Here is a 114,390-nt window from a genome sequence, read left to right on the forward strand (position 1 = left end):
CGCCGGCCCGTCTGCTCGAAGGCGCGGACCTCGATCTGGCGGTCGCGCGCGGCGCGGCCTACTACGGCTACGTGCGGCGCGGCCGCGGCGTGCGGATTCGCGGCGGCACCGCGCGCGCGTACTACATCGCGATCGAATCGGCGATGCCGGCCGTGCCCGGGCTCGAGCCGCCGGTGCAGGCGCTGTGCGTCGCGCCGTTCGGCATGGAAGAAGGCACCGACGCCGAGCTGCCCGCGCAGGAGTTCGGGCTGGTCGTCGGCGAGCCCGTGCATTTCCGCTTCTTCGGCTCGTCGGTGCGTCGTCAGGATCAGGTCGGCACGCTGCTCGATTACTGGGGCCCCGAGGAGTTGCAGGAACTCGAGGAAATCGAGGCGACGCTGCCGGCGGCCGGCCGCACCGCCGGCGAAGTCGTGCCGGTGAAGCTGCACGCGCGTGTGACCGAAGCGGGCACGCTCGAACTCGAAGCGATCCCGCGCGGCTCCGACGAGCGCTGGAAAGTCGAATTCGACGTGCGCGGCAACGCGAATGCGTGATTGACATGAAGCGGTACAGCGTCGGCATCGATCTGGGCACCAGCAACACGGTGCTCGCGTACGCGCAAGCCGGATCGCAGCAGATTCGTGTGTTCGAGATCGAGCAACTCGTGAGCCCCGGCGAAGTCGCCGCTCGGCCGCTGTTGCCGTCGGTGCGCTATCAGGCGGCCGATGGCGAACTGAGCGCGGCCGATCTGCAGTTGCCGTGGTCCGCCGCGAGCGCGGCGGCGAGTCGAGGCGGGGACGCCGCGCAGCCGGTCGTGGTCGGCCGGCTCGCGCGGCTGCTCGGCGCGCAGGTGCCGGGGCGGCTCGTCGCCAGCGCGAAAAGCTGGCTGTCGCACGCGTCGGTCGATCGCGTCGCGCCGATCCTGCCGTGGGGCGCGCCCGACGACGTCCGCAAGATTTCGCCGCTCGAGGCGAGCGCGAGCTACCTCGCGCACGTGCGAGCCGCATGGAACCAGCACTTTCCGAAGGCGCCGCTCGAACAGCAGGACGTCGTGCTGACGGTGCCCGCTTCGTTCGACGAAGGCGCGCGCGCGTTGACCGTCGAAGCGGCGCGGCTCGCGGGGCTGCCGTCGCTGCGGCTGCTCGAAGAGCCGCAGGCCGCGTTCTACGACTGGCTGTTCCGGCATCGCGACACGCTTGCCGACGAGTTGGCGGACACCCGGCTCGTGCTGATCTGCGACATCGGCGGCGGCACCACCGATCTGACGCTGATCGAAGTCGGCCTGTCCGACGACGGCGAGCCGCGCCTGACGCGCGTCGGTGTCGGCAATCATCTGATGCTCGGCGGCGACAACATGGACCTCGCGCTCGCGCATCTGGTCGAGGCGCGGCTGTTGGGTGATGCCGGCGGCGGTGCGCAGGCGCCGCAACGGCTATCGGCGGCGAGCCTGTCGCAGCTGGTCGAGCGATGCCGCGTCGCGAAGGAGCAATTGCTCGGCGCGCAGGCGCCCGAGTCGGCGCCGGTCACCTTGCTCGGCGCGGGCTCGAAGCTGATCGGCGGCGCGCGCACGACGCAGGTCACGCGCGACGAGGTCGAGAAGATCATCGTCGATGGTTTCTTGCCGCGGGTGGCCGCCGATGAGCGTCCGGGCCGGCCGCGCGGCGCGATCGTCGAATTCGGCCTGCCGTACGCGACCGATGCGGCGGTCACGCGGCATATCGCGGCATTTCTCGAACGTTTCGCCGCGCAGTCGCGCAAGGCCCTGGGGGCGGATTCCAGCACGCCGGACGCATCCGGCACAGCCGCCCTGCCCGTTCCCGACACGCTGCTGCTCAACGGCGGCGTGTTCCGCGCCGACGCGCTGTCGCGGCGTCTGGCCGACACGCTCGGCGGGTGGCGCGGCGCGCCGCTCAACGTGCTGCGCAACGACGACCCCGACGTCGCGGTCGCGCGCGGCGCGGTCGCCTATACGCTCGCGCGCGCGGGCTTCGCGCCGAAAATCGGCGGCGGTTCGCCGCGCAGCTATTTTCTGGTGCTCGACGAAACGCCGGCCGGCAAAGACAACGCCGAGCCGGACGCGGCGCCGGCGCAACGCGGCATCTGCCTGCTGCCGCGCGGCACCGAGGAAGGTCACGAGATTCTGATCGCGGAGCGCACGTTCGCGCTGCGGCTCGGGCATCCGGTGCGCTTTCACCTGGTGTCGTCGAGCGCGGACACCGCGTATCAGCCCGGCGAACTGGTCGACCTCGCGGGCGGCGACTTCGTGCGTCTGCCGCCGATCGCGACGATCGTCCAGCCACGCGACGGCCATCGCGCTCGCGAAACCGCCGTGCGCATCGCGACGTCGCTGACCGAGGTCGGCACGCTCGACGTCCATTGCATCGAGCTCGACGAGCCGTCGCAACGCTGGCTGCTCGAATTCCAGCTGCGCCACGCCGACGCGCAAGTGGATCTATCCGCCGAGGGCGCACCGCAACGCCACCCGGCGCTCGATCGCGCGATCGAACTGATCGACCGTTGCTTCGGCGCCCGCGCGCAAAACGTCGACCCGAAGGAGATCAAACGACTGCGCGCGCAGCTCGAACATCTGCTCGGCCCGCGCGACAGCTGGAACAGCGCGTTGCTGCGCGAGCTGTTCGGCGCGCTGTGGGAGCGCGCGCGCCGCCGCCGCCGCTCGGCCGATCACGAACGGCTGTGGCTGAATCTGGCCGGCTATTGCGTACGGCCCGGCTTCGGTTATCCGCTCGACGAATGGCGCGTCGAGCAACTGTGGACGCTGTTCGACGATGGCATCCAGTACGTGAGCGACAGCCAGGTATGGTCGGAATGGTGGACGCTGTGGCGCCGCGCGGCCGGTGGCCTCGGCGAAGATGCTCAGTTGCGCGTGCTCGACGCGATGGACTATCTGCAGAAGGCCGCGCAATCGCGTCACAAGCTGCCGTTCGATGTCGCGAAGACCGGCTTCGCCGATATGGTGCGCCTGTCCGCATCGCTCGAACGGATTCCGGCCGAACGCAAGATCGAACTCGGCGAGGCGGTGCTCGCGCGCCTGAAAAAACCCGCGGAAAACCATCAAAGCTGGTGGGCGGTCGGACGGATCGGCGCGCGCCAGCCGTTTTACGGCAGCGCGCATAGCGTCGTGCCGCCCGAGGTCGCCGCGCAATGGCTCGATGCGATCCTCGCGCTCGACTGGAAGAAGGTCGACCCCGCCGCGTTCGCGGCCGTCCAGATCGCCCGCATGACCGGCGACCGCTCACGCGATCTGCCCGACGCGCTGCGCGCGAGCGTCGTGCGACGCCTCGAAGCGGCGAGCGCGCCGCGCGCCTGGGTCACGATGGTCAGCGAAGTCGTCGCGCTCGATAACGCCGACGAAGGTCGCGTGTTCGGCGAATCGCTGCCGGTCGGGTTGAAGCTGATCGGCGGCTAAAGCGTGTTGCGCGGCGCGAAGCTCAGCACCGCTCGTGCGGCGTCCAGATGCACCGCAACGCGCACCCAGGCGGATACCTGTGTGCGCGCATTGCTTCAGCACGCGCCGCTCAATTCGGCACGTTCACGGCGCCATTCGTTGCGGAAATCGCATTGACACCCGGGCTCGCCGCGATCGCCGGCAGGTTGGCCGTGGTCAGCGCCGGTGCGGCTCCGGGCACGCCGCCGCGCGGTATCGTGTGGATCACCTGCGACGGCGGCAACGGCGTGCCGTTCTTCAGATGAGCCCACATCAGGTTGAGCGCCTGAAGATTGTAGTAATGCAACGGCACGAAACGCGTATCGAAACCGGCGACGCCGAGGAACGCATCAAAGTGCTGACCGTTCGTGACTTCGTACAGCGCCAGCTTGCTCGCGCTGCCCTCGACCACCTGGTTCAATCCGAGATACGGCCGCGACGCGTGATTGATCGGCACCAGCGCATCCGCGCGTCCTTGCACGATGATGGTCGGCTTGCCATGCAGATTCGCGTTCACGCGAATTTCATCGACGCTTGCATTCAACGAACCGCTTGTCCACCGCGCGCGCAGGCATGCGGCGCCCGCGTAGCTCGCATCGGCGGTCGCGAGCCGATGATCGAGCGCGCCGGAGGCGCCCGCGTTGTAGACGAGGTTGATGCCATTGGTCGGCGGCACGCCGTTGCCGTTGCCGAACACCGTCAGCATCGGCGACACCGCCGGCGTCACGCCGGCTGCGCCAGTCGCGCTGGTGGTGCCGAAGCTGAAGTCGCACAGGTTGTCGGCGACACTTGCGCGCGCATACGCATTCGCATAGGTCACGGCGACGGCCGGCACCGCCTGCGAGTCCCACATCGGCGCTTGCAGCAGGTCCGAGTCGGTCTGATAGCCGTTCTGATGCAGCAGCGCGAGCGCGTTGGTGGCCTGCGTCACCGTATCCGTTCCCGCGATCACGCCGGCCGCCGCGAGCGACGCGCAACGCGCGGTGCGCAGCGCGGTGGTGGTCGCGCTCGGCAGCGCGCTCAGATACGGCGCGCCGGTCGCGGCGGGCGCGAGCGCGGCGCACGGCTGCAGCAGGTTCGCGAGCGTCATGTAATCGGCGAGCGGTTTGCCGAACGCGCCGACCGGCACGCCGCCCTGCGCGACCGATACCTGCGGCGCAAGCCGCAGATTGATCTGCGGCTCGCCGACCACCACTGCCGTGATGAGGCCCGACGTGTCCTGCTCGGCCGCCGCGAGCGACGCGCCGCCGCCGTTGCTGACCGACGCGGCGATCGTCGTGATGCTGCCGCTCGCATAGCGCACCGTGCGCGTCGAGCCATTCAACGCGCCGTACGAATCGTTGAGCGCCCAATACGCAAACTGGATCGCCTCCAACGTGTTCTTGCCCCAGTCCTGCTCGGGGTTCTGTTGCGAGTGCGCATGCTTGAACGCGTAGCGGTTCGGGAACTGCGCGTTGAACGCCGCCAGCGTGCTGCTGCCGAGCTTCGCTGTGAAGAGGCTCGCCGTGCCCGCGGCGGTCGCATCCTGCAACGTGCCGTCGATCAGCGTCACGCGATTCGTCGACAGCTCGTGCGCGCCGTTGCCGCCGCCCTTGTCGGTGTAGGCCACCGCGCAGCCGCGCTTCAGGCCCCACTCGCCGGCCGCCGAAATCGCGCCGTACACGCCGCGCGAACCGGACGACGTCGCGGTGACGATGCACGGTTGGTCCGGATTGAAGCTCGTGGGAATCTGCACGAGCAGGCTAACGTTCTGCGCGCCGCTGCCGTCATCGGCATAGGCGAGGTATTCCTTGCCCGCGATCTTGCCTTCGCCGAGCGTGTCGTTGCCGTTCAGGTCGACGTTGGGGCCCCAGAAGCGTCCATAGCCGCCGTTCGCCGTCATGTCGACGAGCGCCCGATAGTTCGACCAGATCGCGAGACGCCGCAATTCGGCGGCCGTAGGTTGCGCCGCATTCGCGATGGCCGGCGCCGTCGCCGATGCGAGGCCGGTCTTGCCGAGGCCCGCGGTCAGCAGATCGTCGCTGTTGCCGTCATAAGATTTCGTCGTCACCGCGCTTTTGATGAAGCCAGGCAGCACGTTGCTCGGCGGCGGTTGCAGCCCGTCGTTGCCGCTGCCACAGCCCGCCAGCACGATTGCGGACGCCATCACGGTCAACGCGGTACCGAGCCTCCATGGATTGCGCATGGCCGCCGGGATTTTTTTCGGTGTTGTCATCTGTTCTGTCTCCGTCATTTATACGACGTTGTATTGGCAGCGGTACCCAACTTGTTGCCGACCCCGCTCCATCTGGTTCGCCAGAACGAGATGCTTCGGATACCGATGCATCGCTAGCGTGCATTGACCTCTCTGTGGAGTCAATACACGGTCATACCCTTACATAACGAGCATCAGGATTCGGGCGAAACAGCCGGCCGGCTAGTCGGAATCGGCCATGCGGGTGAAGCCGTCGTCGCTCCAGTCTTCGGAGCCGACACCGTGGCGAACGAAGAAAACTCCGTGCGGGTCGTAACGCTGCTTGATCGACAGCAAACGTGCATAGTTGCCCCCCAATACGCCGCTTGCCAGTCCTCCTGGAAATAGCTGCTCTCGGCGACGTATGCGCCGCCGGCCGTCGCGAACGCTCGAGCGCTTGCATCGAGCGAGGCGTGAGCGAGCCTCGATCTCCACGGGAATGTTGAAGGGAAGCTTGGCCAGTCCCACCGCGCTGCGACAGCGCTTTCAGATGCCCGCTTCCCTCACGCTCCGCCCTGCTTGCGCATCTGCCCGATAGCGCGAGCGCGTGCAGCCTCGGCCTCCCGGACGAGCCGGTACGCAACGTAATATTTAAAGACATTGCGCACGTACGTCGTTGGTTCGATGCCGATTTTCTCGGCGACTACGATTTCGACATTGTTGAACCACTTGTTAGGATCGAGACCGCGCGCCGCCGCTTCCTTGCGCATTCTGGCGATCTTTGCGGGTCCTGCGTTGTAGCTTGCGAATGCGAACAGCGAGCGGTCCCGTTCCGAGAAGTGAGCATCGGGAAAGTAACGGGCCATCAGCACATCGAGATATTTCGCTCCCGCATGTATGTTGGACTCCGCCACCCTGATGTCGCCAACCGCAAGTTCCTTCCCCGTGGCTGGCATCAACTGCATGATCCCGATTGCGCCAACGTGACTGCGGGCGCTCTGGTTCAGCTGGGATTCCTGATAGCCTTGAGCCGCCAGCAAAAGCGGATCGAAGCGGTACTGCGCACCGTATTTTTCGAAAAGACCGACCGTCTCCCCGAACCGCTTCAGCTCCGCTGACTCCGTATTGTTGGAGATCTGCTTGATGCGCTTCATTTCCTGCTGCAGGCGGACTTCCGCGACACTCTGCTTCTTCACGTAATTCAGGTAGAAGTCGTTGATCGCGTCCTGCAGTTTGGGGCTCTTGAAGCGCACCGCCCAGCCGATGTAGCCTGCGTCGCGCACCGAAATGTCGTTATGCACGACGATTCCAGCCAGTACCGGCGCCCATACCTTTGCCTTCCAGTCGTCCACGACGAGGATCTGGAGCAGCCCGACATTGAGCATCTCCATTGCATCCTCGTCCTCGAGCGCGTCGGGCAGCGGCACGAGTTTCACCGGAGCTTTGCCTTCCTTGCCAAAACGCGCGTTCAACGCGTTCAGGCTCTCGTAATAGCTGCTGCTGGGCCGCACATGGACCGTCTTACCGCTGAGATCGTCGAGCTTCGCGAGGGCCGGCGACTTCGGCCCGGTCACGACCACTTCGCGTACTGCTGTCCGGTCACGCGGCGCCACGAAGTCGACCTGCTTCAGGCGGACCTCCGTGACCGTCAGATTGCCCGCGGCGATGTCGCCCCGGCCCGCTATCAGCCCCGGGAGCAACTGGTCGCGAGTCGTCGGAATGATGACCAGGGTGAGCGGACGATTGCCGAGCGTCGCCCGGTACTTCTTGTTCACATAACGCTCGAAGTCCCGCATGAGACCGGCGGTCAGCCCACGTTCGTGACCTTGCTCATTCAGATAGAGCGTTCGACTGTAGGGAACCAGCACGCGGATCAGACGCCGGTCGAGCATGGCGTCGAAATCGCCCGTGAACGGTTGATTGCCGAGATCGATCCGGCGCGCCGCGGGAGCCGACGCCGCGGCGGTTGGGGATGCCGGGAGGGCCGACGAGGCGGCCGGCTGCGCGGCGGCACTTTGGGCGGCGACGCACGCCGCGGGGCCGACGATCATGCCTGAGCAGAACGCCGCGATGTACAGCAACGTTTGAATGATGCGCATCGTAAAACACCCTGCTGCCGCACCCGGCGACTGCGTCGACGTTCACTACGCGCATCCATATTGCCACGCTGGCAACGGGTGAAAATGGGACGATGGTCCTATAAGCAATGCGCCATGACTGACGGTAGAGCCGTACCGACGCAATCGCCAACGCCCGCTACGCCATCGTCACGCGATTTCGTCCTTGATGCTTCGAGCGATACAACGCACGGTCAGCGCTCGCGAAACCGTCGCGATGCGCGGGGCGCGACAGGTCGCTGATACGCGTGAGCGACGCGCCAATGCTGACCGTCACCACCCCAAGCGGCGACGCGCGATGCTCGATCGCGAGGTCCGCCACGCGCTGGCGCAGCGTTTCGAGCGTGTCTTCGAGCATCGATGGTTGCGCTTCGAGCACCAGCATTCCGAACTCCTCGCCGCCCATGCGCCCGACCACGATGCGCTCGCTGTCGGCGGCGGCCTGCATCACGGAGGCGACCAGACTCAGACAGTGATCGCCGGCCTGATGACCGTAGGTGTCGTTGTACTGCTTGAACCAGTCGACGTCGACGACCACCGAGCCCATCACGTCGCCGTCGCGCGCCTCCTTCCAGCGGCGCGCGATGGTTTCGAGCAGGAAGCGCCGGTTGTACAACTGGGTGAGCGGATCGATCGCGGTGGCCGTGCGCATCTTCAGATCGTTTTCGATCATCGCGCGCAGGTGGTAAAACACGCCGCGCCGGCCCGCGTCGAGCCGGCCCGGCGCCGGGTCCATCGCGCACAGCGCGCCGACGATCTCGCCGTTCGGCGCGCGCAATGCGATCGCCGCGTAAAAGCGCACGAACGGATGACGCTTGACGAGCATGCATTCGCCGAAGCGGCTGTCGTTGTGCGCATCCTCGATCACGAACAGGTCGGCATCGCGCACCGCGTAGTCGGCGAGCGAGCGCGCACGCGTGACGAGCGGCATCGCCATGCCGACCTCGGCGCGATAGTGCTGATGCTCCTCGTCGAGCAGCACGATCGCGGTAATTGCCGCGCCGGTCACGCTCTTCAGAATCTCCGCCGCATGCGTGAAGCACTCGCGCATCACCTGGTCGTCGTGCAACAGCCACTCGATGACCGAAGACTCGACCTCGGGTTCGCTGGCGGCGGTCGAGTCGACTGGCATCCGGCTGGCGAGACGGTCGTTACTGTAAGCGAGTTGCACGGAAGGGTTCCAGAATGGGCTTAGCTTATGTCAACGGCATAGGCAAGCGAAACTTGAGCACAGAATGTGGGATCGCGCCCAGGCGCCGGAGCGCATCCGGGAGCCCCAAAGAAAATGGGCCGGCTCTCGCGAGCCGGCCCATCGATCGATGCGACGTTCAGGTAATCAGACGCGCCGCTTTACTCCTTGTCGCCCTTCACCTGCGGCAGCGCCGACGTCTCGTTCGACGACAGCAGGCCCACCTGCGAGTAGATGCGCAGCTTGTCGCGCGTGTCGGTGATGTCGAGGTTGCGCATCGTCAGCTGGCCGATGCGGTCGCGCGGCGAGAACGTCGATGCGACCTTTTCCATCGACAGACGCTCGGGCTGATACGTGAGGTTCGGCGACTTCGTGCTGAGGATCGAGTAGTCGTTGCCGCGGCGCAGCTCGACGCTCACTTCGCCGGTGATCGCGCGCGCGACCCAGCGCTGCGCGGTTTCGCGCAGCATGATCGCCTGCGGATCGAACCAGCGGCCCTGGTACAGCAGACGGCCGAGGCGGCGGCCGTTCTCGCGGAACTGCTCGATCGTGTCTTCGTTGTGGATGCCGGTGACCAGACGCTCGTATGCGATGTTGAGCAGCGCGAGGCCCGGGGCTTCATAGATGCCGCGGCTCTTCGCCTCGATGATGCGGTTCTCGATCTGATCGCTCATGCCGAGACCGTGACGGCCGCCGATCCGGTTCGCTTCGAGCAGCAGCTCGACCGCGTTCGGGAACGTCTGGCCGTTCAGCGCGACCGGCTGGCCTTCCTCGAAGCGGACCGTCACTTCTTCTTTCGCGATCTGCACGTCGTCGCGCCAGAACGCGACGCCCATGATCGGGTTCACGATCTTGATGCCGGACTCGAGGCTTTCGAGGTCCTTCGCTTCGTGCGTCGCGCCGAGCAGGTTCGAGTCGGTCGAATACGCCTTTTCGGCCGACATCTTGTAGTCGAAGCCCGACTGGCGCATGAATTCCGACATTTCAGAACGACCGCCCAGTTCGTCGATGAACAGCTGGTCGAGCCACGGCTTGTAGATCTTCAGGTCCGGGTTCACGAGCAGACCGTAGCGGTAGAAACGCTCGATGTCGTTACCCTTGTACGTGCTGCCGTCGCCCCAGATGTTGACGCCGTCGTCCTTCATCGCGGCGACCAGCATCGTGCCGGTCACGGCGCGGCCGATCGGCGTCGTGTTGAAGTAGGTGACGCCCGCCGTCGAGATATGAAACGCGCCGCACTGCAGCGCCGCGATACCTTCCGCGACCAGCTGCGCGCGGCAGTCGATCAGGCGCGCGCCTTCGGCGCCATATTGCGTGGCGCGACGCGGGATCGAATCGTAATCGTCTTCGTCGGGCTGACCGAGGTTGGCCGTGTAGGCGTACGGCACGGCGCCCTTCTTGCGCATCCAGTGCAGCGCGGCGCTAGTGTCGAGGCCGCCGGAAAACGCGATACCGACCTTCTGGCCGATCGGAAGACTTTCAAGGATTGTACTCATAAGCAGTAGCGTTAAACTCGACGTACGGGGAGATTTTGGGGGTAACAGCTGAGTATCGGGCAAGCATGGCGATCAGGCAAGTTACGCGGGAGTATACCGTGAACCGCCGTCCGGCCTTGGATTTTGCCGGTCGGCGCGGCCTCGCGCCGCAATCTCGCCGCGCCGAATTTCCGGATTAATTCACGCTGTATTTGCCGTAACGGGGGCGGATTTATTATCGTCTAAGCGTAGCATCGCGGGTTGCATCAACGCACCGGCCGTTCATCCCGTTCATTCCCCTTGCCCGCCGCCCATGACCACGACCGCCCCGCGCCCCACGACGAACGCCTCGCTGGTCACCCACGTGCGGCTCGCCGACGGCAAGCGCGCCGAGGTGTCGATCGTCGCGTTTCCGCAATCGGGGCTGCTCGATCGCGTCGCCGCGCACGGCATGCAGGGACAAGTGGTGGTCAGTCACGCGTTCTGTCTCGGCGCGCTGCCCGAGCGCGAACGCGATGCGCTACGGCCTGCGCCGCGACGACGATCTCGCGCTCGCGTTCGATTGCGTCAGCGGCACCGCCGCGCGCATGCGCCACGCCGTCCGCTACAACAAAGACGTTTTTTGGACTCGAATGATCAATCTTTTTCAGGCCATGCAGGCCTTTGTCAAGGTGGCCGATGTCGGCAGCTTCGCGCAGGCCGCCGGGCAACTGAACGTGTCGACGTCGGTCGTCACGCGTCATGTGTCGAGCCTCGAACAGCATCTCGGCATTCGCCTGTTTCAGCGCACCACGCGCAAGGTCGTGCTGACCGAGGCCGGCGCGCAATACGCGGACGGTTGCCGCGTGCTGCTCGCCGAACTGGAGGAAGTGGAGTCGCGCGCGACCACGGCCTCGCGCGACGTGGCGGGCGACCTGCGCATCGTCGCGCTCGGCAGTTTTTCGCTGTTTCGGCTAACGCCGCTGTTCGCCGAATATCAGGCGCGCTTTCCGCAAGTCAACCTGCGCGTCACGCTGACGGAAAAACGGGTCGATCTGCTCGAAGGCGGCTTCGATGTCGGCATCGTGACCGAGCATATGATCCGCTCGGAGTCGCTGGTGGCGCGGCGTCTGATCAACTCGCACGCGGTGCCGGTGGCAGCGGGCGCGTATCTCGCGCAGGCCGGTCATCCGCAAACGCCGGCCGAACTGGACGGGCATCGGCTGATTGCCGCGCCGTTCGACACGACCGGCCCGATGTGGATCTTCCGCAAGGGTGACGGCGATGCCGAAAGCGCGAGCGAGGACGGCGACGACAGCGGCGAGAGCATCGCCATCGATGCATCGTTCACGGTCAACAGCATGATCATGCAGAAGCAGGCCGCGCTGGGCGCGATGGGCATCGCGCTGCTGCCGCTCGAAATGGTCGAGGACGAGTTGCGCGCCGGCACGCTGGTGCGCGTGCTCGACGGCTATGCGGTGCTCAATGGCGACGTGGCCGTGTCGCTGGTGTATCCGAGCCGCGAGTTCGTGCCGCGCAAGGTGCGCGAGTTCATCGATCTCGCGGTCGGTTTCTTCAAGTGACGCTTCAAGGCCGCTCGCCGCGCGCGAGCCGCGCGTCGATGTCGTACACGACCGGCATCAGATCCGCGACGCTATCGATCACGTAATGCGCGCCCGCCGCCTTCAGCCTGGCCATCGCGGCGTTGCGGCGCGCGGCGAATTCGTCGGCCGGCAACGCCTTCACCTCCGCCTCGCTCATGCCGAACGCGTTGCCGCTCACCGCGACACCGACCGCCCACGTGCCGGCGTTGATGCCTTCTTCGATGCCGACCTCGGTGTCGTCGACCTTGATCGCCTCTTTCGTGCGCCACACGCCGAGCAGCGGCAGCGTCCGGTAGATCATGTACGGTGACGGCCGCCCTTCCGGCGTATCGCCGGTGCACACGATGCTGTCCGGCGCAAAGCCCTGCGCGGCCGCGCCCGGTACGATTTCGTCGATGATCTCGCGGGTATAGCCGGTCGTCGTGCCGATGCGGATATCGTTCTGACGCAAGGCGCTCGCGACTTCGGCGACGCCCGGGATCACCGCGCTGTAGCTCGCCGCGACCGCGATGTTCTTCGGCACGAACACCTCGTACACGGCGTCGATATCGGCGTCGGTCGGCGTATGGCCGTGGCGCTCGGCCCAAGCCTGCGCCACGCGCGGCAGCGCCATCAGCGCCGCGATATGCGGCCGCTTGGCCATGCCCATCGGGCCGCGCGCTTCGTCGATCGTGATCGGCACGCCGAACTGCTCGAAGGTCTCGACGAAGGCCCCCATCGGCGCGCGTGAACCGTAGTCGACCACCGTGCCGGCCCAATCGAAAATCACTGCCTTCACGTGTTTCATCTGCTTGACTCCCCAGGAATCCGAATGTATTGGGTTTGCCGTCGCGGGTTTGCTGTCGCGGCTCAGGCCGCCTGCGCGAGCGCCTTGCGTTCGTCGAGCGCGGCGGGCGGCGGCCCCGCGTGCGTGACGCCCATCGTGCGCAGCGCTTGCGCGCAGGCATCGACCACGCGTCGCATCACCTGCTCGTCGACCTGACCGATGCAGCCGATGCGGAAACTGTCGACCACCGTCAGCTTGCCCGGATAGATGATGAAGCCCTGCTCCTTCATCAGTTCATAGAAGCGCGCGAACTCGAACGACGGATGCGCCGGCGAAAAAAACGTCACGATGATCGGCGAGCGCCAGCGCCCGTTGAGCAGCGGCTCGAAGCCAAGCTCGTGCATACCGGCCACCAGCACGTCGCGATTGTTGGCGTAGCGCGCGAGCCGCGCGGGCTGCCCGCCTTCGAGCTGGTAGAGACGCAGCGCCTCGAGGAACGCGGCCACCGTATGCGTGGGCGGCGTGAAGCGCCACTGGCCCGTGCGATTCATCACCTCCCATTGATCGTAGAGATCGAGCGCGAGCGAATGGCTGCGGCCTTTCGCCTCGCGCAGGGCGCTCTTGCGCGCGATCACGAAGCCGAAACCCGGCACGCCCTCGATGCACTTGTTCGCCGACGACACGAACGCCTCGCACGCGATCTGCCGCACGTCGAGCGGCACCGCGCCGAAGGCGCTCATCGAATCGATCAGCAGTTTGCGGCCGTGCCTCGCGACCGCAGCTGCAATCTCATCGAGCGGATTGAGGATGCCCGAGCTCGTTTCGCAATGGATCGCGACCACGTGCGTGATCGATGGATCGGCGGCAAGCATGCGCTCGACTTCGAGGCCGCGCGGCGGCAGGTAGTCGCCCTTGTCGAGCAGTGTGCAGGCGCGGCCGAGATAGCCAAGCGTGATCGCCGCGCGCTTGCCGTACGCGCCGTTCGCGAGCACGAGCGCGTGGCCGTCGCGCGGAATCAGGCTGCCGAGCATCGCTTCGACGCAGTAGCTGCCGCTGCCCTGCAGCGGCACGCAGTCGTAGTCGCCCGCGGTGTCGCCGGCGATCGCCAGCAGGCTCGCGCGCAACTCGGCGGTCATCGCGCGGAAGTCGCCGTCCCACGAGCCCCAGTCGCGCAGCATCGCCTGTTTCGTCGATAGTGCCGTGGTCAGCGGGCCCGGCGTCAGCAGATAAGGCTCGCCGCCAGCCGGCGCGGCGCAGGGTGTGGTGCAACGGGTCGATGTTGCCGCGGCTGCCACGGCCAATGTCGCCGCCGAACCGCCGATCGCGCTTTCCATGTCCGCCACTCCGATATCGCTATGTCGATAGCTCACACGATACAGAAGCGTTGTCCATCGGTAAAATCGATATAATCGATGACGGTATCGCAAAAACTTATTTGCTGGCGAGGCACACGTGCAATACGCGCAATTGCGGGCGTTCCATGCGGTCGCGGAACATGGCGGCTTTTCGAAAGCGGCGCAGGCGTTGTCGCTGACGCAGCCGGCGGTGTCGGATCACGTGCGGCGGCTCGAACAGGATTACGGCGTCAAGCTGTTCGAGCGCGGGCCGCGCGGCGTGGAGACGACCGAACTCGGGCTGCGCCTGTTCAGCGTGACACGGCATATGCTCAGTTGCGAGCGGGACGCGCGCCAACTGCTCGAATCAGCGGGCGGGCTGGAGTCGGGTTCGCTATCGCTCGCGGCCGATGCGCCCGATCTCGCCGTCGCGCTGATCGGCGCGTTTCGCCAGCGGCACCCGGGCATCGTCGTCACGCTGTCGATCGCCAATGCGGCAGAGTGCATGCAGCGCGTGCTGTCGAGCGCGGTCGACGCGGCGATCACGGCCGCGCCGCAGGTGCATAGCCGCTTGCAGTCGCGCGTGTTGCGGCGCGATCCGCTGGTCGCGATGGTGCCGGCGAGCTACCCGGCCGCGAAGAAGCGCCGGCTGAGTTACGCGGAGCTCGTCGATCAGCCGATGATCTTCCGCGAGCCGCAATCGGTCACCCAACAACTGCTCGAAATCGAGCTCGTGCGCGAGTCGTTGCAAGTCGAGCCGGTCATGTACGTGGATGGCCGCGAGGCGCTGGAGGAAGCGGTCGCGCAGGGAATCGGCGTCGGCGTCATTGCGCGCGCAGAGTTCAACGAGTCGCGGCGGATCCGGATGGTGCCGCTGCTCGATTGCCGCGTGCAGATGATCGAATCGCTGACGCGGCTCGCCGAGCGGCCGGGTTCGAATCTGCTCGACGCGTTTTTTGCGGTGGAGTTGCCGGGAGCCGAAACAGAGGTCTCGGGGGGCGATGTTCAACGCGCGTAGCTCGCGCGCCGTCGCTGCAAGGAGCGGCGTGGCCTTCATGCTGCCGGCCCCGCCGCCCGCGATCGCCCCCGAATCGTTCCGCGGGTTGCCACCAGCGTTGGCAACCCCTTCAGACTTAACGCGACCCGCCGCTCGCGATCAGGCTCTCGCCCGTCAACCAGCGCGCGTCATCCGACGCGAGGAACGCGACGACATCCGCGATATCGTCGGGTTGGCCGATACGGCCGAGCGGCGTCGTGCTGATCGCCCACGTTTCGAAGTCCGAGCCGATCACGCCGGCGCTGTGGGTGCCCTCGGTCTCGACCATGCCCGGATTCACCGAATTCACGCGGATCTTGCGCGGTCCGAGTTCCTTCGCGAGCACGCCGGTGATCGCATCGACCGCGCCCTTGGTCGCCGTGTAGACCGCGGTGGTCGCCGGCGTGATGCGGGTCACGACCGAGCTCACGTTGACGATGCTGCCGCCTTCGCCCAGATGCCTGGCCGCCGCCTGCGACACGAGCAGCAGCCCAAGCACGTTGACATCGAAGTGCTTATGGAAGTGCGCTTCGGTGATCTCTTCGAGCGCCGCGAATTCATAGACACCCGAGTTGTTGACGAGAACGTCGAGCCGCCCGTACGTTTCGATCGCCGTATCGATAATGCCGTTCGCGTCCGCGGCCTTCGACACGTCACCGCCAACCGCGACCGCCTTGCCGCCCGCCGCCGTGATATCGGCGACCACCTTGTCGGCGCCCGCGCGGCTCGACGCATAGTTCACCACGACCGACGCGCCTTGCGCCGCCAATGCCTTCGCAATCGCCGCTCCGATGCCTTTCGATGCACCCGTTACAACCGCTACCTTGCCAGTGAGCTTGCTCATCATCGTGTCCTTTCAATGGTTCGCGCCGGCATGCCTCGCGAGGAGCCGCGGGGTCCACGCCAATAAAAGCCGGAAATGCAGTGGCGCTGTCACTGGTCGTTAATTTAGGCATGCCGCGAGGCCGGATAAAGCGGCTCGAGACGAATTGATACGCCGCTTCCGACGAACAATCGATTCGCATCAGACCTCGATGGCCACGTTTACGCGTGGCTTACGACGATTGATGCTGTTTGGCTTGCGCCGCGGCGCGATCAGGCGCTACACACTCAAAGCGCTTTTATTCATCGCACTTTTGTTCGCTGCCGAGCAGCAGCGCGATGTGCGCGGCCACGCTCGCGAGCACCGCGAGCGCGCCGAGCGTATCGAGAATAATTTGCCACACGATCTCCCTCCTCCGCGATCCGCTGCTCCCAACGTCTTTTAAACAGATGCGCGCGCCATCGATTGAACGCCGGGGCCGAGCAGACAGATAAAGAACCGCGCACGCGCTGACCGAACTACCGCAACCAGCGTGCCGAGTACGATGCCCGCCAGCATCGGCCATAAGCGTCCGACGAACGCGCGCACGCCCGATCCCGCAAACAGCTGCCACCCGTTGGTGACGAACGACGGCAACAGCATGCGCGAGCTGAATGCGCTGCCGCGCGCGGAAAACGCGCTCGTGCGTCATCTGGCCGGTATTGAGCGGCGCTGTTGCTATCATTCGTTGCCCTCGCGCAGCGCCGCGGCGGCAGCACCGTACCGCAACCGGCAGCGCCCAAGGCGCAGCAGACCAACGCAACACCAATCGCCGACGCATCACATCTCAGAGGCATGCATGGAATTTCGCCAACTTCGCTACTTCATCGCGGTCGCCGAGGAGATGAACATCACGCGGGCGGCCAATCGTCTGCATATGACACAGCCGCCGCTGTCGCGGCAGATCCAGCAGATCGAGGAAAGTGTCGGCCTGCCGCTGTTCGAGCGCGGCTCGCGGCCGTTGCGGCTCACCGAAGCCGGCCGCATTTTCTACACGCAGGCGAAACGTCTGGTCGATGAAGCCGACGAGCTCGCGCCGCTCACGCGCCGGCTCGCGCAACTCGCGGAACGCATCGTGATCGGTTTCGTGCCGTCGACGCTGTATGGCGCGCTGCCCGCGGTGATCCGCTCGTTTCGCGAGGCCGCGCCGCACATCGAGCTGTCGCTGATCGAGATGTTCACGATCGAGCAGTTGGCCGCGCTCAAAGGTGGCCGCATCGACGTCGGCTTCGGCCGGCTGCGCTTCGACGATGCGCAACTCGCGCGCGAAGTGCTGGTCGAGGAACGGATGATCGCCGCGTTGCCGCAGGATCATCCACTCGCGCGGCAAAAGAAGCCGCTGACGCTTGCCGCGCTCGCCGAGGAAACCCTGATCGTCTATCCGAGCACGCCGCGGCCGAGCTATGCTGACCAGCAGATCTCGGCAATGCACGATCAGGCGCTGGAGCCGAAAGCGATCCATGAAGTGCGGGAGTTGCAGACCGCGCTAGGGCTGGTCGCCGCGCAGGTCGGCGTGTGTCTCGTGCCGGAGAGCGTCGAGGGCTTGCGCGCGCATGGCGTCGCGTACCGGCCGATTCCGTCGGCAAGCGCCGCGTCGCCGATCATCATGAGCCGGCGCCTGCAGGACGAATCGCCGGCGACGCTGCTGATGTGCTCGCTCGCGCGGCAGTTGTTCAAGCGCGTTTGAGCGCCGCGTGCGTGAGCACGGCGACGCGGCGCCGCGGCGCCGCGCGCCCGGTCAATAGAGCGAACCGTCGACGGCAAAGCCGCCCCGCACAGGCGACAATGCCTTCACCTGGCTTCCCGCACGGAGTCTTCATGAAAGCGCAGCGTCCGCGGCCTCCGCACTTTCCCGCCGAACCTACGCGCGCCGAATGGCGCGAGCACCTGCTGCCCTACTTCGTCACGGCGCTGCTGATCGCGTTCGCGATCGTGCTGATCGTCTGGATCGCCAATCCGGCGCCGCCGCGCACGATCACGATCAGCGCCGGCCCGCGCGACAGCTCGTTCGTCGTCACCGCGAACCAGTACCGCAAGATCCTCGCGCGCAACGGCATCCGCCTGAACGTGCTCGAATCCGAAGGTTCCGTGCAGAACCTGCAGCGGCTGCTGGATCCGAAGCAGCACGTCGATATCGCTCTCGTGCAGGGTGGGGTGGCCGAAGGGCTCGATACTTCGTCGCTGGTGTCGCTCGGCAGCGTGTGCTATGTGCCGATCGTCGTGTTCTATCGCGGCGCGGCGCTCACGCAACTGGCGCAGCTCGAAGGCAAGCGGATCGCGGTCGGCCGCGAAGGCAGCGGCACGCGGCTGCTCGCGCTCCAACTGCTCGCGGCGAACGGCATCGAGCCCGGCGGCGCCACGACACTAGTGCCGAGCGACGGCCTGCAGGCCGCCACGCAGCTGGTTGCCGGCGAGGTCGACGCGGCGATTCTGAGCGGAGATTCGGCCACGCGCGACCTGATGCTGCGGCTATTGCGCGTACCCGGCATCTCGGTGATGAATTTCGACGAAGCGAGCGCCTATACACGCGTCTTTCCGTTTCTCGACCAGATCGACTTGCCGCCCGGCGTGCTCGATCTGAAGCGGCGCATTCCGCCCGAGACCGTTCACCTGATTAGTCCGACGGTCGAACTCGTCGCGCGCAGCACGCTGCATCCGGCGATTTCGGATCTATTGATCGAGGCGGCGCAGGAAGTGCACGGCGCCGCGGGCCTGTTGCAGCACGCCGGCCAGTTCCCGAACCCGGTCGAGCACGAATATCCGATCAGCGAAGACGCGCAGCGCTATTACCGGACCGGCAAGGGCTTTTTGTATCGGACGCTGCCTTTCTGGCTCGCAAGCATCGGCGATCGTACGCTCTTCCTGCTATTGCCGGTCGCCGTGCTGCTGTTGCCCGCCATGCGCGTGATCCCGGCGCTGTACCGGTGGCGGGTGCGCTCGCGCATCTATCGTTATTACGGTTCCCTGATCGCGATCGAACGGCACGCGCTCGCCGGCGCAACCGACGAGGAGCGCACGCAGCTACTGGGGCAACTGGACGAGATCGAGGCGGCGCTGAGCCACCTGCGCATGCCGCTCGCGTATGCGGATGCGTTTTACGTGCTGCGCGAGCATGTGGGATTCGTGCGCAGCCGGTTGACGGCTGCGCCGCCCGTCATGGCCTCGTGATCGAGGCCATGACGGGCTGTGCCAAGGTTAGGCTTGGGAGGGGGGCGAGGCGGGAGCCGTGGCTTGCGGTTCGTATTGCGCGCTGGTCTGCGCCTGGGTGTCCGCGCTCCCGGCGGCATCCGCCGCTACGGCTTCCGGCGACGCAGCAGCGACATCCGCTTGGCGGGCCGCTTGTTCCGCAACTGCCGCTACCGCTGCTTCGGCATGTGACGCTTCAGCGGCCGCGCCCTCGGCCGGCGTACCTGCATCGGTCGGCGCATGCGCGCTTGCCGTCGCGGTGGCGGCCTTCTGCGCGCCCTTCGCCGCGCGATGCGCGAGCAGGCGCTGAGCACCCGCCGCTTCCTGCGCCGTGACCTTGCCGGCTTCGACGCCCGCCAGGTCGACGCGCGCCGCGCCTTCGACGAGGCTCTTCCAGTAGCGCCCGCCGCGGCACCACGTCTTGATCGCGTCGCGCAGCTCGGCTTCGCTCATCGACAGTTCCTTCGCATGCACGACGAGGTCTTCGAAAATGCCGATCTTCAGCGGCAGCTTCGGGGCCGGATTCTTCGGGAAAGCGACCGGGAAACGTTTTTGCAGACGACCGATCGAGCGCACCACCGGGTCCACCGGCTTGGCGTCCACCGCCGGCTTGGCGGGCGCGGTGTGGCGCGCCGGCTGCGGGCCGCCGGCTCGCGTACCTGGCTTGCCGTCCGGGCGAGCGCCGGCCTTTGCGGCCGGCTTCGCGCCGGGCCGGCCACCGGGCTTCGTGCCCGGATTGGCACCACGGTCGGCATGTGAACCAGGATGTGCCGCTGAATTTGAAGCGGGCTTGCCGGCGGACTTCGAAGCGGGGCGCGTGGCCGATTTGCGATCGGGCTTGCCGGCGGACTCTGCGGCGGCACGCGCCGCGGCCAGTTGCTTCTTCAGTTCAGCGAGTTGTTCGAAACCCATAGTGCACAACCAATCTGTCGATCCGTAAAAATGAGATTGTAGCAGCGTGCGCCTACGTGCTTGTGACAACCCGAGCCGCAATGACGATCGTCAATTCGCGGCCGTGACGGGCGCGTGGGCGGCGGGCGCGCGCAGCCCCGTGACGGACACCCGCAAACCGGGCGCCCCGACATTGTTGCTCAGCGACAGGCCGAGCTGATGCCGCTCGGCGATCCGCGCGACGATCGCGAGACCGAGCCCGCTGCCCTCGCCCTTCGACTCGTCGCCGCGATAGAAAGGGTCGAACACGCGTTCGAGTTCCGCCTCGGGCATTCCCGAGCCGCTGTCGACGACCTCGAAGCCCACGCGCTCGCCCGTGCGTCGCAGCACCACGTCGACACGGCCGCCCGCCGGCGTATGACGGATTGCGTTATTGATCAGGTTCCCTAACAACACGCTGATACTGTGCGGCTCCGCGAGCACGGTATAGGCGTCGTTCGGCGCGCGCGCGTGTTCGCATTCGAGGCCGAGATCGATCTCGCGCAACTCCGCGAGCACGGAACAATCGCTGACTGCCTGCTCGCCGATGCGGCGCAGGCTGACCGGCACCGTCGACGTGACCGGCTGCGCGTCTTCGCGTGCGAGCGTCAGCAGTTGCTGCACGAGGTGGATGATCCGGTTCACCCGATGTTCGACGCGCTCGAGCGTCTGCCCCTCGCCCCTCAGCGATCCATCGCGCGACGCCGCCTGCAGTTGCAGCTTCAGCGCCGCGAGCGGCGAGCGCAGCTCGTGCGCGGCATCGGCGATGAACGTGCGCTGCGCCTGCGACGCCGTATGCAACCGTTGCAGCAGATCGTTCAGCGCTTCGACGAGCGGCCGGATTTCGACCGGCAGGTTGCCGTCGAGCCGCAGCGGTTCGAGCGAATCGATCGAACGCGTCGCGAGCGCGCGCGACAGCCCGCCGATCGGCGCGAGCCCGCGCGCGACCACCAGCAGCACCAGCGCGATCGTCACCGGCAGCAGCACGCCGAGCGGCCACAGCGTGTGCAGCGCGAGCTGCAACGCGAGTTCTTCGCGCACCGAGACCGGTTGCGCGACCTGCACGTAGCGGTCTGTCTGCGCGACGCCGAAGATGCGCCAGTGGTATTCGCCGCGCGGCACTGTGTGAAAGCCCGGCGGCAGACGCTCGAACACCGGCGCCTGCGCGGAGCGATAGACGAGCGTACCGCTGCGGTCCCAGATCTCGATGACGATGCGGTCGTCGGCGAGATCGCCGAGGTCGGGTTCCCGCCGCTCGCGGCTGCCCGCGCCGCTCAGCGCCGACGGCAGCGACAGCGCGACGGTGCGCAGTTCGTAGTCGAACAGCTCGCTCGCCTCGCGCCGCGCGGTATGGAAGATCGCGAAAGCCGCGATCATCGACGCCGCCGCCATGCCGAAGATCAGCCAGCCGAGCAGCCAGCGGCGAATCGACGTCATCCGCACCTCTTCAGGCGGTAGCCGACCCCGCGCACGGTCACGATCTGGTCCGCGCCGATCTTGCGCCGCAGACTGTGCACATGCACTTCGATCGTATTGCTGCCGACTTCCTCGCCCCAGCCGTACAGCTTTTCTTCGAGCTCGGCCTTCGTGAACACGCGGGTCGGCTCCTCGATCAGCGCCTGCAGCAACGCGAATTCGCGCGGCACCAGCGGCAGCGGCACGCCGTCCTTGGTGACTTCATGCGCGGCGGGGTCGAGCGTCAGGTCGCCGTGACTGTAGACCGGCTGCTTCTGGCCGGTGCGCCGGCGCAGCAGCGCGCGAATGCGCGCGGCCAGTTCGTCGAGATCGAACGGCTTGATCAGGTAGTCGTCGGCGCCGGCGTCGAGACCGCGGATGCGCTCGTCGACCGCGTCGCGCGCGGTCAGGATGATCACGGGCGCCGCGCCGCCGTTGCGGCGATACGCGTTCAGCACGTCGATGCCGTCTATTTTCGGCAGGCCGAGGTCGAGCAGCACGAGGTCGTACACGCCGTTATCGAGCGACAGTTCCGCCGCGCGGCCGTCCTCGGCCCAGTCGATCGCGTAGCCGGCGCGGCGCATCGCGCCCAACACCGATTCCGCGATCATGTCGTCGTCTTCGACCAGTAGCAGGCGCATGGCCTCTCCTCTCCTTGGTGCGGTTTTGGCCGCCGCATTATCGGCCGTCGCAGCTTAACCAACCCTTACGGGGTACGGACGACGCGTCGCTTTCGCACGGCCCGGCTCGCGCGATTCGACGTTAAGCCTGTCTTATCGTGCAGTTGCCGCTCGTGCTGTTGCTGCTGCCGGCGTTGCTGAAGCTGTTGATGAAAAAGCAGCCGGTGTGAGCGTGGCCAAAGTTTTCCGCATTTCGCGAAGCATGGCGCTACGCAAGCACATCCGCGAACCCGCCGAGCCGCCCCCCAAGCGCGCGGATCGCGGCGGCCACCCGTGGCGACAGCAGCGCCTGCAACTCGTCGGCATGCCGGTAGTCGTGCATGCCGTCGCTCAGCGCGTCGCCGGCCAGCGCCGGATGACAGTAGATTTCGCCGACACCATGCGGCAGATTCGCGAGCGCGGCGAGCCAGGCCGCCTCATCCATGCGCCCGCTCGCCGCGATGCCGACCACGTAGTCGTTGTGCGCGATCCCCGCGCGCTCGAGCCGCGTCTTCACGTGCGCGATCCACGGCCGCAGCCACAGCGGCGCGTTCGCTTCGAACGGCAAACGCATCGCCCTCATGCCGTAGTCGCGGCCGATGTCGAGGATCAGGCCGAGCACGGTCGGATGCAGATGAAAATGCTTGTGTGTGTTCACGTGGTCGAGCGTAAGGCCGGTCGCGGCGAAGGCTTCGAATTGCGCGCGAATTTCGTGCGCGAGCTGCCGGCGCACGTGCGGCAGAAAAAAGAAGCGCACGCCGTCACGCACCATGTTGCTGCCGAAGCGGCCGTTCTCGTCGAGCAGCGCGGCGACCTCCTCGCGCGGCGCCAGCGCGGCGCCGTCGGCCAGCACCAGATGCAGGCCCACGCGCAGTTCCGGCAGCATACGCGCGCGCGCGACCGCGTCTTTGGCGGCCGGCGCGCCGACCATCAGACTCGCGGCGCGCAGCACACCGTTGCGATGCGCACGCTCGACCGCGATATTGACGCGCTGATGCAGACCGAAATCGTCGGCGGTGGTGATCAGTCCGCGCGGCTGGGTGGGTTTTGCGCTGTCCATCACGTGAGGCTGTCCAGCCGGCCGCTGCGCTCGGCGGACGGCGTGCCGAGCTGCATGCGCTCGCCGCGCCACACCACGTGCGAACCGAACGCGCTGACGAGCCACTGGAGCGCGAGCAGCGTATCGCGCAACGGCACCAGCGGCAGATCGCGCCAGAACGTGCGCGCGCGGCGTGCCGCGCGCAGGTGCAGCAGCAGGCGCGCGCCAACGCAGACCGCAGTGGCCGACGCGCTCGCGACCACCGCCGCGAAAGGCGCGTGAGCACACGTCGCGAGCGACACGGTCTGCCCCGCGCTCGTCAACAGCCACGGCGTGGGGAACGTGATCAGCAGCGACACGAAGCCCAGCGGATTGACCGAGCGGATCGTGCGCAGCCAGCGCGTTTCGCGCTGCCACAGCGCCGCGAAGGTCGGCTCGATCACGTCGGTCGCGACCATCACGCGCGACAGCACCGTTTGCAGACCGAGCGCGCGCACGTGCTCGGCGAGCCAGTAGTCGTCGGCGAGGCAGTTTTTCAGCGCTTCGAAGCCGCCGATGCGCTCCAGCGTCGCGCGCCGCAACGCGAGCGTCGCGCCGAAGCCGAAGCGGCGCGAGCCCATCGCATGGGCGACCCGCACCGAGGGCGCGAACCACTCGTTGATGAACAGCGCACCGACACGCGGCCAGAAGCCGCCGACGCCGCGCGCGACGTACAGGCACGTGACCACGCCGACGTTCGGGTCCGCGAGCGGCGCGGCGACGCTGTCGAGATAGTCCGGGTCGACCGCGATGTCGCTGTCGGCGATCACGATCACGTCATGGCGCGCGCCTGCCGCCATGTTGATCAGGTTGCTGACTTTCAGATTGCTGCCGTGTACGCGTGTGTCGATTGCAAGCTCGATGTCGCACTGCGGATAGGCGGCCTGCAATCGGCGCACCACCGCGATGGCGGGATCGTGCGGCGACGACACGCCCAACACCAGCTGAAAATGCTGATGTCGCTGCTCGCAGAAGGTTCGCAGATTTTCGTAGAGACGCGGCTCGGCGCCGCACAGCGGCTTCAGCACGCTGACACCGACCTGCGCGAACGGCCCGGTTGGACAATCGAGCGAATCCATCAGCGAACGGCTGAGCGCGCGATTGACGGCCCTGCCCCCATGATGGTTCGATTTATGTCGGGCGGTGAAAAACGGCATGGCGAGCGCGGCGGCTGCCGTGTAGATCGAAGCGCTAACGCAGGCGGCTAACAGAAGCCATTGACATGCAATCAACGCGTGCGCCGCCATTGTGTGCCGTCCGTGTCCGTCAGTGCTCGGCCAGCACGAAAGGTTGCCCCGTAAGTCGCAGATGAAGCACGACGAGCCACCGGCGCGGACAATTCGCTGCGATCACGGCGGGCCATGCGCCGCGAGCAGCGCGAGTCGCGCAGTCGCGCCGCACCGCGACTTCGAAGGCGACCTCGGCAAATTCGCGCGCGATCACCACGCCGCCGATGATCAGCGCGAGCGCGAACAGCCTGAACGATGCCGAAGCGAAAAAAGCGTCAGAGACCGGCAGTACCGGCAACGCCATGCACAGCAGCGCTTCGGTGCCCGCGGCCGTCAGAGACGCCACTAGCAGATGGGCTCGTAGCATGTCGATAGTGACTCGCTTCATAACGTGCCTCGTGCGCGGCCTTGCGGCCTGACCGGATGCTGGCAATGGGCGGGACTCGTCGAGATCGTCCGTTGACGCCCTCGACCAGCATACAGAATGCCTCGCGCGTCGCTCCATCGAAGTCCTTACGATCAGGTTGCGATGGCCTGACGACAACGTCGTCTCGCACATGCATTACGATCTGCGACGACCATTTTATAGCGCGTCGATGGTATCGATTCAAGCTGAAGGAAACCTTAACCACGCGCATGGCATGAAGCGGCTAACGAACGGCGTGGTTACACTTCGGAACGCGGCAGATTGTTCGTCTATGTGCATCAATGCCGCTTGCATCTAAATGCTCGACGTTATGCAATAACGCCCCACAATGGAATATTGGCCTCATGCGCTTACTCCTCGTAGAAGACGACGAACTCATCGGCTGCGGTGTCGAGGCGGGCCTTCGTCAGGCCGGCTTCACAGTCGACTGGGCACGCGACGGCCACAAGGCCGGCCTCGCGCTCGACACGACTCAATATGCCTTGGTGGTACTCGACCTCGGCCTGCCGCGCGTGAGCGGCACGGAACTGCTCAAACGCGTGCGCGACGCCGGCAATGACGTGCCGGTGCTGGTGTTGACCGCAAAAGGCACGGTCGTCGATCGCGTCGGCGGACTCGAAGCGGGCGCCGACGACTATCTCGGCAAGCCGTTCGATCTCACCGAACTGGTGGCGCGGTGCCGCGCGCTGTTGCGCCGCGCACAAGGTCGCAGTATCGATCTGATTCGTTACCAGAATCTGACAGTGAATCCGGCCGCGCAAACGGTGCAGATCGACGAGGCGCGCGTGCCGCTCACGTCGCGCGAATGGGCGATCCTGCTGCAACTGCTGACCAATCTCGGCATTCCTCAGTCGCGCTCGCGGCTCGAAGAAAGCCTGTACGGCTGGCAGGAAGAAATCGAAAGCAATGCGATCGAGGTGCACGTGTCGAACCTGCGCAAGAAGCTCGGCGCAAGCCTGATCAAGACCGTGCGCAACATCGGCTATGTGATGGAGAAAGAATGATCGGTCCGTCGATTCGGCGGCGCCTCGTGCTGCTCGTGCTCGCAAGCATCGCGATCGTATGGGGCTGCGCGCTCGTGTCGAGCTACCGGCAAGCCATCCACGAAGTCGCCGCGTGGGAACGAGCGCGTCTCGCCGAACTCGCGCAGATGCTCGCGCTGCTCGATTCGACCAATCTGATGACTCTCGCCAATGCGCGCATCGACGTGCGTGAAGAAGAGAGAGGCGGTGAGCCCGGCGCGAGCGATCTCGACGACGACGACACGCTGCCGCGCGACGCCCTCTTCCAGGTGCGCGCGGCCAACGGCGCCGTTCTGGCGGGCAGCCCGCAACTGCATGCGCTCGCCGCGTGGGATTTGCCGTTGCCGCCCGCGAGCGGCGCGCAGGACGTCACGCTGGGCGGTCAGCTCTATCACTCGTTCACGTTGCGCGAAACGGCGCTCGGTCACTGCGTGCGTGTGTTCGAACTGGCCAACACCCGCAGCGACCTGGTGAGCGGTGTCGCGAGCCGCATCGCGCGGCCCACGCTGATCGCGCTGCCAGTGCTCGCGGTGCTCGTGTGGCTCAGCATCGGCTGGAGTCTCGCGCCGCTGAAGGTGTTGTCGGCCGCGATCCGTTCGCGCGACATCAACCGCATGGAACCGGTCGGCATCGGCCGCACGCCGCTCGAGGTGCGCCCGCTCGTCGACGCGATCAACCAGATGCTGGCGCGTCTGCACCATGCGCGCGAGCTAGAGCGCGCCTTCACCGCCGATGCCGCGCACGAACTGAAGACGCCGCTCGCAGCGATCAAGGTACAGGCGCAGGTCGCGCTCGCCGAGCCCGACATCGCGCTGCAGCGGCTCGCGATGGAGCGCGTCGTGCAAGGCGTCGATCGCAGCGCGCGGCTCGCCGAGCAACTGCTGCTGCTCGCGCGGCTCGACGTGCAGGAGAAGCTGCCCACCGAGCCGCTGAGGCCGGCGGCGATCGCGAAAGATACGCTGCTCGCGAACAGGCGCAATGCACAACAGAAGCACATCAATGTGATGCTGGTCGGCGACATGCTCGCCGAGATCGACGCGGAGCCCGTGCTGATCGGCATCCTGCTCGACAATCTGCTCGATAACGCGATCAAGTACGGACGCTCGGGCGGCACTGTGGAAGTGGCGGTGCGCCATGCCGACGAGCAGGTGCAACTGATCGTGCGCGACGACGGCCCCGGCGTCGCGCCGGACGATCTCGCGCGGCTCACGAACCGCTTTTTCCGCGCGACCGGCAATCAGGCGACCGGCAGCGGGCTCGGTTTGTCGATCGTTGCGCGGATCGCCGAACATTTCGGTGCGAGTCTGCAGCTAGGCGCCGGGATCGGGGACCAGGGGCTTGCGGTGCGGGTGTCGTTTCCGGCCTATCGCGCGACGCGCTGAAGGCGCGCCAATCGCTCAGCGCCGCTCACCGCCCCGGTTCGCGTCAGCGACGCCCGAACGCTGCTTGGCCAGTTCGGCGCGCACGCCGTGCGGTGCGGCATGCGGCCGCGCGCTGCCGGACGCCTCGAACAGCTGCCACGCGATCAGGCCCGGCACGAATATCAGCAGATCGCGAATTCGCCGCGCGGCCGCGAGCGCGAGACAGGTGGCGGGGTCGAGCCCCAGTGCGCCGCCAATCAGTATGAAAGCGCCCTCCTGCACGCCGAGACCGCCCGGCACGAAGAACGCGGCGCTGCTGACCGCCTGGATCAGCGATTCGATCACGATCGCCTCGACGAGCGTCACGCGCGCGCCGAGGAAATACAGCGCGAGCCAGATTTCGAGCGAGGTGAGCACGCATTGCAGCGGCTGCCAGAAGAACAGATAGCGCAGCACGACCGCGCGGCGGCGCCAGATCACCTTGATCGACTGATCGATCTGGGCGGACTGGCCGACCAGCGCGGTTAGCTTGCCGCTCGTCACGCGGTTCGCCACGCGCGTGATGCGCTCGAACGGATTGGCATGCTGGACGAGCCCGAACAGCAACAGCACCGGCGTCAACGCGACCACGCCCCACGCGAGCTGCCCGGCGAGCCGCAGCGCGCCCGATTGCGCATTGGCGAACAGAAAACCAATCCCGACCATCGTGAACATCAGCTGGCTGATTACGGTCAGCTGCATGTCGACGATGGTGCTGGCCACCGCTGTCGAGGGCCTGACGCCCCAGCGCTTGAACATACGGAATGACACGAGTTCGCCGCCGATCCGCGCGACCGGCAGCATGCAGTTGACCGATTCGCGCACCCACACCAGATGCAGCATCCTGCCGAAGCTGGGGCGGTTCGCGCCGCGAATCAGCGAGCGCCAGTCGCACGCGTTGGCGATCATTGGCAGCACATGCGCGAGCGCGGCCACCACGAGGCCCGCGCCGGCCGCGCGCAACGCGCTGAACACCGCGCGCGGATCTTCGCGCCAGACGAGCCACAAAGAGATCAGCAAACCCGCGAGCGCAGCCGCGCGGCCCAGATGCTTCATCATGCGGGCACCTCGCACACGACCTCGGTATACGTGATGCGCCGCACGCCGCGTGTCGCCGGGGCGCTGCCATGCGTCTCCAGGGCGCTCCCGTTTCGCCCGCTCGAAACTTCTTCGTTCATTGCCAGCCCAATCTGCCGTTCGTTCGTCATTCGTCCTGCGCCGCCGACAGCAGCCCGTCGCCGTCGACCTTGAAGCTGAAGCCCCGCCAGATCACCCGCGACGAGCGGAAGCTCGCGACGAAAATCGCAAACGATACGATATCCCATAACGGCAGAAGCCACAGATCGCGGCAGCGTTGACGCAACGCCCGATCCGCGCGCCACTTCAACGCGAGACGCGCGACCACCGTCACTGCCGCGAGCAGCCACGCCCACGGCGCGCCGCCCGAGCACGCGAGCGCGAGCAGCGCGAACGGCAACGGATGCACGAGCGCCGTGCCGAAGTGTCCGAGCGGATCGATGCGGCGGATCGTGCGGCTCCAGCGCAGTTCGTGCGTCACGAGTTGTGCGGCGCTCGCTTCGACACACGCATGCGCGATCGCGAACGGCGGAATCGTGACCTGCTCGCCCGCCGCGCGCACCGCCGCGCCGATCTCGTAGTCCTCGGCCAGATGCTGCACGAACGGCTTGAAACCGCCGATCCGCTCGTAGGTGTCGCGCCGCATCGCGATGGTCTGGCCGAAGCACGGCCGCGCGAGCCCGAGCGCGAGTCCAGTGACGACGCCCGGCAGGAACTGGTAGTTGGTTGCGATCGCCGACAGCCGCGGCCAGAAACCCGGATCGGGCTGGCCGCGATATGCGCAGGTGACGAGCCCGACGCCCGGCTGCTGCAATTCGCCGATCACGTTGCGCAGATAGTCCGGGCCGACGCACACGTCGCTGTCGGCGAACACGAGCACGTCGTGGCGCGCCTGCGGCACCATGTTGAGGATATTGCTGATCTTGCGGTTCGGGCCGTACAGACGCGCATCGGCGACGACGGTGATGTCCGCCTGAGGATGGAGACGCCGCAGTTCGTTGACGGTTTGCAGCGCGGGGTCGGCGCAGTCATGCGCGCCGAACAGGAATTGCACGGGCCCGGGATAATTTTGCGCGCAGAAGCTCGACAGATTGTCGAGCAACGCCCACTCGTTGCCATGCAACGGTTTGATCACCGTAATGGGTGGAAAGCTGGAGGGTTCGGCTACATCCCTCGCGAAGAAGCGCCCGATCAGCGCGCTCGCGAGCACGGTGTAGCCGATGCCGACAACGGTCGCCGCCGCGCACGCGTACGCGAGCGTGACGGCGGCGAGGTGTGCGGCGCTCACGCCTCGTGCGCGCGCAGGAAGCGGAAAAATTCGACGCCTTCGCGCAGGCGCCGTTTCATCATGTCCCAGCTCGTCAGCATTTCGCGCAGGATCTCCCAGATCTTCGACGGCCGGAAATAAAAGCGTTTATAGAAGTTTTCGAGCTGGTGGTACATCTCGTCTCGCGACAGATGCGGGTAGCCGATCGCCGCCAGCTGCACGCCTTCCTTGCTGACGAGATTGATCACCTTGTTCTCCGCGAGCCAGCCGTTCTCGACCGCCTGGTTATAGAGCGTAGTGCCCGGGTACGGCGCGGCGAGCGACACCTGGATCGTCAGCGGATTGATCTCTTTCGCGTACTCGATGGTCTTCTGGATCGTTTCCGGCGTCTCGCCCGGCAAGCCGAGAATGAAGGTGCCGTGCACCTTGATGCCCAGCGTGCGGCAGTCCTGGGCGAAGCGCCGCGCGATGTCGGTACGCAAGCCCTTCTTGACGTTCAGCAGGATCTGGTCGTCGCCGGATTCGTAGCCGACCAGCAGCAGGCGCAAGCCGTTTTCCCTCATGATCTTCAGCGTCGAGTAAGGCACGTTCGCCTTCGCGTTGCACGACCATGTGACGCCCAGCTTGCCCATGCCTCGCGCGATTTCTTCGGCGCGCGGTTTGAAGTCGGTGAACGTGTCGTCGTCGAACATGATCTCCTTGACTTCGGGCATGTTGTCGCGAATCCACTTGACTTCCTCGAGCACGTTCTCGACCGAACGCACCCGATAGCGATGGCCGCCGACCGTTTGCGGCCACAGGCAGAACGTGCACTTCGAGCGGCAGCCGCGGCCAGTGTAGAGCGACACGTACGGATGCTTCAGGTAGCCGTTGAAGTAATTCTTGATGGTCAGATCGCGCTTGTAGATCGGCGCGACGAACGGCAGCTCGTCCATGTTCTCGAGGATCGGGCGCGCTTCGTTGTGCTCGATCGAGCCGTCGGGGGTGCGATAGCTCAAGCCCAGGATCTGCGCGAACGGCTTGCCTTCGGCGATTTCCTTGCAGGTGAAATCGAATTCCTCGCGACACACGAAGTCGATGGCCTCGGTCGCGGTCAGCGAATTGTGCGGATCGACCGCGACCTTCGCGCCGACCATGCCGATCAGCAGCGACGGCTTGCGCTTCCTGAGGTCCTGGGCGAACAACGCGTCGGTCGGGAAGGATGGCGTGCTGGTGTGGATCACCACCAGCTCGTATTGCGAGGCGATGTCGAGGGCGGCGTCGACGGACAGGCCGTCTGCCGTGGCGTCGAGCACGCGGCTGTCGGGAACCAGTGCCGCGGGTTGGGCGAGCCACGTCGGATACCAGAACGAGCGAACTTCACGCTTGGCCTGATAGCGCGAACCCGCACCACCATCGAAGCCGTCGTACGACGGCGCCTGCAAGAACAGAGTTTTCATGGATGCTCCAGCAAGCCTTTATAGGCGCTTTCGGTTTTCAGTCGGGAATCTATACTGTTCCATTGCCCGAATGCAGGTCGCGAAAGCCTGTGCTCGACCTGCACGTAGCGGCGGCCGCGGTCCGGAAAGGCCACGGGCAGTGGCGCAAATAGTACGGAGCAAAGCTGAAGGAAACCTGAAGAATAATACTGCGTTCAGACCGCGCGCGGCATGCTCCGATGGGGCGATTTGTGTAATCGACGCGCTCGTGCAATCGTGTCGCATCGATGTCGTATCGGCGTGGTAAATGGATAGGTTCTCGCGTGGCGTGCGGGCGAGCCCCGCCGGCGCCGCCGATTCACGCCACCTTCACGGGCGCGAACGCTCGGCCCGACGCGTCGCTCATCGCGCGAGATGCCTCGCCCATTCGAGCCAGCCGAGATTGAGGGCCGCGTTTACCACTACGCCGAGCGCCGACGCGAGCGCGGCGATCATGGTCCAGAAGGCCGAGCGCCGCGCCGCGCGCGCCGACGTGTGGGCGGCGGCCGCAGCGTCGCGCGACGCGCTCGCCGCCGCCTGCGCGATATGCGACGACGCCTCCATGCGCGCGAGCGACCTCAGCGCGAAACCGCGCTCGTCGTCGCGCGTGGCGGCGGCCGCCTCATGCGCCGCGTCGTCGCGCTCCGCCTGCTCGAACAGATAGCGATGACAGAACGGCGTCAGCGGTTCGTCGGGATAGCGCGCGGCGAAGTTTTTCGCATAGGCGGCGCCGCCATTGCGCTCGATCTCCGCGTAGGCGGCGTCCTTATCCATGGTTGCCTCGCATGCGGACGAGCCGCCCGGCCGGCGTCACACGGGCTTGATGTCGGCAGCCTGTTTGCCTTTCGGCCCCTGCTTGATTTCGAAACTGACTTTCTGGTTTTCCTGCAACGACTTGAAACCTTCGGATCGAATCTCCGAAAAATGGGCGAACAGATCTTCGCCGCCGTCATCGGGAGTGATGAAGCCGAAGCCCTTTGCGTCGTTGAACCATTTCACTGTTCCGGTTGGCATGGCGATGTCCTCGTGATGCGCTGTAGTAGCGGTTGAATGGATGAAGCGCTGCGTCCTGCAAGCGTTTCGTGCAGCGCCGACGCGGCGCCCCGGCACGACCCGCAAAATCGCTCCGGTGCCAAACCTCAGCAAGCCGCATGCCGCGACCGGGCGCCTGCGGGCCGCGCCGGTGCGATTGCCCGCAATCAGATAAGATAAATGGTATCCGCAATTCATTCATGGCCGCGCAGGAATGTCGCCTCGTGCCGCACGTCCGCGCGGCCAGTTGTTTTCCCACTCACAGGAACCCAGCATGGCCATCTCGAGCTATACCGATACCCGTCTTTTGATCAACGGCGAATGGTGCGACGCCGCCAGCGGCAAGACCCTCGACGTGATCAACCCCGCGACCGGCCAGGCCATCGGCAAGGTCGCGCATGCCGGCATCGCCGATCTGGACCGCGCGCTCGAAGCCGCGCAGCGCGGCTTCGAAGCCTGGCGCAAGGTGCCGGCCAACGAGCGCGCAACCGTCATGCGCCGTGCCGCCGCCCTCGTGCGTGAGCGCGCCGCGGACATCGGCCGCCTGATGACGCAGGAACAGGGCAAGCCGTTCGCCGAGGCGCGCGGCGAAGTGCTGGCGGCCGCGGACATCATCGAATGGTTCGCGGACGAAGGCCGCCGCGTGTATGGCCGCATCGTGCCGTCGCGCAACCTTGCCGCGCAGTCGCAGGTGCTGAAGGAGCCGATCGGCCCGGTCGCGGCGTTCACGCCGTGGAACTTCCCGGTCAACCAGGTCGTGCGCAAGCTGTCGGCGGCGCTCGCCTGCGGCTGCTCGTTCCTCGTCAAGGCGCCGGAAGAAACCCCGGCGTCGCCGGCGGCGCTGCTGCAAGCCTTCGTCGAGGCCGGCGTGCCGGCCGGCACGGTCGGCCTCGTGTTCGGCGATCCGGCTGAAATCTCGAGCTACCTGATCCCGCATCCGGTGATCCGCAAGGTTACGTTCACGGGCTCGACGCCGGTCGGCAAGCAGCTTGCGGCGCTGGCCGGCTCGCACATGAAGCGCGCGACGATGGAGCTCGGCGGCCACGCGCCGGTGATCGTCGCAGAAGACGCCGACGTCGCGCTCGCCGTCAAGGCGGCCGGCGCCGCGAAGTTCCGCAACGCGGGCCAGGTCTGCATCTCGCCGACGCGTTTTCTCGTGCACAACAGCATCCGCGAAGAGTTCGCCGCGGCGCTCGTCAAGCACGCTGAAAGCCTGAAGCTCGGCGACGGTCTCGCCGAAGGCACGACGCTAGGGCCGCTCGCCAACTCGCGCCGTCTGACGGCGATGGCCAAGGTCGTCGACGACGCCCGCAAGACCGGCGCGAAGGTCGCGACGGGCGGCGAGCGCGTCGGTACCGAAGGCAACTTCTTCGCGGCCACCGTGCTGACCGACGTGCCGCTCGACGCCGACGTGTTCAACAACGAGCCGTTCGGCCCGGTCGCCGCGATCCGCGGCTTCGACAAGCTCGAAGAAGCGATCGCCGAAGCGAACCGCCTGCCGTTCGGCCTCGCCGGCTACGCATATACGAAGTCGTTCGCCAACGTGCATCTGCTGTCGCAGCGCATGGAAGTCGGCATGCTGTGGATCAACCAGCCTGCCACGCCGACGCCGGAAATGCCGTTCGGCGGCGTCAAGGATTCCGGCTACGGCTCGGAAGGCGGCCCGGAGGCGATGGAAGCCTACCTCGTGACCAAGGCGGTCACGGTGATGTCGGTTTAATCACGGGTTTAATCACGGGTTTAATCACGCCAATCACGCGCTTCGGGAACGGCGCCGCGGTTTTGCCGCTCGCATCGTTCCCGAGCGCGGCTCAACCGATCTGCCAGGTCCACGAGTCTTCCGCTCGCGGACCTTTTTTATTGCCATGAACGATATTTCCGCCGAATCGATGCAGCCCACGCTGAGCGGCTCGTTCGTCGAGCTGCGGCCGCTGCGCGAGGAGCACGCGCAGGCCCTCGTCGACGCCGCCGCCGACGGGCAACTGTGGGACATGAAGCTGACCGTCGTGCCGGGCCCGGCGACGATCGACGCCTATATCGCCACCGCGCTCGCCGGCCGTGCGGCCGGCAAGGTGATGCCGTTCGTGATCGTGCGGCGCGACGAGGATGACGAGAATGACCGTGCTGGCCGGATCGTCGGCAGCACGCGGTTCTGGAAGATCGATCGCGCGAACCGCAAGCTCGAAATCGGCCATACGTGGCTCGCCGCCTCGGCGCAGCGCTCGGTCGTGAACACCGAGGCGAAATATCTGCTGCTGTGCCACGCGTTCGACGTGATGCGCTGCGTGCGCGTGCAGTTCACGACCGACGAGCTCAACGACAAATCGCGCGCGGCGATCCTGCGCATCGGCGCGCAACAGGAAGGCATCGTGCGGCACGAGCGGATCATGCCCGATGGGCGCAAGCGCAACTCGGTGCGCTTTAGCATCATCGACGACGAATGGCCGGCGGTGAAAGCGATGCTCGAAGCGAAGCTGGCGCGCTGAGCGGCGCGCCGGCTTCCTGCTACCGACTCATTCAAACCGGCGCATCGCGCTGCTCGTTGAGCGGCGCCGCCTGCGTCGCGGTGGCGAACTCCTCGCGCAGCGCGTCGCGCGCACGATGCCGGCGCACCCACAGCGCCGTGAGGATCGGCACCAGAATCGCGGTCACGAGGCAAGCGGTGGCGACCATCGCGGTCGCGGCCGGCACTAGCGGTTTGAAGCTCGGAATCATGTCGGCGATGATCGCCGGATTCGCGACCGCGGCCCCTGCCGTCGACGACGCCGCCAGCCCCGCCGCGCCATTGCCGCCGGCAATCCAGCGATCGGCGAGAATCAGCGGCACGCCGGTCACGACGATCACGCCAAGCCCCAGCACGATGCCCGGCAGGCCGCTCGTGACGATCACGTTCAGATCGATGCCGTTGCCGAGCGCAAAGCCGAAAAACGGAATCAGCGGATGCACGCAACGGCCGAACAGCTCGCGCAGCTCGCTATCGAAGTTGCCGAGCGCAAACCCGATCAGAAACGGCAGCACCGCGCCGACGAACAGACGCGGCTCGAAGAACGCGACCCCCGTCGCACCCAGAATGATCATGCTGATCAGCGGCCCCGATTCGACCGACATCAGCACGAACGCGCCCGCCTCTTCCTTCGTGCCGTACTGTTGCATCACGGCCGCGTACAGCCCGCCGTTGGTCATGTCCATCGAGGTGGTGATCGCGAGCATCGACAGTCCCGCGAACAGCCCGGTCTTGATGCCATCGATCGGAATGAAGCGCGCCGCGATCAGCGTGACGATCCACGCGACCAGCATCTTGGTGACGAGCAGCGTGCCCGACTTGCGCAGCACGGTGCCGGTCGCGCGCAGGTCGATCGTCGCGCCCATGCAGAAGAACCATACCGCGAGGATCGGCACGGTGCCGGTAATCAGGCCGTTGGTGAACGAGCCGAAGTATTTGCCCGCGCCCGGCGCGAACGTATGCACACAGGCGCCGAGCAGCAGCGGCACCAGCATCAGACCGCCAGGAATGCGGTCGATGGCCTTCTTGATCTTCATGCCTCCTCCATGGACGGTGACGTCCCGTTGACGGGCTAATGACCCGCGTTGGTGTCCCGTTCTACGCCGGGCTCTCCCTGTCCGGCGCAATATAGCATCATGAAAGGAACGCCGTTCCGTTTTATTTCTTAAACCTGACTATCGTTTACCCGGTCGTTCACGCTATGCGTTGCCAGCCGCGATCATCCGTCACAATATTTTCGGACCAGCGTTCCGAAATCAAGATTCTGCGTTACAGTCTCGGGCACGAGGAAGGCGGCGCCGCGCCCCGTATACCGACAGGAGAACGATCAATGGACGTGCGACAGGCCATCAACAGCGAATACGCGAAGACGCTCGACACCACCGGGCTGCGTCGCGAGTTTCTGGTGGAGCAGATCTTCGAGCGCGATGCGTTGAAGCTCACGTACAGCCATATCGACCGGATCATCGTCGGTGGCGTGTGGCCGGTCGAGCGCGCGGTCGAAGTGCCGGGCTCGCTCGGCAAGGCGATCGGCGTCGACTATCTGCTCGAGCGGCGTGAACTCGGCGCGATCAACATCGGCGGCGACGGCTGGGTCGACGTCGACGGCACGCGCTACACGGTGCGCCGCGAAGAGGCGATCTATATCGGCAAGGGCGCGCAAGCGGTCGGGTTCGGCAGCGCCGACGCCACCCGGCCGGCGAAGTTCTATCTGAACTGCGCGCCCGCGCACACCAGCTATCCGACCCGCACGATCTCGCTCGACCAGGCCTCGCCCGAAACCCACGGCAATCCGGCCACGAGCAACCGCCGCACCATCTACAAGTTCATCGTGCCCGACGTGCTGCGGACCTGCCAGCTGTCGATGGGCATGACGAAGCTCGAACCGGGCAGCCTGTGGAACACGATGCCCTGCCACACACACGAGCGCCGCATGGAAGTGTATTTCTACTTCAACGTCGCCGACGACGCCGCCGTTTTCCACATGATGGGTGAGCCGCACGAAACCCGGCACATCGTCGTGCGCAACGAGCAGGCGGTGATCTCGCCGAGCTGGTCGATCCATTCGGGCGTCGGCACGCGCGCGTACACATTCATCTGGGGCATGGTCGGCGAGAACCAGGTGTTCGGCGACATGGACCATCTCGCGGTCCGCGAGCTGCGCTGAGCGAACATGAGTCCGAACACAGTGAACACTTTCGATCTGACCGGCAAGGTCGCCATCGTGACCGGCAGCAACACCGGCCTCGGCGCCGGCATGGCCGTCGCGCTCGCCGCGGCCGGTTGCGACATCGTCGGTGTCAGTCGCGCGGACGCGGGCGCGACCGCCGCGCGCGTCGAGACGCTCGGGCGCCGCTTCGCCGACGTGCGCGCCGATCTCGCGTCGAGCGTTTCGGTCGACGACATCGTGCGCGCCGCGGTCGAAGCGTTCGGCCGCATCGACGTGCTCGTCAATAACGCAGGCATCATCCGTCGCGAAGACGCGCTCGAGTTTGGCGAAGACGACTGGGACGCGGTCATGGACGTGAATCTCAAGAGCCTGTTCTTCCTGTCGCAGGCCGCGGCGCGTCAGTTCGTGCGCCAGCAAAGCGGCGGCAAGATCATCAACGTCGCGTCGATGCTGTCGTTCCAGGGCGGCATCCGCGTCGCGTCGTACACCGCGTCGAAAAGCGGCGTGCTCGGTCTGACGCGACTGCTCGCGAACGAATGGGCCGCGCGACGCATCAACGTGAACGCGATCGCGCCCGGCTATATGGCGACCGCGAACACCGCGGCGTTGCGCGACGACGCGCAGCGCAACGAGGAGATACTCGGCCGCATTCCGGCCGGCCGCTGGGGCGTGCCCGACGATCTCGCGGGGCCAGTGGTTTTTCTCGCCTCGTCGGCGTCGGACTACGTGCATGGGCATACACTGGCGGTGGATGGCGGCTGGCTCGCGCGTTAGGGACGGCACAAGCTCGCCACAAGTGCGCGCCACGCGCTATGCTCTCGCGCCGGTGAGCATCGGCTCGATGCGGCAGCGGCGAGTTGGCACAGACAGGGAATGACGGACATGGCGGCAACGGGAACACACAGGAATACTGCGAGGAACACTGCGCGCGACAAGACGCTCGACAAGGCGCTCGATAAGACCCGCGGCAAAGCCCGCAAGGAACCCGCCGGCGCAGCGTCGCTCGATGCGCACAGCGGTGAGCGCGGCGAATCGGCGTCGTCGATCGGGCGCGTGTTCGCGATTCTCGGCGCGATCGGCGACACCGGACAGATCGGCATCAGCGAGCTGTCGCAACGGCTCGGCATGTCGAAGACGACCGTGCATCGTGTGATTCAAACACTGAAGGCGCTCGGCTATGTGACCCAGGAAGTCGAAACCGAACGCTATCGGCTGACGATCCGTCTGTTCGAGCTCGGCGCGAAAGCGCTCGAAAGCGTCGATCTGGTGCGCGAGGCCGACATCGAGATGCGCCGCATCGGCCAGATGACGCGCGAAGCGGTACACCTGGGCGCGTTCGACGACGACGCGATCATCTACATCCACAAGATCGACGCCGACTACGGGCTGCGCATGCAGTCCCGGATCGGCCGGCGCAATCCGCTGCATAGCACGGCGATCGGCAAGGTGCTGCTCGCATGGATGGACCCGGCCGACGCGCGTGACGTGCTCTCGCACATCGAATTTCGCAAGTCGACGCAAAAGACCCTGACCTGCGCCGAAGCGGTGTTGAGCATCCTGCCGCGCGTACGCGAGCAGGGCTACGGCGAGGACAACGAGGAGCAGGAAGAAGGCCTGCAATGCATCGCGGTGCCCGTGTTCGACCGCTTCGGCCGTGTGATCGCCGGTCTGTCGATTTCGTTTCCGACGATGCGCTGCGGTGCCGACACGAAGCAGCATTACGTCGCGTTGCTCAAAGAGGCCGGTCTCGCGATTTCGACGCGGCTCGGCTATCGCGAAGCGACCGCCCCGGAGCCCGCGGCCGCGCAGTAGGTTGCGCGCGCGATGCGTTTTTACCTATCCCACCGAAGCTTAAGACAAGCTGATGACGCTACAGGTGTAGCGTCTTTCCATCACGCTCGCCCGAGCGCACTATCGAACTTCTTAGCCAGTCTGCAACCGAATGTATCTGCGCTGCATACATATGCCGAAAATCGATGCGCTTCTTTTTTCAGCAATCGAGGCGCCGAAGCTTCGCTTCGAATCCATGCTTCGTCTGCCTTTGAAGGCGTTTTTTTTCATAGACCCTTCAAGGGTTTGCCCGCGCGCTTGACAGTCGCCCGGCATTTCGACCCGTAACCCGCGGCGCCTTCCCTCCTCGTTCATCGCACTCGCATCGACGTTTCGGCGCGAGCTCGGATCGACACGTCCTGTTACACACAAACACACCGGTAATCGCGCCGCTCAGTAGAGTTCGGTTCAAACGAAAGCGGATCAGATCAAACGCTTCGCACGACAGGCACTCGCATCACAGATTTCAGGGAGCAACATCATGAAAAAAATCCTCGCATTGGTCATTCTTGCCGCCACGCTCGGTGGCGCGTTGAGTGGCTGCATCGTCGTCCCTGACGATCATCCGCATCATGACCACTACTACGAACGTTATTGATCGGGCCATCACGCGCAGTAGGTGCGCGTCCGGCTCGCCACTTCATCACAGACATCCACACAACAGAGAACAATCATGAGTCTTTCACGCAACCGCTGGGTTCCGTTGACCGTCGTCGCGGGTCTCGCGATCGGCGCATCGACGGCCGCTTTCGCGCACGTCGATGTCGGTGTGAATATCGGCGTGCCGGGCATCGCGGTCGTGCCCGCCGTGGTCGAGGCTCCGCCGCCCGTCTATGTGCAGCCCGCGCCCGTCTATGCGCCTGCGCCGCCTCCCGCGGTCATAGTCGCTCCGGGCTGGTACGGCGAACGCTACTACGATGGTCATCGCTATTGGGGGCGTCGCCAGTGGGAGCGGCGCGAGTGGCAACGTCATCACGACGAATGGCGCGATGCACGCGGCCCGCACGGCGACTGGCGCGACAACGGCTCGCACGGTCGGGGTCATGACGATCGCGGGCATGACCATTGATAGACGGCAGGTGGCGTCCATCGCGCCACCGTGTCGCGCTTGCATTCGCGCCACCCCTTTGACAGGAGCGACGACGTGCTACGCAAGGATCCGAGACGAGTAACCGCGCAGGTCGACGGCGCGCACATTTGCGCCGAATACAGCGAGCTGACCGGCCAGCTGTGCCTGCGCCAGGACGGCACGCTGGTGCGCGAATGGTTTCCACCGCATTCGTGGATGGCAATCGCGTCGGTGGCCGGCGCGCGCCACTGGGGCACGCGGCCAACCGACGACGAATTGCTCGCGCTGCTGCACAACGAAATGGCGTTGCTGCGCGCGTCCTGAGCGATCGCGCGTTGTTCGAGCGTAGCGGCACGCCCGACGCCGCGCTCATTCGATCGCTATGGCGCCGACGTTTTCATCGACCGATGCGTGATCGAGCGGCTCGCGCCGCATCATCAATACCACCCCGCCCGCCGCGATCACGGCCGGCACCGCGAGCAGGCTGAACACGGCGCCGAAGTGCCAGCCGAGCCCCATCAACGCCGCGCCGATTAGCGCGCCCGCCACGCCGCCGACGCGGCCGATTCCCAGCATCCACGCCACGCCCGTCGCGCGCGCCCGGGTCGGGTAGAAGCTTGCCGCGAGCGCCGACATCGACGTGACCGCGCTGGTCGCGACCGTGCCGGTCAGGAAGATCAGCGTCCCGAGCCAGACCTGATGGCCGACGCCCCGCCCGACCAGCAACACGAGCGCGCCGACGAGGACATAGGTGAACGCGATCACGCGATGCCCGGCGAAGCGATCCATCACCCAGCCGACGCACAGATTGCCGAGGATGCCCCCGAGCGGAAACAGCGACGTCATCAACGCGGCCTTTTCACCGGAGAAGCCGGTGTCCTTGAACAGCGTCGGCAGCCAGTTGGTCAGCAGATAGTAAATCAGTAGCCCCATGAAATAGGCGAGCCACAGCATCAGCGTGCCGAAGCGGTAGCGCGCCGACAGGATGATCGTGAGCGCCCATTGCGAACGCGCGTCGCCGGTATTGCGGCACACGTCGACCGCGAAAAAACGGCATCCGTCGAAACGGTCGTGGGGCGCGATGCGTTGCAGGATGCGCGCGATCCGTTGATCGGCGCGCTTACGCAGCGCGAGAAATTGCGCCGATTCCGGCAGAAACAGTATCAGCATCACGCTCAGCACGAGCGGACCGGCGCCGCCGGCGACCAGCACGCTCGGCCAGCCTAAATGCGGAATCAGCCATGCGGATGCGAGACCGCCGATCGCGAGACCGCCTGAAAAGCCGCAGAACATCGCATTGACGGCGACCGCGCGAATCCGCGCGGGTGCGTACTCGGCCATCAGCGTGACCGCGTTGGGCATCGCCGCGCCGAGACCGAGGCCGGTGAAAAAGCGCAGCAAGGTCAGCGATTCGATCGAGCTCGCGCGGGCCGCCGCGAGACTCCACAGCCCGAAGAAGAACACCGACAGCACTAGCACCGTCTTGCGTCCGATGCGGTCCGCGCAGGGGCCGGCCGCGAGCGCGCCGATGCCGAGTCCCACCAGCGCCGCGCTCATCACCGGGCCGAGCGCGCCGCGCGCGATGCCCCACTGCTGCACGAGCGACGGCGCGATGAAGCCGACCGCGGCGGTGTCGAAACCGTCGGCGGCGACGACCAGAAAGCACAGCACCAGAATCGTCCATTGAAACGGCGAGAAGCGCTGTTCGTCGATAAAGGCCTGCACGTCTACACTGCGTTCGGAGCGGCTCATGTGCGTGCTCCTTTCAGCTGGTTCATTGCGATGTCTCCTTGAGATGAAGAGGTGTTTTTCTTATTGTTCGAATTGCCGTTCAACACCCGGTCGCCGCGACGGTGGTCGCGACCGTGCTTGCGAGCGTCGCGCAGTCCGTTCGTTCATGCCTGTCTCCTCGAACGAGCGGCTAGCGCAGCATCGTCAGCGTCCTGAAGTCGACTCGCCTGATGATGCGGCTCTCCTGCGCGACGATCAGATGCGCGGACGCCTGCAGATACGCGGGCCACTGCGGATCGGCATCGCGCGCGGTGCGGCGCTGGTCGTAGTCGCCGATGCTCTCGTAGCCCCACAGATGCACGACCTGGTTCAGCGCGCCGATATCGCTCATGTAAAAGCCGACTGGCGCGCCCAGATACTTGAGCTGAATCGGCATCGCGAGCCGGTCGAAAACGTCGATGAACTCCGCCATGCCGCGCGGACGGATCGTGTAGATGCGATGATCGACGAAAGGTTTGCCATGGCTCATGTGCCGGTCCTCAATACGGTTTCGGCTGCGCGGGTGTCCGCGTTGCTTGCGCTCTTCGCGCTGTTTGCGCTTTTCACGCTCACGCCCGCGAGATGACGGCCAGTGATATAGCCGAACGTCATGATCGGCCCGAGCGTGATACCCGCGCCCGGATAGTTGCCGCCCATCACACTCGCGCGATCGTTGCCGACCGCGTACAGGCCGGCGATCGGTGCGCCTTTCACGTCGAGCACTTCGCCGGTGACGTTCGTCGAGATGCCGTCGAAGGTGCCGAGATCGCCCATCACGACCTTCAGCGCGTAGTACGGACCGTCGCCGATCGGCGCGACGCACGGGTTCGGCTGGTGCTCCGGGTCCCCCAGATAGCGATTGAACGACGTCGTACCGCGGCCGAATTCGCGATCTTCGCCACGCACCGCGTCGGCGTTGTAGCGCTTCACGGTCGCCTCGAGCGCCGTGCCGTCGAGACCCGCGTTGCGCGCGAGTTCCGCGAGCGTGCGGCCCTTGCTCAGATAGCCGTTGCGCAGCAGCGGGCCGAGCGGCACGGGCGCCGGCTTCGCATAACCGAGCCCGTATTTGCGGATCGTCGCGTGATCGCAGATCAGCCACATCGCGGTTTCGCGTTCGTTCGCGCAGGCCTCGATCATCGCGGCACCCACGTCGTGATACGAATTCGCTTCGTTGGTGAAGCGCTTGCCCGCGCGCGTCACGCCGATCACGCCAGGCTTGTAGCGATCCACCAGATGCGGAAACACGCCGACGCTGCCGTCGCTCATCGGCACGCGCGACACCGGCATCCATGCGGCGGGCTGCGGAAAACGGATCGCCACCCGCGCACCGAGACGTTCGGCCATGCCGACGCCGTCGCCCGTATTGCCGCGCGGCACCGGCGACAGGTGTTCGCCGCCGCGCCGCAGATGCGGATACGCGCGGGCGATCCGTGCGACGTCACGCGAGAAGCCGCCGCACGCGAGCACCACGCCGCGTCGCGCGACGATGCGCATCTCGCCTTGCGGTCCGGCGACGAGCGCGCCGGTCACGCTGCCGTTCGCCACGGTCAGCTCGCGAGCGGCCGTGTTCGTATGGATCGGAATGCCGAGATCGAGCGCGGACTTCGCGAGCCGCGCGGCGAGCGCGTTACCGCTCGTGATCTGCACGCCGCGCCGGTACAGCGCAAGATCCTTCAGATGGCTCGCGAGGCGCTTCGCGACGTACAGCGCGGAGGTGAGCGAACGCGTCGCATTGAAGAAGTGCTTCAGGTCCGCGTTCGACGAATTGAACATCATGCCGATGAACGTGATCGTCTTCAGCGGCGGGCGCAATCGCGAGATGTCCTGGCCCAGCGCGCGCGCATCGAACGGCGCGGCGACGACCGAGCGGCCAATGTCGACACCACCGCCCACGTTCGGGTGATAGTCGGGATACAGCGTCGGCACGAATTTGACGGTGGTTTCGCGCTCGAAGAAGTCGAGCATCTCAGGGCCCGTGTCGAGAAACGCATCGACGGCGGCGGCATCGAAGCACGCGCCGGTTTCGCTGCGCATATAGGTCAGCGCCGCTTCGCGCGTATCGCTGACGCCGTTGCTGTTTGCGTGACGGTTGCCCGGAATCCACAGCACACCGCCTGAAAACGCGGTCGTGCCGCCGAAGAACGGCTCCTTCTCGATCACGACGACATCGAGACCGTGTTTGCGCGCGGTGATCGCGGTCGACAGCCCTCCCGCACCCGAACCGATCACGAGTACGTCGCACGTGAGTGTTGCGCCGCATGTTGCGTTGGTCATGATGGTCTCCTTACGCTCGGACCTGGCGGTCGGCCTGGGTGGCTTGCGCGGCCTGGTTGGCTTCGAAGCCGGGACGCGGCACGAGGTCCATCAGCATGCTTTCGAAGCCGCCATCGACGACGACTTCGGCGCCGTTCACATAGGCCGCGCGTTCGCTCGCGAGAAACGCGACGACATCGGCGATATCGTTCGGCTCGCCGATCCGGCGGCTCGCGGTCATCGCGCTGCGCCGGCGTTCGATATCGCCGTGCTCGTAGAACGCCGCCGACAGCGGCGTGCGGATCATGCCCGGGCACACGGTATTGCTGCGAATACCGCGTGGTCCCCACTCCGCCGCGATCTGCTTCGACAGCATCGTGACACCGGCCTTGCCCGCGCTGTAAGCGCCGCTATAGGTCTGCGGATGATGCGCGGCCACCGACGCGACATGCACGATTGCGCCAGCGCCGCGCTTCAGCATGCGTTGACCGAATTGCTGCGAGCACAGCATGTAGCCGGTCAGATTCACGCGCAGCATCGCATTCCATGCATCGAGTCCAATCTCTTCGATGCCCCCCGGCCGCAACAGGCCCGCGTTGTTCACGAGCACATCGGCGACGCCGAGGCGCGCTTCGACCTCCGACACCGCGCCGCGCACGCTATCGATGTCGCCGATATCGCAGGCGAGCGCCAGCGCTTCGACACCGCTCGCGCTCAGCGCTTGCGCGACGTCACGGCACTTCTGCTCATCGCGATCGAGCAGCGCCACGCGTGCGCCAGCGTCGCCCAACACCTGAGCAATCGCGCTGCCGATGCCGCCCGCCGCGCCGCTCACGACGCAGACGCTACCTTCGAGCCCGAGCCAGTGTCGCGCGTTGGCGGGTGTGTCGCGCCGATCTTTCCGTTGATTCATTTGCTTAGTCCTCCCGATCTCCATGTTCACGATCGCGGCGAGCTTAGGTTGGCCGGCTTCACCAAACTGCGTCATTCGACCGCGTCTCCGATGGAAAAAAGTATAGCCACGCGGTTCCGGACGAAATTGGACAAAGGCAGCGCATCGCAGGACAATTCGAACATTGGAGACAAAACCGCATGAGGAATATCCCTAACTACGATCTGTACGGAGAGTCCGCGCGGCCGCCGTGGTACGACGCGTTCAATTTCGAATGGATCGTCGAGCGCAGTCGTCCGAACGACTGGCATATCGCCGCGCACCGGCACGATGCATTGCTGCAGATTCTCTATATCCGCAGCGGTTCGGGCCACGTTCTGATCGAAAGCGAAAAGCTCACGATCGACGCGCCATGCCTGATCCTGATTCCAGCGCAAACGGTGCACGGTTTCGTGTTTTCGCCGGAGATCGACGGGCTCGTGATTACCGCCGCGCAGCGCGCGCTGGAGTCGATTTCGAAAGCGGTGTCGCCGGGCCTCGTGCCGGTGCTGCAACGGCCCGCGCTGATTCCCGTGCGGCCCGCGGTCGGCGAGCGCACGTTGATGCCCTTGTTCGGTTTGCTGGAGCAGGAATTTCGCGGCAGCGCGCGCGGCCATATCGCCGCGGGCATGTCGCTGATGATTGCACTTTTTGTGCAGGTCGCCCGGCTGACCGATGCCGCCTCGAGCGCGGGCGCGACCGTCAATGACCGGCGCGCCGCGCAGATCAAACGGCTACGCGAACTGATCGCCACCCATGTGCGCGAGCATCTGCCAATCGATTTTTACGCGGAAAAATTGGGGGTGACCGCGGCGCAACTGGGGCGCATCTGTCGTGAGGAGCTTGGCCATTCGCCGCTGTCGCTCGTCAACGATCAGTTGATACGCGAGGCGCAGCGCGATCTGGTCTACTCGGGTTCGAGCATCAAACAGATCGCGCATGCGCTCGGTTTCGAAGATGCGGCCTATTTCAGCCGCTATTTCCGCAAGCAGACCGGCGTCACGCCCAAGGAGTTTCAGGCGGCCGCGCATCGGGATCTGTCGATCAATTAGCGATCCCGATGATCGCGCGGTGCTTGCAGTAGCGCTTACAGCTGCGCCTGCATCTGCGCGCCGGCGACGCCGACGTAGTTCTCCGCCAGTACTGTCGCGGCCGTGCGCGACGTCGTCACGTACTCGAGCTCGGCGACCTGCAGTTGCTGCTCGAACGCCGAAGCGCCTTCGATACGATGCAGCATGCTGGTCATCCAGTACGAGAAGTGCTCGGCGCGCCAGATGCGTTTGAGCGCGGTTTCGCTGTAACGGTCGAGCAGATCGACGCGGTTTTCCTTGTAGAACGCGTCGAGCGCCTTGCTGAGCACGTTCACGTCGGCGACCGCGAGGTTCATGCCCTTCGCGCCAGTCGGCGGCACGATATGCGCGGCGTCGCCAGCGAGGAAGAGGCGCCCGTACTGCATCGTCGTCGACACGAAGCTGCGCATGCCGACGATGTTCTTCTGAAAGATCTTGCCGTCGATGATTCTGTGGCCTTCGTCCGAATCAGCGCGCGCATGCAGCTCGGCCCAGATGCGATCGTCGGACCAGTTGTCGACCGAGTCCTTCGGATCGCACTGGAAATACATGCGCTGCACGTTCGGCGAGCGCGTGCTGATCAGCGCGAAGCCGCGCTCGTGGCGCGCGTAGATCAGCTCGTCCGACGACGGCGGGCCTTCGCACAGAATGCCGAACCAGCCAAACGGATAGACGCGCTCGAAATCCTTGCGCAGCGTCTGCGGGATCGCCTGGCGCGACACGCCTTGCGAGCCGTCGCAGCCGATCACGAAGTCGCATTGCAGTTCGTGCTCCGCGCCTTCGTGGCGATAGCGGATCGACGGCTTCTCGGTATCGATGCCGTGCACCGACGTCTCCGATACGCCGAAACGCAGTTCGGCGCCCGCGGCGACGCGCGCCGCGACTAGATCCTTGATCACTTCGTGCTGGGCATAAACCGTGATCGCATGACCGGTGAGGCCGGTCAGATCGATGCGGCGACGCTTGCCTTCGAACGCGAGTTCGAAACCGTGATGCAGCGCGCCTTCGGCTTTCATGCGTTCGCCGAGACCGGTTTGCGTCAGCAGATCCATCGTGCCCTGCTCGAGCACGCCGGCGCGAATCGTCGATTCGATCTGATCGCGCGTGCGCGTTTCGAGCACGACCGAGTCGATACCGCGCAAATGAAGCAGATGGGAAAGAAGCAGGCCAGCGGGCCCTGCACCGATGATGCCGACTTGGGTGCGCATGTAGTCTCCTGAATGCGGTGATGAAATTTGCGCTCAGTGTGACGATCGCGACGCCTATCCCGCAATGCGATATAGCGGATAGGCCGTATCGCGTTGCGCGATAGAAGGTGTAAGGCGGGAGCCAGCGCCGCGCGGCTGTTTCGGCCGCAAACGCAAGACTGGCGGGGTTTTCCGGCGACTTGGACGACCCGCGGCTCGTGCTACGGCATGGCGTGCCCTGAGGTAAACCCCGATCCGCTAAACGAGCTTCAACTCGCCAAGAAATAGTCGGTAGACCGGATTTTTCGTCTCTTCCCAGCACGGATAGCCGAGCGTTTCGATGAAGCGCTCGAACGCCGCGTGGTCGCTTCCGGGCACCTGAATGCCGACCAGAATCGAGCTGTAGTCCGCGCCCTGGTTGCGGTAGTGGAACAGGCTGATGTTCCAGTTCGGCGCCATCGACGACAGGAATTTCATCAGCGCGCCCGGACGTTCCGGAAACTCGAAGCGAAACAGTCGTTCGTCGCGCGCGAGCGGCGAGCGGCCGCCGACCATGTAGCGGATGTGCTGCTTCGACAGTTCGTCGAAGGTCAGGTCGACGGTGGCAAAACCGTGCGCTTCGAAGGCGCCGGCGATCTGCGCCGATTCGCTGCGATTGCGGATCTGCACGCCGACGAAAATATGCGCCGAGTTCGCGTCGGCGATCCGGTAGTTGAACTCGGTGACGCTGCGCGTGCCGAGCAGCTCGCAGAAGCGCCTGAAGCTGCCGCGCTCTTCGGGGATCGTCACCGCGAAGACCGCTTCGCGCGCTTCGCCCACTTCCGCGCGTTCGGCGACGAAGCGCATGCGGTCGAAGTTCATGTTCGCGCCCGACGTGATCGCGATCAGCGTCTGGTTCTCGATGCCTTCCCGTTCGGCATACTGCTTGGCGCCGGCCACCGCGAGCGAGCCCGCCGGTTCGAGCACGCTGCGCGTGTCCTGGAACACGTCCTTGATCGCGGCGCACAGCGCATCGGTGTTCACGAGCAGTACTTCGTCGAGATATTCGCGGCACAAACGGAAGGTCTCTTCGCCGACGAGCTTCACCGCGGTGCCGTCGGAGAACAGGCCCACTTCGTTCAGCGTCACGCGCTCGCCCGCCTGCAACGACGCGGCCATCGCGCACGAATCATCGGTCTGCACGCCGATCACCTTGATCTCGGGGCGCACCGATTTCACGTATGCGGCGACACCGGCCGCGAGACCGCCGCCCCCGATCGGCACGAAGATCGCGTGAATCGGCCCTTGGTGCTGGCTGAGGATTTCCATCGCGACGGTGCCCTGGCCGGCGATCACGTACGGATCGTCGAACGGATGCACGAAGGTCAGGCCGCGCTCTTCCTGCAGCTTGACCGCGTGACCATAGGCGTCGCTATACGACTCACCGAACTGCACGATCTCGACGGTCGGCCCGCCATGCGTGCGGATCGCGTCGACCTTGAGCTGCGGCGTCGTCACCGGCACGACGATGATCGCCTTCACGCCCATGCGTGCCGCCGATAACGCCACGCCCTGCGCATGATTGCCCGCCGACGCGGTGATCACGCCGCGACTGAGCGCCTCGGCCGGAATATGCGCCATCTTGTTGTATGCGCCGCGCAGCTTGAACGAGAACACCGGCTGGTTGTCCTCGCGCTTCAGATAGACCGGGTTGCACAGCCGCGCCGACAGGTTCGGCGCGCGTTCGAGTTCGGTCTCGCGCGCCACGTCGTAGACGCGCGCGGTCAGGGTCTTTTTCAGGTAGTCGTGGGACGGCGCGACGCGCCCGGCCGCTGCGGCGGCCTGTTCGAGTTCGTTTAACAGCACGGCAAGCTCCTGGGTGGCAACATTCGATGCAACAACGCATCAACGGCGATCGACATCGAACGATAGCAATCGCGGCATGTTCGCCAGGAGGCAGGCAGAGAATGAACCTGAAAGCGGACATAAAAAAACCCGCCTCGTTTGGCGGGTTATGTGTGACTGCAAGTCGACGCGCGCTAACCCACCATTCGATGAATGATGCTAATAATCAGCGCAATACGGATGTCGAGGCAGTTCATGTCGGCGATCTTCGTCGACTCGGCAAGCTTTGTCAATCTCCGCGCATCTCCGCGCAGTGCGCCAGTGCCACAATCGGGTAGGAGGCGGGGTTGCCCCCGCCGTCCTCCCACAACACCGGACGTACGGATCACGTATCCGGCGTTTCCTGACGACTGGATTGCTCCAGCGAGCTTCGTTTCGTTCGTCGTGTCGCCTGTCGTTCAATGGACACCCCAACCTCTCTCAGGCTTCCGGCCGTCAAGTTTGATCGCAGGCTCCCGGCTGTGCCGAGACTTGTGCCCAAACGCTCAGAGAGCACGCGTGACTATCCACTCTCGTCAGGTTCGGCCCTTCACTGCTCCGGTTCCGAGCCGCTACTATGGCCTCTGCTGACTCCCGCCAGCCCATCCCGGCACCTTGCGATGCCAGTAGCACAAGGCAGACTGACGGGGCTCCCAGGGTAATGCGCGCGACCTTCCTGCTTATGCCTGTCGGATCTACGTCGTGGCGTTCCGTGCAAGTATTGGGCTTTACAGATCTTGGACTGCTCACCCCGCCACACCGCCTGATATCCGCTTCCTGTTCGTCAGGCCAGCATTTTGCCTGCGGCTTCCTTCAGATTCCGCCTTACGACGGACACCCTTGCCGTTCAGCTAGCACTTCCCCTTGCCGGGTGTGCAGAGGACTTTCACCCCCAAGTCATCCGGCTCGCCACCACAGCGGGTCGGACAGCGCCAGTCACGGCGCTACGCGCCATGCCTGGCGCACCAAGAAAAACGGGGCGCACCGGCAAGCGCGCCCCGCTGAGACGGCCAACACCGACATCAATCGCGCACGCCGCTCTGCTTTTTGAATGCCGCGAGAATGCGTTGCTCGAGCGCGTTGTAATCGCGGCCAAAGTGATGATCGCCGGTCGTGCGGATGACGTCGACGCCGGTCTTGTCGAGCGCCGGACACAGCGTGTCGGTCTCGCTCTCGCCATAGAAGCATTGAACGATCGACGGCGGCACATGCGCCAACTCGGGGCGCACATTCAGCGCCTTGTCGCTCGCGGGCATGCCGAGCCAGCCGCCGACGCGGATCTGGAAATCGGCGTCGGGCGCGAAGCCGAGCAGCGAAATCAGCGACACCTTATCGCGCTGCGCCTGCGGCAGGCGGTTATACGCGAACGGCAGCACGTCGGCGCCGAACGAATAGCCGATCAGCGCGATATGCTGCGCGTGCCAGCGCTCGCCATAGGTTTGCATCACCCGCGCGAGATCGCGGCTCGTTTGCGCGGGCGGCTTCTCGCTCCAGAAATAACGCAGGCTGTCCCAGCCGACCACCGACACGCCATCTTTCTGCAGTGCCTGCGCGATCGTCTTGTCGAGATCGCGCCAGCCGCCATCGCCGGAAATCACGATCGCCATCAAGCCGTTCGGATGCGCGGCCGGCAATTCGATCAGCGGCAGGTCGGACACGTCGTCGGCGCTGATCGAGACCGGCTGCAGATGCGGCGTCAGCAATGCAACGAGACGCGCGCGATCGGCATTGCCCGTGCTCGCCTTTTCGACGAAGCCCGGCACCTTGTCGCGAATCACGGTCGGGTCGGGCGGACACGGTTCGAAGCGCGCGTCCAGCGTGTGATCGGCGTCGACCGACACCGCGCCCGCGATCGTATTGGACGGCGCCTGCTCGAGCACGTGCATCGCGAGCGTCGCGCCCTGCCCCGTACCCGCGACGATCGGCGCGAAGTAGCGGCTCGACTGCGACTGCCGTTCGAGCTGATGGCTGAGCGCCTCGGCATCGCCCACCAGCTGATGACAGGTTTCCTTTTTCGCGGCAAGGTTGGCCGCGTAGTGCGCGGTATCGACGCCGACCGTCATCGCGCCCGCTTTCGCGAGCGCATCGGCGCTCTGCTGATCGGCTGCGCTCCAGCCGCTTGCCTGCGAATACAGCACGACGAAGCCGCGCAGCGGCCCCTCGGGCTGCGTCACGCGCACGTCGCCATAGCGGCCGCCGGGCACGGTGATGGTGGCCGCGTGCGCGAGCGCGCCGCAACTCAGAACGCTCGCCGCGACGGCGAGCCGGAACAACGGATGCAATGTCATGAACGCCGGCCTCCTGCCAGCAGCGACAGGTCCGCGAGCGTGAAGAACACGCCCGAACCGGATGCCGCGAGATAACGCGGCTCCCAGCGCGGCTGGAACTTGCTCTTGAAAGCACGCAGTCCGCGGAAGTTGTAGAAGCGGCCGCCGAAGCGCCACACGATGCCGGCCAGCCGATGCCAGCGCGACGCGAGCGGCGTCGGCTGCACGCCGGAGAGCGGCGCAATGCCGAGACTGAGCGAGCGGAAGCCCGCCTGTTTCAGATGCAGCGCGAGCTGCGTGAACAGATATTCCATCGCATACGGCGACGCGCTTTCGACGTGACGCATCACGCCGACGGTCGCCTCGGTATTCATATCGGTCGTCATGAAGGTCACGAATGCGACCGGCTCGCCGTTCTGGCGCACCAGCATCACCGACTGCGCGGCCAGGTATTCGTCATGGAAAGCCGCGACCGAGAAGCTCTTCTCGCGCGCGTCGCGGCTGTCGAGCCAACCGTCGGAAATGCCGCGCAGCGTTTCGAGCGAGGCCGGCACATGGGCCTGATCGATCACTTCGACGCTAAAGCCGTCGCGCTCGCCGCGCTTGAGCGCATAGCGCAGATGCGCGCGATGCGAGCCCTTCAGATCGAAGTCGTCGAGCACGACGTGCGCTTCCTCGCCGAGCTTCATCAGCGTGAGGCCAGCGTCGAGATACAGCGGCAGCGCATTCGCGCGCACCTGGTAGAACGCGGCGCGACCGCCATGCGCATGCGCGAGCGCGACGAACTTGCCGATGAGACCCGCCCACTCTTCGCGCGGCCCCACCGGATCGTGCAACGCGGCCCACGTGCGGCCGTATTTCGCGTACATCAGGAACGCTTCGCGCGACTCCGAAAACAGGAAGCTCTTGTCGCCCATCAACGCGAGACCGGCATCGCTGCGTTCCTGCGCGCGCACGATGCGCGCGGCGTCGTGCAGATCTTCGGGCGCCGGCTTCACGAAGCGGCCCGGCGCCGGACGCAGCAATTGCCAGAACGAGAAGGTCGCGGCGAACACGCTCGCGGCGAGCGTCGCGCGCAGCGCGCGCGGCGCGCGCTCGTCGAACGCGAATTGCCACCACAGATCGCCCGTGTACGGCACGTCACGGAAAGCGAACAGCATGATCCACGTCGCGAGCATCAGCACCATCGCGACCGACACGAGCCAGCCGGCCGTGAAACGCTCCGCGAACAGCGACGAATGACGGTTGAAGCGCTTGCGCGTCGCGAGCAGCAGCACGATCAGCATGCCGAGCACACCGGCTTCGACGAACGCGAGACCCTTGGTCAGCGACAGCGCGAGGCTCAGCAACGCGAGCGCGAGCGTCATCCACCATGCCGCATCGAGCCGCCGCAGCAGGCCGCGCGCGACGAACAGCAGCAGCACGCCGAGCACGCTGCATAGCATCTGCGAGCTTTCGAGCACCCACAGCGGCACCAGGTCGCGCAGCATATGAATGCGCTGCCAGAACGCCGGCGTCGCGCTCGAAATGACCAGCATGCCGCCGACCACGAACGTGACGAGGCTCAGAAACAGCGGCGCGAGTTCCGACACGCGCTGCGCCTGCAACATCGACAGACGATTCTTCAGCGCGCGCCCCTCGAAACCCGCGAGCAGCGCCGCGGAGACGATCAGCGGCACGCCGAAATAGATCGCGCGATACGCGAGCAGCGCGGCGACCATCTGATGCATCGGCACGCTGCCGCTCAGCGTGAACACCATCGCCGCTTCGAACACGCCGACGCCGCCAGGCGTATGGCCAATCAGGCCGAGCAGCATCGCGGCCGCGTAGACGGTGATGAAGCCGACGAAGCTCACGTTCGCATGCGGCAGCAATGCCCACAACGCGAGGCCCGCGGCGACCACGTCGAGCACCGCCAGCGCAACCTGCGCGAGCAGATCGCGGCGCGCGGGAATATCGAACGAGAGCCACTGCCAGCGCGTGCGGATCGGCCGGGTTTGCCGACGGCACGCGGCCGCGGCGAGCGCCAGCCCGAGCAGCAGCGCAGCGCCGCTCCAGCGCAGCGCGACTGGCGGCAGATGCAGCATCGGCGCGAGCTGGCCCGCCATGCAGACCATGCCCAGCGCGGTCATCAAGACGAGGGCGAGCGCGAGCGACACGCTCGTAAACACCGTCATGCGGCCGATCTGCGCGGGCGTGATGTTCGCGACGCCGTACACGCGCGCGCGCACCGCTCCGCCCGTCAGCGCGCCGAAACCGGTCGCATTGCCGAGCGCCGAACCGGCCGTCGCGCCGACCCACAGCGCCGCGCGCGGCACGCTCACGCCGAGATAGCGCAGGCCGACCGCGTCGCGCCCGACCAACGCGACGTAGCTGAGCGCGGTCGCGCCGAGCGCACCGATCCACTCGCGCGCCGACAGCTGGCGCAGTTCGCGGATCACCGAACGGTAATTCACTGCCTCGGACAGATGCTGCAGCACGACCAGCAGCAACCCGCAAATGACGAGCGCGAGCACGGGCGACAGAAGGCCCCGGCTGCCAAGCGCTTTCGATGCACGGCCGAGCAGCGCCGGGAGGCGCTCGAAGCTGTGTTGAAGTCGGTGGAACATGGTCAATGCGGGCCTTGCGAGGAGCGGTCGCGGCGACGGGTCGTCACGCGCGGTATCGCCTGTGGCGGCGATTACAAAGTGATAACGGCAAAACGTGCAAAAGGTTGACAGCATTAGCAATTTTGCCGTCGGTTCACTTGCGCGTCGCGTGTCAAAAGCGCGCGATTGTAATGCTTCCTCGCGTGATGCGAGGCATCGGGCCGGCGCAACCGCGGCATCAGGATCACGGCTGGGCGTGCCGTAATCAGGAGCGGAAGCACGATATCAGGAAGGGAAACGGCGATGGCAGCCCGGAATTGGCTGACGGCGGGCGTCTATCTGGTGGGACTGGGGAGCCGACTCGCTGAACGTGCTCCGCTTGGCGGGGCCAGAAAGCACAATGCCCGCTACTCGAGCGGGCATTGACACGACAGCTGGGGCTTGCGGGGCCCGCGCGGGAAACTCGCGCTTAGTTCGGGCGACGGTACGCTTCGGCGATCACTGCGCAGTTCTGCAGATGCAGGTTCAGCGCATGCAGCGCCAGCGCGCGCAGCTTGCCGAAGAACGTGTTGGCAGCGGGGGTGGAACGGACGGCATTCGATGCGGTGTTCATGGCGACTCCTTATCAGGGTTTATACCTACGGAATAACCCGATTATAGCGATCTCGTGCCGCAGCGCAACAAAACAATATTTTTTGGCGACGTCGCGATGCCAACGTCGCATACCGGATACGGAAAATTCGTAAAGGGGCCGCATCGGTCGTGCAGGTATTAACAATCCGCACCGTACAGGTGCAATAATGACCCCTTTGCCTGCGACGCTTCGCCGCAGGCTCGCCGATATGACCGTCGCCCAGACCCAAAAAGCTCTGATTGCGCCTCTTATCGTCGCGTGCGCCATGTTCATGGAAAGCGTCGACGCCAACGTGATCGTCACCGCGCTGCCGGCCATGGCACGCGATTTCGGGCGCGATCCGGTCACGCTGAAAATCGCGGTAACAAGCTACGTGCTCGGGCTCGGCGTGTTCATCCCGGTATGCGGCTGGCTCGCCGACAAGTTCGGCGCGCGCACGGTATTCCGCACCGCGATCGGCGTCTTCGTGACGGGCTCGCTGTTGTGCGCCGCGTCGAACTCGCTTGCCACTTTCACGGTTGCGCGTTTCATCCAGGGCGTCGGCGGCGCGATGATGGTGCCCGTCGGGCGCATCATCATCTTTCGCGTGGTGGAGAAAGCCGACTTCATCCGCGCGATGAATTACCTGAGCGTGCCCGCAATGCTCGGCCCCGCCGCCGGTCCGCTGCTCGGCGGCTTCATCACCACGTATCTGCACTGGCGGCTGATCTTCTTCATCAACGTGCCGATCGGCATTCTCGGCATCTATCTGACCAATCGCTATATCGCCAATACGCGCGAGCCCGACCCCGGCCCGCTCGACTGGATCGGCTTCCTGCTGTCGGCGGCGGGCGCGGTGCTGCTGTTGCTCGGCTTGTCGCTGGTCGGCGGCGAACTGATTTCGAATACGGACGCGTTCGGCATGTGCGCGCTCGGCGCGGCGCTGCTCGCGATCTACGTCGCGTATGCGCAGCGCGTCGCACTGCCGCTTCTGGATTTGCGTTTTTTCAAGGTGCCGACTTTCCAGGCGAGCGTGCTCGGCGGCTCGCTATTTCGCATCGGTCTCGGCGCGTTGCCGTTCCTGCTGCCGCTGCTGCTGCAGGAAGGTCACGGCATGAGCGCGTTCCAATCGGGGCTGATCACCTGCGCGTCCGCGTTCGGCGGCATGTTCATGCGCACGATCGCCTCCACGGTGCTGCGCCGCTTCGGCTTTCGCCAGGTGCTGGTGTTCAACGCCGCGCTATCGGGCATTTCGATCGCCGCGTGCGGGCTGTTTTTCCCGCACACGCCGACGTGGATCATCTGGGTCGTCGTGTTGCTCGGCGGCTTCTTCCCCGCGTTGCAGTTCACGAGCCTCAATTCGCTGACCTACGCGGAGATCGCGAGCCGCGACGTCGGCCGCGCGACGAGCCTCGGCAGCGTCGTGCAGCAGATGTCGCTCGGCCTCGGCGTGACGGTCGGCGGCATCGTGCTGCAGATTTCGCGCGCGCTGCATGGGCATCCGAGCATCACCTGGTCGGATTTCTGGCCCGCGTTTCTCGTGGTCGGGCTATGCTCGTTCGCGTCGATTCCGGTCACGCTGCGCCTGCCGCGCGGCGCGGGCGCGGAGATTTCGCGAGGCGGGCGCGGCTGAGCCGGCTGCCGTGTCCCCGCGCGAGCGCCCCGCTCTTCACGGGTTCGGGCGCTCACGCGCGCTTGCGAATCACGCTCACTTCGCCATTGCGTTCGAGAATCGCGGCGGCCACGTCGTCCATCGAGCGCGAGCCGGTTTTCTGCCGCACGCTTTCCTCGATGTCGGTGCGCGTGACGAGCGCCGCGTGCATTTCGTTCGCGTGGAACTTGCCGTCGCTGAACACCTCGCGCTCGGCGCCGCCCACCAGCAGCTCGAAGCGGCGCGAGCGTATGAACGACCACGCGAGCACCCGGTGACACACGACGATCGCGAACGACGCGACGACGGTCGCGATAAACGGCGACGCACCGACGATCGCGCGGCTCAGCGTCGCGCCGAGCAGAATCACGACGACCGAATCGAACGGCGAGCGCTGCCCGAATGAACGGCGCCCCGATACACGGATCAGCGCGAGCGCGATCACGAACACGGCGATCGAGCGCATACCCATCTGCAACGGATCGAGCTCCCTGCCTTGGCCGAATAGAACGAAAAACGCGTCCATCATGTTCGTCCTCCCCGCGGCGGATTGCCGTGCGAATGTTCTGGTGTCCGGATAGTTGCGAGCGAGACGAGCCCGCGACGCGTCGCCGTCGCTCAGGCCAGCGCGCCGTCCGTCGCCCACGAAATGAGCGTATCGCCGAAACCGCCGCTCACGCGGGCCACGGTGCGCGCGCTCGTGGTCACGCGCGGCGCGGCGCTCCACGCGATGCGCGCGCCGGTCGCGATCAGGCGATCGACGAGCGCGGCATCCTCGCTGCACTTGAGCGGCGGAAAGCCGCCCGCGCGCCGATAGGCGTCGGCGGAAACGCCGAGATTCGCGCCGTGCACATGCCGATGTCCGTCGGCGTCGACATACGTCTTGCGAAAATATTCGCGCACGCTGTGCGGATGCGCGCTCCAGTCGTCGACGGCGATCGAGCCGCACACCGCATCGGCGCCGAGCGCCAGTTGCGCGGCCAGCCAACCGGGCGACACGCGGCTGTCGGCATCGGTAAACGCCAGCCAGCGCGCGCCGTGCGCGAGCAGAAGCGACGCGCCGAGCGCTCGCGCGATCCCGACGTTGCGCGCCTTCAGCGTCAGCGTCTGCACGCCGTAAGCGCGCGCGATCGCCCCGCTGAAATCGCTGCACGCGTCGAGCGCAACGACGATCCGCACCTCCTCGCCGGCGAGCGCTTCGTGTCGCGACGCTTCGAGCAAGGCCGCGAGGCAGCGTGCGAGCAACGTCTCTTCGTTATGCGCCGGAACGATCACGCCGATCATAGAAGCCCCTCGCGCTGGGCGACCGAACGTGCGTCGCGCGACCACACGTCGATCAGCAAGTCGGCTTCGTCGTGATGCGCGAGACGCGCGAGACCGCAGCGTGCATCGAATAGCGCGTGCGCATGGTCGGCGGATTCGCGCGCTTCGGCGAACGGCCGGCGCCAATGACAGGCGAGCAGCGTGCCGTCCGGCGTCAGCGACCCGGCGATGCGCGCGGCCAGCGTTTCGAGCTCGGCCGCGTCGAGGTAGTACGCGAACTCGCTGATCACGATCAGATCGAACGGCCCGTGCTCCGTCGGCCAGTCGCGCGGCACCCTGCGCTGCTCGATCCGCACGTTCGATGCGCCCGCCACGCGTTCACACGCAAGCTCGACGGCGCGCGCGTGCAGATCGGCGGCGAGCAGCGCGTCGCAGCGCGTCGCGAGCCCGGCCGTCAACTCGCCGTTCGCGCAGCCCGGTTCGAACGCGTTGCGATAGCGCGCCCGCGGCAGCAACGCGAGCGTCAGCGAACGCTTGCGGCGTTCGTACCAGCCTTCGCGCAAACGCCACGGATCGTCGCTGCGTCGGTAGAGTTCATCGAAGTACGGCGCCGTCGAGTTCATCTCAGCGATCCTCCCAAGGCAGGGGGAAAAAGTCATGGCGTCCACGGCGCGAGTGTTTGCGAAGACGCCTGATGCGATGCCGGCGCGGCAGTCGTGTCAGCGGCCTCGACGAGCCGTTCGCCGAGCGCTGCGAGGTCGCGTTCCGCGTGGCTCTGCCGCAGAAACACCGGCAGGTCGGCGAGCGCCCGCGCGAAGCGTGCGTCGCGGCACAACGGGCCCGCGCCGAGCGCGCGTGTCGCGTGCTCGATCACGGCGCTCGCGGCCTGCTCGACGGCCAGACGCGCGCGCAACACGCGCGTCGCTGCATCGGCCGACGGCTGCGCGTCGATCCACGCGGCGGTTTCGCGCAGCAGCGCGGCGGCCGACTGCAAGGCGACATCGGTCGCACCGAGATGAGCGAGCCGATGCGCGTCCGCGTGCCGGGCGCACGCGTCGCGCAGCGTGCGCGCGATTTGCGCGGCCGCGCCGTACCAGCACGCGGCGATACCGGCGCCGCCATGCCAGAAGCCCGCGCGGCGCAGATACGCATGCGGCGCGCCGACGAGCGTCGCCACGGTGTCTTTGAACGTGACATCCGCGCTCGCGGTCGCCTGCATGCCGACGGCCTGCCACTTCGATGTATCGATCGAGATCGAGCTCTGATCCAGCGCGAGCGCCGCGAGCACGGGCTCGTCGTCGCGCCATGCGCTCACGAGCGCATGGGTGAGCGCCTGCGCGCCGGAGCACCAGGCTTTGGTGCCGGACAGGCGCACCTGCGCGCCCTCGCCGGCAACGGTCCGGATTCCTTCGTCGATGGCGCGCACCCGCGCGTGCGGCGCCTCGGCGGCCCACACGCCCCAGCGGCTTGCCGCGGGCGGCAGCGGACCATTGAGCTCGGCGAGAATCGCAAGCGCATCGGTATGGCCTTCGAACAGTTTGACGAGGCCGAGGTCGCATGCGGCGACGGCGGCCAGCGCGCGCCAGCGCACCAGCGTCTCCCCATGCCCCGGCCATGGCAAGGTCGGCGCGCGATCGTAGCCGCGCTCGATCAGATCAGCGAGCAGTGCTCCGAGGGCAGCGGGATCGTTCGCATCGAAACGCGCGTCGCGCAGAAAATCGTCGAGCGAGATAGCAGGCTTGCCGGGCTGCGGCGCGCGGGCGCTCGCGCGTAGTGCGCGGCCACCGTGTTGATTTGAGACCTGCCGTGACTGGGCCTTGAAGCTGGCCGCGTGGTCGCGCGTGTCGAGCATCGTGCCTCCCTGCACCGGTTAGATCCACGGCCCGCCAGGCGGCGGCGGACTGGAACGTATGCAGAGTCGCAGCAAACACCGTGCCCCGGCTGGCGAGGCAGCCGCGCAGCGAAACAGCGGCTACGTCCCGCCGCTTCGGCTCAGACGTCCATCCGCCTTCACGAGCAACGCGTCGAGGACCGCCATCTCGACCGGCTTCACGAGGTGCGCATGGAAACCCGCGTGGCGAGTTCGATCGAGATCGCTCGCATGGCCGAAACCCGTCATCGCCGCGTACATCGTGCGCGACATCTCGGGCCGCGCGCGCATCGCCGCGAGCGTCGCATAGCCATCCATCTTCGGCATCGCGAGGTCGATCAGCGCGAGATGCGGCGAGAAGCGCGGAGCGATATGCAGGGCCTGCTCGCCCTCGTAGGCGATACGCACCTCGTGGCCCTTCAGTTCGAGCAGCATCGCGAGGCTGTCGGCCGAATCGCGATTGTCGTCGACGAGGAGAATGCGCAGCGGCTGCACGTGGGGCGCGGCATCGATCGTGCCGCTCTCCGCGGTGTCGGACTGCGCGGAAGCGAGCGGCAGACTCAGCGTGAACGTGCTGCCGAGTCCCAGTCCTTCGCTGCTCGCGACGATGCTGCCACCATGCATTTCGACGAGCGACTTGCACAGCGTCAGGCCGATCCCAAGGCCGCCCTCGCCGAAATTTTGCCCTTCCTTCTCCTGCGCGAACAGTTCGAAGATCTTGTCGAGCGAGCGCACCGGAATGCCGCAGCCGGGGTCGCGCACTTCGAGCACCGCCATACGGAAGTCCACACGTCCCTGCATCTCGATCGCGCTGCCGTTCGGCGAAAACTTCGACGCGTTGTGCAGGAGGTTTTGCAGGACCTGCACGAGCCTCGTCATGTCGCCGCGAATCATCACGGGAGCGTCGGGTACATGCGCGACCACGCGCTGCTCGCGCGAGTCGGTGAAGGGCCGCGCCGCTTCGATCGCGCGCGCGACGAGCTCGGCGAGATCGACGCGCGCAATACGCAGTTCGACCTTGTCGGACATGATGCGGCCGATATCGAGCAGATCGTCGACGAGTCGCGTCAGGTGGGTGACCTGGCGATCGATCAGATCGCGCGCGCGCGCGACCACCGGGCTCAGATCGGTTTCCATCTGCATCGTGCCGACCGCGTTGCGCACCGGCGCGAGCGGATTGCGCAGTTCGTGCGCGAGCGTCGCGAGAAATTCGCGCATGCGCTCCCCGGAGCGCTCCAGTTCCTCGCGCCGGCGCCGCTCGGTCAAATCGCGCGTGACCTTGGCGAAGCCGCGCAAGCGTCGCGATTCGTCATAGACGGCCGTGATGATCACGTTGGCCCAGAACGTCGAACCGTCCTTGCGCATGCGCCAGCCTTCGTCTTCGACGGCGCCGATCTGGCGCGCGATCGCCAGCTCGCGCGCGGGCTTGCCGGCCGCGGCCTCCTCGGGCACATAGAACTGCGAGAAGTGCCGGCCGACGATTTCGTCGTGCGTATAGCCCTTGATGCGCGCGGCGCCCGAATTCCAACTGACGACGAAGCCTTGCGGATCGAGCATGAAGATCGCGTAGTCCTTCACGCTATCGACGAGCAGACGGAAGCGCTCCTCGCTCTGGCGCAGCGCTTCGAGGTATTCGCGCTGCGCGGTCAGGTCGCGCGTGATCTTCGCGAAGCCCGTGACCGCGCCCTTCTCGTTGCGTATCGCGGTGATCACGACGTTCGCCCAGAACGTCGTGCCGTCCTTGCGCACGCGCCAGCCTTCATCTTCGAAACGGCCGGTCAGCGCCGCCTGTTCCAGCTCGTAGGTCGGCCAGCCGCGCGCGACGGCTTCCTCGGTATAGAAGCGCGAGAAATGCTGGCCGACGATCTCGCTTTCCGTGTAGCCCTTCAGCTTCTGCGCGCCGGCATTCCAGCTGACGATGTTGCCCTTCGCATCGAGCAGAAAGATCGCGTAGTCCGAAATCGCCTGCACGAGCGACAAATAATCGATGCCGACGGGCGCCGACGGCGCGGCCTCGGCCTGCACTCGAACGCGCTCGGCGTGGTCGTGGGAAGAAGAAGCTTCGAGCTGGGTCATGGCGGACACGTCATTGGAACTTTCGTTTTAAGCAAGCCTCGCGCCTGGCCGGCGGCGAAGCCGTCGCGCAAGCGCTTGCGCGGCCCACGGAGGGGCCGGGATGCGTCGCCAAGGGCGCGCGCGCGCCGGCTGACAAGGCGCCAAGCTTATAACGGCGAGCCTCGCGATAGCTAGCGGGTCATGACGGAAAACGTCGCCGCGCTGCGGTTTCGGCTTTCCGTTTTGCCCTTCGTTGGCAAAAACAGGCGTGTCAATTGAAAAAGGTATTCACGACGCGGCGGGCTGCGCGATCGGCCGCTGAGAATCGGCACACGTCGCCAATCGAAACTGCTGCTGCGCTGGCGCGCCCGTCAAGCCGCCGCGCCGATCTTTTCCGCGAGCTTCGCGTCGTAGCTCGAATGGACATGCACGCGTTTCCTGTCGGGATACGCGTACGCGTACGCCTTGCGCAGCGCGAGCGACGCCTCGTGAAAGCCCGACAGGATCAGCTTCTGCTTGTTCGGATAGTTCGCGATGTCGCCGGCGGCGAAGATGCCCGGCCGCGAGCTTTCGTAGTTCGAAGTATCAACGTCGACGCGCCCGCCATGAAGCGTCAGTCCCCACTGCGCGATCGGTCCGAGATCGGCGACGAGTCCATACAGCGCGATCAGATGTTCGGCTTCGAGCTGTGTCTCGCCGTTGACCTGCCGCAGCGTCAGCGAACGCAGCGTGCCGTCTTCCACATCGAGCGCCGCGATCCCGCCGACGACGAAGTCCATCTCGCCAGCGTCGACCGCGCGCCGCATCAGCTCGACGCTCGAATCGGCCGCGCTGAAGCCGGCGCGCCGATGCACGAGGGTCACGCGCCGCGCGACCTTGCGTAGTGCCAGCGCCCAGTCGAGCGCCGAATCGCCGCCGCCCGCGACGACCACGTTTTTGTCGGCGAAATCGGCGAGGCGCGGCACGCTGTAGTGCACGTAGCGCTTTTCCAGCGGCACGGCCTCGGGGAGCGGGAGCTTTTGCGGGACGAACGCGCCGTTACCGGCGGCGAGCAGGATCGCCGCGACGTCGAACACGAGGCCGCGCTGCGTGCGCACGGTCCAGCGTCCGTCGTCGCGCTGCTCGACCGTGTCGACGCGCTGTTCCAGATGAATCGGCACATCGAACGGCTTGCACTGCGCGACCAGTCGCTCGACCAGTTCGCGCGCGGTGCACGACGCAATCGCGGGGATATCGTAGATCGGCTTGTCGGGATACAGCTCGATGCATTGGCCGCCGACCCGTCCGAGTATGTCGACGATCTGACAGGTGAGGCCGATCACGCCGGCCTCGAATGCCGCGAACAGAGCCACGGGACCGGCGCCGACGATCAGGACATCGGTGCGGATCGGCGAGGTGGGCACAGCGGACGGGTCGGCGGCAACGGTCATGGGGCAGGTCTCCGGATCACGGTGAAAGGCGCAATGGAAGCGTCGATGACCCACCATACCGAATCGGCCCGCACGCGGCAACGATGCCATCGTCGACGGTAAGGGTGCTGGGCGTGCCCGCTCAACGCCCGAAAGTGGCTACCTGAAAATACCTGGAATCGGCCATTCTTATGATCCAAACGACGGACTAAGCTAACACCTGTCCGATGCATCGCATCGTCAAACCCGCCCAGGAGCCCATCATGGAACAACGTCTCGACTTCTACAAAGCCAATCCCGCCGCGATCAAATCGCTGCTCGGCGTCGAAGAGCGCATCGGCAAATCGTCGCTCGAAAAATCGCTGACCGAACTGGTGCGGTTGCGCGCGTCGCAGATCAACGGCTGCGCGTATTGCGTCGATATGCATACGGCGGACGCGCGCAAGGGCGGCGAAACCGAGCGGCGTCTCGCGACCGTCGTCGTGTGGCGCGAAACGCCGTTCTTCACGGACCGCGAACGCGCGGCGCTCGAGTGGACCGAAGCGCTCACGCTGGTGTCCCACGATCATGTGCCCGACGCGGTATGGCAGGCAGTGCGGCCGCGTTTCAGCGACGAGGAACTGGTCGACCTGACGCTGCTCGTCTCGGCGATCAATGCATGGAACCGCTTCGCGATCTCGTTCCGGAAGATGCCGGCCTGAGCGGCGGCATAACGGCAGCATGAGGCGACGCACTGCCCGCCTCACTCCCCGATCCACGACCCACGCAGATCGCTGTCATGCAGCAACTGCAGCAGCGTGCCCGCCGGGCGACTCAAGCGCTTCGCCGCCAGCGCGATGAATTCCACCGACGGCAGCGTCGGCAGTCCGGCCGCATTCAACGGCGGCGCGAGGCCGCGCGCGGCCAGATACTGCGGCCGCACGGTGATGCCGAGTCCGCCGCGCGCGGCCGCGATACAGCCGGAATGACTGCTGCTCGTGCAGACGATCTGCCAGCTCGCGCCGGCTTCGGCGAGCGCATCGAGCACGACCGCGCGCGTCACGCTCGGCTCGGCGACCAGAATCAGCGGCAGCGGCCGACTCAGATCGACGAGCGTGCCGGTCCGCGCGAGCCATTCGAGGCGCCCGGTGAAGAGCGGCACGCCGCGCCGGTCACCGAGCCGGCGCTTGCCGACCAGCAGATCGATCGCGCCCGCGTCGAGCAACTCGTAGAGCCTGCCCGTCATGCCGATCGTGATTTCCAGTTCGACGTCGGGATGCGCGTTGCGAAACGCCGCGAGCACGGTGGGGAGCGGGCCGAGCGCGATGTCGTCCGACGAGCCGAGCCGCACGCGCCCCCTCAGACGCGGCGCGCGAAACTGCGATTCCGCGCGCGACAGCGCCTGCAGGATCACGCTCGCATGCGCGAGCATCGCTTCGCCGTCGGGTGTCATCGCGAGCGAATGGGTGTCGCGCACGAACAGGCGCCGGCCCACGCTCTGTTCGAGGCGCCGGATATGTTCGCTGACGCTCGACTGCGTCAGGTCGAGCCGCCGCCCCGCTTCGGTGAAGCTATGGCAAGCCGCGACGGTCGAGAAGGTCTTGAGCCAGATTGGATTGAGCATGCGTGATTGTCGCGCTGCTTATCGGCAATGTCGATAACAGTCAGCGGGCTTAGTGGGGTTCCCGATTGACGAGGATGTCAATAAGATGACGGAATTCCGCCTGGCCCCGCTCTGGCGGCGCTTTGCCGCCGCCGCGCCCACTGTCGAAAACATGACCAAGGATTCCTCTCAAACCGCCCTACTATGGATCGTCGCCGCCGGCTTCTTCATGCAGTCGCTCGACACGACGATCGTCAACACCGCGCTGCCGTCGATCGCGAACAGCCTGCGCGTCGCGCCGCTCGCGATGCAACCGGTCGTCGTCGCCTACACGCTGACGATGGCGATGCTGACGCCCGCCTCCGGCTGGCTTGCCGACCGCTTCGGCACCCGCCGCGTCTATTTCGCCGCCATTCTCGTGTTCGTGCTCGGCTCGATCTGCTGCTCGAGCGCGCACACGCTCGGCCAACTCGTGATGGCGCGCGTGCTGCAAGGCCTCGGCGGCTCGATGCTGCTGCCGATCGGACGCCTCGCGGTGCTGCGCAGCGTGTCGGGCGAGCAATACGTGTCGGCGCTCGCGTTCATATCGATCGCGGGGCAGCTCGGCCCGATCGCCGGGCCAACGCTCGGCGGCTGGTTCGTGCAGGCGATCACGTGGCACTGGATCTTTCTGATCAACGTGCCGATCGGCGCGCTCGGTCTGTACGCGGTGCACCGCTTTCTGCCCTCGCATGACGAGGCGCAGGCGCCGCCGTTCGATGTGATCGGCTGCGCCCTGCTGTCGTCGTGCATGATCGCGTTTTCGCTCGCGATCGACGCGCCGGTCCCTTCGCATCGCGCGGCGTGGTCGGCGGGGCTGTTCGCGTTGGCCGTCGCCAGCGCGCTCGCCTACATTCCGTACGCCAGAAACCGCCGCGATCCGCTGTTCAAGCTGTCGCTGTTCGGCGAGCCGAACTTCAGCGTCGGCCTGATCGGCAACCTCGTATGCCGGGTCGGTTCGAGCGCGGTGCCGTTCCTCGTGCCGCTGCTGCTGCAATTGCAGCTCGGCTACTCGCCGCTGCACTCGGGTCTGATGATGCTGCCCGCGGCACTCGCCGGCACGCTCGCGAAACGCTGGATCGCGCCGCTCGTGCGCCGCTACGGCTACGACACCTTCCTGCTCGTCAACACGGTCATCGTCGGCTCGGCGATCGTCGCGTTCTCGCTGATTTCGCTCGGCACGCCGCTCGTGATCGAAATCGCGATCCTCGCGGTGTTCGGCGCGGCCAACTCGATGCAGTTCGCGGCGATGAACAGTGTCACGCTGAAGGACCTGTCGCACGAAGACGCCGGCATGGGCAATAGCCTGTTCTCGATGGTGCAGATGCTTGCGATCGGGCTTGGCGTGTCGATCGGCGGCGGGCTCGTCAATCTGTTCGCGGCGCAATGGTCGGCGGCGCTCGGCTTCCGGCTCGCATTCGTGTGCGTCGGCGCGATCACGCTCGTGTCCGCGTGGATCTTCCGCCACCTCGACGACCCGTCGGGCACGCGCGTGATTCGCGGCCAGGCTGCGCCGAGCGCGGCGCGTTGAGACCCGACGCGTTTCATCGCGTGCCGGCGCATGCATTCGAAAGGTCTTGGCGTTAGCATGTCGGGCATCCATGGCTACCAGGCAGGGAGCCCCGATGCCATTTGATGAGCGCGTGCTGAACGGCATGGGCGTCCTGACTGCGATCGTCGATTGCGGCAGTTTCGCGGCCGCCGGTGAAGCGCTCGACATGTCGCAATCGGGCGTAAGCCGCTCGGTCGCCCGGCTCGAAGCACGCCTCGGCATTCGTCTGTTCGACCGCACCACGCGCTCGGTCACGCTGACCGACGAAGGCCGGCGTTTCTACGAGCAGATCGTGCCGCTGCTCGGCGGACTCGAGGAAGCCGCCGCCTCCGCCGCGCACGGCGCAACCGCGGTGCGGGGCCGTCTGCGCGTCAACATGGACCCGTTCTTTTCGCGGCTCGTGCTCGGGCCGCGCCTCGGCGGCTTCATCGACAAACATCCGGACCTGCAGCTCGAACTCGTCACGCGCGACCAGTTGGGCGACATGGTCGGGGACGGCTTCGATGTCGCGATCCGCTTCGGCGACCCGCCGGTGTCGACGCTCGTCGCCCGCAAGCTGCTCGATACGCGCATCCTGACCGTCGCGGCGCCGTCGTATCTGAAGAAGCATGGCAAGCCGGCGAATCCGGGCGAGCTCGAAGACGGCCGGCATATCTGCATCAAGTTTCGCGATCCGCTCACCGGTTATCCGTTCAGCTGGGAATTCCATCGCGGCCGCAAGCAGCTCGCGCTGACGCCGCAGGGGCGGCTGACCGTCAACGACGTCGGCACGCTGCATAGCGTATGCATCGCGGGCCAGGGCATCGCGCAGATTCTCGCGCTCGGCGCGGAGTCGCTGCTTACGAGCGGCAAGCTGATCGAGCTCTTTCCGGATTGGGGCGACGAGGTGTACCCGCTGTATGCGCTGTATCCGTCGCGGCACCATCCGCCGGCCAAGGTGCGCGTGTTTCTCGACTTCATCATGTCGCTGACGGGCGGCAGGCCGCGCCACGCGGTTGCCTGAGCGCGGAACGTCTGTTTGCTCCCGCCCGGGTCCGCCTCTTGCTGCCGGAGGTTTGTCTTCCCTCCAGGAGAGCAGCGATGAGCAAAACGACGGAAAAATCCCAAGGCGAAGCAAAAAGCGCGGCCGACAACGAATCGAAAAGCGAGGCCAGCGCCCAGACCGAGAATTCCGCGCATCCGCACCGCGCCGTGCATAGCGACAACGCGAAGAGCAAGATGCCCGCGCGCCACGACGAAGGTCACAAGCAGTCTCCGGCGGACCGTCCGGGCAAAAAGCCCGGCGAGGGCGAACCGTCAGTCGGTTGAAAAAATAGAACCCTATATCAGAGCGGCCCTGGCTGCGTCGCGCACCCGGGCCGCATCACTTTTCCCTTCCAGCACCTTTCTGTAAGCAAACATTTCTTCCTCATTTTTACCGAATATTTTTTGACGCCTTGGACTATTTTGCTGCTTGCAGCAAGGTGTGCGCCCTGCGAACCGGCTGCCGCTTTCCGCCGGTTTTTGCCGCTTCCGATCGATAAAAGGCGTCATCATGTCCAACGCGTCAAGTTCTCCCCTCGCCCGTGCGGCGCTCGCCCATGTGTCCATCTGCGTGCCCACCTGCAATCGTCCCGACCTGCTGATCGAATGCATCGACTCGTGCCTCGCGCAAAGCTATCCGCATGTCGAAATCGTGATTGGCGACGATTCGACGGACGCGCGCTCGCGGCAACTGATCTTGCAGCGTTACCGCGACGAGCCGCGCGTGCGCTACGAGAAGCACGAGCCGCCGCTTGGCCAGGCGCGCAATGTGTCGAGCCTGTTCGAGCGGGCGCGCGGCGACAAGATCCTGCTGATCCACGACGACGATCTGCTGACGAGCGACGCCGTCGACAAACTCGTGTCGTTATGGCAGCGCTATCCGCGGCTCGATGCGGCATTCGGTGCGCAATACGAAGCGGATCACGATGGCGCGATCGATCTCGCCGCGAGCGCGCGCCTGAACGAGGCGTTCCGGCGCACTCAGGCCCGCGAGGGTCTCCAGCCGCTCGCGGGCCGCACCGGCCTGATCCAGATGTTTCCGAACAACGGCTGGATGGCCGACGCGCGGCTCGTCAAGCGGGTCGGCTACGACGCGCGGTATGGCGTCTGCTGCGACTACGTGTTCGGCACCGAGCTATGCCTGGCCGCGCGCGAGGTGTTTTATCTGCACGACTATGTGTCGGTGTATCGGAAGACCGCGACGTCGGTCTCGCACAGCACGCGCGGCACGAGCATGGCCGCAACGTTGAGCGCCTATGCGTTCGTGAAGTCGCTGCGTCTGCCGGCGCCGCTCGAACCGTCGCGGCGGCAGGCGCTGCGGCGGCTCGTACCGATCGTGGTGTCGATTCACGCGAGAAACGGCGAGGCGCGCGCGGGCTGGCGCATCGCGCGCGCGCATCTGTTCGCCTACAACTACGGCTTTAGCGCGCGGCTTTACTACCATCTGCTGATGCTGGCGCGCGCGGCCTGGCGTGGCCGTCTGCCGATGCCGCGCGCCGCGGCCGATGCTGTCGCCGGCGTAGCGGCGACGCCGTCGATGGCGACGGTCGCGGCGGTTGGCGCGGCCACGGTGAATGAGGCCGCGAGGGTCGATGAGTTCGTCGACGATGGAACAGGCCGAGAGCTTGCGCGACCTGCTGCATGCGTGGGGGAGACGGATCGTCGTCAGTTGAGCGAGGCGCGCTGCTCCTCGCTTGCGGATTGACGCGCAAACGTCGATGCCATGAAAAACGGCGGCCCGGTTGCCCTGGGCCGCCGCCTGAACGCTGCCACCGCGGCACGACGTTTCGCCGTGCCCGACTAGCGGTTCACGGCTCGTGCCGCAGATACCCTTCCGACGAGGGATCGCGCATGCGCAGCGACACGATACCCGCGAGTGCACACAGCGCCGTCACGTACCAGAAGAACATCGTCTCGACACCGGCGGACTTCAGCCACAGCGCGACATACTCCGCCGAGCCGCCGAAGATCGCATTGGCGAGCGCATACGACAGCCCTACGCCAAGCGCACGCACTTGCGGTGGAAACATTTCCGCCTTGATCAGGCCGCTGATCGACGTATAGAAGCTGACGATCGCGAGCGCCACCACGACCAACGCGAAGGCCGCATACGGGCTCGTCACGTCTTTCAGCGCATGCAGCAGCGGCACCGTGCCGAGCGTCGCGAACAGGCCGAAACACAGCATCGAGCGGCGCCGCCCGATGCGGTCCGACAATGCGCCGAACGCCGGCTGCATCAGCATGTAGACGAACAACGCGGCGGTCATCACCGAGCTCGCGGTCTTCGCGTGCATGCCGGCCGTGTTGACCAGGTACTTTTGCATGTAGGTGGTGAACGTATAGAAGATCAGCGAGCCGCCGGCCGTGAAGCCGAGCACCGTCATGAACGCGCTCTTGTGCTCCCACAGCCCGCGCAGCGTGCCCGCTTCCTTGCGCTGGCGCATCGCCGCGGTGGTGGTTTCATCAAGGGATTTACGCAGATAGAGCGCGATCAACGCGGCGAAGGCGCCAATCACGAACGGCACACGCCAGCCCCACGCCTTCAGCTCTTCGGTCGTCAGCGTCTGTTGCAGGGTCACGAGCACGAGCAGCGCGCACAGTTGGCCGCCGATCAGCGTGACATACTGGAACGACGCGAAAAAGCCACGCCGGCCCTTCAACGCGACTTCGCTCATATAGGTCGCGCTGGTGCCGTATTCGCCGCCCACCGACAGCCCCTGCAACAGCCGCGCGAGCAGCAGCAACGCCGGCGCGAGCGCGCCGATCTGCGCGTAGGTGGGCAACATCGCGATCACCAGCGAGCCGCCGCACATCATGAATACCGACACCATCATCGCGGTGCGGCGACCACGTTTGTCGGCGAGCCGCCCGAAGAACCAGCCGCCAATCGGCCGCATCAGGAAGCCCGCGGCGAACACGCCGGCCGTGTTCAGCAACTGCGTGGTCGTGTTGCCGCTCGGGAAGAACGACGGCGCGAAGTAAAGCGCCGTGAACGAATACACATAGAAGTCGAACCACTCGACGAGATTGCCCGATGAAGCGCCGACGATTGCAAAAATGCGGCGCCGTGTGTCGTGCGCCGAGGCCACGACGTATTGTTCGGTTTGGTCGTTCATGCTGGTGTCTTTCCTTATTTAAACGAGGAGGACGGTCGTGGCGCCGCCTTGATGTCGCGCGCCCAGCCTGAGCGGCCGTCGCGGGTGCGCGAATTTTACATAAATGAAAGCACGGGAAGGTTTTTTGTCAGCGTGGCCTGATGAAAGCCCCGGCTCGGCCGGATTTGCGCACCAGAAGAACGAAGCCCCTGCCAGTTGGGAACTGGCAGGGGCTTGACGGGCGACACGGACCGCTCAGGCGGGAGTCAGGCGGCGCTCATATTCTTACGGACGGCGGCATATACCGGCAGTCGTAGCGTTTTCTGACGGTACCGTTTTCGTCGACGCTCTCGAGGTACACGTCGAACTGCCACAAGCGCGCCATGTGCTTGAGCACCTCTTCGCTATCCGACGACAGGTGCCGGTTATCGCTCATGAAATGCCGCAACGTCAGGCTGCGATCGCCGCGTGTATTGACGGCCCACACCTGAATGTTCGGCTCGCGGTGATGCATGTCGTACTGCCGCGACAACGCCTGGCGCACGTACTGGTAGCCGCTATCGTCGTGAATCGCCGACACTTCGAGCGCGTCTCGCATGTCGTCGTCGAGCACCGAGAACAGGCGCATTTCGCGGATCAGATGCGGCGACAGATACTGCGCGATGAAGCTCTCGTCCTTGAAGTTGCGCATCGCGTAGTGCATCGCGGGCAGCCACGGACTGCCGGCCAGATTCGGAAACCACTTGCGGTCTTCGTCGGTAGGCGCTTCGCAGATGCGCCGGATATCGCTCATCATCGAAAAGCCCAGCGCATACGGATTGATGCCGCTGTAATACGGCTTCGTGACCGGCGGCTGATAGACGACGTTGCTGTGTGAATGGAGAAACTCCATCATGAAGCCGTCTTCGAGCTTGCCCTGGTTGTACATCGTATTGAGCAGCGTGTAGTGCCAGAACGTCGCCCAGCCTTCGTTCATCACCTGGGTCTGCCGCTGCGGATAGAAGTACTGACCGATCTTGCGCACGATCCGGATCACCTCGCGCTCCCACGCTTCGAGCAGCGGCGCGTTTTTCTCCGCGAAATACAGCAGGTTTTCCTGCGGCTCGGGCGGATAGCGCCCCTCGACCTCTTCGGGCAGCGGCGTATGGCGCGTGGGCAACGTGCGCCACAACTCGTTGACCTGCGACTGCAGATACGCCTCACGTTCGCGACGCGCGGCGAACTCCTTCTGGAGCGACAGCTTCTGCGGCCGCTTGTAGCGGTCCACGCCGTAATTCATCAGCGCGTGGCACGAGTCGAGCAATTCCTCGACGCGATCGAGCCCATAGCGCTCCTCGCATTCCGCGATGTAATTCTTTGCGTAGACGAGGTAGTCGATGATCGCGTGCGCGTCCGTCCATAAGCCGAACAGATAGTTGCCCTTGAAGAACGAGTTGTGACCGTAGGCCGCATGCGCGATGACGAGCGCCTGCATCGTCATCGTGTTCTCTTCCATCAGATAGGCGATGCAGGGGTTCGAATTGATGACGATCTCGTACGCGAGCCCCATCTGGCCGCGGCGATAGCTTTTTTCGGTAGCAAGGAAATGTTTGCCGAACGACCAGTGACGGTAGTTCACCGGCATGCCGACGGACGCATAGGCATCCATCATCTGTTCGGCGCTGATGAGTTCGAGCTGGATCGGATATACGTCGAGCTCGTATTGCTCCGCAACACGGGCAATATGCGAGTCGTACTCTTCGATCAAGTCGAAGGTCCAGTCGGACGGGCACGGCAGAGGCCGTCTATCGGCTACGTTCATACGGACTTCCCTTTGCCCTCGTTGGGCGTTCCGGTGTGTCCCGTGCTGCAGCATCGCGGACTGCTCCGGCGTGAGCGGCTCCCGTGCTGGCCGCTCCTGCCTCGGCATGCCCCGACTGTCGCTGCGGCACGCCTTTGTTGCGCTGCGGCGCGGTCATACGGCGGGTCGCCCCTTGTCGTACGAATCGCCGCGCGCTTCGTCGTTCAGGCGCTTCGTGCGCCACCAGCATCCCATCAAGAAGTCGCCGCCTGCTTCTCGAACAGCTCGCGAAACACCGGATAAATATCGGCCGCGGTTTCGACCTTCTTCATCGCCATGTGCGGTTGCGACAGCGCCAGTTGCGCGTATTCGAGCCACAGATTCTGCTCTTCGGGCGTCACCTGAATATACGCAAAATACCGCACCTTCTCCAGGATGTCATCCGAGAGTATTTTGCGGCACTTCGGCGAGTCGTCGGTCCAGTTGTCGCCGTCGGACGCCTGGGCGCCGTAAATGTTCCATTCAGTCGGCGAGTAGCGCTCGTCCATCACCTTGCGCATCAGCTCGAGCGCGCTCGACACCACGGTGCCGCCGCTTTCGGTCGAGTGGAAAAACGTGTCTTCGTCGACTTCCTCGGCGCGCGTGTGGTGGCGGATGAACACGACTTCGATGCGCTCGTAGTTACGCTTCAGGAACAGGTACAGCAGGATGAAGAAGCGCTTCGCGAGATCCTTGCGCTGCTCGTCCATCGAACCGGACACGTCCATCAGGCAAAACATCACCGCCTGGCTCGACGGCGTAGGCTGCTTCACGCGATTCACGTAGCGCAGATCGAACGGATCGATGAACGGAATCCGCCAGATGCGTCCTTTCAGATGGTGGATGTCGTCTTCGAGTAGCTTGATCTCGTCGCGGCGATCGGCGGGATCGGCCTTCAACTCTTCCAGTTGCCGCTCCATTTCGTGCAGCTGGTTGACGAGCGGCGCGCCGAGCGCGATGCGCCGGCCGAGCGCGCTGCGCAACGAGCGCACCACGTCGATATTGTTTGGCGTGCCCTCCGCGGCCCAGCCCGCGCGGACGCTTTTCCACGTCGGCACGGCCATCAGATGGGTCTTGACGAGACGCGGCAGTTCGAGGTCGTCGAAGAAATACTGCATGAACTCTTCGCGGCTCAGCTCGAACACGAAGTCGTCCTGACCCTCGCCCTCGTTGCTGGCCTGACTGCCTCCGCCACCGCCACCGCCGCCTTGCGGGCGCTTGATCTTGTCGCCGCGGATGTAGTCCGAGTTGCCGGGATGCACCATCTCGCGCCGGCCGCCCGGTCCATGACGGAACGACGGCTCCGCGATGTCCTTGCGCGGAATGGTGATGCTCTGGGTGTTCTGGATGTCCTTGATGCTGCGATCACGCACCGCCTCCGAAACGGCACGACGAATATAGTTTTTGACGCGGCGCAAAAAGCGCTCACGGTTCGCAATACTCTTGTTCTTGCCTGCCAACCTGCGGTCGATGATTTGATGAAGCACGCCCGGTCTCCCGTCCATGCAACCGCGATTCCCTGCGGCCGCACTAATATTTCGGGTGCGCGAGACGCCCGCCGCGCAGTGCAACGCTATGCGGCTTGCGCCTCGCCGGTTGCCCGTACGGTCGAACCGTACGGGCGGCACACCATGAGTATCATGCGCGCATCATGACGACTTGCGCACGCGCAGATACCAGTCGCACAGCAAGCGCACCTGCTTCGGCGTATAGCCCTTCGCCACCATGCGATTGACGAAGTCTTCATGCTTGCGCTGCTCTTCGGCCGAGCCTTTCGCGTTGAACGAGATCACCGGCAACAGCTCTTCCGTGTTCGAGAACATCTTCTTTTCGATCACGACGCGCAGCTTCTCGTAGCTGATCCACGCGGGGTTCTTGCCCGCATTCGCAGCCCGCGCACGCAGCACGAAATTCACGATCTCGTTGCGGAAGTCCTTCGGATTGCTGATGCCCGCGGGCTTCTCGATCTTCTCCAGCTCGGCGTTCAACGCGGCACGGTCGAAGCTCTCGCCGGTGTCGTGGTCGCGGAACTCCTGATCCTGGATCCAGAAGTCCGCATACGTGACATAGCGGTCGAAGATGTTCTGACCGTACTCGGAGTACGACTCCAGGTAAGCGGTCTGAATCTCCTTGCCGATGAACTCCGCATAGCGCGACGCGAGCACGTCCTTGATGAAGGACAGATACTTCTGCTCGGTTTCCGGCGGGAACTGCTCGCGTTCGATCTGCTGTTCGAGCACGTACATCAGATGCACCGGATTGGCCGCGACCTCGGTCGAGTCGAAGTTGAACACGCGCGACAGAATCTTGAACGCGAAGCGGGTCGACACGCCGGTCATGCCTTCGTCGACGCCCGCGAAGTCGCGATACTCCTGATACGACTTCGCCTTCGGGTCCGTGTCCTTCAGATTCTCGCCGTCGTAGACCTGCATCTTCGAGAACAGGCTCGAGTTCTCCGGCTCGTGCAAACGCGTGAGCACGGACAACTGCCCCATCATCTTCAGCGTGCCCGGCGCGCAGACCGCGCTGGCGAGCGACGAGTTGCGCAGCAGCTTCTCGTAAATCTTGACCTCTTCGCTATAGCGCAGGCAGTACGGCACCTTGACGACGAAGATCCGGTCGAGCAGTGCCTCGTTGTTACGGTTGTTGCGGAATGCCTTCCATTCCGATTCGTTCGAGTGAGCGAGGATGATGCCGTCGAACGGAATCGCGCCGAAGCCTTCCGTGCCCTTGAAGTTGCCTTCCTGGGTCGCCGTGAGCAGCGGGTGCAACACCTTGATCGGCGCCTTGAACATTTCGACGAACTCGAGCAGGCCCTGATTGGCGAGGCACAGGCCGCCCGAGTAGCTGTACGCGTCGGCATCGTCCTGCGCGTACTGTTCGAGCTTGCGGATGTCGACCTTGCCGACCAGCGACGAAATGTCCTGATTGTTCTCGTCGCCCGGTTCGGTCTTCGAGATAGCGATCTGGCGAAGGATCGACGGATAGCGGCGCACCACGCGGAACTTGCGGATGTCGCCGTTGTATTCGTGCAGGCGCTTGACCGCCCACGGACTCAGAATGCCTCGCAGGTAGCGACGAGGAATGCCATATTGCTCTTCGAGGATCGGACCGTCTTCCTCGTAGTCGAACAGACCGAGCGGCGATTCGTTGACGGGCGAGCCCTTGATCGCATAGAACGGCACGCGTTCCATCAATTGCTTCAGACGTTCCGCGATCGACGACTTGCCGCCGCCGACCGGTCCTAACAGATACAGGATCTGCTTCTTTTCTTCGAGCCCCTGGGCCGAATGCCGGAAGTAGGCGACCACCTGCTCGATCACCTCTTCCATTCCGTAGAATTCACGGAATGCGGGGTATACCTTGATGACCTTGTTCGCGAAGATACGCGATAAACGCGGATCGTTGCGAGTGTCGATCTGTTCCGGTTCTCCGATTGCCGTCAACATGCGTTCGCCCGCAGTGGCGTACGCGGCGGGATTGTCTTTGCAGAGCGCGAGATACTCCTCGAGCGAGAGTTCGTCCTCCCGTGTTTTCTCGAAGCGGGTCGCGAAACTGCTGTAGATATCCATGCTACCTCCTCGCCGAAGTCTGGGGCGATGTCGTGCGCGGCGCGCTATTCGGAAACGACATCGCTCGAATTCATCCTAAACCCTTTTAAATTTTTTTTCACGGACTACGTTGCGAAAATCGCGCCGTAACCGCCACCCTACAATCCTCACCTGGAAACAGAGATTCAACCACCTACAATTTTTTTTGCTCACGCAGCAACCAGTCACCTCATCTGCTGCACCGCTGTATCGCTACTTTCTTCAGCACCGCATCGCTCTATTCAGTGCTCCTGCAGGACTTCGCCCTACCGCTGCATCGCGTCAAGTCACCGCGTTGCTATTGCACATCCCGTACCCGCACCGTCGATCCTCCACCAAAATGCGGCTGTCTGCGCACGCACACTTCGTCACCAAAAGCATGCACGTGATGAGCTCGCGGCGCTCTCATAGGTGTGGAAGCGGCAAGTTGCAACAAATGCATTCGAACAGGTTGACGATTCAAAGACTGCCACCGTTTCAAATTCGCCAAAATAAAAACGGCTGCACGCGGGCAGCCGTTTGGAATCAAGCGTTGTAATTTGCGGTTACAAGCGCCGCAGCATCGATCAGGTCAGTTCAATTTCCACTTCACCCAATCCGTCGATATGACCACGCACGATGCCGGGTTCGTCGATCTTGTGCGCGCCGACGTATGAACCGGTGGTCAAGGTCCAGTTGCGCTCGATTGTGATGCCCATCGCCGCGCAATGGTTGACGAACCACACGAGCAGCTCGCGCGGATCGCCTGCCGGATTGCCGGTCACTTCTGGTATCAGCGAGCGGCCGTTGAAACTCAGCTCCAGTTCCGGCGACACGAAGTCGAAGCCGCGCGCGAGGCTCGCATAGACGGCCGGATGGCCGGTGATCAGCGCGCCGTTGTTCTGCGCGTCGGCCAACTGCGCGAGCGGCGCGACGTTCGGCCATTCGGCGAAGCGGCTGTCGACGATCTCGATGGCCGGCAGCACGGCGCCGACCTTCGACAGTACCTCGTCGCGCGCATACGCCTGAGCGCGCGGCTCGATCGTCACGTCGAAGCGGAACGCGATCTCGAGCTCCACCAGCACGCGAAAGAAGCCGTCATGCGCGAGCCTCGCTGGCGACGGCATCACCAGCGAGGCCGGAATCGGTGCGCCCGACGCGGCGCCGCCCGGCGACTTCGCGCCGATCTTCCACGCGCCGGTCGACTCGCCGAGGCCCACGATCACCGCCTGCTGGATCGCGTAGGCGGTCGCCGCGTCGGGCGGCAGGCTGTCGGGTGCGGGCGCGTCGATCGGCCGGCGCTGCCGGCGCGCCTCGACGAGGCGTTGCGCAAGATCGTATCGCGTCATGTCGGTTCTTTGTGGCTGGCGCATGGCAGGGTTCGCAGGTCGTAGCAAATATGTGGGAACCACCTGTTGGAGGTGCGGGCAGCCGCGCGCCGCGCAAACGGATCGGGGCCGTGCCCGTCAATGTACCGGATCGCGACACGCGCCGGTGAAAGGCGGCGGCGCGCAAACGTTAATTCTTGCCGGAGTTGAAAAAAACCGCGCATGGGGTGTCCAGGCGCGGCTTTTCGCGAAGCGATCGTCGCGGGTGCGACGCGGATGCCGGACAGCTAGCGAACGGGAACGGCGCGCCTCGACTCACCTGACGCACGACAGCGCCGCTGCCCGTGTACACCTGAATCCGAGCCAGCTCAGAAGGTCTCCCAATCCCGATCGCTGCCGGCCGTCGCCGCGGACCTGGCCGGCGCGCGCGTCGGCGTGGGCGTGGAGGCGGCCGCGGCCGGGATCGATGCCTTCGCCGGCAACGCCGCCTGCGCGGTAGCCGGCGTGAGCTTGCGTGCGCGTGTAGCGACCGGGCTCGCGGACACCGGGCGCTTCGGCGCCGCAAGCGCCGACGCCGCTTCGTGACCGCCCCGGCCGCTGTCGTCGACCTGGAACACCGCGACCGCGCTGCGCAGCCGCGCCGCCTGCTCCTCGAGCGACGACGCGGCGGCGGCCGCTTCCTCGACGAGCGCCGCATTCTGCTGCGTGACCTCGTCCATCTGCGTGACCGCGCGCGCGACCTGGTCGATGCCGCCGCTCTGCTCCTCCGACGCCGCCGCGATCTCGCCCATGATGTCGGACACGCGCTGCACCGCGCCGATGATTTCGCTCATCGTGCGGCCGGCCTCGTCGACGAGCGCCGAGCCCGACTGCACGCGCTCGACCGACGTATCGATCAGCTCCTTGATCTCCTTGGCCGCCGCCGACGAACGCTGCGCGAGGCTGCGCACTTCGCCCGCGACGACCGCGAAGCCGCGCCCCTCCTCGCCGGCGCGCGCCGCCTCGACGGCTGCATTCAACGCGAGGATGTTGGTCTGGAAGGCAATGCCTTCGATGATCGAGATGATGTCGGCGATCTTCGCCGAGCTCTGGTTGATGTCGCCCATCGTGCCGACCACCTGGCCGACCACCGCGCTACCCTTGTTGGCGATCTCGGACGCGTTGGCCGCGAGCGCGCTCGCCTGGCGCGCGTTGTCGGCATTCTGCCGCACCGTGCCGGTCAGTTGCTCCATGCTCGAGGCGGTTTCCTGCAGCGCCGACGCCTGCTCCTCGGTCCGCGACGACAGGTCGATGTTGCCCGCCGCGATCTGGCGCGTCGCGGTCGCGATCGACTCGCTACCGCCGCGCACGCTGCGCACCGTTTCGGTGAGGCTGCGCTGCATTCTGGCGATTCCTTCGAGCAGTTGCCCCATTTCGTCGCGCGATGTCGCGATCACCGGATGACGCAGATCGCCGGCCGCAATCGCATCGAAGTGGCCGAGCGCTTCGTCGAGCGGACGCGCGATCGAGCGGCTCAGCGTCAGATACGACAGCACCGCCGCCAGCACGCCGACCACCAGCGCGCCGATGCTGACCACGCGGAAGGTCTGGAAACTGCTCTGCGCGGAGTCGAAGCCCTGCCTGGCCGAATCGAACTGGTATTTGCGCAGCGCGTCGTCGGCGCCGACGAGGTCGTTGAAGACGACCTGCAGATTCTTCGCGTGCTCGACCAGGTTGCCCTGATCGTTCGCCGTGATCGCCGCCGCGAACGTTTCGAGTTGCTGATGCAGCGCGTTGCGCTTCGCGGCGACGTCCTGCGCAAGCCGGTCTTCGTCCGCGTCGCGTGGCAGATCGAGATATTTTTTCCACCACATGTCGGACGTGCCCCCGAGCATGCGCCCGCGCTCGATGGTGGTGGCCGCTTCCGGCGTGCCGACCAGGAACGCGGCGCGGTCGAGCGCGAGTCGTTCGCGCGCCGCGTAGATTTCCGCGTTGCCGATGTTCACCGCGCCCGGCATCGCGTTGGTGAACGTGTCCTCATACGCGTCGTTCGAACGGCTCATGCCGAACAGACCGAAAACGCCGATCGCAACCAGCAACGCGGCGAGGAACGCCATCGTGAGGCCAATTCGCGCCTTGATCGTGATGCCTTTATTCAACATGCTTGATCCTGTGTGCTGTACTCAATGAGAGGCTGCTGCCCACGCAGCGTGGGAGCGGCGTGTGTTGGGTCCGGCGCTTTTTTGAAAGAGCGCTCTAATTTCCGTTTACGGCAGCGCACTCATAGACTTGAAGCATTTAAAAGGTATGAACAAAGACGTTGTAAGACGTTGAAAGCAAGTTGACTGCAAATGAGTGTGTTCGCGGCGCGCAGGGAAACGCGGCGATATTCGTCAAAGCACGATTTTTGACGTTGTGTTGGCGGGAATGGGTGGAGATGCGAGCCGTTCGGAGTCGCCCGAAGCGGTGGCAGGACAGTTCGATCAGGCAGCGTGCGCGGTGCCAATGCCGCCGCGGCATCAGTCCGATGCGTCGAGCTCGGAGCGCGTCGGAATCGATGGCTGTGCGCCCGCGCGCGTCACCGATAGCGCGGCGGCGCGCTGCGCGAAGCGGATCGCCGCATCGACGCTCGCGCCCTGCGCGAGCTGCGCCGCGAAGCCGCCGATGAAGGTGTCGCCGGCCGCGGTCGTGTCGACCGCCTCGACGCGCGGCGCGTCGTACAGCGTCGCGGCCGCGCCTTCGAGCGACGCATGCACGCCGCGCGCACCGAGCGTGACCAGCACGTTGCGCGCGCCGGCCGCACGCAATGCGGCGGCGGCCCGTGCGGCGTCCGCGGGCGAGTCGACGGGGAGACCGCTCAGCGCGGCGGCTTCGAGTTCGTTCGGAATCAGGTAGTCGATCAGCCGCAGCCAGTCGGCCGGCAACGGGCCGGTGGCGGGCGCCGGATTCAGGATCACGGTCTTGCCGAGCCGCCGCGCCGCCGCCAGCGCCGCGCGCACCGATTCGGGCGGGGTTTCGAGCTGACAGATCACGACGGCGGCGGCGGCGAGCGTCGCTTCGTGTCGCGCGATGGTGGCCGGCGTGAGCTCGCCGTTGCTGCCCGCGACGATCACGATCGTGTTCTGGCTCGCATCGTCGACGACGATCAGCGCAACACCGCTCGGCTCCCTGCCGGTTTCGAGCGCGGCGCAGTCGATGCGCTCCGCTTCGAGGCCCGCGCGCAGCTGCGCGCCATTCGCATCGGCACCGACGCAGCCGAGCATCGACACCTGCGCGCCGAGCCGCGCGGCCGCGACCGCCTGGTTGCCGCCCTTGCCGCCCGCGACCTGCGCGAAGCCGCGGCCGGCCAGCGTCTCGCCCGGTTGGGGCAGGCGTGGCGAACGCACCACGAGGTCCATGTTCAGACTACCGACCACCGTGACGCGTGCGCGCGTTGGGTTGCTTGCCACTCGAGTGTCCTCCGTTGCGCGACGGGTCGCGTCGCGATTGCGCGCGCGTCCTTCGAGCACCCCTCATGCGTCCTTGATCCGGCGCATCAGGCCGCCAGATCCCGCCGTTCCTCGCCCGCCCATGTCGCGGTGGACTCCCGCACGATCAGCCGCGGCGACACCACGCGGCGGCGCGCAGGCGCTCGCGCGGTGCTGTTCGACGACGCCTCGGCGATCCGGTCGATCAGCGTCTGCGCGGCCGTGTCGCCAAGCGCGCGCACCGACTGTCCGACCGTCGACAGCGACGGGAACGTGAAGCGGCCCAGCTCGATATCGTCGAAACCGATGATCGAGCAATCGCGCGGCACGCTGATATTGCGCTCCGCCGCCGCGCGCAACGCGCCGATGCCCATCATGTCGTTGCCCGCGAAAATCGCCGACGGCCTGACCGTATCGAACAGCTGCGCGGCCGCGCGATGTCCGCCCGTCCCCGAAAAATCGCTTTCGACGATCGCATCGGCCGGAATCTCGATGCCACGCTCGGCCATCGCGCGAATGAAGCCGTGCACCCGCATCGCGCTGACCGCGGTCTGCACCGGCCCCGTGATGCAACCGATCCGCACATGCCCGAGCTCGAGCAGATGCCGGGTGGCCAGATACGCGCCCTTCTCGTGATCGATCTGCACGAGGTCCGCGCTGACTCCCTCGATGTTGCGGTCCACCACCACGAGCGGCTCGCGCGCGTCGGCGAGCGCCTGCGCGAGCACGGCGTCGTCGCCGGCCGACGCGACGATCAATCCGTCGATGCGTTTTTCCTGCAGCACGCGCAGATAGTTGCGCTGCTTCGCGGGGTCATCGTCGGAGTTGCAGAAGAACACGCAGTAGCCATTGCGCGCGCAGCCATCCTCGATACCGCGCGCGAGCTCCGCGAAATACGGGTTCGTGCTGTTCGGCACCACCAGTCCGATCGTCGCGGTCGTGCGCGCCTTCAGCGAGCGCGCGACCGCCGACGGCACATAGTGCAGTTGACGGATCGCGTGCTCGACTTTCGCGCGCGCATCGGCCGACACCGGCCGCGAGTTGTTCACGACGTGCGATACCGTCGTGAACGACACGCCCGCCACCGCCGCTACATCCTTGATCGTCGTCATAACCTGTTGCTCTCCTGTCGAACGGAGTTAGCGCTTTAGCGCTTACTCCGGTCCCATGCAGTTTCATCGCGGTCGAACGGAGTTGGCGCTTTAGCGCTTACTCCGATCCCATGCACTCAATCATCGTTGCGCCGCGGCTCCCACCTCAGGCGCGTTTGCGACGGCTGCGGTACGTATCGAGCACCACCGCCACCACGATCACCGCGCCGGTGATCATGCGCTTGGTCGGCTCGTTCGCGCCGATCTGCGCGAGGCCCGCCGCCAGCACCGAAATGATCAGCACGCCAAAGAACGTGCTGATAACCGAACCACGCCCGCCCATCAGACTCGTGCCGCCGATCACGACCGCCGCGATCACCTGCAGCTCCACGCCGACACCCGCATTCGGATCGGCCGCCTCGAGCCGCGAGATCTGGAACAGCGCCGCGAGTCCGGACAGCGCGCCCATCAGCGCGAACACGATCACCTTGTACGGCCGCGGATTGACGCCCGCGAGCCGTACCGCTTCCTCGTTGGTGCCGATCCCGATCAGATAGCGCCCGAACACCGTGCGCGTCAGCACCAGTTGCGCGATCACCATCACCGCGACCGCCATCAGAAAGGCCGGCGAGATGCCAAGCGCGATCGGGTTCGACAGAAAATCGAACGCATCGCCGATATACGCGGTGCGCGAATTGGTCATCTGATACGCCATGCCGCGCGCCGCCTCGAGCACGCCGAGCGACACGATGAACGACGGAATTCGCCAGCCCACCGTCACCGCGCCGGTCACGGTGCCGGTCAGCGCCGCGACCGCGACCCCGAGCAGCGCGCCGGCAGCTGGCCCCCAGCCCCACTTCAGCGTCACCACGCTGACCACCGACGCCCCGAGCGCGAGCACCGAGCCCACCGACAGATCGATCCCCGCGATGATCAGCACGAAGGTCATGCCGACCGACATCACGACGAGATCCGGAATCTGGTTCGCGATCGTGCTGAACGTGTCGTAGGTCAGAAAGTGCGAACTCAGCAGCGAGAACAGCACGATCATCGCGAGCAGCGCGCCGGCGAGGCCCAGGTAGTTCGAAAAGCCGAGCCGCGTGCCGGCCGGCTTGCCGCTCGCGAGCGGCGCCGACGGGTTGGCGGGCGGCGTCACGGCGGGCGCGTCCGGCGCACCGCCTTGCTTGCCGTCCTGCTGGCCGTCCAACTTGCCGTCCTGTTTGACACCCGCTGCCTCGCGCCACGATTGATCGGTCATCACAGACTCCCTGCTTCGTTGACGCCGTGCGTGTGCAGCAGCGCGTCACGGCCGCGGTAGCCGGCGAACGCAGCCGCGAGCAGCGCATCCTGGCTCCAGCTCGCGCGCTCGAACACGCCTGTCATGCTGCCCGCCGACATCACGCCGATCCGGTCGCAGATCAGCATCAGTTCGCGCAGATCGCTCGACACCACGACGAGCGCGCGGCCGTCGCGAGCGAGCGCGCCCATCAGGCCGTAAATATCGAACTTCGCGCCGACGTCGATGCCGCGCGTCGGTTCGTCGAACAACAGCACGCTGCAGTCGCGCGCGAGCCAGCGGCCGATCACGACCTTCTGCTGGTTGCCGCCCGACAGCTCGCCGACAACCTGCGCGGGCCCCGAGCTGCGAATCCGCATCGCGGCGATCTGCTTGTGCGCCAGCGCGTTCTCGCGCTTCGCGTCGACGAGGCCGTGCCGCGCGACGCTGCCGAGATTGCCGAGCGACAGGTTGGCCGCGATCGGTTGCGGCAGCAGCAGGCCTTCGCCCTTGCGGTCTTCGGTGATCAGCGCGATACCCGCGCGTACCGCGTCCGCCGGCGAGTCGATTCGCACCGGCGTAGGCGGCGCGCCCGGCGTCGCGGCGAGCGACACGCTGCCGCCGTCCTTGCGGTCGGCGCCGTAGATGAGCCGCATCAGCTCCGTGCGGCCCGCGCCGATCAGTCCGCTCACACCGAAAATCTCGCCCGCGCGCACCTCGAACGACACGTCGCGCACGAGCTTGCCGCGCGCGAGCCGCTCCACTTTCAGGAGCGGCGCGCCGATGTTGCGCTCGCCGAGATCGATATGCTCGCCGAGCTCGCGGCCGACCATCCACGTGACGATCTGCTCGCTCGTCAGGTTCGCCATCGCGTCGACATGCACGAGGCGGCCGTCGCGCAGCACCGCGACCCGTTCGGCGACCCGCGCCAGCTCCTCGAGCCGGTGCGAGATATAGACGAGCGCGACGCCGCGAGCCTTGAGCCGCCCGATCTGCTCGAACAGCAGATCGACCTCGCGCGCGGTCAGCATCGCGGTCGGCTCGTCGAGGATCAGCACGCGGCAGTCGTCGATCAGGTTGCGGGCGATCTCGACCATCTGCTGATGACCGATGCCCAGTTCGCCGACCAGCGTGTCGGGATCGATCGCGTCGAGCCCGACCTGCGCCATCGCCTCGCGCGCGTTCTCGCGCAGCTTGCCGCGATCGATCCAGCCGAAGCTGAACGCGCCCGCACGCGGCAGCCGGTTCAGGAACAGGTTCTCGGCGACCGACAGCGTAGGCAGCAGATTCAACTCCTGCATGACCATGCGCACGCCGAGCGCCTCGGCCTCGGTGCGGCTCGCGGGCGCGTACGGCGCGTCGGCAAGGCGCATCTTGCCCGCGCTCGCTTCGACCAGCCCGCCGATGATCTTCGACAGCGTGCTCTTGCCCGCGCCGTTCTCGCCGGTCAACGCCAATACCTCGCCCGCTCGCAGCGACAGCGATACGTCGGCGAGCACGGGTTCGGCATACGTCTTGCCGATGCCGCTGACGCTCAGTACGACAGGCAAGGCGTCGTGGTCGGTCGAATCCATCGCGCTCCTGGTTACATGGCGCTTCTGGCGCCTTCGTGGCGCCCCACTACGCGGAATGCACAACTGCTCATGGCCGCGCTCCCTCTCACCACGCGAGCCGCCGTCATGACGCTTATCTCTGGGATTAACGGCGGTGCGGCGGGATTCTTGAGCGTTCGTTGAATAAAAGCGGATCGCTGGGTGGTGGTTTGCCTCTAAAACACGCTATCCATAATTCGTGGTGATTTTTGCGGCTTCCCGTGCGTTTTTCCGGCTGCGCCCGGCTCGTGCTTCACGCCGGGCGCGGCGCGCTTACTTCAGGGTGTCCTTCGTCACCAGAACGACCGGCGTTTCGACGACGCCCGACAGCTGCGACTGCTTCTTGTTTTCGCTCAATGCCTTCAACGCGGTATCGATGCCGAACACGGCCTGCTTCGCCGCGAACTGGTCGGCGGTGGCGAGCACGCGGCCGTCCTTCAGCATCGGATGGATCGCGTTGATGTTGTCGTAGCCGACCACCAGCACCTTGCCCTGCTTGCCGGCCGCGCGCACGGCCGACACCGCGCCGATCGCCATGTTGTCGTTGCCGGCGAGCAGCGCCTTCAGGTTCGGATACTCGTTGAGCATGGCCGATGCGACCGCGTTGCCCTTGTCGATTTCCCACTCGCCCGACTGCACCGACACGACTTTCGCGCCGACTGCCTGCATCGCGTCCTTGAAGCCCGCGGTACGCTGCTGCGCGTTGGTGGTGGTCGACACGCCTTCGAGGATGCCGACCTCGTCGCCGGCCTTCAGGCGCTTCGCGAGGTAGTCACCGACGAGCCGCGCACCCTTGCGATTGTCGGGGCCGACGAACGGCACGTTCAGGTCTTTCGACTTCAGCACGTCCGGATCGAGCCGGTTGTCGATGTTGACGACGATGATGCCCGCGTCGACCGCCTTCTTGACGACCGGCACCAGCGCCTTCGAATCGGCCGGCGCGAGCACGATCGCGTCGACCTTCGACACGATCATCTGCTCGACGATGCGGATCTGGTTGGCGGTGTCGGTTTCGTCCTTGATGCCGTTGGTGATCAGGTCGAACTTGCCGGGGTTCTGCTTCTGATAGTCTTTCGCCCCGGTCTCCATGGTCAGGAAGAACTCGTTGGCGAGCGACTTCATCACGAGCGCGACCTTCGGCTTATGAGCCGGGGCGTTCTGCGCGTGGGCGGCGGAAAAAGGCAGGACGGCGGAGGCGGCGGCGAGAACTGCGGCGGCAAGAATGCGACGACGGGTTCGATGGCTCATGCGTATCTCCAAGGTTGTCAGGCTCGCGGGCGAGCCGTATTTTTTGTGATGCGCAACCGTTTGCGAGGCCCATTCTCAGCGCAAGCTCTTCGGAATGTCAACGATTCGCGCTGTTGCAACGCACCGGCGCGCAACATCTGCGGCGCCGCAATGCGCTCGATCGATCCGGGCAGCGTGTGGCAAGGTTCCCTCGCTCAGTTCGTGCAGTCGATGACGCCTGTGCGTTACGTGCGGCGCGACCCACAGGCCGCTTATGCTGGCCTGGTATTGCGCGCGCCGCAAGTGAAACCCCGAGGAAATTGAAAGGTGCGCCGGCTACAGCCAGCCGGCCTTGCGAAAACGCCGGTACAGCACGCAGTCGATCGCCAGCATCACCGCCAGCACGACCGGATAGCCGAACTTGAAATGCAGCTCGGGAATGCGCTCGAAGTTCATCCCGTAGATGCCGGCGATCATGGTCGGCACCGCGAACAGCGCCGCGAACGAGCCGAGCCGCTTGGTGATTTCGCTCTCGGCGAGCGAGATCATGCCGAGGTTCACCTGCACCGCCGTGACGACGATTTCGCGGCGCCCCTCGATGGTTCTGACGATCCGGTCGAGGTGATCGTAGACGTCGCGGAAGTACGCCTGCATGCCTGCGCAGACACTCGGAATGCGGCCGCCCGTCAGTTTGCCGACCGCTTCCTGCAGCGGCACGATATGGTGCTGGAGGATCACGAGCCGGCGCTTCATCGTGTACAGGTCCTGCACGATCGCGCGCGAGGCGGCCGAATCGTTCTTCTCGAAGATGCGGTCCTCGAGCGTTTCGAGCTCGGTGCTGATCGCCTCCACGACCGGGAAATAACGGTCGACCACATCGTCGATCAGCGCGTACAGCACGAACGCCGAGCCCTCCTTCAACAGATGCGGCTCGTGCTCGCAGCGCGCGCGCACGCTCTTGAAGCCGGTGCGCGTGCCGCGGCGCACCGACAGCACATAGTTGCTGCCGACGAACACGTCGACTTCGCCGATCACGAATTCGCCCTGCTCGTCCATCTCGACCGTGTGCATCACGGTGAACAGCGAATCGCCGTACTCCTCGATCTTCGGCCGTTGATGGCCGTTTTGCGCATCTTCGATCGCGAGCTCGTGCAGATTGAACTCGTCTTTCATGGCCGCGAGTTCCTCGGGCTCTGGGTCTTTCAGTGCGACCCAGACGAAGCACTCGGGCCGCGCGACGTAGTCGCTGATGCTGTCGATATCGATGTCGGCGAGTTTCCGGCCGTCCTGATAGGCGGCGCAATTGATCAGCATGTTCGGATTACCTTGCATACAAAAGCAGACCTCGCCACCCTCTCACGTAAGCATTGCGTAAGACGGTCGGCGGGTCTGCATGAACGGACAAGCACGCTTTCAGCCGGCTTGAATCAGCCGCCATGTTAAGGCGCGATACCTAAGCCGCGCGTTTCCAATTGTTAATGCTCGACCGCACGCTACTGCGCGACCCGCTGCAGGCCGATGCGGTGATCGTCGTTGAACGTGACCGAGGCGCGGTTCGTGTAGTGCGGGTCGGCCGTCACGACGAAGTTCAGCTCGATGACCGGATCGAACTGCGTCGATACGCCGATCCGATGCGCGCCGGGCCGCAGATAGAACACCACGTGCTCGCCGTTCATCAGGTCGGTCACGCGCTCGCCGTCGATATAGACGAGCGCATTGCGGAACCGCACGATCACGTCGCGCGAACGCTCGCGCCGCACGTCCACCGCGACGAGGCCGGGGCCCGGCGCCGTATAGCCCTGTCTGACGATGCGCTCGGCAGGCACCGGTTTGAACGGTACCGGCTCGGCCGGCGTCGACGCGCAGCCGGCCAGCGTGAGCACGCTGAGCGCGACGCATGCGGCCAACGCGGCGCAGCGTGCGGACCCGGCCATCCGTGCGGCCCGGCAGCGGCAAGACTGGCGCATCGGCATGCTGGTTCTCCCCTGTGCTCTCGATTGTGGCCCGAGTTTCCGACTACGCGGTGTGGGTCGTCGCTCCGCGTCCGCCGGTTCGGCGGACACGGTACGCTCGTACGCATCACCGTTGCGCATCATAGCAACGCGCGGACATACCGCCAGCCACGGTGCACGGAGCTCGGGCGCCGCGCCTCTTGCAAGGCGCGGCATTCTTCTTCATGATCGGTGCAGGCGGCCGCGCTCGCGGCTGGCCATCGTCGGTTGCCGGCATGCCTGTCGATCCGCGTCGCCGGACGCACGATCAAGGAGACTGCGATGTGGTATTTCACCTGGATTCTCGGCGTGGGTGTGGCGCTCGGCTTCGGCATCATCAACGTGATGTGGCTCGAGGCCAACGGCACGTTCGCGCGCGACCCGCGCCCCGATGACGCCGCCGCGCCGCGTGAGGACAAGCCTGCGTGACTTCTCTGGTTTTCTTTTGCGGTCATGCGGGCACGGGCAAGACGACGCTGGCGAAAAAACTGCTCGGCCCGCTGATGAAAGTGAGCGGCACCCCCTTCTGCCTGCTCGACAAGGACACGCTGTACGGCGGCTATAGCGCGGCCGCGATGGCGATGCTGACCGGCGATCCGAACGATCGCGACAGCCCTCTTTTCCTGCAGCATCTGCGCGACCCCGAGTATCGCGGCCTCATCGATACGGCGCGCGACAATCTCGAACTCGGCATCAGCGCGTTGGTCGTCGGCCCGCTGTCTCGCGAGGTGCGCGAGCGGCGGCTGTTCGATCATGCGTGGCTCGGCGTCGCGCCGGACGTGAGGTTGCGTGTCGTGTGGGTGCGGACCTCGGAGGACGTGGCGCGGCAGCGGATCGTCGCGCGCGCGAATCCCAACGATGCGTACAAGCTCACGCACTGGGACGACTACCGGCGGCGGCGCTTCGAGCCGAGCGGCGCGAGCCGCGAGGGTCTGCTGATGTTCGACAATACCGCGCCCAGTTCGGCGGACCATGAAGCGCTCGTCGCGCAAATCGTCGCTGGATGACGGCCCTCCCTTCTGTCTGGCGAGTGCCGCGCTGGTCCGATGATGGCTGAAAAACGGAAAATCCCCGTACCTCGGCGACGTACGGGGATTTTCATTTGACGCGAGCCATGCCGGCCTCAAACCGTCGCCATTGCCTCCAGCGACTGCCCTTCGTACAACTTGCCGAAGCGGTTCGCCAGAAAATCGCCGAGCGACACCTGCTCCTGGCGCACGAAGCCCTTTTGCGGCAGCTTGCGCTCGCGGAACAGATCGAGCACCGCGCACATCGCGCCGGCGGTCGTGATCTGAATCGCGCTCATCGGCACCCCGCAGACGGTCTTCGCGAAGATCTTGCGCGTGAACACCTCCTGCACCAGCTGACCGTCGCGCATGCCGCTCACGGTGATGAACACCAGCACGACATCTTGCGCGGTCGACGGCACCGAGCGGCGCATGATGGTCTTCAGCGTATCGCGGTCGCTCGACAAACGCAGGTCTTCGAGCAGGAACTGCATCAGGTTGCGATGACCCGGATAGCGCACCGACTTGTAGTCGAGCGATTCGACGCGGCCCGCCAGCGTTTCGCACAGCGTGCCCAGCCCGCCCGACGTGTTGAACGCTTCGTACTCGGTGCCGTCGAGCAAGAAGTGCTCGAGGCCTTCGAGCGGCTGCACCCATTGCGTGCGGCCATCGCGGATGGCCTCGCACGGCTGGCAGTACTCGTTGATCAGGCCGTCGACGCTCCACGTCAGGTTGTACTTCAGCGCATTGGTCGGAAACTCGGGCAGCGCGCCGACGCGCATCTTCACGTCGCGGATTTCCGTGAAGCGATTCGCGAGCTCGTGCGCGGCAATGCCGATGAAACCCGGCGCGAGACCGCACTGCGGCATGAATGCGTGATCGGCATCTGCGGCGATCGCGCGGATCGCGTGCGTCGCGCGTACGTCCTCGGTCAGGTCGAAATAATGGACATCCGCGCCCTTCGCGGCCGATGCGACGTTGACCGCGAGGTAGTACGGCAGCGCGTTGATCAGCACATCGAAGCCCTGGATCGCGGCGCGCAGCACGGCGGCGTCGGCGGAATCGATGCGGCGGGTAGGAATGCCCTGGGCGGCGAGCTTGTCGAGCGCGTGCTGATCGCGGTCGAACGCGACGACTTCGTAGTCGCCCGTCTCGCGCAGCATATGGGCAATGGTGTGACCGATCAGACCTGCGCCGACGATAGCTACTTTCATCTGCTTCTCCTTGTTATCCATGTGCTGTCTCTGAGCTTGGGAAGTGCGCCGCGTGTTGCGCGCGGCGCCTGCGGGCCGAACCCTTGAATGACAGTGTAGGAAGAAGCAAAAACAGTTCATACGCGCAAAATGCTGCGGTATGACCATCCGGTTCGACGTTCTGACGAACCGCTCAAACGATTTGTCGAAACAGCGTAAAAAAGGCGTCAACGATGGACTCTCGCAGCACTCGCGAAGAGGTTACGCCGCGCGCCGACTCACACCGTGCCGCGGTCGATCTTGCGCGCGAGAATGATCGACGTCGTGGTCCGCTCGACGCCCTCTAGCCCGCCGATCTGATCGAGCAGATCGTTGAGCCGCTCGGGCGAATCGGCGCGCAGCCATGCCACGTAGTCGAACTCGCCGCTGACCGCGCACAGCATCTGCACTTCGGGCATTTTGCCGAGGCGTTTCTGCACGGCCGGTCCGTGCTTCGGCGCGATGATGATGCCGACATACGCGACGATGCTCGAATCGAGCACATCCTGGCCAAGCCTCACGCTGTAGCCGGCGATCACGTTGCTGCGCTCGAGCCGCGCAATGCGCGCGATCACGGTCGTGCGCGCGACGCCGAGCTGCCGCGCAAGATTCGCGACGCTCTCGCGCGCGTTGGCTTGCAGCAGTGCAACGAGGTTGCGGTCGAGGTCGTCGAGCTGGTCGAGGCGCGGAGGTCTCATCGAAGGGGAAGGAAGTTGGTGTGGAATGTCGCGGATTATCGCGCGTCTGCACGCAGCGGCGCCATGTCACGCGGTACGGTCACAGATGCACGGCACACTGTGGGGCGGCCTCGGCGCAGTATGTCGGCGCGATTGCCGATCAGGCGCGAGCCGTTTCGCGTTCGTTTCGGTTGTAAGCGTTTGTCGCACACGCACCGTATTGTAGGGTTAACGTGTTACTAATAGCGGCGCCGGGCGAATGCGGCAGCCGCTTGCGGTGCGGCGCCATTCGCCGCTGGCGCGAGGCAAGACGCTCGCCGCGCGCCGTGTCTCAATAACGAACAGACATCAGGAGTTTCGATGAAAAAAGCACTGGTTATGCTGGCTACGGCCGTTTCGATGGGCGGCGCGTTCGCCCAAACCGCCGCGCCGGCCGCAGCGCCGGACACCACGGCCTCGGCCTCCGCGGCCAAGGCCGGCCACGAACGCAACGTCGAAGACCGCATCGCTTATCTGCACTCGCAACTGAAGATCACGCCCGCGCAGGAAACGCAATGGAAGGCGTTCGCCGACGTCATGCGCAGCAACGGCGAAACGATGGGCCGGCTGTTCGAGCAGCGCAAGGCGGCCACCAACGTGAGCGCGCTCGACGACATGAAACAGTACGCAACGATCGCGCAGGCGCATGCGGACGGCATGAAGAAGCTGGTCGATGCGTTCGAACCGCTGTATAGCAGCCTGTCGCCGGAGCAGAAGAAGCTCGCCGACGCGACGTTCCACCAGGGCGGCCCCGAGGGTCATCATCGCGGCCACCATGGCAAGGGCAAGGGCGGCAAGCCCGCGGCAGCCGCGAGCGACGCGACTGTCAAGCCGTAATGAAAGAGCGTCCGCGGCGGGGGATTGCCCCGTTGCGGGCGCGGGTCCGTTCGGACGCGGTTGATTTCGGCAATTCCGATGGCGCCCGAACAGCGGCTTTCTCACCACGTCTCAGCCTTTCGCCTTCCCCCGCCCGGCTCATGCATCTGGCATTATTCGGGGCGCGCTGTCTGGGCCGGCTACCCGTCCTAGCGACTCGACGCACGATCGCCGCAAAGCGGCAAGTCTCGCCGCAACGCTCCCCCCTAATCTTCCGCCCGCTTCATGACCGAACTCAGGAATCTCGATTTGCGTGACGATCCGCACGCCCAACGCGTCGTCAAGGACGAAACGGTAAGCGTCGAATTCGCCCCCGCCGAAGGCCAGTTGATGAGCCTCGAAGGCCCGAACCGCTATGTGCGCGGCGATGCGCTGATCACCGGCTCGACCGGCGAGCGCTGGGTCGTGTCGCGCGAGCGCTTCGATGCGAAGTACCTGCCCGCCGATGCCGCGCTCGCGCACGGCGAAGCCGGCGCCTACCGCAATCGCCCGGCGGTCGTACTCGCCCGCCGGATGGACGAGTCCTTCTCGCTCGCGCGCTGCGCGAGCGGCGGCGACGTGCTGCACGGCGCGGCCGGCGACTGGGTCATGCAGTACGCGCCCGGCGACTATGGCGTCGTGCAGGCCGCGCGTTTCGCGAAGGTCTATCGGCTCGCGGATTGAATCCGCTTCACCCGCGCTTCATTCGCGCTTCACGCGAACTCTTCGCCGAGATCGACCGTGACTTCGCGCGGGACCGCCTGGCCGTTCGCGTACATTTCTTCGAGCGAGCCCAGGCTCGCTTCGACGTACGCGCGCAATACCGCAAAGCTGCGGCCACGCAACCGCGCCGGCATCGCGCGATAACGCGCGAGCGCCGCCGGCGCGATCGCGACCGTCATCGCGATACGGCGCGCGGTCGAGCCGAAGCGCATTGCTACCCAGTGAACCGTCAGTGTGGGCGTGCCATCGTCGGCGGCACGCTCGATGAACTGCGTCTGCTCGGGAAACAGATCGCTGATGACGCGCGCGAGCTCGTCGAACTCCGGATGCGCGCAGTCGTATTGGTAAGCTTCCATGAAGGCTGCCGGGAAAAGAAGGTCCTGAAACGTAGGCGCATTTTAGAGAAACGCTGAAGGGATAGCGAGGCGCCTGCTGTCCAGCGGCTCATCCGCTCACGCCGCCGCCGGCCGCCGGTAAATCCGTATCAGCAGTCCCGCGACGAACACCGCCGCCACCCCATAGATCGTATCGGCCGCCGCGAGCGGCAGCAGCCGCGCCTGCGTCATTGCCGCAGGCACGTCGATCAGCGCGTGCACCCCGATCGCGAGCGGCAGGATGCCGCGCGAGCCGGCCCGCACGCCGCGCCACATCAGCACCGACAAGCCGATCTGGAACACCAGCGCCGCGACGCGTTCGAGCGCGAAAATGCCGGCCAGTTGCGGCGTCAGGCTCGCGAGAATCAGATGCACGCGCATCACCGCTTCGGCCGGCAGATTGCCGAGGTAATCGCCGAGCCGGCCACGGTTTTCGAGGACCGCGAACACGAGCCACTGGCACTGCACGAACACGCCGACCATCCACGCTTGCGCGCCACCGTGGCCGAGGCCGTAGCTGAGCGCGGCGCCATCGTCGGCGCGCAATGCGGCGGTGCGCGTGTCGGCGGTCGTGCTGGCGGCGGGGCTCGCGCCCGCGCTTGCATCGACGCCGGCGGGCGCGTCGACGTTCGCCTTCTTGCGCACCGCCGGCCGCGCCGCCGCGCGCTTCATGAGCAGCCGCACGCCGAAGAACCGCCCCACTTCCTCGCAAACGCCCGCGGCCAGCGCACCATAGACGACGAACGCGAGCGGCTGCGAAAGGAACGCCGCGGTCGTCTCGTTGCCGCGCAACAGATAGTCGTGCAGCGCACGCTCGATGACCATCGCGAACAGCGCGAACACCGCGACGCCGGCGATCGCGTCGCGTGGCCGAAGCGCGAGCGGACGGCGCAATTGTCGGTAAATCAGAAACGGTAAAGCGGCGATGACGAGCGTGGCGAGCGCGAGGCTCGCGAGGGTAAGCGGTGGCACGACCATGAGTATCCTTGCGGGGTTCCTTGCAATCCCCGGCGCGCAACCGCTGCGCGCCGCAGCCCGCATCATCGCAGATTGGCCGGAAATCAGCGTGCGGTCGACGCACGCACGATCAGCTCGCCGGGCAGCAGGCAGTCGCGCGCGCCCGTCTGCGCGCCTTCGATGCGCTCGTGCAGGAATTCGACCGCGCGATAACCGATGTCGTAGGTCGGCTGGCGGATCGTCGTGATGCCGGCGAGCTCGGCCCAATCCGGATCGTCGATGGAAAGCAGCGCGACGCGGCTCTGCCAGTGCGCGCCGTAACGCGCGTTCAGATGCAGCGCGAGACGCAACGCGACCGGTGCGTTGGCCGCGAACAGCGCGACGCGTGGGGAGGCGCCGGCGGGCTCGGCACCGGCCCCGCCTGGCGAGTCGATCGCACGATCCAGCTCCGCGAGACCGCGCTCGAGCGCAGTTGCATCGGCGAGATCGAGCACCAGCGTACGACCGCGCGCGCGGCCATCGTCGCGCATCGCCCGGTCGAATGCTTCGACGCGCAACTGCCGCGAGCTGACCTGCTCGAACGGCTGCACGACGAACCAGATGTGCTCGAAGCCCCGTTCGAGCAGATGCCGCGTACCGAGCGCGGCGGCCGCGCCATTGTCGAGACCGACCATGTCGGCGACCAGCCCCTCCACGCGCCGATCGACCAGCACCGCCGGAATCCCGCCGTCGCCGACCGGCCGCAACGTCTCCTCGCGCACGCCTAGCGCGTTGACGATCACACCTTCCACGCGGTACGTGGTCAGCAGTTGCAGATAACGCCGCTCCATCTCGACTTCGTTCGCCGCGTGGCAAATCAGCGGCATCAAGCCGAGCGCGTGGCACGCGGCCTCGACGCCTTGCAGCACTTCGACGGAGTACGGATTGGTCAGGTCGGCGACCAGCATGCCGATCAGCCGGTTGCGGCCGCGCTTCAGGCCGCGCGCCATCTGGTTCGGCTGATAGTCGAGCCGCGCGATCGCGGCTTCGATGCGCGCGCGCAGCTCGGGCGACAGCGCGCTGAACTCGCCGTTCAGATAGCGCGAGATGCTGGTCTTGCCGGTGCCGGCTTCACGCGCGACATCGGTGATCGTCGCGCGGCGCGGCGGCGCGCTCGGGGGACCAGGCGGCATGCTGGCCGGGGGCGGGGTCGGGCTCATTCGCTCATCGCTCGTGCCGGTCCGAGGTCGGGAGCTTGCGCGCCGCCCTGCGATTCACTTCGCCAGGACGTCACGGTTGACGATGTTGGTCGTCAATGTGCCGTCGAGCGCGGCGACCAGGTTCTCCGCCGCGTTGAGCGCCATCGCATGACGGGTCTCGTGCGTCGCCGAGCCGATATGCGGCAGTGCGACCACGTTCGGCATGGCGAGCAACGGCGAGTCGGCAGGCAACGGTTCGGTGTCGAACACGTCGAGGCCCGCGCCGTGAATCGTGCCGTTGCGCAGCGCCTCGATCAGCGCCGGTTCGTCGACGGTCGCGCCGCGTGAAGCGTTGATCAGGATCGCGCTCTTCTTCATCGCGCGCAGTTCGGCGGCGCCGATCAGATGCCGCGTCTCTCGCGTGAGCGGCACCTGCAGACAGACGAAATCGGACTGCGCGAGCAATTCAGCCAGCTCGACGCGCCGCGCGCCATACGCCTGCTCCGCTTGGTGGTTCGCGCTGCGGTTCGTATACAGCACCTTCATGTTGAAGCCATGCGCCGCGCGTCGCGCGACCGCGCCGCCGATCCGCCCCAAGCCGACGATGCCGATCGTCTTGCCCTGCACGTCGAGCCCGAACTGCGCGGGCCCGATGCTCGTGCGCCACTGCCCCGCCTTGACCCAGTCGGCCAGCTCGACGACGCGCCGCGCGGACGCGAGGATCAGCGAGAACACGGTATCGGCGGTCGATTCGGTCAGCACGTCCGGCGTGTGCGCGAGCACGATGCCGCGGCGCGTGAGGTCGGCGACGTCGAACTGGTCGTAGCCGACCGAGATCGTCGACAGCGCCTTCAGCCGGCTCGCGCCTTCGAGCATCGCCGGCGTGATCTGCACGCTCGCGCCGATGCCGCCGTCGGCATCGCGCAGCGCGGCGACGAGCGCATCATGCTGTGACGGATCGACCTGCACGACCTGCGCATGCTGTTGCAGATAGGCGAGCACATCCTCGGGCAGCGACTTCCAGGCGACGATCTTGTTCATCAGCTAATTTTCCTTGCGACGGTGGGACGAGCGGGGCCACGTTGTTCGGCCGCGGCCGGCTTGACGGCGAGCGTCAGGATCACCGCGGCGACGAGCGCCACGCTCATGAATGCATACGATGCCGCGGGCGAACCGGTCGCGCCGTTCAGATAACCGACCACGTACGAGCCGACGAACGAACCGAGCGCGCCCATGCTGTTGATCAGCGCCATCGCGCCGCCCGCGACGTTCTTCGGCAGCAGCTCCGGTACGATCGCGAAGAACGGTCCATACGGCGCGTACATCGCGGCGCCCGCGATCACGAGCAGCGCATACGAGACCCAGAAATGCGCGGAGCCGAGCCCGTACGACGCCGCGAACGCAATCGCACCGATCAGCAGGAACGGCCACACGAACACCTTGCGGCGGTTGAGTTTATCCGATGCCCACGAAGCTGCAAGCATCGCGATCGTCGCGGCCAGATACGGCAGCGCCGACAGCCAGCCGGTTTCCACCATGCCGAACGACGAGCCGTTCTTCAGGATCGACGGCAGCCACAGCACGAAGCCGTACACGCCGATGCTCCAGCAGAAATACTGCGCGCACAGCTTGATGACCGCGGGCGTGCGAAACGCCTCGCTGTAGTTGCGCACCGGCTTGATCGCGGCCTGCTCGGCGCGCAGCGTCTGCGCGAGCGCGTCTTTTTCCTCTTGCGTGAGCCACGACACCTGCTCGGGCTTGTCCTTGACGAGGAACCACCAGCAGATCGCCCAGATGATCGCGGGCGCGCCCTCGGCGATGAACATGTGCCGCCAGCCGAACGAATGCACGAGATAGCCCGACACGACCGACATCCACAGCACCGTGACCGGATTGCCGAGGATCAGGAACGTGTTCGCGCGCGAGCGCTCGCTCTTCGTGAACCAGTTGCTGATGAAGATCAGCATCGCCGGCATTACCGCGGCTTCGACGACGCCGAGCAGGAAGCGGATCGCCATCAGCGACGGAATGTTGCTGACCATGCCGGTCAACGCCGCGCAGCCGCCCCACAGAACGAGGCTCCAGAACACCAGTTTCTTCACGCTGCGGCGCTCCGCATAGATCGCACCCGGAATCTGGAAGAAGAAATAGCCGAGGAAGAACAGCGCGCCGATCAGCGACGCGAGCCCCTTGCTGATGCCGAGATCCTGATTGATGCCGGCCGCTGACGCGAAGCCGAAATTCGCGCGATCCAGATACGCGAGGCTGTAGGTGATGAACACGATCGGCATGATCGTCCACCAACGGCGAATCGCAAGCGATGAGGTCATGGAAGTCTCCTTGGACGGCGTCGTCCCGAATCAATGATGAAAAAATCTGGGCGCGCTGTGGGCGCTCTTGTTGTCGTCGATGCTGGTTGTGGATGCAGCGCTATCGATGCGGTCCGATCCGCGTCAGGCCGCGCTTGCGATGTCCGGTACCTCGGCCAGCTCCAGCGCGTCGAGTTCGGCGCGGCTCGGCAAACCTTCCGAATCGCCGATCACCTGGATCGCGAGCGCGCCGATCCGGTTGCCACGCGCGACCGCCTGCGCGAGCGTGCGGCCTTCGAGCAGCGCGCTGATCACGCCGACCGCGAAACCATCGCCCGCGCCGACCGTATCGACGACGTTCGCGACCGGCCGGCCGGCGATCGTCGCGGCATCGGTCGCGGTGCGGTAATACGCGCCCTGCGCGCCGAGCTTGACGATCACGCCGCGCGCGCCGCGCTCGAGATAGAACTTCGCGATGTCCTCCGGCTGCGTGTGGCCGGTCAGAATCTCACCCTCGCCGATGCCGGGCAGCACCCAGTCGGCGAGCGCGGCGAGCGCGTTCAAGCCTTCGACCATCGCCGCGCGCGAGGGCCACAGCGTCGGACGCAGGTTCGGGTCGAACGAGATCGTCCTGCCCGCAGCGCGCATTTCGCGGGCCAGGTGGAATGCGAGTTCGCGCGAGCTTGCCGAGATCGCCGGGGCGACGCCGGTCAGATGCAAATGACGCGCGGGCAGCACGTAATCGGCGAGGTAGTCGTCGAGCGACAGATGGCTCGCCGCCGAGCCCTTACGGAAGTATTCGACCGCCGGGTCGCTGCCGTCGTCGCTCTTCGACTTCAGCTGGAAGCCGGTCGGATGGCGCGCGTCGGTGCTCACGCATTGCTGGTCGATGCCCTCTTTCGTCAGCGTGTCGCGCACGTACCGGCCGAACGAATCGTCGCCGACGCGGCTCATCCAGCCCACCCTGAAGCCAAGTCGGGACAAGCCGATCGCGACGTTCAGATCCGCGCCGGCGATGCGCTTCGTGAAGTGCCCGACGCCCGCGAGCGGGCCGGCTTCGGCGGCGACGAACATCGCCATCGCTTCGCCGTAGGTGATCACGTCGAGCGCGGGGTAAGGGTGCGTCATGCTGGGCTCCTGGTGGTGCTGCTGATGCGGTGATTCGTGTTGCGTGGAATGCGTTCTTTGCTGCCTGGGTTGCCGCCTCGTCTGCTATACGGCTTCGACCGAGGCGCTTCGTGATGCCGCGTCGCGCGTCTACACGCGCGCAAGCCAGCTCACATAACGCGCGGCATCGGCGTCGATCCGGCTCGGATCGAACGGAAACTCGATGCCGCGCGGCACATCGCGCGGCAGCCGGTCGAGGAGCGTGCGCAATGGCGCGTCATCCTCGGCCGGCGCGCTCGCAAAGCGCCGCGCGCCCTCGCCCGTGGTGGTCTTGCAATGGATGTACTCGACGTACGGCGCGAGCTGCGGCGCGAGGGGTAGCGGCGCGACGTCGAGCCACGCCCAGTTGCCGGTATCGAAGGTCATGCCGAGCACGCCCGCGTGGCCTTCACGCGCGAGCGCATCGAACAGCCCGACGAACTGCGCGGGCGAGCCGCCCTGCGCCAGTTGCCCGTTTTCGACGACGAGCCGTGGCTGCGCACCGCCCGTGGTGCCCGAGCCGCTCGCGACGTGCGCGACGATGGCCGCGCCGTGAGCCTCGCCCGCGAAGCCGCCGAGTTGCAGCTTGACGAAGCGCGCGCCGAGCGCGGCCGCCTGATCGAGCGCGACACGCAGTGCGTCGGTATCGAGCTGGCCGTCGGCGGCGTACAACGATGCCGGCGTCGAGAACACCGACCACAGCCCGAGATCGGCCAACGCCGCGCCGAGCGCGCGCAGCCGTTGCGGGTCCGCGTCCGCGTCGCTCGCGAACAGCTCCCGACGCACTTCGAAACCCGCCGCGCCGGCGCGCTTTGCCGCCTGCGCCCATTTCAGATGGCCGTCGGCGCGCACGGCGTTCACACCGAACGCGCTGGCGACGACCACGATCTCCACTGCATCAGCCATATCCAACTCACGCAATCCTGAAGCGAAACCGCTTTTGGAACCGGTTCCAACTAAACTTCGAAAAAAAGCGCCGAGGCGCTGCGATGTGCGAATGGTGCTCGGGACAGCCATCGCGCACCATAGAGGAAATCCCCAGGCGCGGCCGGCATACGGCGAGCGTAAAGCGAAGCGCGCCGGGCACGGCAGCGCCCCGCGCGGGTTCGGATTCTCGACCCCATACGCTGCCAGCGCGGAAGTCAGCCGCCCTCGTCCGCGACGCACATCGCCAGAAACTGCTCGACCACCCGCGACGGCGCGCTCGCATGCGGCAGCAGAATCGACAGCCGCCGCGTCAGCGGCTGCGGACTCAGCGACATGAGCCGCAGCGCACCGTCCTCATGCCGCATCGACATCGCCGACACGAAACCGACACCCATCCCCGCCCGCACCGCCTCCTTCACCCCTTCGACCCCCGCGATTTCGAGCGCCACGCGCATCGGCACGCCCGCGCGTGCGAACTCGCGCTCGACCGTCTGCCGCACGCCCGAGCCTTCCTCGCGCAGCACCAGCGGATACGCGCCGAACGCGGCCAGCTCGATGCGCCCGCCATTGTCCGCCTGCGCGAGCGGATGCGAGCGCGGCATGATCGCGACGATCTCGTCCTCGCGCCACGCATGGACGACCGTGTCCGGCGGCAGATCGGCGCCGGCGGGACCCTCGATCATCGCGATGTCGACCGAGCCGAGCGCACCGACGATCTCGGCCGTGTTGCCGTTGGCGGTATGCACGGTCACGTGCGGATAGCGGCGATGGAATTCGGCGATCAGGTACGGCAGCAGGTAGCTCGCCGGCGTCGTGCTCGCGCCGATCCGCAAGGTGCCCTGTTCGAGACCGCGCAGCGCGTCGCGATAGGCATGCGCCTGCCGCCAGGTGTCGCGCAGCCGCGCCGCATAGGCGGCGAGCTGTTCGCCGGCTGGCGTCAGCCGCACCCCGCGGCCATCGCGCTGATACAGCGGCTCGCCGAACTCGTCCTGCAATTGCCTCAGCTGGCCGGATACCGCCGGCTGCGACAGATGCAGCGCCACCGCCGCCCGGCTGATGTTGCGATGCTCAGCGACGGCGGCGAACGTTATAAGTTGATCCGGGGTCATCTCGATTAAATATCCGTTGAGCCGATACTTCACATTCTAAATCACGATTTTTCATATCGATATATCTAATTTAGGATTAGCCCCATTGCTGCTTATGCAGTCCCACGCAAGTCCGTTACGAAACCACCGATCATGTCCACACCCACCGCCCCGCTCGCCGCCGCCTCCCCCGCGCTGTCCACCCGCGGCCAGCTCAACGGCATACTGTTCGTCGCGCTGTTCGCCGCCGCGGTCACGCGCATCGCGGCGATTCCGGCGATTGCCGGCCTTGGCCTGAGTCCGCTGATCGTCGGCATCGTCGCGGGGGCGATCTACGGCAACGCGCTGCGCGATAGCATGCCGGTCAGTTGGGCGGCCGGCGTGAATTTCTCGGCGCGCAAGCTGCTGCGCATCGCGGTCGCGTTCTTCGGCTTGCGTGTGAGCCTGCAGGAAATCGCCCAGGTGGGCCTGCCGGGTCTCGCGGAGTCGGTGCTGATCGTCGTCAGCACGCTCGTGATCGGCACCTGGGCCGGCATGAAAATCATGAAGCTCGATCGCGACACCGCGCTCCTGACGGCGGCCGGCAGCGCGATCTGCGGCGCGGCCGCGGTGCTCGCGTTCGAATCGACGCTGCAGTCGAAGCCGCACAAGAGCGCGATGGCGGTCGGCAGCGTCGTGCTGTTCGGCACGCTGTCGATGTTCCTCTACCCGGTGCTGTTCAACGCAGGCTGGCTGCATCTCGACACGGTCGGCGCCGGCCTGTTCTTCGGCGGCACGATCCACGAGGTCGCGCAGGTGGTCGGCGCGGCGAGCAACGTGAGCCCCGAAGCGACGCACATCGCGACGATCGTCAAGATGACCCGCGTGATGCTGCTCGTGCCGGTATTGCTGGTGGTCGGCCTGTGGGTGAACCGCGCGACGCGCGGCGCGAACGATGGCGGCACGGACGGCGCCGCCCCGCGCAAGCTGGCGATCCCCTGGTTCGCACTCGGCTTCCTCGCCTGCGTGGCGATCAACTCGCTGCATGTGCTGCCGGAAAGCGCCACCTCGACGCTGAACCTGTTCGACACCTTCGCGCTGACGATGGCGATGACCGCACTCGGCATGGAAACGCGCTTCTCGCAGATTCGCGAAGCGGGTCCGCGCGCGCTGACCACCGGCCTGATTCTGTATGTATGGCTGATCGCCGGCGGACTCGGCATCACATGGACCGTCCAGCACCTGTTCCACTAAGCCGTCGCGGGCTCTCCCGCCTTCCCCGACACCCCGCCGCGCGCGGGGTTTTGCGCTTTCTGGCGCACCATCCCGGCCGATCACACGGCATACTCGTTGCTGCGAACTTTGCCCCCCAACCCGCCCGTGCGCGACGTCCGATGGCAGCGGTGAAACCGCCTTGCCGCGACGCGTCCGGGCGACCGGAATGAGGATCGATCGATGAGCCTGGAACTGTACTACTGGGATGGCCTGCAAGGCCGCGGCGAATTCGTGCGGCTCGCGCTGGAGGAAGCCGGCGTCGACTATGTCGAAGTCGCGCGCGGCAAGCCTTCGAAGGGCCTTGGCACCAAAGCGATGATGGCGGTGATGCAAAGCCCCGACGAGCCGTATCCGCCGTTCGCGCCACCGTTTCTGAAAGACGGCGATCTGGTCATCGCGCAGACCGCCAACATCCTGTTCTATCTCGGCCCGCGGCTCAAGCTGGCGCCGGAGGTGGACAGCCTGCGCTATGTCGCGAACGGCCTGCAGCTGACGATCGCCGACGTCGTCACCGAAGCGCACGACACCCACCATCCGCTCGCGAGCGGCCTCTACTACGAGGAGCAGAAAGACGCGGCGAAGGTGCGCGCGCACGATTTCATCGACCATCGGATTCCGAAGTTCATGTCGTACTTCGAGCGCGTGCTCGCGCAGAATCCGGCCGGCGACAGCTTCATGGTCGGCGACACGCTGACCTATGTGGACCTGTCGATGTTCCAGCTGATCGACGGTCTGCTGTACGCGTTTCCGCGCGCGCTGAAGCGCTTCGGCGAGCACTATCCGCGGCTCGCCGCGCTGCACGACGCCGTGATCGCAAGACCGAACATCGCCGCGTATCTGGACTCGGACCGGCGCATCGGCCATAACGAAAGCTGCATCTTCCGGCACTATCCTGAACTCGACAAGGCGGCGACTTGAACCGCGCCGCCCGCCTCCGCCCGCTCGCCGCCGCGCGCCCGCCATTCGAGGCGGGCGCGCTGCTGTTGTGCCGCGGTTTTTTCAACCTTCCATCACGCCCCGTACCGACGACGTGCTTTCATTCCTGCTGAAGCTGCGCACCCGCGCCCAAAGCGTTTTCCGCCTCTCAGAAGCCCATACGGTGCTGGTCTGGGCCGTTGTGGTCGGCATTGCCGGCGCGTTGGCGACCATCTTGTTTCGCAAGGGCATCGAACTGCTGCAACTGGCGATTGCCGGCCGCTCCGGCAGCTTCGTCGACATGGCGCGCAGCCTACCGTGGACCATGCGCATCTGGCTGCCGGCCGCGGGTGGTCTCGTCGCCGGCATTTTCCTGCTGATTGCGCAGCGTCACGCCGACACGAAAACGCACACCGACTACATGGAAGCGGTCGCGATCGGCGACGGCGTCGTGCCGGTGCGCCTGAGCCTGTGGCGCAGCGTGTCGTCGCTGTTTACGATCGCGAGCGGCGGTTCGATCGGTCGTGAAGGTCCGATGGTGCAGCTCGCGGCGCTCGCCTCGTCGCTGATCGGCCGCTGGGTCCACTTCGATCCGCCGCGGCTGCGCCTGCTCGTCGCGTGCGGCGCGGCGGCCGGTATCACGTCCGCGTATAGCGCGCCGATCGCGGGCGCGTTTTTCGTCACCGAGATCGTGCTCGGCTCGATCGCGATGGAAAGCTTCGGGCCGGTGCTGGTCGCGGCGGTCGTCGCGAACATCACGATGCGCGAGTTCGCCGGCTACAAGCCGCCCTACGAGATGCCGGAGTTTCCGACCGTGACCGGTCCCGAGGTGCTGCTGTTCGTCGCGCTCGGCGCGCTGTGCGGCGCGGCCGCGCCGCAGTTTCTGCGGCTGCTCAACGCATCGAAGGCGGCCTTTCGCAAGCTGCCGGTGGCGTTGCCGGTGCGGCTCGCGCTCGGCGGTCTCGTGGTCGGCATCATTTCGGTCGCGGAGCCCGAGGTGTGGGGCAACGGCTACAGCGTCGTGAACTCGATCCTGCATTCGCCGTGGACATGGTCCGCGCTCCTGCTGGTGCTCGTCTGCAAGCTCGCGGCGACCGCGGCGACGGCCGGCTCCGGCGCGGTGGGCGGTGTGTTCACGCCGACGCTGTTCGTCGGCGCGGCGGTCGGCTCGCTGTTCGGCCAGGGCATGCACGCGTTGTGGCCGCATGCGACGTCGGCCGCTTACGCCTATGCGATGGTCGGCATGGGCGCATTCCTCGCGGGCGCGACCCAGGCGCCGCTGATGGCGATCCTGATGATCTTCGAGATGACGTTGAGCTATCAGGTCGTGCTGCCGCTGATGCTGTCGTGCGTGGTCGCGTATTTCATCGCTCGCGCGATCGGCAAGACCTCGATGTACGAGATCACGCTGCGCCGCAATCGCGAGGAGCAGGAGCGCTCGCGATTGCGCGCGACGCAGATGCGCGAGCTGATCCGCCCCGCGCAGACCGTCGTGCCGCCGAACGCGACCGTGCACGACATGACGCGCGTGTTCCTCGAGTATCCGGTCAAGTATCTGTACGTCGCGAACGACTCGGGCGCGTTTCTCGGCGTGGTCGCGCTGAAGGACATCACGTCCGATCTGCTCGAGCGGCGCGAAACGTCGATGAAAACCGCCGCCGATTATCTGCAGCCGCATTTCGACGTGCTGACGCCGGACATGTCGCTCGCCATCGCGCTACAGCACTTCATGGCGTTTCAGGGCGAGCGGCTGCCGGTGATCGAAAGCACCGCGCATCCGAAGCTCGCCGGCGTCGTCTACAAGACCTCGCTGCTCGATGCGTACTTCCGCATGAGTCCGTCGCGCTAGAGCTTTCGAAGGCTTCGCGGGGCGCGATGCAAAGCGCCGCGGATTCTCTACAATGGACAGACCCGCCGGCCCTTCACGCGGCCGGCACGCGTGAGCCCAGCTTGGGCGCAGCGACAGCGCCCGCCGTAGCGTCGGAGCGAAGATGAGCGAACCGTCCCCCGAGGCCGTACGCCGCGATCAGGCCGGCTGGATTTTCGTGCATATCGAAGGCGAGCCGTACGATCGCGGCGAGCAGCACGGCCAGTTGCTCGCCGACGAAATCAGAAACGCGATCCGCACCGCGCGCTATCTCGCCAAATGGGACACCGGGGAGGAGTTCGACACCTTCGTCAATGCCGCGACGAGCCAGTTCGCGAGCAAGCTCGACACCGAATTCGCCGATGAAATCCATGGCATCGCCGACGGCGCGAAGCTGCCGTTCGCCGAAGTGCTCGCGTGGAACGGCTACATGGATCTGCTGCAAAGCTGGTGGCCGACGCACGCCGCGCAGGCGCAGCCGCATCTGGGCGCGAAACTGTGGCGCGGCCGGCGCGGTCACCACTGCAGCGCGTTCATCGCGACCGGCAACGCGACGCGCGACGGCCGTATCGTGATGGCGCACAACTCGTGGGACCGCTACGCGGCCGGCGACGCGTTCAACGTCGTGTTCGACATCGTGCCCGACCGCGGCAACCGCATCCTGATGCAGGGCCTGCCGGGCTGCATCTCGAGCCTGACCGATTTCTGGGTCACGGCGGCCGGCCTGATGATCACCGAAACGACGATCTCGAACTTCGCGGGCTACAACGCGGCCGGTGCGCCCGAGTTCTATCGCTCGCGACGCGCGTCGCAATATGCGAACAGCATCAAGGAATGGTGCGACATGTTCTCGCTCGCGAACAACGGCGGCTACGCGAACAGTTGGCTGCTCGGCGACACGAAGACCGGCGAGATCGCGCGTTACGAACTCGGGCTGCACTATGCGGGCTTCGAGACCACCAAAGACGGTTTCTACAGCGGCTACAACACCGCGACGGATCTGAAGATCCGCAACCAGGAATGCATCGGCGAAGGCGAGGACTATACCGACGTGCGCAAGAACGGCGCGCGGCGTCTGCGTTTCATGCAGCTCGAGGAACTGCATCGCGGCAGCATCGACGTCGAGCTCGCGAAGCAGATGATCGCCGATCATCACGACGTCTATCTCGATCGCAACGACAACCCGTGCTCGCGCACGATCTGCGGGCATCTGGAGCTCGACGACGCGCGCTTCGGCGGCACCGATCACGGGCCGTTCAATCCGTGGGGCGCGAACGACGGCAAGGTGATCGACAGCGAAATGGCCCGCGAGATGGCCTTCACCGCGCGCTGGGGGCATCCGTGCGGCCGGCCGTTCGACGCACAGGCGTTCATGAAGCGGCATCCGCAGTGGAACTGGCTGAACGGCTATATGCGCGACCGGCCGTCGTGGCCGTGGACGCGCTTCGATGTGCTGCGCTAGCGCATGGCGGACGCGCGCGCCTGTTCGTGCGATGATCGAATCTACAATCCGGTTTTGTCGCAAATGTGCGCGCGTTGCAGTATTTGCCATCTAAGATGGTAAGGAGCCTGGGCCGCGCAGCGCCATGCCGTCCTCGGCTTGCACCGTCCTCTCGACGCGGGACGGCACAGGGTTTGCTCGATTGTCAGCGCCGCATGAGCTTTAGGAGGTCGGGCGATGAAAACCTCGACACTGTTAATCATGGTGACGCTGTCAGCCTCGTGCTTTGCCGCGCCGGTTCATACCGCCTCGGACAGCACGGATTCCATCACGCTCGCGCAACGCGCGAACGCCGCGCCGGTCGCGCCTCCGGCCCCAGACGTGTCGAGCACCGACGCCAGCCGTCCGCAGCACTGGGAGCATATTGCGCTGCCGAAGTCCCGACATCTGGACCGCAGCCTGACCGGGCAGAACGAGCATCTGACCACGTGAGGACCGCCGCAACGGCGGGCGGCGGCGCGGCTACGACGGCGCGCCTGCCCGGTTTGCGCCGGCTGTCATAACGTTGGGGTGGCGCGCGCGGGATTGCAACAGACTGCGAGAAACTCATCGCGGCGAGGCGCTGGCTTGTCGTGGCAGCAATAACGACGTGACTAACTTAAGCTCATTAGGAGCATGCGCATGACGGCCTCGGACATCCCCGGCGAATCGATCGATCTGCAGATCGCCGATCTTCTCAGCGAAGTCGAGTTCCCGACCAACAAGGACGCACTCGTCGACGCCGCGCGCGAAGCCGGCGCGAGCAACGAGGTGTTGGCGATGCTCGATGGTATGCCGGAGCAGGATTATGTCGACATCGAGTCGGTCACGCGCCTGATCGGCGGCAACTATGGCCCGGGCCTGGGGATCTGAGCCCGGATTCAACCTCGCCTCACCTCACACGTCAGAACTGCGACGACGCCGCGATCCGCGCGCGCGCCACCCGCGCCACACGGCGCGTCGTACGGCTGTTTTCGAGCGCGTCGTCGGCGATCTCGCGCGCCGTCGGAGCGTCGGACCCGCTCACCCCGGCCCCCACCCGCACCGGCGCCACGCTACGGGAATCCCGCGCCTGCGCGCTCTCCGGCTGGAAATGCTCGACCAGATGGTCGATGAACGTCCGCACCTTCGCCGGCAGATGCAGCCGGCTCGGATACGCAATCGTGATTTCGATGGGCGGCAGACTGAACGCGTCGAGCAGACGCACGAGCCGCCCCGCCGTCAGATCACGGCCGATCAGGTAGCTCGGCAGGATCGCCACCCCCATGCCGAGCAGCGCGAACTGCCGCAGCATCTCGGCGTTGTTCGCCGCGATCGCGTTGGTCGGCCGCACCCGCACTTCGCCGTCCGGCCCATTGAACAACCGCTCCTCGCCGCCCTGCTCGGCCGGCCTGCTCAGGCACGAATGTCTGAGCAGATCCTCGGGGCGCTTCGGCGTGCCGTGTTGCGCCAGGTACTCGGGCGTCGCGCAGACCGTCATGTAGCCGGTCGTCAACCGCCGCGTGACGATGCTCGCGCTGCGCATGTGCCGCGCAGCCAGGATGCCGACGTCGAAGCCCTCTTCGACCAGATCGACGTGGCGGTCGGCGAGCGTGACGTCGGGCACCACGTCGGGATAGCGCGCCGCGTACGACTGCACGACCGGCGCGAGACTGTGCAATCCGAACACGACCGGCGCGACGATGCGCAGCGTGCCGACCGGCTCGTGATTGCGCGCCACCACCATCTGCTCGACGCTTTCGAGATCGGCGAGGATGTGGCGTACGCGCTCCAGATAGGTCGCGCCGGATTCGGTCAGCGAAAGACGGCGGGTGGTGCGGTTCAGCAGTCGCGTGCCGAGCCGCGCTTCGAGATCCGCGACGTGCCGCGTGACGACCGCGGTGGACAGATCCAGCGCGCCCGACGCGCCGACGAAACTGCCGAGGTCCGCCACCTTGACGAACACGCGCATCGACTGCAGTTGATTCATGGGACCACTCCTGCCTCGGTAAAGCCGGGCCGGCGCAACCGTTGCCGCCTGTGTCGACCCGCGCCGCATGGGCGCGCACGGGTCCGCCCAACGCAACCGATTCTAGCGATAGGACATGTCCCAACCCTGACCCAGACATGACATTCCGGTCAGATTCGGCGCGGCGTGTCAATCGCGCCACTATTACGGCGTCTATCGTGGATTTTAGCTAGGTATAAACCCTAGCTTGCTGGTAACATGGCGGCCAAAGAAAGTTACCGCTACACCGCCATGCCACATCGTTTTCGTCTGCTGGAAAAGATCGCGTTTTCGCTGGTTTGCTGGTCGGCCGCCGCGGGCTCGGCCTATATCGGTTACGAGCGCTGCCCCGATATCAAGGTTGCCCTGCACGCCGGGGAAAAATTCCTCGACGCCAGCGGCCAGTACGCGTTCGCGTGCGCGGCGCCCGCCGCCGAGGCCTGCGCGCGACTGCCGGTCGAATGATTTTTCCGCCTTGAACCGTATCTGATGCGCGATCCCTCCGGGTCGCGCATCCGCGCCTCCAGGCTCAACGCCTACCGTTACGCATCGCGCCCGAACACCACGCGCGAGAAAAACCCCGCCAGCACCGTTTCGGCCATCTCCGCCGGGACATTCTGCGGATCGACCGTGTAGAAGAACTGCACGCCGTCGCACAAACCCATCAGGCCGATCGCGAGTTGCTCGGGCGGCATCGACATCGGCGTGCCCACGCGCTCCGAGAACTCGCGCACATAGGCGCTCAACTGTTCGATCTTTTCGTGCATGAACGCGTTGAAGCGCAGCCGGAAACGGCCGTCGCGCACCGCCAGTAGCTTCGCCTCGACCCACAGCAGAAAACACTTGTTCTCGCGATGCAGCGAGCTGTAGTAGCGCAGCACGCGCGCCTCCATCTCCTCGCGCGACGCCGCGCTTTCAAAGATCGCATGCAGGCCCGCCTGCATCGCTTCGTGATCGCGCCGCAATAACTCCAGAAAGAGCTCGGTCTTGCTGCGGAAGTTCGAATAGAACGCGCCGCGCGTATAGCCGGCCGCCGCCGCGATGTCCTCGACACTCGCCGCGACGAAGCCCTTCTTCATGAAAATTGCCTGCGCGGCATCGAGCAGCCGCTCCCGCGTCTGGTCCTTGCTCTGCTCTCTTGTCAGTCTTTGACGTTTCATGGCCGCAAGCCTAGCACCCAAAAGAATTCAAATCCATCTATGCATTCAGATACATGAGTGTATTAGAATGCGCTTCGTCATTCAAAGCCATTCCTGTATGCCATTAGCATGACGCGGCATGCGGGTCTTCGCTGGCGGGCCGCGCGGCTTGCCGTGTTCGTTCGCTGTCTCCAGTTGGGGTAATTGTGAAGCGTCCCGGTTTTCCCGCATCGTCAGCGATGCGCCAGCAGTCTCCCCCATCCTCTCACCGCGGTTTCTCCAGGCAGACCTGCGCGCTGGCCCTGGCAGGCGTGCTCGCGCTCGCGGCCTGCTCGAAGAAGGAAGCCGCGGCGCCCGCGCCGCGCCCGGTGGTCGCGCTCGCCGTGCATGCGGACGGCCACGCGCTGCAGGCGGCGTCGCTGCCCGGCGAAGTGCAGGCGCGCTATTCGACGCCGCTGTCGTTCCGCGTCGCCGGCAAGATCATCGAGCGGCGGGTACGGCTCGGCGACACGGTGAAAAGCGGCGAAGTCGTCGCGCTGCTCGACCCCGCCGATGCGCAGAAAAACGCCGCGAGCACGCAGGCGCAGCTCGACGCCGCGCAGCACAACCTCGTCTACGCGCAGCAGCAGCTCGAACGCGACAGGGCGCAGGCCAAAGAAAACCTGATCGCGCCCGCGCAGCTCGAACAGACCACCAACGCCTACGCGTCCGCGCTCGCGCAGCGCGATCAGGCGCAGCAGCAGGCGGCACTCGCGAAGAACCAGCTGCAGTACACGACGCTCGTCGCCGGTCATGCGGGCGTCATCACGGCTGAACAGGCGGACACGGGCCAGAACGTGTCGGCGGGTCAGGCCGTCTACAACCTCGCGTGGAGCGGCGACGTCGACGTGCTGTGCGACGTGCCCGAAAGCGCGCTCGCCGCATTCGCGGTCGGCCAGAACGCAAGCGTCACGCTCGCCGCGTTGCCGGGCCGCAAGCTCGGCGCACGCGTGCGCGAGCTGTCGCCGGCCGCCGATCCGCAGAGCCGCACCTGGCGCGCGCGTCTGACCCTGCTCGATGCCGGCGCCGACGTGCGCCTCGGCATGACCGCCGACGTCACGCCGGCCGTGCCGCTCGCCGCGGCGGCCGCGCAGCACGGCGTGTTCACGCTGCCGGTCACCGCGCTGTTTCACGAGGGGCGCGAACCGGCCGTGTGGGTCGTGCGCGCCGCGGACAACACGCTCGAGCTGCGTCGCGTGGCCGTCACGCGCTACTACGAGCGCACGTTCGTCGTCAGCGATGGCCTGAAAGATGGCGAAAGCGTCGTGCTGCAAGGCGTGCACACCGTGAGCGCCGGCCAGAAAGTCCGCGCGATCGCGCCGCTGCATCCCGAGGACTTCGCTTCATGAGCACGTCGCACGAAGAAGGACGCTTCAATCTGTCCGCGTGGGCGCTGCGTCATCAGGCGCTGGTCGTATTCCTGATCGCGCTCGCCACCGCGTTCGGCATCCTCGCCTACACGCGGCTCGCGCAGTCGGAAGACCCGCCCTTCACGTTCCGCGTGATGGTGATCCGCACGTACTGGCCGGGTGCCACCGCGCGCCAGGTGCAGGAGCAGTTGACCGATCGCATCGGCCGCAAGCTGCAGGAAACGCCGTACATCGATTTCGTGCGCAGCTACTCGCGTCCCGGCGAATCGCTGATCTTCTTCACGATGAAGGACTCGGCGCCGGTGAGCCAGGTGCCCGAGACGTGGTACCAGGTGCGCAAGAAAGTCGGCGACATCGCGTCGAGCTTGCCGCCGGGCATCCAGGGCCCGTTCTTCAACGACGAATTCGGCGACGTCTACACCAACATCTACACGCTCGAAGGCGACGGCTTTTCCGCCGCGCAACTGCACGATTACGCGGACCAGCTACGCTCGGTGCTGGTGCGCGTGCCGGGCGTCGGCAAGGTCGACTATTTCGGCGATCCCGATCAGCACATCTACATCGAGATCGCGAACACGCAGTTGACGCGTCTCGGCATCTCGCCACAACAGCTCGGGCAGGCGATCAACGCGCAGAACACGATCGCTCCCGCGGGTACGCTGACCACCACGGACGACCGCGTGTTCTTGCGCCCGAGCGGCCAGTTCAACGACGTGCGCGCGCTCGCCGACACGCTGATCCGCATCAACAACCGCACGTTGCGTCTCGGCGACATCGCGACGATCAAGCGCGGCTACGACGACCCGGTCGTCACGCAGATGCGCTTCGGCGGCAAACCCGTGCTCGGTATCGGCGTGACGATGCAGCCGGGCGGCGACGTGATCCGCCTCGGCCGCGCGCTCGATCAGCAGATGACCCAACTGCGCGCCGCGCTGCCCGCCGGATTGAATCTCGTCGAAGTATCGAGCATGCCGCACGCGGTCGCGCGCTCGGTCGACGACTTCCTCGAAGCGGTCGCCGAAGCGGTCGGGATCGTGCTGGTCGTGAGCCTCGTGTCGCTCGGCGTGCGCACCGGCATGGTGGTCGTGATCTCGATTCCGGTGGTGCTCGCGGTCACCGCGCTGTGCATGTACCTGTTCGATATCGGCCTGCACAAGGTATCGCTCGGCACACTCGTGCTCGCGCTCGGCCTGCTCGTCGACGATGCGATCATCGCGGTCGAAATGATGTCGGTGAAGCTCGAGCAAGGCTGGAACCGCACGCGCGCCGCGGCCTTCGCGTACTCCAGCACCGCGTTTCCGATGCTGACCGGCACGCTCGTCACCGTATCCGGCTTCCTGCCGATCGCGCTCGCGAAGTCGAGCACCGGCGAGTACACGCGCTCGATCTTCGAGGTGTCGGCGATCGCGCTGATCGCGTCGTGGCTCGCGGCGGTCGTGCTGATTCCGCTGCTCGGCTATCACATGCTGCCCGAGCGCAAGCGCCATGCGCACGAGCCTGACGATCACGAACATGACATCTACGACACGCGCTTCTACACGCGCTTGCGCGGCTGGATCGGCTGGTGCATCGAGCGGCGCTTCGTCGTGCTCGCGATCACCGTGCTGCTGTTCGTGCTCGCGATGGCCGGCTTCTCGCTCGTGCCGCAGCAGTTCTTCCCGAGCTCGGACCGGCCGGAGTTGCTGGTCGATGTGCGGCTGCCCGAAGGCGCGTCGTTCGATGCAACGCTGCGCCAGGCGCAGCGCCTCGAACAGGTTCTCAAAGGGCGGCCTGAAATCGATCACTCAGTCAGCTTCGTCGGCACCGGCGCGCCGCGTTTCTATCTGCCGCTCGATCAGCAATTGCAGCAGCCGAACTTCGCACAGTTCGTGATCACCGCGAAGTCGGTCAAGGATCGCGAGAAGCTCGCGCAGTGGCTCGAACCGGAGTTGCTCAACAACTTCCCGGCGATCCGCACGCGCCTGTCGCGCCTCGAGAACGGGCCGCCGGTCGGCTATCCGGTGCAGTTCCGCGTGAGCGGCGACGACATCGCGACCGTGCGCTCGATCGCCGAACGCGTGGCCGCGACGATGCGCGCCAATCGCGGCACGCGCAACGTGCAGTTCGACTGGGACGAACCCGCCGAGCGCTCGGTGCGCTTCGAGATCGACCAGAAGCGCGCGCGCGAACTCGGCGTGACGTCCGAAGACATCGCCAGCTTCCTCGCGATGACGATGTCCGGCTACACGGTCACGCAGTATCGGGAGCGCGACAAGCTGATCAGCGTCGATCTGCGCGCGCCGCGCGCCGAACGCGTCGACCCGTCGCGGCTGACCGCGCTCGCGATGCCGACGCCCAACGGCCCGGTGCCGCTCGGCACGCTCGGACATCTGCGCAACGACCTCGAATACGGCGTGATCTGGGAACGCGACCGTCAGCCGACCATCACCGTGCAGTCGGACGTGGCGGCCGGCGCGCAAGGCATCGACGTCACGCACGCGGTGGACCGCGCGCTCGCGCCGATCCGCGCGACGCTGCCGGTCGGCTACCGGATCGAGATCGGCGGCTCGGTCGAGGAAAGCGCCAAGGGTCAAACCTCGATCAACGCGCAGATTCCGATCATGGTGATCGCGGTGCTCACGCTGCTGATGATCCAGCTGCAAAGCTTCGCGCGCGTGCTGATGGTCGTGCTGACCGCGCCGCTCGGCCTGATCGGCGTCGTGCTCACCTTGCTGCTGTTCGGCCAGCCGTTCGGTTTCGTCGCGATGCTCGGCGTGATCGCGATGTTCGGCATCATCATGCGCAACTCGGTGATTCTCGTCGATCAGATCGAGCAGGACATTGCGTCGGGGCACAAGCGCTTCGATGCGATCGTCGGCGCGACCGTGCGGCGGTTCCGGCCGATCACGCTGACCGCCGCGGCCGCCGTGCTCGCGCTGATCCCGCTGCTGCGCTCGAACTTCTTCGGGCCGATGGCGACCGCGCTGATGGGCGGCATCACGAGCGCGACGATCCTCACGCTGTTCTATCTGCCCGCGTTGTACGCCGCGTCGTTCCGCGTACGCGCCGACGAGCGCGAGCCGCAGACGCCGTCCGGTGCCGGCGCCACGCACACGGGTAACTGAGCATGAGCACGAGGATGACTACTCCCGCCCTATCCCGCCACCGCCGCGCGCGCTTCGACGCGCTGGCCCGTACCACGCTTGCCACCAGCATCGCCGGCATCACCTGCATGCTCGGCGCTTGCTCGTTCGGACCGAACGGCGATGCGCCCGCGATGCCGCAGCCCGCGCACTACGGTGCCGAGCCGCCACCGACGCAAACCGTGACTGCGCAGGGCGTCTCGCAGCAGTTCGTGACCGGCGCGCAGCCGGTGCCCGAATGGTGGAAGCTGTACCGCTCGGATGCGCTGAACGCGCTCGTCGACGAAGGCCTGCGCAATAGTCCGACGCTCGACGCGACCGACCGCAGTCTCGCGGCCGCGCGCGAGCAATTGCGCGCGCAGGTCGGCAGCTCGCTGCTGCCGACCATCGACGCCGGCGGCCAGGCCACCCGCAATCGCGCGCTCGCGATCCCCGAGATCGGACCGAACACGTTTCTGTACAACGTGTTCGTCGGCCAGTTGCAGGCGCACTACACGTTCGATCTGTTCGGCGCCGCGCGGCTCGCGAACGCGGCGCTCGCCGCGCGCGTGAACGTGCAGGTCTACCAGCTCGAGGCGGCGCGGCGCGCGCTCGCCGCGAACATCGTGACCGCGACGATCACGAGCGCCGCGCTGCATGCTCAGGTCGATACGACCGAGCGGCTCGTGGTCCTCGCCAACGATCAGGCGCGCGATACCGAGCGGCGCTTCGCGCTCGGTGCGGTATCGCATGCCGATCTGCTGAACGCGCAGCAGAGCGCGGCGAGCGTGTCGGCGAGTCTGCCGGCGCTGAAGCAACAGTGGCTCACTACGCGTCACGCGCTCGCGGTGCTGCTTGGCCGCACACCCGATGCCGCGCCCGACGACATCGATCTCGCGCAGTTGCATGTGCCGGAGCAGGTGCCGGTGGTGGTGCCGTCGGAGCTGCTGCGCACGCGGCCTGACATCGAGGCCGCCGACGCCGCGCTGAAGGCCGCTGCGACCGATGTGGGCGTCGCCACCGCGCAGATGTTCCCGAGTCTGTCGCTGTCGGCATCGATGGGACAAGGCGGGTTTAGCTGGCCGGTCGCGATGTCCGGTGCGGGGGCCATCTGGAGCATCGGCGCGTCGCTGTCGCAACCGCTGTTTCACGGCGGCGCGCTGCTCGCGCAGCGCCGCGCGGCGCAGCACACGTATGAAGCGAGCGTGTCGCAGTACAAACAGACTGTGCTGGCCGCGTTTCAGAACGTCGCCGACACGCTCGCCTCACTCGAGCACGACGCGCAGTCGCTCGACGCCGCGAACGTTGCCGCGCGTTCGGCACAGGGTGTGTTCAACGAGACCTCGGCGCGCTATCGGCTCGGCGCGTTGCCCGTCGCCGCGACGCGTTCGAGCGAGCAGCAATGGCGCAACGCGCAGCTCGATGAGATCCGCTATATGAGCGCGCGGCTGACGGATACGGCCGCGCTGTTTCAGGCGATGGGGAATCCGCCGGTTGATCAGGCAGGCGCATCATCGGCTGCGGCGACTTCGGCTTCTGCGCCTGCATCGGTTGGG

100 protein-coding genes (2 of these 100 only partly in view) are annotated in these 114,390 nt (G+C 65.9%); 37 read left to right on the forward strand and 63 right to left on the reverse strand.

The features are described 5' to 3' along the window. Positions 1–533, forward strand: the 3' end of a protein-coding gene (locus OKW27_RS20310) for an Hsp70 family protein (protein ID WP_429334674.1). The gene continues 1,315 nt to the left of window position 1, outside the view; only the last 533 of its 1,848 coding nucleotides appear in the window; the start codon falls outside the window, past its left edge; its stop codon occupies positions 531–533. Between the two features lie 5 nt (positions 534–538). Then, the gene (locus OKW27_RS20315) at positions 539–3,406 is read left to right on the forward strand and encodes an Hsp70 family protein (RefSeq protein WP_429334675.1); all 2,868 of its coding nucleotides are present in this window, start codon (positions 539–541) and stop codon (positions 3,404–3,406) included. A 109-nt stretch (positions 3,407–3,515) separates the two neighbouring features. On the opposite strand, the gene OKW27_RS20320 is transcribed toward OKW27_RS20315, so the two are convergent. The 5 genes from OKW27_RS20320 to argG form a co-directional block, all read right to left on the reverse strand. Further along, on the reverse strand, positions 3,516–5,639 hold the full coding sequence (locus OKW27_RS20320) for a D-(-)-3-hydroxybutyrate oligomer hydrolase (RefSeq protein ID WP_429334676.1): 2,124 nt from the start codon (positions 5,637–5,639) through the stop codon (positions 3,516–3,518). A 201-nt stretch (positions 5,640–5,840) separates the two neighbouring features. Next, positions 5,841–6,125, reverse strand: a complete 285-nt coding sequence (locus OKW27_RS20325; protein ID WP_429334677.1) for a BBE domain-containing protein — start codon at positions 6,123–6,125, stop codon at positions 5,841–5,843. 35 nt (positions 6,126–6,160) lie between these two features. After that, positions 6,161–7,696, reverse strand: coding sequence for a transglycosylase SLT domain-containing protein (locus OKW27_RS20330; protein WP_429334678.1), 1,536 nt, complete (start codon positions 7,694–7,696; stop codon positions 6,161–6,163). A 157-nt stretch (positions 7,697–7,853) separates the two neighbouring features. After that, a complete protein-coding gene (locus tag OKW27_RS20335) occupies positions 7,854–8,885 on the reverse strand; it encodes a diguanylate cyclase (RefSeq protein WP_429334679.1) in 1,032 nt (343 codons plus the stop codon). 179 nt (positions 8,886–9,064) lie between these two features. Continuing rightward, on the reverse strand, positions 9,065–10,399 hold the full coding sequence (gene argG / locus OKW27_RS20340; RefSeq protein ID WP_090805205.1) for an argininosuccinate synthase: 1,335 nt from the start codon (positions 10,397–10,399) through the stop codon (positions 9,065–9,067). Between the two features lie 611 nt (positions 10,400–11,010). On the opposite strand from argG, the gene OKW27_RS20345 reads away from it, so the two are divergent. Continuing rightward, positions 11,011–11,940 (forward strand): LysR family transcriptional regulator, encoded by a 930-nt coding sequence (locus OKW27_RS20345; protein ID WP_090805804.1) that lies wholly within the window; start codon positions 11,011–11,013, stop codon positions 11,938–11,940. Between the two features lie 4 nt (positions 11,941–11,944). On the opposite strand, the gene phnX is transcribed toward OKW27_RS20345, so the two are convergent. Next, the gene (gene phnX, locus OKW27_RS20350) at positions 11,945–12,748 is read right to left on the reverse strand and encodes a phosphonoacetaldehyde hydrolase (protein ID WP_429334680.1); all 804 of its coding nucleotides are present in this window, start codon (positions 12,746–12,748) and stop codon (positions 11,945–11,947) included. A gap of 62 nt (positions 12,749–12,810) precedes the next feature. Then, positions 12,811–14,061 (reverse strand): 2-aminoethylphosphonate--pyruvate transaminase, encoded by a 1,251-nt coding sequence (locus tag OKW27_RS20355; protein WP_429334681.1) that lies wholly within the window; start codon positions 14,059–14,061, stop codon positions 12,811–12,813. Between the two features lie 118 nt (positions 14,062–14,179). Between OKW27_RS20355 and OKW27_RS20360 the strand changes: the two genes are divergently transcribed. Then, a complete protein-coding gene (locus OKW27_RS20360) occupies positions 14,180–15,079 on the forward strand; it encodes a LysR substrate-binding domain-containing protein (protein WP_429334682.1) in 900 nt (299 codons plus the stop codon). 115 nt (positions 15,080–15,194) lie between these two features. Here OKW27_RS20360 and OKW27_RS20365 read toward each other — a convergent pair whose 3' ends face one another. Then, the gene (locus tag OKW27_RS20365; protein ID WP_187612769.1) at positions 15,195–15,941 is read right to left on the reverse strand and encodes a glucose 1-dehydrogenase; all 747 of its coding nucleotides are present in this window, start codon (positions 15,939–15,941) and stop codon (positions 15,195–15,197) included. A gap of 420 nt (positions 15,942–16,361) precedes the next feature. Then, on the reverse strand, positions 16,362–16,562 hold the full coding sequence (locus tag OKW27_RS20370) for a hypothetical protein (RefSeq protein ID WP_429334683.1): 201 nt from the start codon (positions 16,560–16,562) through the stop codon (positions 16,362–16,364). A gap of 196 nt (positions 16,563–16,758) precedes the next feature. Here OKW27_RS20370 and OKW27_RS20375 point away from each other — a divergent pair, with 196 nt between their 5' ends. Continuing rightward, a complete protein-coding gene (locus OKW27_RS20375) occupies positions 16,759–17,646 on the forward strand; it encodes a LysR family transcriptional regulator (RefSeq protein WP_187612768.1) in 888 nt (295 codons plus the stop codon). A 131-nt stretch (positions 17,647–17,777) separates the two neighbouring features. Continuing rightward, the gene (locus OKW27_RS20380) at positions 17,778–19,127 is read left to right on the forward strand and encodes a TAXI family TRAP transporter solute-binding subunit (RefSeq protein WP_429334684.1); all 1,350 of its coding nucleotides are present in this window, start codon (positions 17,778–17,780) and stop codon (positions 19,125–19,127) included. A gap of 27 nt (positions 19,128–19,154) precedes the next feature. Here the strand turns inward: OKW27_RS20380 and OKW27_RS20385 are convergent, their stop codons facing one another. From OKW27_RS20385 to OKW27_RS20410, 6 genes are all read right to left on the reverse strand, one after another. Then, positions 19,155–20,057 carry a ProQ/FINO family protein gene (locus OKW27_RS20385; protein ID WP_429334685.1) on the reverse strand — a complete coding sequence of 301 codons (903 nt, stop codon included), beginning with the start codon at positions 20,055–20,057 and terminating at the stop codon, positions 19,155–19,157. Between the two features lie 90 nt (positions 20,058–20,147). Next, positions 20,148–21,512: an ATP-binding protein gene (locus OKW27_RS20390; protein ID WP_429334686.1), complete on the reverse strand. Its 1,365-nt coding sequence runs from the start codon at positions 21,510–21,512 to the stop codon at positions 20,148–20,150. Next, positions 21,509–22,171 (reverse strand): response regulator, encoded by a 663-nt coding sequence (locus tag OKW27_RS20395; protein ID WP_429334687.1) that lies wholly within the window; start codon positions 22,169–22,171, stop codon positions 21,509–21,511. Before OKW27_RS20395 ends, OKW27_RS20390 begins: the two co-directional genes overlap by 4 nt. A 247-nt stretch (positions 22,172–22,418) precedes the next feature. Further along, a complete protein-coding gene (hpnK, locus tag OKW27_RS20400; RefSeq protein ID WP_429334688.1) occupies positions 22,419–23,249 on the reverse strand; it encodes a hopanoid biosynthesis-associated protein HpnK in 831 nt (276 codons plus the stop codon). Further along, positions 23,249–24,514: a bacteriohopanetetrol glucosamine biosynthesis glycosyltransferase HpnI gene (hpnI, locus tag OKW27_RS20405; protein WP_429334689.1), complete on the reverse strand. Its 1,266-nt coding sequence runs from the start codon at positions 24,512–24,514 to the stop codon at positions 23,249–23,251. The genes hpnK and hpnI (OKW27_RS20405) overlap by 1 nt, the downstream gene beginning before the upstream one ends. Before the next feature lie 19 nt (positions 24,515–24,533). Next, the gene (locus OKW27_RS20410) at positions 24,534–24,884 is read right to left on the reverse strand and encodes a hypothetical protein (protein ID WP_184043340.1); all 351 of its coding nucleotides are present in this window, start codon (positions 24,882–24,884) and stop codon (positions 24,534–24,536) included. 383 nt (positions 24,885–25,267) lie between these two features. On the opposite strand from OKW27_RS20410, the gene OKW27_RS20415 reads away from it, so the two are divergent. Both OKW27_RS20415 and OKW27_RS20420 read left to right on the forward strand, forming a co-directional pair. Beyond that, complete coding sequence (locus tag OKW27_RS20415) at positions 25,268–25,927, forward strand: response regulator (protein ID WP_090805227.1); 660 nt, start codon at positions 25,268–25,270, stop codon at positions 25,925–25,927. Continuing rightward, positions 25,924–27,327: an ATP-binding protein gene (locus OKW27_RS20420; protein ID WP_429334690.1), complete on the forward strand. Its 1,404-nt coding sequence runs from the start codon at positions 25,924–25,926 to the stop codon at positions 27,325–27,327. The genes OKW27_RS20415 and OKW27_RS20420 overlap by 4 nt, the downstream gene beginning before the upstream one ends. Before the next feature lie 15 nt (positions 27,328–27,342). Here the strand turns inward: OKW27_RS20420 and OKW27_RS20425 are convergent, their stop codons facing one another. From OKW27_RS20425 to OKW27_RS20445, 5 genes are all read right to left on the reverse strand, one after another. Then, a complete protein-coding gene (locus OKW27_RS20425) occupies positions 27,343–28,404 on the reverse strand; it encodes a lysylphosphatidylglycerol synthase domain-containing protein (RefSeq protein WP_429334691.1) in 1,062 nt (353 codons plus the stop codon). A gap of 145 nt (positions 28,405–28,549) precedes the next feature. Then, positions 28,550–29,710 carry a bacteriohopanetetrol glucosamine biosynthesis glycosyltransferase HpnI gene (hpnI, locus tag OKW27_RS20430; protein ID WP_429334692.1) on the reverse strand — a complete coding sequence of 387 codons (1,161 nt, stop codon included), beginning with the start codon at positions 29,708–29,710 and terminating at the stop codon, positions 28,550–28,552. Then, positions 29,707–31,128, reverse strand: coding sequence for a hopanoid biosynthesis associated radical SAM protein HpnJ (gene hpnJ / locus OKW27_RS20435; RefSeq protein ID WP_184043334.1), 1,422 nt, complete (start codon positions 31,126–31,128; stop codon positions 29,707–29,709). Before hpnJ ends, hpnI (OKW27_RS20430) begins: the two co-directional genes overlap by 4 nt. 381 nt (positions 31,129–31,509) lie before the next feature. Continuing rightward, a complete protein-coding gene (locus OKW27_RS20440) occupies positions 31,510–31,920 on the reverse strand; it encodes a hypothetical protein (protein WP_429334693.1) in 411 nt (136 codons plus the stop codon). Positions 31,921–31,956: 36 nt separating this feature from the next. Continuing rightward, a complete protein-coding gene (locus OKW27_RS20445; protein WP_007181784.1) occupies positions 31,957–32,160 on the reverse strand; it encodes a cold-shock protein in 204 nt (67 codons plus the stop codon). 292 nt (positions 32,161–32,452) lie between these two features. Between OKW27_RS20445 and OKW27_RS20450 the strand changes: the two genes are divergently transcribed. Both OKW27_RS20450 and OKW27_RS20455 read left to right on the forward strand, forming a co-directional pair. Further along, entirely contained in the window at positions 32,453–33,898 is a 1,446-nt protein-coding gene (locus OKW27_RS20450; protein ID WP_184067722.1) for an NAD-dependent succinate-semialdehyde dehydrogenase, read from the forward strand. Between the two features lie 145 nt (positions 33,899–34,043). Then, positions 34,044–34,664, forward strand: coding sequence for a GNAT family N-acetyltransferase (locus OKW27_RS20455; RefSeq protein ID WP_187612759.1), 621 nt, complete (start codon positions 34,044–34,046; stop codon positions 34,662–34,664). 31 nt (positions 34,665–34,695) lie between these two features. Here OKW27_RS20455 and kdgT read toward each other — a convergent pair whose 3' ends face one another. Continuing rightward, positions 34,696–35,718: a 2-keto-3-deoxygluconate transporter gene (gene kdgT / locus OKW27_RS20460; RefSeq protein ID WP_429334694.1), complete on the reverse strand. Its 1,023-nt coding sequence runs from the start codon at positions 35,716–35,718 to the stop codon at positions 34,696–34,698. A 293-nt stretch (positions 35,719–36,011) separates the two neighbouring features. Here kdgT and kduI point away from each other — a divergent pair, with 293 nt between their 5' ends. From kduI to OKW27_RS20485, 5 genes are all read left to right on the forward strand, one after another. Next, positions 36,012–36,848, forward strand: coding sequence for a 5-dehydro-4-deoxy-D-glucuronate isomerase (kduI, locus tag OKW27_RS20465; protein ID WP_429334695.1), 837 nt, complete (start codon positions 36,012–36,014; stop codon positions 36,846–36,848). Positions 36,849–36,854: 6 nt separating this feature from the next. Further along, positions 36,855–37,625, forward strand: a complete 771-nt coding sequence (gene kduD, locus OKW27_RS20470) for a 2-dehydro-3-deoxy-D-gluconate 5-dehydrogenase KduD (protein WP_429334696.1) — start codon at positions 36,855–36,857, stop codon at positions 37,623–37,625. A 99-nt stretch (positions 37,626–37,724) separates the two neighbouring features. Continuing rightward, complete coding sequence (gene kdgR / locus OKW27_RS20475; protein WP_429334697.1) at positions 37,725–38,663, forward strand: DNA-binding transcriptional regulator KdgR; 939 nt, start codon at positions 37,725–37,727, stop codon at positions 38,661–38,663. Between the two features lie 691 nt (positions 38,664–39,354). Continuing rightward, positions 39,355–39,750, forward strand: a complete 396-nt coding sequence (locus tag OKW27_RS20480) for a hypothetical protein (protein ID WP_429334698.1) — start codon at positions 39,355–39,357, stop codon at positions 39,748–39,750. 75 nt (positions 39,751–39,825) lie between these two features. Beyond that, positions 39,826–40,074 carry a hypothetical protein gene (locus OKW27_RS20485; protein WP_090805246.1) on the forward strand — a complete coding sequence of 83 codons (249 nt, stop codon included), beginning with the start codon at positions 39,826–39,828 and terminating at the stop codon, positions 40,072–40,074. Positions 40,075–40,119: 45 nt separating this feature from the next. Here OKW27_RS20485 and OKW27_RS20490 read toward each other — a convergent pair whose 3' ends face one another. From OKW27_RS20490 to OKW27_RS20505, 4 genes are all read right to left on the reverse strand, one after another. Then, positions 40,120–41,502: an MFS transporter gene (locus tag OKW27_RS20490; RefSeq protein WP_429334699.1), complete on the reverse strand. Its 1,383-nt coding sequence runs from the start codon at positions 41,500–41,502 to the stop codon at positions 40,120–40,122. Between the two features lie 169 nt (positions 41,503–41,671). Beyond that, positions 41,672–42,010 carry an NIPSNAP family protein gene (locus OKW27_RS20495; protein WP_429334700.1) on the reverse strand — a complete coding sequence of 113 codons (339 nt, stop codon included), beginning with the start codon at positions 42,008–42,010 and terminating at the stop codon, positions 41,672–41,674. Next, complete coding sequence (locus OKW27_RS20500) at positions 42,007–43,794, reverse strand: FAD-dependent oxidoreductase (protein ID WP_429334701.1); 1,788 nt, start codon at positions 43,792–43,794, stop codon at positions 42,007–42,009. The genes OKW27_RS20495 and OKW27_RS20500 overlap by 4 nt, the downstream gene beginning before the upstream one ends. 10 nt (positions 43,795–43,804) lie before the next feature. Beyond that, positions 43,805–44,686: an SDR family NAD(P)-dependent oxidoreductase gene (locus OKW27_RS20505; RefSeq protein WP_429334702.1), complete on the reverse strand. Its 882-nt coding sequence runs from the start codon at positions 44,684–44,686 to the stop codon at positions 43,805–43,807. A gap of 179 nt (positions 44,687–44,865) precedes the next feature. On the opposite strand from OKW27_RS20505, the gene OKW27_RS20510 reads away from it, so the two are divergent. Continuing rightward, positions 44,866–45,756 carry a helix-turn-helix domain-containing protein gene (locus tag OKW27_RS20510; RefSeq protein WP_429334703.1) on the forward strand — a complete coding sequence of 297 codons (891 nt, stop codon included), beginning with the start codon at positions 44,866–44,868 and terminating at the stop codon, positions 45,754–45,756. Positions 45,757–45,791: 35 nt separating this feature from the next. On the opposite strand, the gene OKW27_RS20515 is transcribed toward OKW27_RS20510, so the two are convergent. Beyond that, positions 45,792–46,982 carry a 4-hydroxybenzoate 3-monooxygenase gene (locus tag OKW27_RS20515; RefSeq protein WP_429334704.1) on the reverse strand — a complete coding sequence of 397 codons (1,191 nt, stop codon included), beginning with the start codon at positions 46,980–46,982 and terminating at the stop codon, positions 45,792–45,794. A 237-nt stretch (positions 46,983–47,219) separates the two neighbouring features. Beyond that, complete coding sequence (gene ilvA, locus OKW27_RS20520; protein ID WP_429334705.1) at positions 47,220–48,806, reverse strand: threonine ammonia-lyase, biosynthetic; 1,587 nt, start codon at positions 48,804–48,806, stop codon at positions 47,220–47,222. Positions 48,807–48,907: 101 nt separating this feature from the next. On the opposite strand from ilvA, the gene OKW27_RS20525 reads away from it, so the two are divergent. After that, positions 48,908–49,123 carry a hypothetical protein gene (locus tag OKW27_RS20525; RefSeq protein ID WP_143037173.1) on the forward strand — a complete coding sequence of 72 codons (216 nt, stop codon included), beginning with the start codon at positions 48,908–48,910 and terminating at the stop codon, positions 49,121–49,123. A gap of 723 nt (positions 49,124–49,846) precedes the next feature. Here OKW27_RS20525 and OKW27_RS20530 read toward each other — a convergent pair. The 3 genes from OKW27_RS20530 to OKW27_RS20540 all read right to left on the reverse strand — a co-directional run bounded on the left by OKW27_RS20530 (position 49,847) and on the right by OKW27_RS20540 (position 54,292). After that, complete coding sequence (locus tag OKW27_RS20530) at positions 49,847–51,112, reverse strand: virulence factor family protein (protein WP_090805257.1); 1,266 nt, start codon at positions 51,110–51,112, stop codon at positions 49,847–49,849. After that, positions 51,109–53,700 carry a bifunctional lysylphosphatidylglycerol flippase/synthetase MprF gene (mprF, locus tag OKW27_RS20535; protein WP_429334706.1) on the reverse strand — a complete coding sequence of 864 codons (2,592 nt, stop codon included), beginning with the start codon at positions 53,698–53,700 and terminating at the stop codon, positions 51,109–51,111. The genes OKW27_RS20530 and mprF overlap by 4 nt, the downstream gene beginning before the upstream one ends. A 448-nt stretch (positions 53,701–54,148) precedes the next feature. Further along, positions 54,149–54,292 (reverse strand): hypothetical protein, encoded by a 144-nt coding sequence (locus OKW27_RS20540; RefSeq protein ID WP_184056639.1) that lies wholly within the window; start codon positions 54,290–54,292, stop codon positions 54,149–54,151. Between the two features lie 229 nt (positions 54,293–54,521). Between OKW27_RS20540 and OKW27_RS20545 the strand changes: the two genes are divergently transcribed. Continuing rightward, positions 54,522–55,925 (forward strand): MFS transporter, encoded by a 1,404-nt coding sequence (locus tag OKW27_RS20545; protein ID WP_184056642.1) that lies wholly within the window; start codon positions 54,522–54,524, stop codon positions 55,923–55,925. Between the two features lie 52 nt (positions 55,926–55,977). Here OKW27_RS20545 and OKW27_RS20550 read toward each other — a convergent pair whose 3' ends face one another. The 6 genes from OKW27_RS20550 to OKW27_RS20575 form a co-directional block, all read right to left on the reverse strand. Then, complete coding sequence (locus tag OKW27_RS20550) at positions 55,978–56,472, reverse strand: DUF421 domain-containing protein (protein ID WP_090805813.1); 495 nt, start codon at positions 56,470–56,472, stop codon at positions 55,978–55,980. A gap of 89 nt (positions 56,473–56,561) precedes the next feature. Next, positions 56,562–57,227, reverse strand: coding sequence for a glycosyltransferase (locus OKW27_RS20555; protein WP_090805262.1), 666 nt, complete (start codon positions 57,225–57,227; stop codon positions 56,562–56,564). After that, on the reverse strand, positions 57,224–57,829 hold the full coding sequence (locus OKW27_RS20560; protein WP_090805264.1) for an SAM-dependent methyltransferase: 606 nt from the start codon (positions 57,827–57,829) through the stop codon (positions 57,224–57,226). Before OKW27_RS20560 ends, OKW27_RS20555 begins: the two co-directional genes overlap by 4 nt. Positions 57,830–57,861: 32 nt before the next feature. Then, a complete protein-coding gene (locus OKW27_RS20565) occupies positions 57,862–59,058 on the reverse strand; it encodes an acyl-CoA dehydrogenase (RefSeq protein WP_429334707.1) in 1,197 nt (398 codons plus the stop codon). 120 nt (positions 59,059–59,178) lie between these two features. After that, positions 59,179–61,152, reverse strand: a complete 1,974-nt coding sequence (locus tag OKW27_RS20570; RefSeq protein WP_429334708.1) for a hybrid sensor histidine kinase/response regulator — start codon at positions 61,150–61,152, stop codon at positions 59,179–59,181. 350 nt (positions 61,153–61,502) lie between these two features. After that, complete coding sequence (locus OKW27_RS20575) at positions 61,503–62,561, reverse strand: NAD(P)/FAD-dependent oxidoreductase (RefSeq protein WP_429334709.1); 1,059 nt, start codon at positions 62,559–62,561, stop codon at positions 61,503–61,505. 242 nt (positions 62,562–62,803) lie between these two features. Here OKW27_RS20575 and OKW27_RS20580 point away from each other — a divergent pair, with 242 nt between their 5' ends. Continuing rightward, the gene (locus tag OKW27_RS20580; protein ID WP_090805270.1) at positions 62,804–63,241 is read left to right on the forward strand and encodes a carboxymuconolactone decarboxylase family protein; all 438 of its coding nucleotides are present in this window, start codon (positions 62,804–62,806) and stop codon (positions 63,239–63,241) included. A gap of 41 nt (positions 63,242–63,282) precedes the next feature. Here the strand turns inward: OKW27_RS20580 and OKW27_RS20585 are convergent, their stop codons facing one another. Next, positions 63,283–64,143 carry a LysR family transcriptional regulator gene (locus OKW27_RS20585; protein ID WP_429334710.1) on the reverse strand — a complete coding sequence of 287 codons (861 nt, stop codon included), beginning with the start codon at positions 64,141–64,143 and terminating at the stop codon, positions 63,283–63,285. 151 nt (positions 64,144–64,294) lie between these two features. Between OKW27_RS20585 and OKW27_RS20590 the strand changes: the two genes are divergently transcribed. The 3 genes from OKW27_RS20590 (at position 64,295) to OKW27_RS20600 (ending at position 67,021) form a co-directional block, all read left to right on the forward strand. Further along, on the forward strand, positions 64,295–65,692 hold the full coding sequence (locus tag OKW27_RS20590) for a DHA2 family efflux MFS transporter permease subunit (RefSeq protein WP_222944762.1): 1,398 nt from the start codon (positions 64,295–64,297) through the stop codon (positions 65,690–65,692). Between the two features lie 94 nt (positions 65,693–65,786). Further along, the gene (locus OKW27_RS20595; protein WP_090805275.1) at positions 65,787–66,716 is read left to right on the forward strand and encodes a LysR family transcriptional regulator; all 930 of its coding nucleotides are present in this window, start codon (positions 65,787–65,789) and stop codon (positions 66,714–66,716) included. A gap of 77 nt (positions 66,717–66,793) precedes the next feature. Then, positions 66,794–67,021 carry a hypothetical protein gene (locus OKW27_RS20600; protein WP_429334711.1) on the forward strand — a complete coding sequence of 76 codons (228 nt, stop codon included), beginning with the start codon at positions 66,794–66,796 and terminating at the stop codon, positions 67,019–67,021. A gap of 12 nt (positions 67,022–67,033) precedes the next feature. Here the strand turns inward: OKW27_RS20600 and OKW27_RS20605 are convergent, their stop codons facing one another. Continuing rightward, entirely contained in the window at positions 67,034–67,249 is a 216-nt protein-coding gene (locus tag OKW27_RS20605) for a hypothetical protein (protein WP_429334712.1), read from the reverse strand. On the opposite strand from OKW27_RS20605, the gene OKW27_RS20610 reads away from it, so the two are divergent. Further along, entirely contained in the window at positions 67,248–68,441 is a 1,194-nt protein-coding gene (locus OKW27_RS20610) for a glycosyltransferase family 2 protein (protein WP_429334713.1), read from the forward strand. The two genes, OKW27_RS20605 and OKW27_RS20610, sit on opposite strands and share 2 nt — an antisense overlap. Positions 68,442–68,544: 103 nt before the next feature. Here OKW27_RS20610 and OKW27_RS20615 read toward each other — a convergent pair whose 3' ends face one another. The 13 genes from OKW27_RS20615 to OKW27_RS20675 form a co-directional block, all read right to left on the reverse strand. Beyond that, positions 68,545–69,852, reverse strand: a complete 1,308-nt coding sequence (locus OKW27_RS20615; RefSeq protein ID WP_090805279.1) for an MFS family transporter — start codon at positions 69,850–69,852, stop codon at positions 68,545–68,547. 256 nt (positions 69,853–70,108) lie between these two features. Next, positions 70,109–71,632, reverse strand: coding sequence for a SpoVR family protein (locus OKW27_RS20620; RefSeq protein ID WP_090805281.1), 1,524 nt, complete (start codon positions 71,630–71,632; stop codon positions 70,109–70,111). 233 nt (positions 71,633–71,865) lie between these two features. Beyond that, positions 71,866–73,137 carry a YeaH/YhbH family protein gene (locus OKW27_RS20625; protein ID WP_090805817.1) on the reverse strand — a complete coding sequence of 424 codons (1,272 nt, stop codon included), beginning with the start codon at positions 73,135–73,137 and terminating at the stop codon, positions 71,866–71,868. A gap of 162 nt (positions 73,138–73,299) precedes the next feature. Then, the gene (locus tag OKW27_RS20630; RefSeq protein WP_090805283.1) at positions 73,300–75,222 is read right to left on the reverse strand and encodes a PrkA family serine protein kinase; all 1,923 of its coding nucleotides are present in this window, start codon (positions 75,220–75,222) and stop codon (positions 73,300–73,302) included. 584 nt (positions 75,223–75,806) lie between these two features. Further along, positions 75,807–76,568 (reverse strand): 2-keto-4-pentenoate hydratase, encoded by a 762-nt coding sequence (locus OKW27_RS20635; RefSeq protein ID WP_090805819.1) that lies wholly within the window; start codon positions 76,566–76,568, stop codon positions 75,807–75,809. 347 nt (positions 76,569–76,915) lie between these two features. Further along, complete coding sequence (locus tag OKW27_RS20640; protein ID WP_429334714.1) at positions 76,916–78,688, reverse strand: methyl-accepting chemotaxis protein; 1,773 nt, start codon at positions 78,686–78,688, stop codon at positions 76,916–76,918. Between the two features lie 357 nt (positions 78,689–79,045). After that, positions 79,046–79,975 (reverse strand): ribokinase, encoded by a 930-nt coding sequence (gene rbsK / locus OKW27_RS20645; protein WP_429334715.1) that lies wholly within the window; start codon positions 79,973–79,975, stop codon positions 79,046–79,048. Between the two features lie 86 nt (positions 79,976–80,061). Beyond that, positions 80,062–81,105: a LacI family DNA-binding transcriptional regulator gene (locus OKW27_RS20650; RefSeq protein ID WP_429334716.1), complete on the reverse strand. Its 1,044-nt coding sequence runs from the start codon at positions 81,103–81,105 to the stop codon at positions 80,062–80,064. A gap of 145 nt (positions 81,106–81,250) precedes the next feature. Then, on the reverse strand, positions 81,251–82,342 hold the full coding sequence (locus OKW27_RS20655) for an ABC transporter permease (RefSeq protein ID WP_429334717.1): 1,092 nt from the start codon (positions 82,340–82,342) through the stop codon (positions 81,251–81,253). Further along, the gene (locus OKW27_RS20660; RefSeq protein ID WP_429334718.1) at positions 82,342–83,934 is read right to left on the reverse strand and encodes a sugar ABC transporter ATP-binding protein; all 1,593 of its coding nucleotides are present in this window, start codon (positions 83,932–83,934) and stop codon (positions 82,342–82,344) included. Before OKW27_RS20660 ends, OKW27_RS20655 begins: the two co-directional genes overlap by 1 nt. A gap of 291 nt (positions 83,935–84,225) precedes the next feature. Next, the gene (locus tag OKW27_RS20665) at positions 84,226–85,200 is read right to left on the reverse strand and encodes a sugar ABC transporter substrate-binding protein (RefSeq protein ID WP_090805823.1); all 975 of its coding nucleotides are present in this window, start codon (positions 85,198–85,200) and stop codon (positions 84,226–84,228) included. A 315-nt stretch (positions 85,201–85,515) separates the two neighbouring features. Next, a complete protein-coding gene (gene corA, locus OKW27_RS20670; RefSeq protein WP_090805825.1) occupies positions 85,516–86,493 on the reverse strand; it encodes a magnesium/cobalt transporter CorA in 978 nt (325 codons plus the stop codon). 179 nt (positions 86,494–86,672) lie between these two features. Then, positions 86,673–87,113: a hypothetical protein gene (locus tag OKW27_RS20675; RefSeq protein WP_429334719.1), complete on the reverse strand. Its 441-nt coding sequence runs from the start codon at positions 87,111–87,113 to the stop codon at positions 86,673–86,675. 339 nt (positions 87,114–87,452) lie between these two features. Between OKW27_RS20675 and cydX the strand changes: the two genes are divergently transcribed. Together cydX and OKW27_RS20685 are read left to right on the forward strand one after the other, a co-directional pair. Continuing rightward, positions 87,453–87,599 carry a cytochrome bd-I oxidase subunit CydX gene (gene cydX, locus OKW27_RS20680; protein WP_184056699.1) on the forward strand — a complete coding sequence of 49 codons (147 nt, stop codon included), beginning with the start codon at positions 87,453–87,455 and terminating at the stop codon, positions 87,597–87,599. After that, the gene (locus OKW27_RS20685; protein ID WP_429334720.1) at positions 87,596–88,177 is read left to right on the forward strand and encodes an AAA family ATPase; all 582 of its coding nucleotides are present in this window, start codon (positions 87,596–87,598) and stop codon (positions 88,175–88,177) included. The genes cydX and OKW27_RS20685 overlap by 4 nt, the downstream gene beginning before the upstream one ends. 116 nt (positions 88,178–88,293) lie before the next feature. Here OKW27_RS20685 and OKW27_RS20690 read toward each other — a convergent pair whose 3' ends face one another. Together OKW27_RS20690 and OKW27_RS20695 are read right to left on the reverse strand one after the other, a co-directional pair. Then, a complete protein-coding gene (locus OKW27_RS20690; RefSeq protein WP_429334721.1) occupies positions 88,294–89,391 on the reverse strand; it encodes a saccharopine dehydrogenase C-terminal domain-containing protein in 1,098 nt (365 codons plus the stop codon). Between the two features lie 257 nt (positions 89,392–89,648). Then, positions 89,649–90,107 (reverse strand): Lrp/AsnC family transcriptional regulator, encoded by a 459-nt coding sequence (locus tag OKW27_RS20695; RefSeq protein ID WP_090805298.1) that lies wholly within the window; start codon positions 90,105–90,107, stop codon positions 89,649–89,651. Between the two features lie 339 nt (positions 90,108–90,446). Here OKW27_RS20695 and OKW27_RS20700 point away from each other — a divergent pair, with 339 nt between their 5' ends. After that, positions 90,447–90,962, forward strand: a complete 516-nt coding sequence (locus OKW27_RS20700) for a Spy/CpxP family protein refolding chaperone (RefSeq protein ID WP_429334722.1) — start codon at positions 90,447–90,449, stop codon at positions 90,960–90,962. A 264-nt stretch (positions 90,963–91,226) separates the two neighbouring features. Next, positions 91,227–91,664: a PGDYG domain-containing protein gene (locus OKW27_RS20705; RefSeq protein ID WP_429334723.1), complete on the forward strand. Its 438-nt coding sequence runs from the start codon at positions 91,227–91,229 to the stop codon at positions 91,662–91,664. Between the two features lie 29 nt (positions 91,665–91,693). On the opposite strand, the gene OKW27_RS20710 is transcribed toward OKW27_RS20705, so the two are convergent. The 8 genes from OKW27_RS20710 to OKW27_RS20745 all read right to left on the reverse strand — a co-directional run bounded on the left by OKW27_RS20710 (position 91,694) and on the right by OKW27_RS20745 (position 99,703). Then, entirely contained in the window at positions 91,694–92,059 is a 366-nt protein-coding gene (locus OKW27_RS20710) for a DUF3022 domain-containing protein (RefSeq protein ID WP_018417736.1), read from the reverse strand. Positions 92,060–92,155: 96 nt separating this feature from the next. Beyond that, on the reverse strand, positions 92,156–93,055 hold the full coding sequence (locus tag OKW27_RS20715) for a YhfC family intramembrane metalloprotease (protein ID WP_429334724.1): 900 nt from the start codon (positions 93,053–93,055) through the stop codon (positions 92,156–92,158). Between the two features lie 83 nt (positions 93,056–93,138). Next, on the reverse strand, positions 93,139–94,233 hold the full coding sequence (locus OKW27_RS20720; RefSeq protein WP_429334725.1) for a LacI family DNA-binding transcriptional regulator: 1,095 nt from the start codon (positions 94,231–94,233) through the stop codon (positions 93,139–93,141). 54 nt (positions 94,234–94,287) lie between these two features. Continuing rightward, positions 94,288–95,253, reverse strand: coding sequence for a 2-hydroxyacid dehydrogenase (locus OKW27_RS20725; RefSeq protein ID WP_090805308.1), 966 nt, complete (start codon positions 95,251–95,253; stop codon positions 94,288–94,290). Further along, positions 95,253–96,542 (reverse strand): MFS transporter, encoded by a 1,290-nt coding sequence (locus tag OKW27_RS20730; RefSeq protein ID WP_090805310.1) that lies wholly within the window; start codon positions 96,540–96,542, stop codon positions 95,253–95,255. Before OKW27_RS20730 ends, OKW27_RS20725 begins: the two co-directional genes overlap by 1 nt. A 123-nt stretch (positions 96,543–96,665) precedes the next feature. Next, a complete protein-coding gene (locus OKW27_RS20735; RefSeq protein WP_260334880.1) occupies positions 96,666–97,649 on the reverse strand; it encodes a sugar kinase in 984 nt (327 codons plus the stop codon). Positions 97,650–97,778: 129 nt separating this feature from the next. Continuing rightward, positions 97,779–98,573 carry a sugar phosphate isomerase/epimerase family protein gene (locus tag OKW27_RS20740; protein ID WP_429334726.1) on the reverse strand — a complete coding sequence of 265 codons (795 nt, stop codon included), beginning with the start codon at positions 98,571–98,573 and terminating at the stop codon, positions 97,779–97,781. Between the two features lie 236 nt (positions 98,574–98,809). After that, entirely contained in the window at positions 98,810–99,703 is an 894-nt protein-coding gene (locus OKW27_RS20745) for a LysR family transcriptional regulator (RefSeq protein WP_429334727.1), read from the reverse strand. 132 nt (positions 99,704–99,835) lie between these two features. On the opposite strand from OKW27_RS20745, the gene OKW27_RS20750 reads away from it, so the two are divergent. The 6 genes from OKW27_RS20750 (at position 99,836) to OKW27_RS20775 (ending at position 106,071) form a co-directional block, all read left to right on the forward strand. Further along, positions 99,836–100,915, forward strand: coding sequence for a YeiH family protein (locus OKW27_RS20750; RefSeq protein WP_429334728.1), 1,080 nt, complete (start codon positions 99,836–99,838; stop codon positions 100,913–100,915). A gap of 201 nt (positions 100,916–101,116) precedes the next feature. Then, positions 101,117–101,854, forward strand: a complete 738-nt coding sequence (locus OKW27_RS20755) for a glutathione S-transferase (RefSeq protein ID WP_090805317.1) — start codon at positions 101,117–101,119, stop codon at positions 101,852–101,854. A gap of 112 nt (positions 101,855–101,966) precedes the next feature. Next, positions 101,967–103,700, forward strand: coding sequence for a ClcB-like voltage-gated chloride channel protein (locus tag OKW27_RS20760; protein ID WP_429334729.1), 1,734 nt, complete (start codon positions 101,967–101,969; stop codon positions 103,698–103,700). Positions 103,701–103,842: 142 nt separating this feature from the next. Beyond that, positions 103,843–105,180 carry a C45 family autoproteolytic acyltransferase/hydolase gene (locus OKW27_RS20765; RefSeq protein ID WP_090805319.1) on the forward strand — a complete coding sequence of 446 codons (1,338 nt, stop codon included), beginning with the start codon at positions 103,843–103,845 and terminating at the stop codon, positions 105,178–105,180. A gap of 216 nt (positions 105,181–105,396) precedes the next feature. After that, complete coding sequence (locus OKW27_RS20770) at positions 105,397–105,651, forward strand: hypothetical protein (protein WP_090805320.1); 255 nt, start codon at positions 105,397–105,399, stop codon at positions 105,649–105,651. A 189-nt stretch (positions 105,652–105,840) separates the two neighbouring features. Continuing rightward, positions 105,841–106,071 (forward strand): DUF2795 domain-containing protein, encoded by a 231-nt coding sequence (locus tag OKW27_RS20775; protein WP_184003893.1) that lies wholly within the window; start codon positions 105,841–105,843, stop codon positions 106,069–106,071. A 31-nt stretch (positions 106,072–106,102) separates the two neighbouring features. Here the strand turns inward: OKW27_RS20775 and OKW27_RS20780 are convergent, their stop codons facing one another. After that, on the reverse strand, positions 106,103–107,167 hold the full coding sequence (locus OKW27_RS20780) for a LysR family transcriptional regulator (protein ID WP_429334730.1): 1,065 nt from the start codon (positions 107,165–107,167) through the stop codon (positions 106,103–106,105). Between the two features lie 270 nt (positions 107,168–107,437). Between OKW27_RS20780 and OKW27_RS20785 the strand changes: the two genes are divergently transcribed. Next, positions 107,438–107,650 carry a hypothetical protein gene (locus tag OKW27_RS20785; protein ID WP_090805832.1) on the forward strand — a complete coding sequence of 71 codons (213 nt, stop codon included), beginning with the start codon at positions 107,438–107,440 and terminating at the stop codon, positions 107,648–107,650. Between the two features lie 77 nt (positions 107,651–107,727). On the opposite strand, the gene OKW27_RS20790 is transcribed toward OKW27_RS20785, so the two are convergent. Further along, positions 107,728–108,345, reverse strand: a complete 618-nt coding sequence (locus tag OKW27_RS20790; protein WP_090805323.1) for a TetR/AcrR family transcriptional regulator — start codon at positions 108,343–108,345, stop codon at positions 107,728–107,730. Between the two features lie 218 nt (positions 108,346–108,563). Here OKW27_RS20790 and OKW27_RS20795 point away from each other — a divergent pair, with 218 nt between their 5' ends. The 3 genes in view from OKW27_RS20795 to OKW27_RS20805 are tightly spaced (at most 14 nt apart) and all read left to right on the forward strand, a layout consistent with a single transcriptional unit that may run on beyond the window. Beyond that, positions 108,564–109,712 carry an efflux RND transporter periplasmic adaptor subunit gene (locus OKW27_RS20795; protein ID WP_429334731.1) on the forward strand — a complete coding sequence of 383 codons (1,149 nt, stop codon included), beginning with the start codon at positions 108,564–108,566 and terminating at the stop codon, positions 109,710–109,712. Beyond that, the gene (locus OKW27_RS20800; protein ID WP_429334732.1) at positions 109,709–112,837 is read left to right on the forward strand and encodes an efflux RND transporter permease subunit; all 3,129 of its coding nucleotides are present in this window, start codon (positions 109,709–109,711) and stop codon (positions 112,835–112,837) included. Before OKW27_RS20795 ends, OKW27_RS20800 begins: the two co-directional genes overlap by 4 nt. 14 nt (positions 112,838–112,851) lie before the next feature. Next, on the forward strand, positions 112,852–114,390 hold the 5' portion of the coding sequence (locus OKW27_RS20805) for an efflux transporter outer membrane subunit (protein ID WP_429334733.1). Its footprint extends 27 nt past the window's final position; the window shows 1,539 of its 1,566 coding nt (coding positions 1–1,539); its start codon is at positions 112,852–112,854; the stop codon falls past the right edge of the window.

The organism is Paraburkholderia sp. 35.1, from assembly GCF_050436525.1.
GTDB classification, from domain to species: domain Bacteria; phylum Pseudomonadota; class Gammaproteobacteria; order Burkholderiales; family Burkholderiaceae; genus Paraburkholderia; species Paraburkholderia tuberum.

What these genes read in the sequence shown, in the direction of transcription:
- OKW27_RS20650 (WP_429334716.1), bottom strand. Translation starts at nt 81,105, where the DNA reads ATGACGACGATCAAGGATGTAGCGGCGGTGGCGGGCGTGTCGTTCACG.
- OKW27_RS20765 (WP_090805319.1), top strand. Translation starts at nt 103,843, where the DNA reads ATGAGCGAACCGTCCCCCGAGGCCGTACGCCGCGATCAGGCCGGCTGG.
- OKW27_RS20600 (WP_429334711.1), top strand. Translation starts at nt 66,794, where the DNA reads ATGAGCAAAACGACGGAAAAATCCCAAGGCGAAGCAAAAAGCGCGGCC.
- OKW27_RS20570 (WP_429334708.1), bottom strand. Translation starts at nt 61,152, where the DNA reads ATGACCCAGCTCGAAGCTTCTTCTTCCCACGACCACGCCGAGCGCGTT.
- OKW27_RS20415 (WP_090805227.1), top strand. Translation starts at nt 25,268, where the DNA reads ATGCGCTTACTCCTCGTAGAAGACGACGAACTCATCGGCTGCGGTGTC.
- kdgT (WP_429334694.1), bottom strand. Translation starts at nt 35,718, where the DNA reads ATGAAGATCAAGAAGGCCATCGACCGCATTCCTGGCGGTCTGATGCTG.
- kdgR (WP_429334697.1), top strand. Translation starts at nt 37,725, where the DNA reads ATGACGGACATGGCGGCAACGGGAACACACAGGAATACTGCGAGGAAC.
- OKW27_RS20365 (WP_187612769.1), bottom strand. Translation starts at nt 15,941, where the DNA reads ATGAGCAAGCTCACTGGCAAGGTAGCGGTTGTAACGGGTGCATCGAAA.
- OKW27_RS20635 (WP_090805819.1), bottom strand. Translation starts at nt 76,568, where the DNA reads ATGACGCGATACGATCTTGCGCAACGCCTCGTCGAGGCGCGCCGGCAG.
- OKW27_RS20500 (WP_429334701.1), bottom strand. Translation starts at nt 43,794, where the DNA reads ATGACCAACGCAACATGCGGCGCAACACTCACGTGCGACGTACTCGTG.
- OKW27_RS20345 (WP_090805804.1), top strand. Translation starts at nt 11,011, where the DNA reads ATGATCAATCTTTTTCAGGCCATGCAGGCCTTTGTCAAGGTGGCCGAT.
- OKW27_RS20750 (WP_429334728.1), top strand. Translation starts at nt 99,836, where the DNA reads ATGTCCACACCCACCGCCCCGCTCGCCGCCGCCTCCCCCGCGCTGTCC.
- OKW27_RS20745 (WP_429334727.1), bottom strand. Translation starts at nt 99,703, where the DNA reads ATGACCCCGGATCAACTTATAACGTTCGCCGCCGTCGCTGAGCATCGC.
- OKW27_RS20425 (WP_429334691.1), bottom strand. Translation starts at nt 28,404, where the DNA reads ATGATGAAGCATCTGGGCCGCGCGGCTGCGCTCGCGGGTTTGCTGATC.
- OKW27_RS20480 (WP_429334698.1), top strand. Translation starts at nt 39,355, where the DNA reads ATGAGTCTTTCACGCAACCGCTGGGTTCCGTTGACCGTCGTCGCGGGT.
- OKW27_RS20330 (WP_429334678.1), bottom strand. Translation starts at nt 7,696, where the DNA reads ATGCGCATCATTCAAACGTTGCTGTACATCGCGGCGTTCTGCTCAGGC.
- OKW27_RS20550 (WP_090805813.1), bottom strand. Translation starts at nt 56,472, where the DNA reads ATGATGGACGCGTTTTTCGTTCTATTCGGCCAAGGCAGGGAGCTCGAT.
- OKW27_RS20720 (WP_429334725.1), bottom strand. Translation starts at nt 94,233, where the DNA reads ATGAGCCCGACCCCGCCCCCGGCCAGCATGCCGCCTGGTCCCCCGAGC.
- OKW27_RS20385 (WP_429334685.1), bottom strand. Translation starts at nt 20,057, where the DNA reads ATGGGTTTCGAACAACTCGCTGAACTGAAGAAGCAACTGGCCGCGGCG.
- OKW27_RS20315 (WP_429334675.1), top strand. Translation starts at nt 539, where the DNA reads ATGAAGCGGTACAGCGTCGGCATCGATCTGGGCACCAGCAACACGGTG.
- corA (WP_090805825.1), bottom strand. Translation starts at nt 86,493, where the DNA reads ATGCTGATCAATTGCGCCGCCTATCAGGACGGCCGGAAACTCGCCGAC.
- OKW27_RS20660 (WP_429334718.1), bottom strand. Translation starts at nt 83,934, where the DNA reads ATGGATTCGACCGACCACGACGCCTTGCCTGTCGTACTGAGCGTCAGC.
- OKW27_RS20640 (WP_429334714.1), bottom strand. Translation starts at nt 78,688, where the DNA reads ATGTTGAATAAAGGCATCACGATCAAGGCGCGAATTGGCCTCACGATG.
- OKW27_RS20525 (WP_143037173.1), top strand. Translation starts at nt 48,908, where the DNA reads ATGAACCTGAAAGCGGACATAAAAAAACCCGCCTCGTTTGGCGGGTTA.
- OKW27_RS20580 (WP_090805270.1), top strand. Translation starts at nt 62,804, where the DNA reads ATGGAACAACGTCTCGACTTCTACAAAGCCAATCCCGCCGCGATCAAA.
- mprF (WP_429334706.1), bottom strand. Translation starts at nt 53,700, where the DNA reads ATGTTCCACCGACTTCAACACAGCTTCGAGCGCCTCCCGGCGCTGCTC.
- OKW27_RS20675 (WP_429334719.1), bottom strand. Translation starts at nt 87,113, where the DNA reads ATGGCCGGGTCCGCACGCTGCGCCGCGTTGGCCGCATGCGTCGCGCTC.
- OKW27_RS20575 (WP_429334709.1), bottom strand. Translation starts at nt 62,561, where the DNA reads ATGACCGTTGCCGCCGACCCGTCCGCTGTGCCCACCTCGCCGATCCGC.
- cydX (WP_184056699.1), top strand. Translation starts at nt 87,453, where the DNA reads ATGTGGTATTTCACCTGGATTCTCGGCGTGGGTGTGGCGCTCGGCTTC.
- OKW27_RS20740 (WP_429334726.1), bottom strand. Translation starts at nt 98,573, where the DNA reads ATGGCTGATGCAGTGGAGATCGTGGTCGTCGCCAGCGCGTTCGGTGTG.
- OKW27_RS20610 (WP_429334713.1), top strand. Translation starts at nt 67,248, where the DNA reads ATGTCCAACGCGTCAAGTTCTCCCCTCGCCCGTGCGGCGCTCGCCCAT.
- OKW27_RS20790 (WP_090805323.1), bottom strand. Translation starts at nt 108,345, where the DNA reads ATGAAACGTCAAAGACTGACAAGAGAGCAGAGCAAGGACCAGACGCGG.
- OKW27_RS20755 (WP_090805317.1), top strand. Translation starts at nt 101,117, where the DNA reads ATGAGCCTGGAACTGTACTACTGGGATGGCCTGCAAGGCCGCGGCGAA.
- OKW27_RS20560 (WP_090805264.1), bottom strand. Translation starts at nt 57,829, where the DNA reads ATGAACTCGACGGCGCCGTACTTCGATGAACTCTACCGACGCAGCGAC.
- phnX (WP_429334680.1), bottom strand. Translation starts at nt 12,748, where the DNA reads ATGAAACACGTGAAGGCAGTGATTTTCGATTGGGCCGGCACGGTGGTC.
- OKW27_RS20595 (WP_090805275.1), top strand. Translation starts at nt 65,787, where the DNA reads ATGCCATTTGATGAGCGCGTGCTGAACGGCATGGGCGTCCTGACTGCG.
- OKW27_RS20725 (WP_090805308.1), bottom strand. Translation starts at nt 95,253, where the DNA reads ATGAACAAGATCGTCGCCTGGAAGTCGCTGCCCGAGGATGTGCTCGCC.
- OKW27_RS20410 (WP_184043340.1), bottom strand. Translation starts at nt 24,884, where the DNA reads ATGAAGCGAGTCACTATCGACATGCTACGAGCCCATCTGCTAGTGGCG.
- kduD (WP_429334696.1), top strand. Translation starts at nt 36,855, where the DNA reads ATGAGTCCGAACACAGTGAACACTTTCGATCTGACCGGCAAGGTCGCC.
- OKW27_RS20540 (WP_184056639.1), bottom strand. Translation starts at nt 54,292, where the DNA reads ATGAACACCGCATCGAATGCCGTCCGTTCCACCCCCGCTGCCAACACG.
- OKW27_RS20395 (WP_429334687.1), bottom strand. Translation starts at nt 22,171, where the DNA reads ATGCGCCTGCTACTGGTCGAAGACGACGACATGATCGCGGAATCGGTG.
- OKW27_RS20770 (WP_090805320.1), top strand. Translation starts at nt 105,397, where the DNA reads ATGAAAACCTCGACACTGTTAATCATGGTGACGCTGTCAGCCTCGTGC.
- OKW27_RS20420 (WP_429334690.1), top strand. Translation starts at nt 25,924, where the DNA reads ATGATCGGTCCGTCGATTCGGCGGCGCCTCGTGCTGCTCGTGCTCGCA.
- OKW27_RS20545 (WP_184056642.1), top strand. Translation starts at nt 54,522, where the DNA reads ATGACCGTCGCCCAGACCCAAAAAGCTCTGATTGCGCCTCTTATCGTC.
- OKW27_RS20515 (WP_429334704.1), bottom strand. Translation starts at nt 46,982, where the DNA reads ATGCGCACCCAAGTCGGCATCATCGGTGCAGGGCCCGCTGGCCTGCTT.
- hpnK (WP_429334688.1), bottom strand. Translation starts at nt 23,249, where the DNA reads ATGGACAGCGCAAAACCCACCCAGCCGCGCGGACTGATCACCACCGCC.
- kduI (WP_429334695.1), top strand. Translation starts at nt 36,012, where the DNA reads ATGGACGTGCGACAGGCCATCAACAGCGAATACGCGAAGACGCTCGAC.
- OKW27_RS20505 (WP_429334702.1), bottom strand. Translation starts at nt 44,686, where the DNA reads ATGAATCAACGGAAAGATCGGCGCGACACACCCGCCAACGCGCGACAC.
- OKW27_RS20780 (WP_429334730.1), bottom strand. Translation starts at nt 107,167, where the DNA reads ATGAATCAACTGCAGTCGATGCGCGTGTTCGTCAAGGTGGCGGACCTC.
- OKW27_RS20630 (WP_090805283.1), bottom strand. Translation starts at nt 75,222, where the DNA reads ATGGATATCTACAGCAGTTTCGCGACCCGCTTCGAGAAAACACGGGAG.
- OKW27_RS20710 (WP_018417736.1), bottom strand. Translation starts at nt 92,059, where the DNA reads ATGGAAGCTTACCAATACGACTGCGCGCATCCGGAGTTCGACGAGCTC.
- OKW27_RS20730 (WP_090805310.1), bottom strand. Translation starts at nt 96,542, where the DNA reads ATGACCTCATCGCTTGCGATTCGCCGTTGGTGGACGATCATGCCGATC.
- OKW27_RS20700 (WP_429334722.1), top strand. Translation starts at nt 90,447, where the DNA reads ATGAAAAAAGCACTGGTTATGCTGGCTACGGCCGTTTCGATGGGCGGC.
- argG (WP_090805205.1), bottom strand. Translation starts at nt 10,399, where the DNA reads ATGAGTACAATCCTTGAAAGTCTTCCGATCGGCCAGAAGGTCGGTATC.
- OKW27_RS20705 (WP_429334723.1), top strand. Translation starts at nt 91,227, where the DNA reads ATGACCGAACTCAGGAATCTCGATTTGCGTGACGATCCGCACGCCCAA.
- OKW27_RS20715 (WP_429334724.1), bottom strand. Translation starts at nt 93,055, where the DNA reads ATGGTCGTGCCACCGCTTACCCTCGCGAGCCTCGCGCTCGCCACGCTC.
- OKW27_RS20655 (WP_429334717.1), bottom strand. Translation starts at nt 82,342, where the DNA reads ATGACCGATCAATCGTGGCGCGAGGCAGCGGGTGTCAAACAGGACGGC.
- OKW27_RS20565 (WP_429334707.1), bottom strand. Translation starts at nt 59,058, where the DNA reads ATGCTCGACACGCGCGACCACGCGGCCAGCTTCAAGGCCCAGTCACGG.
- OKW27_RS20695 (WP_090805298.1), bottom strand. Translation starts at nt 90,107, where the DNA reads ATGAGACCTCCGCGCCTCGACCAGCTCGACGACCTCGACCGCAACCTC.
- OKW27_RS20495 (WP_429334700.1), bottom strand. Translation starts at nt 42,010, where the DNA reads ATGAGCCATGGCAAACCTTTCGTCGATCATCGCATCTACACGATCCGT.
- OKW27_RS20320 (WP_429334676.1), bottom strand. Translation starts at nt 5,639, where the DNA reads ATGACAACACCGAAAAAAATCCCGGCGGCCATGCGCAATCCATGGAGG.
- OKW27_RS20795 (WP_429334731.1), top strand. Translation starts at nt 108,564, where the DNA reads ATGCGCCAGCAGTCTCCCCCATCCTCTCACCGCGGTTTCTCCAGGCAG.
- OKW27_RS20735 (WP_260334880.1), bottom strand. Translation starts at nt 97,649, where the DNA reads ATGACGCACCCTTACCCCGCGCTCGACGTGATCACCTACGGCGAAGCG.
- OKW27_RS20455 (WP_187612759.1), top strand. Translation starts at nt 34,044, where the DNA reads ATGAACGATATTTCCGCCGAATCGATGCAGCCCACGCTGAGCGGCTCG.
- OKW27_RS20450 (WP_184067722.1), top strand. Translation starts at nt 32,453, where the DNA reads ATGGCCATCTCGAGCTATACCGATACCCGTCTTTTGATCAACGGCGAA.
- OKW27_RS20590 (WP_222944762.1), top strand. Translation starts at nt 64,295, where the DNA reads ATGACCAAGGATTCCTCTCAAACCGCCCTACTATGGATCGTCGCCGCC.
- hpnJ (WP_184043334.1), bottom strand. Translation starts at nt 31,128, where the DNA reads ATGAAAACTCTGTTCTTGCAGGCGCCGTCGTACGACGGCTTCGATGGT.
- OKW27_RS20605 (WP_429334712.1), bottom strand. Translation starts at nt 67,249, where the DNA reads ATGATGACGCCTTTTATCGATCGGAAGCGGCAAAAACCGGCGGAAAGC.
- OKW27_RS20785 (WP_090805832.1), top strand. Translation starts at nt 107,438, where the DNA reads ATGCCACATCGTTTTCGTCTGCTGGAAAAGATCGCGTTTTCGCTGGTT.
- OKW27_RS20390 (WP_429334686.1), bottom strand. Translation starts at nt 21,512, where the DNA reads ATGACGTCGATTCGCCGCTGGCTGCTCGGCTGGCTGATCTTCGGCATG.
- OKW27_RS20690 (WP_429334721.1), bottom strand. Translation starts at nt 89,391, where the DNA reads ATGAAAGTAGCTATCGTCGGCGCAGGTCTGATCGGTCACACCATTGCC.
- OKW27_RS20530 (WP_090805257.1), bottom strand. Translation starts at nt 51,112, where the DNA reads ATGACATTGCATCCGTTGTTCCGGCTCGCCGTCGCGGCGAGCGTTCTG.
- OKW27_RS20440 (WP_429334693.1), bottom strand. Translation starts at nt 31,920, where the DNA reads ATGGATAAGGACGCCGCCTACGCGGAGATCGAGCGCAATGGCGGCGCC.
- OKW27_RS20490 (WP_429334699.1), bottom strand. Translation starts at nt 41,502, where the DNA reads ATGAGCCGCTCCGAACGCAGTGTAGACGTGCAGGCCTTTATCGACGAA.
- OKW27_RS20800 (WP_429334732.1), top strand. Translation starts at nt 109,709, where the DNA reads ATGAGCACGTCGCACGAAGAAGGACGCTTCAATCTGTCCGCGTGGGCG.
- OKW27_RS20355 (WP_429334681.1), bottom strand. Translation starts at nt 14,061, where the DNA reads ATGGAAAGCGCGATCGGCGGTTCGGCGGCGACATTGGCCGTGGCAGCC.
- OKW27_RS20775 (WP_184003893.1), top strand. Translation starts at nt 105,841, where the DNA reads ATGACGGCCTCGGACATCCCCGGCGAATCGATCGATCTGCAGATCGCC.
- OKW27_RS20555 (WP_090805262.1), bottom strand. Translation starts at nt 57,227, where the DNA reads ATGATCGGCGTGATCGTTCCGGCGCATAACGAAGAGACGTTGCTCGCA.
- hpnI (WP_429334689.1), bottom strand. Translation starts at nt 24,514, where the DNA reads ATGGCGGCGCACGCGTTGATTGCATGTCAATGGCTTCTGTTAGCCGCC.
- OKW27_RS20620 (WP_090805281.1), bottom strand. Translation starts at nt 71,632, where the DNA reads ATGAACGTAGCCGATAGACGGCCTCTGCCGTGCCCGTCCGACTGGACC.
- OKW27_RS20445 (WP_007181784.1), bottom strand. Translation starts at nt 32,160, where the DNA reads ATGCCAACCGGAACAGTGAAATGGTTCAACGACGCAAAGGGCTTCGGC.
- OKW27_RS20510 (WP_429334703.1), top strand. Translation starts at nt 44,866, where the DNA reads ATGAGGAATATCCCTAACTACGATCTGTACGGAGAGTCCGCGCGGCCG.
- OKW27_RS20615 (WP_090805279.1), bottom strand. Translation starts at nt 69,852, where the DNA reads ATGAACGACCAAACCGAACAATACGTCGTGGCCTCGGCGCACGACACA.
- OKW27_RS20585 (WP_429334710.1), bottom strand. Translation starts at nt 64,143, where the DNA reads ATGCTCAATCCAATCTGGCTCAAGACCTTCTCGACCGTCGCGGCTTGC.
- OKW27_RS20380 (WP_429334684.1), top strand. Translation starts at nt 17,778, where the DNA reads ATGAAAGCGCAGCGTCCGCGGCCTCCGCACTTTCCCGCCGAACCTACG.
- OKW27_RS20375 (WP_187612768.1), top strand. Translation starts at nt 16,759, where the DNA reads ATGGAATTTCGCCAACTTCGCTACTTCATCGCGGTCGCCGAGGAGATG.
- OKW27_RS20665 (WP_090805823.1), bottom strand. Translation starts at nt 85,200, where the DNA reads ATGAGCCATCGAACCCGTCGTCGCATTCTTGCCGCCGCAGTTCTCGCC.
- OKW27_RS20370 (WP_429334683.1), bottom strand. Translation starts at nt 16,562, where the DNA reads ATGCTGTTGCCGTCGTTCGTCACCAACGGGTGGCAGCTGTTTGCGGGA.